Raw genomic sequence first — 112,266 nt, forward strand, 5'->3', positions numbered from 1 at the left:
GTTCGGCGGCAAGTACTTCTGCCACGACGTGCGCGTCGTCCGGCTCCCCCGGCACGGCGCGTCGTGCCCGGTGGCGATCGCCGTCTCGTGCTCCGCCGACCGGCAGGCGCTGGGCAAGATAACGGCCGAAGGTGTCTTCCTCGAGCAGCTCGAGACCGACCCGGTGCACTACCTCCCCGACACCGAGGAGCAGCACCTCATCCAGGGCGGCGAGGTGGTCAAGATCGACCTCACCCAGCCGATGAGCGACATCCTCGCGACACTCTCGCAGCACCCCGTGAAGACCCGACTCTCGCTGACCGGGCCGCTGGTGGTGGCGCGCGACATCGCGCACGCCAAGATCCAGGAGCGGCTCGACGCGGGCGAGGAGATGCCGCAGTACCTCAAGGACCACCCGGTCTACTACGCCGGCCCGGCCAAGACGCCCGAGGGCTTCGCGTCCGGCTCCTTCGGTCCGACCACCGCCGGCCGGATGGACTCCTACGTGAAGTCGTTCCAGGCCGCCGGCGGCTCGATGGTGATGCTCGCGAAGGGCAACCGGAGCAAGCAGGTCACCGAGGCGTGCAAGGAGTACGGCGGCTTCTACCTCGGCTCGATCGGCGGCCCCGCCGCCCGACTGGCCCAGGACTGCATCAGGTCCGTCGAGGTCTTGGAGTATCCCGAGCTCGGCATGGAAGCGGTCTGGAAGATCGAGGTCGAGGACTTCCCCGCCTTCATCGTCGTCGACGACAAGGGCAACGACTTCTTCACCGACCCGTCCGGCGCGGTCACCGTGCCGATCAGTGGCATCCGGGTGCGCTCGGCGGAGTAGCGGTCAGGCCGAGGCGGCGTACGCACCCGGCGTCACACCGAGCAGTCGGCGGAAGTGGCGGGTCAGGTGCGCCTGGTCGTAGAAGCCGACCGAGACCGCGACGTCGGCGGCCCGCTCGCCGTTCAGCAGGCGGCGCCGGGCGAGGTCGATGCGCCGACCGGTGAGGTAGCGGTGCGGCGGGATGCCGGTCTCGCGGCGGAACGCCCGGACCAGGACGGCAGGCTCCGCCGCCAGCACGGCCGCGGCCTCCTCCAGCGTGATCCCGTCGACGACGTGGGCGTCGAGCAGCTCGCGCAGGTGCCGCGCGAGCGTGGAGTCCCGGCGGTCCCCCGGCGCGACGTCCACCCCGGCGAGGTGGCGGCGGAGCCGCTCGGTGACCAGCGCCAGTCCGACCTCAGCCTCGAGCTCCTCGCCCCGGTGCGCCAGCGACCGATGCACCCGGTCGACCGCTGCGCGCAACGGCGGGTCCGACCACTCGGGGCGGTCGACCGCCCGGCCGAGCCGGTCGACGTCGACCGCGTCCGGCTCGAGGTAGAGCACCCGCTTGCGGAACCCGCCGGCGTTGGTCGAGCGCCCGTCGTGGGCGACGTACGGCGGCAGCAAGGTCACCCGCGACCGCGCGGTCGAGTGCTCCTGCCGCTCGAGGTCGTAGCGCACCGTGCCGACGTCGACGATGAGCACCGTCCAGGTGTCGTGGGTGTGCATCGGGTAGGCGTGGTCCGGGAAGTGCGCGTGCAACACCTCGGCGACGCCCGGGACATCGGGCCGCCAGGCACGGACCCGGGCGGGCGGTGCTGCCATGTCAGAAACGTACAAGACCGTCGGGGCACCCAGCGCTGACAGTGGCACCGTGACCGACATCCTGACTCCGCCGTTCGACACCAAGGTCGCCGTCGTGGTCCGCAGCGACCTCGCTGTGTGGCAGCGGCTCAACGTGACGGCCTTCCTCGCCAGCGGTATCGCCGCCGCGCACCCGCAGCTCGTGGGCCAGCCCTACGCCGACGCCGACGGCACGCCCTACCTGCCGCTGCTCGGGATGCCCGTCCTGGTCTTCGAGGGCTCGAAGGAGGACCTGGTTGCAGCGAGGGAGCGCGCCGTACGGCGCTCGGCGCCGCTCGCCGTCTACACCTCCGACATGTTCCGCACGGGGCACGACGAGGCCAACCGCGCTGTGGTGAGGGCGGTCCCCGGCGCCGACCTGGACCTCGTCGGGGTCGCCGTGCACGGCCCGCGGAACGCGGTCGACAAGATCATCAAGGGCGCCTCGCTACACCCATGAATCTAGACGTCGATCTCGTTCCAGGGCCCCCAGATCGCGAACGACATGCCGGCGCTGGCCTGGATGTTCACGAACAGCGTGTGCCCGTCGGGACTGAACGTCGACCCCGCGAACTCGTCCCCGCTGCGGTCCGCGCCACCAGAGCTGCGCAACCGGTTGAGCGCGATGTCCCAGAGCCGCCCACGCTGCGAAAGGCCGCGGATGTAGTTGTCGTTGGTGCTGTCCTCGCAGACCACCAGCGTCCCGCGGGCAGACGTAGTGATGTTGTCGGGCAGATCCAGCTCCAGCGGGCCCGAGGACTGGAACGCGAGCCACAGCTTCTGGGATCGGGTGTGGTAGGCCCACACCTGCCCATAGCCGTTCCCGTAGCCGGCGGGGTCGTGGTTCCCGGCCTCGGGCGGCCCCCCGCCCTGGGTCGAGGTGAAGTAGACGACGCCGTCGGCGTAGACCTGGCCCTCGAGGCGGGAGAAGTAGGCCGCGCCCTTGGCCCAGCCCTGGCTGCTCACGTGGGTGAGGGCGGTGTCGTTCGACGTGGGCGCCGGCTGGCCGGGGGTGTAGGGGAAGGACGGGTCCGGGTCGTCGATGTCGACCCAGCTGACGTCGTAGACCGTGCCATCCGGCTGGGCGGCTTCGAGGTGCGCGTTGCGGATGCCGCGGACCTTGAGCATCTGCAGCCGGCCACCGTCCTCGAGCCGGCCGACCTTCATCGGGTTGGACGGCGGCTTGTAGCGGTACAACCCCGACGCGAACGCGAAGTTGTCCTCGGTGAGGTAGAGGTGGCCCCGCTCGGGGTCGAACGACACCGCCTCGTGCGCGAACCGGCCGGCGCTACGGAGCGGCTCCCGGGTCGACTGCCCCGCGCTCTGCTGGTGGCTGGCCGGCACCTCGAAGACGTAGCCGTGCGGCTTGGTGAGCGACACGTTGGGCGCCCCGGTGAAGTCGGGCCCGACGTCGGGGCCGTTGACGGTCTCCTCGCAGGTGACCCAGGCGCCCCAGGGCATCTGCCCGCCGGAGCAGTTCATCATCGTGCCGTTGAGGCTGGTGAAGCTCCGCACCACCTGACCGCGCTTGGTGACCTGGATCGTCGTGGTGCCGCCGCGTGCCATGGAGTCGTACGGCGCGCCGGGGCCGAACGCGGGCCCGGGGCCGTTGACCTCGTGGTTGCGGACGAGGATCACGGTGTCGTCGGGCCCCGCGAACGCGCCCATCCCGTCGTGACGACCGGGCAGGGTGGTGCCGTCGTGCAGGACGACGGGTGACTCGGTGTCGTGGAAGGAGCGGTACCTGAAACCTCGCGGGAGGTGGAGTCGCACCTGCCCGTCACGCTTGTCCTTGACCGGCACCAGCTTGGTGGGCTGCGGGGCGACGTAGGCGGCCTGCGCGGTCTGCTGGGCCACCAGGCCGCCGAAGGGTCCGGCCGCGGAAAGTGCGGCAGCTGACTTGACCAGGGTCCTGCGATCCATCGACATCTGAATCCTCCCGACCGGGCGTTCCGAGGTGATCCATCAGCCTAAGCAGCAGGTGGACTCGAGGCAATGAGCCACCAGCCGCCTCTCGCCCGTCTCCGGGTCGAGCCGGGACGTGCCCGCGAGCCGGTGCGCATCTGCCGACCCGCCTACCCCACAATGGGCGCCGAACGAGTCCCCTCTCGCCTCGAAGGGATCGACCATTCGAACGGGCGGAGAGGGGCCGGATCTCATGCGGGCAATACTCCTGAGCGGCGGGCTGGCGGCGATCTGCTCGCTGCTGGGGACCCGGGTCGCCATCGGGTGGTTCACCCGGCGCGGCTTCGGCCAGCCGATCAGGGACGACGGTCCGACGACCCATCACGTCAAGCGCGGTACGCCGACCATGGGCGGTCTCGTCATCCTGGTGAGCGCCATCGCGGCGTACCTGGCCGCGACGATGCTGACCGGCGGATGGCCGAGTGCCAGCGCGTGGCTCCTGATGTTGCTGTTCGTCGGCTGCGGGCTGGTGGGGTTCCTCGACGACTTCATCAAGGTCTACACCCAGAACAACCAGGGCCTGAGCAGTCGGGCGAAGATCGCCGGCCAGACGTTGGTCGCGCTCACCTTCGGCGTCCTGGCCACGCTCTTCTTCGCCGACGAGCGAGGTGTCAGGCCGGCGTCGCAGTACATCTCCACCACTCATGACTGGGGGATCAAGCTGCCCCTGGTCGTGGTCCTGCTGGTGATCTGGTTCATCGTCACCGCGACCTCCAACGGCGCCAACCTCGCTGATGGCGCCGACGGGCTGCTCGCCGGCGCCTCGACGTTGATCTTCGGTGCTTACACCATCGTGAACGTCTGGCAGAACAACCAGCTGTGCGGCTCCGCGCGGGCCACCGTCGTGGAGTCACAGTGCTACCAGGTGCGGGACCCGCTCGACCTCGCCGTCTTCGCGGCCGCCATCAGCTCGGCCTGCATCGGCTTCCTGTGGTGGAACGCCAAGCCCGCACGGATCATCATGGGCGATGTCGGCTCCCTCGCCATCGGTGGCGCCCTGGCCGGGCTGGCGATCATGTCCCGCACCGAGCTCCTGATGGCCGTCATCGCGGGACTGTTCGTCCTCGAGACGGCGTCGGTGCTTCTGCAGATGACCTACTTCAAGCTGACGAGGCGACTCACGGGCACCGGGCGTCGCATCTTCCGGATCGCTCCCATCCACCATCACTTCGAGCACCTGGGATGGGACGAGGTCACCGTCGTGATCCGCTTCTGGATCCTCGGGGGGATCTGCGTAGCGACCGGGCTCGGGATCTTCTACGCCTCCTGGCTGGCCGCCTGAGTCCGGCTACCGTGACCCTCGGCGATCAGACCTCACGACGTCGATCCATGGAGCCGCCATGACCTACGAGATACGTCCCATCGGAGTCGTCGAGTCGCCCTTGGTCGATCCCGCGACCGCACCGAAGCAGGGCGTGGAGGGCGGCCCCGAGGCGTGGCTCGTCCTCGATCCCGCGGTGGCCGACGGCATCGCTGATCTGGCGGTCGGTGATGACGTCTTCGTCCTGACCTGGCTGCACCTCGCCGACCGGTCCGTCCTGGCCGTGCATCCCCGCGACGATCCGCGGACGCCGCTCACCGGTGTGTTCAGCACCCGGTCGTCGGACCGGCCCAACCCCATCGGGCTGCACCGGGTCCGGGTGCTCCAGATCGACGGGTGTCGGGTGCACGTCGCCGACCTCGAGGCCGTCGACGGCACGCCGATCGTCGATCTGAAGCCGGTCCTGGACGCGACGCGCTAGAAGTGCGCTGAACAATCCGGCCGTCGCGAGCGGCGCATCCGCGGGGTGCTCCGCAAGGCGCGGTCGCGACGGCGCTGTCGGCCCATCTCCGAGCGGCCGCAACGCCGCGGAGCGCCCGCGGGGTGTCGCGCAGCAGGGCGGATTGTTCAGCGGGCTTCTAGCGGATCAACGCACCTCGTCCGCCAGCCGCGCGACCGCCTCGGCGACCTGCGGCCCGAACATCACCGGGTCGTTGTGGTCGGCACTGGCGATGACGACGCGCTCGAAGAGCGCCGGCGCCTCGTCGGCGACGCGCTCGCTGAGCTTCGTCGGAACGACCGAGTCGCGGTCGCCGTACACGACCGTCACCGGCACCTCGCTGTCGGCGAGGTGATCGAGCACGGGGAAGCGGTCGCGGAGCAGGAGCCGGACCGGCAGCCACGGATAGTGCTCGGCGCCGACGTCCGCGAGCTCGGTGAACGGCGACCGCAGCACGAGGCCGGCCGGGGGCCGCTGCTCCTGCAGCGCCGCCACGACGCCGCCGCCCAGGGACTCACCGAAGTAGATCGTGCGCGCCGCCGGGTAGCCCAGCTCCTCCAACGCTTCTGCGGCGGCCAGCGCGTCGGCGGCCAGGCCGTCCTCGCTCGGGCTGCCGGGATTGCCGCCGTACCCCCGGTAGTCCATGAGGAGCACGGCGAGGCCGAGCCGCTGCAGCTCCTCGGCGAAGTCCGCGCGGCCGGCCCTGTTGCCACCGTTCCCGGGAGCGACGAGGACCGCCATCCCGCGGTCCGGCACCCCGGGAAGGGGTGGGACGAACCAGGCGCCCAGCTCGAGCCCGTCCTCGGTCCGCACGGTGACGTCCCGCGCTCCGTCGATCACCGTCTCGGCCGGCGGCACCGCCGACCGGTCAGGGAAGTAGATGAGCTGCCGCTGCTGCCACCACAACAATCCGACCACCAGCCCCAGCGCGAGCACGACCACGACCACCATCCGCAGCACCCGACGCCTCCAGCTCGCCACGGTGACCATCCTCCATGGGAAGAGTCTGCAGCACGGACGCCTCGGGAACCGTCGCCCCACCGACTACGTTGGACCGGGAGTAGCACCGACCAAACGAGGAGAACCGATGCGCTGCCCGAACGACGAGACCACGCTGGTGATGAGCGAGCGGAGTGGGATCGAGATCGACTACTGCCCGGAGTGCCGCGGCGTGTGGCTCGACCGGGGCGAGCTCGACAAGATCATCGACCGGGCCGCGTCGATGCCGGGGCCGGGCGCGCCCGCGCCCGCGCCGCAGGCGCCGCAGCCCCCGCCGGCGCAGCAGTACGACCGCTACGACGACGACGACCGCCGCCGCCAGCAGCAGCACTACGCGCCCCAGCAGGGCTACTACGGAAAGAAGAAGAAGAAGGAGAGCTGGCTCAGCGAGATCTTCGACTGACCAGCTCCGCATGGAGACCGTCGCGCGCGCGTCCTCGCCGCGCGGCGAGCTGGTGCTCCGGCGCCGCGACGACGGCCACCTCGAGCTGCGCGCCAACGGCGTGTTCGTGATGGACACGCTCGAGCACACCTCGGAGCGGGCGCTCGCCGACCACGCCCTCGAGCTTGCCGACTGCGACTCGTTGCGAGTGCTGGTCGGCGGCCTCGGGCTGGGGTTCACGCTCGGCGCGGTGCTCGCCGACCCGCGCGTGGTCCGCTGCACGGTGGCCGAGATCGAGCCGGACCTGGTCGGCTGGCTGCGCGACGGGACCGTTCCGCACGGGCCGGCGCTCCTGGCCGACTCCCGCGTGGACGTGCAGATCGGGGATGTCGCGGACGTGCTGCGTGCGGCCGCGACGGCGTACGACGTGGTGCTGCTCGACGTCGACAACGGGCCCGACTACCTCGTCCACGACACCAACGCCGCGCTCTACGCCGAGCCAGCACTCGTGACCGCGCAGGCGGCGTTGGCGCCCGGCGGCTCGCTCGTCATCTGGTCCGCGGCCCGCGCGTCCGAGCTCGAGCACGCACTGCGGGAGGTCTTCGGCAACGCCGAGGAGCAGTCGTACGACGTGCCCGGGCACGGCCGGGTCGGTCAGTACTTCGTGTACGCCGCACGTCGCTGACCCCGTGATGCCATGCTGTTCGGCGTGGCACTGCACGACGAGCTGGCCGAGCTCCGGGCCGAGGTCGGACCCCAGGTGTTCGACGACCCGGTCGCGTTCCGCGCCGCTTTCGACGACTTCATCCCGGAAGGCTCGGCGTCCACCGGTGAGGTGAGCCTGCTGGTCGGGGCGATCGCGACCGGAGCGCTGCAGCGGCTCAAGGAGCAGCTCGCGCTTGGCGCGGATCCGGACATGACGATCGCGGTGCAGGGAGACCTGCTGGCCCGCGACCGCGGCACCACCGAGACCAGCGGCGCCCGCTGGGCCCTGTCCGTCCTCGCCCACGCGATCGGAGCGGTCCCGGTCGACAAGGTCCTCACCCGGCCGACTCCCGGACCCGACAGCATCGGCACCGCCGCCCGACCGACCGGCGCACCCGACGCACCGGCGACACCCGCTAGCGTCGACACCGGGCCGACCCGTCCGATCGCCGGGACGCCGCCGGAGCCGTCCGGCCCGGCCCCGGACGCCACCCGCGTCGTCAGCGAGGCGCCGCCGGGCGGCCCGCCGGATGAGCCGCACCGACCTGCTGGTCGCGGGAGGAACCCGCTGCTGATCGGCGCGGCCGTCGTCCTCGCCGTCGTGGTCGTGACCGCTCTCGTGATCCTCCTCCTTCTCCGCGACGATTCCCCGAACGAAACCGCGGAAGACTCCTCGAGCAACGGGCCGTCGGACGAGGAGGTCCTCGCCGAGGTCGAGATGTCGGAAGCCGGGAAGACAGTCCAGGTCCAGCTCGTGACCGACGGGACGGACACGTCGGTCGTGCTGCTGGCCGAGCAGGACGGCGAGTTCGTCGAGGTCGATCGGGAGGCGGCCACCTGCCCGTTCCTCGCCGAGACCTCCTACGACGCCGCTGTCCAGGACCAGGGCAACCGCCAGATCTACGTCACCTGGCAGGACGAGGAGACCGCAGGGTGGGGCGAGTACGGCGAGGTTCAGATCGACGAAGACAAGCTGATCCTCTTCGGCGTGGACGACGTCCCCTGCCCGGAAGCACCTTGACCGGCGCCGTCGTCAGGAACCGAACTCAGCCTTGTAGTGCTCGGACAGCGCCGGGTAGTAGTCGTCGAAGACCACCGCAGTGACGTCGCCGCCGGTCTCGGCAACCACCATCCGGTCGAAGTAGTAGTCCCAGCCGGGACCAACGCTCTCGGCCATCGCAGGGTCGGGCACGGACTGGGCGAAGGTCAGCGTGGTGACGCCGTCGGCCTCGGCGAGGTCGAGCTCGAGGTGCCAGGTGACCTGCTCCGCCTCGTACGGCGCCTCGGTGGTGATCGCCAGGCGGTGCGGCGCCTCGCACTCGTCGATGACGAACCTCTCGGACGGGACGTCGTCGCCCTCGTAGCGCATCTGGAACGTCACCTCGCCCTCGGCCGGGTCGCCGCTCCAGGTGCCGATCCAGCGGGCGAGCCGGTCGGACTCCGTCACGGCGGCCCAGACGTCGTCGATCGGCGCCCGGAACTGGCGGGTCATCACGAGGTAGGGCATGCCGTGTCGCTGCTCGTTGCGGCCGGTCGCGGTCGTGGTACTCATGCTGTCTCCTCCTGTTGGCGGTGGCGGGATCGGCGGTCGCGGCCGGTGCGCCGTACCTCCAGGTCGAGCCCGTCGAAGTCGTGCTCAGAGAACGGCGGCGACGTGGCCAACGCCTCCAGCAGGTGGTGCACCGGACGGAGGCCCGACCGATCCAGCCGGTAGTGCCGCTCGCGGCCGCGGTCCTCGACGTCGACCAGGCCGGCCTCGGTCAGCAGCCGCAGGTGCTTGCTGATCGCCGGCCGGCTGACCTGGTGGTCGGCGGCCAGGTCAACCACCCGGGTCGGGCCCGCGGCGAGGCGCACCAGGAGGGCTCGCCGGATCGGGTCGGCCAGGGCGGCGAACGCATCCATGCACTATTGGTAACTTATTAGTTACCAATATGTCAAGCGGATCCGGGTAGTTTCGAGGGGTGAGCGATACCGGCACCGGCCCAGCAGACTTCCGCGTCGAGCACGACTCCATGGGCGAGGTCCGCGTGCCCGCGTCGGCGTTGTGGAAGGCGCAGACCCAGCGAGCGGTCGAGAACTTCCCGATCAGCGGCACTCCGATCGAGCCCGCCCTGATCCACGCGCTCGGCGAGGTCAAGGCCGCCGCCGCGCTCGCGAACGGCCGGCTCGACGTGCTGCCCTCCGAGACGGCAGACGCGATCGTCGCCGCCGCGCGCGAGGTCGCGGACGGGCGCCACGACGACCAGTTCCCGATCGACGTCTTCCAGACCGGGTCGGGCACCAGCTCGAACATGAACGCCAACGAGGTGATCGCCTCCCTGTGCACCGCGAGCGGCGTGGACGTCCACCCCAACGACCACGTCAACGCCAGCCAGTCGAGCAACGACACCTTCCCCACCGCCATCCACGTCGCGGCCGCGGTCGCGGTCGCGAGCGACCTGCAACCCGCCCTCGCCGTGCTCGCCACGTCGCTCGAGGCGAAGGCGATCGAGTTCGCCACCGCCGTGAAGTCGGGGCGCACCCACCTGATGGATGCCACCCCGGTCATGCTGGGCCAGGAGTTCGGCGGCTACGCCGCGACGATCCGGTACGGCGTCGAGCGGCTCGACGCCGTACTCCCCCGGGTGCGGGAGCTGCCCCTTGGCGGCACCGCCGTCGGCACCGGCATCAACACGCCCGCCGGTTTCGCCGCCGCGGCGATCGAGGCGCTCGCGGATGCCACCGGGCAGCCGTTCACCGAGGCCCGCAACCACTTCGAGGCCCAGGGCACCCGCGACGCCCTCGTCGAGCTCAGCGGGGTGCTGCGCACGATCGCGGTCGGCCTGACGAAGATCTGCAACGACCTGCGCTGGATGGGGTCGGGGCCCACCACAGGGCTCGCCGAGATCCACCTGCCCGACCTGCAGCCGGGGTCGTCGATCATGCCGGGCAAGGTCAACCCGGTGCTGCCCGAGGCCACGCTGATGGTGTGCATGCAGGTGATCGGCAACGACGCGGCCGTGACCGTCGCCGGCGCCAGCGGCAGCTTCGAGCTCAACGTCGCGATGCCGGTGATCGCGCGCAACGTGCTGGAGTCGATCCGGTTGCTGTCGACGTCGTCGCGCACCCTCGCGGCCCGCTGCATCGACGGCCTGACCGCCGACACCGAGCGGATGCGCCGCTACGCCGAGTCCTCGCCGTCGGTAGTGACCCCGCTCAACCGCTACGTCGGCTACGAAGCTGCCGCCAAGATTGCCAAGCAGGCCCTCGCCGACGGCGCGACCATCCGGGAGACGGTGCTGGCGCTGGGGTACGTCGACCGCGGCGAGCTCACGCTCGAACAGCTCGACGCCGCTCTCGACGTCGACGACATGACCCACCCCTGACGGCTCAGGCCAGCAGGGCGCCCTCCAGCTGCCGGTCGATCTCCGCGCCGAGCTCCTGCCGGAGCTCGTCGTGCTCCGGGCCGAGCGGTTGAGCAGCGGGATCGGTCATCAGCCTGGTCCAGTGGTGGAGCGCCTGCGGCCAGCCCACGATCTCCGGCGGCTCCCACTCGTAGCGGGGCGTGACGTGCGCGTGGAGGAAGGCGTCGGTGTTGCCCTGGATCTCGAGGTTGATCCGCCGGAACCGCGGATCGCGACGCGCGCACACCTCGGCCACCGCCCGGCCGAGGATCGCCATGTCCTCGAGGAAGACCAGCTGTCGGGCCGGCGGCAGGTCGGTCAGCTGGTCGGTCCCGGGAGTGTCGGTGATGAGCACGCAGTAGCCCGGCAGGTGCTGCACGTCGCCGATGACCGCGAACCCGGCTCGGAGCCGGCGGAGCACGGTGGGATTGGTGCCCGCCAGCGCCGAGCCGACGCGGTCGGCGCGGAAGTCGGAGACTTCGGTCACGAAAGGCGGGAGGACTTGCCACGGCCGGTGACAGCCGCCGCCAGCATCACCGCGACCGCGGCGACGACGACCTGCCACAGGTGACGCATCCAGTCGATGCCGTTGGTGGCGTTGTCCGGCTCCGCCTTGTGACCGTCGAATCGAGGGTTGTTGCTGCCGAAGAGGGCCCAGTAGAGATAGCTGCCGACGAGCATGCCGACAATGCCGCAGACGACCGTGAGCCAGAACGGGATCTTGTCGCGATCGCCGGGCGCGACCATCTTGCCGAGGATCCCGATGATCGCTCCGCCGACGAGGGTGACGATGACAAACCAGATGACGTCCATCGAAACTCCTTAGAGCGTGGATGTGCCCCGTTGCCCACCCGCGATGCACAGCATCATGCCCCACCCGTCGCGCAACCAGCGTCAGGCGGCGCACTGGCGTCAGCTGCGGTGCGGCAGCGCGGCGGAGCGAAGCGACGATGCGCCGGCACCTGGCGACCACCGCAAAGGCCAACGCGGAAACGGCGCGCGAGGACGCGGAGAGAGCGAGGAACGAGCGACCGGAGCGTCGAGCGCGGCACTTTCCGCGTGCCGACCGGAAGCCGCCCAGCATCCTCAGCCCGTGACCGCGTCAACTGCGGTGCGGCAGCGCGGCGGAGCGAAGCGACGACGCGCTCGCACCATCCAACTCAGTACCAGCCGACGGACTCGGAGTGGCCCCAGGCGGAGCAGGGGCTGCCGTAGCGGTCGCGGATGTAGCCGAGACCCCACGTGATCTGGGTGACCGGGTTGGTCGCCCAGTCGCTGCCGGCGGATGCCATCTTCTCGCCGGGCAGGGACTGCGGGATGCCGTAGGCCGACGACGTCGGGTTGTCGGCGTAGACGTTCCAGTTGGACTCACGGGTCCACAGCGAGTCGAGGCAGCCGAACTGGTCCTGGCTGAAGCCGAAGTCGCCCATCAGCGCCCGGGCGATGTCGCGCGGATCGGAGTCGGAGAGCTGCTCGGACTCGGTGACCGCGGCGGCCTCGGTCGGCGACATCGCGGCCTGCTTGGCCGGGTCGGCAGATCCGCGGCGGTCGTTGCGGGAGACGACCGGGAGCCGCGCGCCGGTGTCCGCCGCGTCGACGTCCGCCTTCAGGTCGCCCACGGCGCTGTCGATGTCCGCTGTGGCACCCGGCACCTGCGCTCCACCCTTGCCGAGCATTCCGCCGCCGATGGTGATGCCGGTGACGGCGAGCGCCACTCCGGAGAGGATCACGGTGTTGCGGGCGGCCCGCTTGGGTGCTTCCTTCAGGTGAGCGTGTCGGGGGTTGCCGCGGTGCTTGGGGGCAGGCTTCGCGTGGTTCGACAAGAGGCGCAATCCGTGGTTGACGACAAGAAGAGTTGCCCCCGAGAGAGATCAGGTCAATAGACCTGACCGATGGCAACCCCCGACACCCTGCCTGACTTCACTCGCGGTCGCAAACCGAACCGCCCGAGGCCGTCGGCGGGCGCGGACTCATTGGTCACTCCTGTCACATCAGCTTCACCAGTCGCTGCGCCGGCTGCGGACGTCATGCGCCCGGCACCTCCGGCGGCGCCAGTCGTATGACGTCCGCAGGAGCCCATCGGCGTCCACAGCCGACGGACGGGCGGGCAGTCGTCCACAGGGCATCGCGGTCGGCGAGCGGTACGGCGCGGGCGGCGCGCAGACTCTCCCGGTGCCCACGACCGGACCGTCGCGACTGTTCGCCGACCCGCGCTGGACGTCTGTCTTCGCGCGCGCCGCGGAGCAGGGCGGCGTGATGGCACGGGCGCAGCTGATCGCTGCCGGAGTTGCCAGGTGGGAGATCACCAGCCACCTTCGTGCCCGACGATGGCGCCTCCACGACAAGCGACGGCTGCTCCTGCACGCCGTCGTCAACGACCTCCTGGACGGTGCCCGGTCCCTCGGCGAGATCGACGTGGGCCGCGAGCTGGCCCGACGCGGGCTACCACCCCCGACGCGGCAGGTGCTCCGCAAGGACCGTCGTGGTCGCTACTACCTCGACCTCTACTGGCCGGACCTCGGCGTCGTCGTCGAGATCGACGGCATCCACCACGCGTGGGCCGAGAACATCGTCGGCGACGCACTCCGGCAGAACGCGCTCGTACTCGAGAGCGATGTCGTCCTCCGACTGCCGCTCCTCGGCCTACGTCTCCAACCCGACGAGTTCTTCCAGCAGATCGCAGACGCACTCGCGCGTGGACGTCGCCGGGCGGCGTGATCTGCCACGCCGACGACCGCGGGACGTCATACGCCCGGCACCTTCAGAGGCGCGAGACGTATGACGTCCGCGGCAACCACCGACTCAGACGACGACGTTCTCCAGCATCTCGGTGACCAGGGCCGCGATCGGCGAGCGCTCGGACCGGGTCAGGGTGACGTGGGCGAAGAGCGGGTGCCCCTTGAGCTTGTCGACCACCGCCACCACGCCGTCGTGCCGACCGACCCGGAGGTTGTCGCGCTGCGCGACGTCGTGGGTGAGCACGACCTTGGAGTTGGCGCCGATCCGCGAGAGCACGGTCAGGAGCACGTTGCGCTCGAGCGACTGGGCCTCGTCGACGATGACGAACGAGTCGTGCAGAGACCGGCCGCGGATGTGGGTCAGCGGGAGCACCTCGAGCATCCCGCGGTCGAGGACCTCCTCGATCACGTCGCTGGAGGTGAGGGCACCGAGCGTGTCGAACACGGCCTGTGCCCACGGCGACATCTTCTCCGACTCCGACCCGGGGAGGTAGCCGAGCTCCTGGCCGCCCACCGCGAACAGCGGGCGGAACACCACCACCTTCTTGTGCTGGCGACGCTCCATCACCGCCTCGAGGCCGGCACACAGGGCGAGCGCGGACTTGCCGGTGCCGGCCCGACCGCCGAGGGAGACGATGCCGACCTCGGGGTCGAGCAGCATCTCCAGCGCGATCCGCTGCTCCGCGGACCGGCCGTGGATGCCGAAGGCCTCCCGGTCACCCCGCACCAGGTGGATCTGCTTGTCGGGACCGACCCGGCCGAGCGCCGTACCGCGGTCGGACAGCAGCACCAGGCCCTGGTGGCAGGGCAGGTCCCGTGCCGCTTCGAGCTCAAGGGTGCCGTCGTCGTAGAGCTCGTCGAGCTCCTCGGCCGCCACCTCGAGCTCCGCCAAACCGGAGTAGCCGGTGTCGGAGTCGTTGATCGCCTCGCCGCGGTACTCCTCGGCGACGAGCCCGACCGCGGACGCCTTGATCCGCAGCGGCAGGTCCTTCGAGACGAGGGTGACGTCGTGGCCCTCGTCGGCGAGGTTGCGGGCGACCGCCAGGATCCGGGTGTCGTTGTCGCCCAGCCGGAAGCCGGACGGGAGCGACGCCACGTCGGTGTGGTTGAGCTCGACCCGGACGTTGCCACCCTCGTCGCCCACGGGGACGGGCGTGTCGAGGCGGCCATGGCTGATCCGCATCTCGTCGAGCATCCGCAGAGCGCTGCGGGCGAAGTACCCCAGCTCGGGGTGGTGCCGCTTGCCCTCGAGCTCGGAGATGACGACGACCGGCAGCACCACTTCGTGCTCGGCGAACCTGCGGAGCGCGCCGGGGTCGGCGAGCAGCACGCTGGTGTCGAGCACGTAGGTCCGCCGACCGGGCACGGCAGGCGTCGGGGTGGTTCGCGTGGCGTCAGGGCCGACGGCGGCGCTGGACTTCGATGATGGCACTTCGCACCTCACCAGACCGCGCGCGCACTCCCGCTCGGTCCTATTCCTCGCAGACGGACCGGGACGCAGCTGCAGCAGTCGCACGGGCCCGAACGCCGGAGTGCCGGCGTCCACTCACCCGGTGCGCGCGGCAGGGATCTCCCTGGCACCCGCGGCGGGTGATGCAGTCGTTGGTCACGAACGGGCCTCCCGATATGGCGGGCTTCCCCACCCGCCAGTGGTTGTGAAAGTACGCCGCCCGAGCGGCCGCACACTGCGACACGCCCTAACGGGGGCGTGAACGTCGCATGTCCTCAACCTCCGTGCGCCGGCCCGGCCGGACAAACTGGGCCCATGCACCCGAGCGAACTGTGGGACTTCGACGACCCCGGCGGCTCCGAGCAGCGCTTCCGGGACTCCGCTTCGGCAGCCGAGGGCGAGCAGCGCGGGATCTGGCCGACCCAGGTCGCGCGGGCGCTCGGTCTGCAGGAGCGGTACGACGACGCCCACGCCGTGATCGACGACCTCTCCCCCGACGGCTCGCCGGAGGTCGCCGTGCGACTGCTGCTCGAGCAGGGGCGCCTCTACCGCTCGTCGGGAGATCCTGACCACGCCCGCCCGTTCTTCGAGGAGGCGGCAGCGACGGCCGAGCGAGCGGGGCTCGAGGAGCTCCACGTCGACGCGCTGCACATGGTCGCGCTCGTCGTGCCCCCGGAGGAGCAGCTCGCCGCCAACCACGCGGCGCTCGCGCACGCGACGGCGGCCGAGGACCCGCGGGCCCAGCGGTGGGCCGCCTCGCTCCTCAACAACATCGGCATGAGGCACGCCGACATCGGCGACTGGGGCGCCGCGCTCGCCGCGTTCGAGGACGCCGTCGAGGCGCGCCAGGCGACCGGCAAGCCGTCCGAGCTCCGGATCGCGTGGTGGATGGTGGCGTGGGCGCTCCGCAACCTCGGGAGCACGGACTCGGCGTTGGAGATCCAGCGCCGGCTCAAGGCCGAGCTGGAGTCGGTCGGCGAGGAGGATCCCTACGTCGACGAGGAGATCGAGATCCTCACGTCCGGCGATACGCCAGATCCGTGATCGTCCGCCCGGCGGCGACGCCCTTGCGTTCGAACTTCGTGACCGGACGCTCGTCCCAACGCCCGACGACGCCGCCCTCGAGCCCGGATGTGGCATCGAGGACGTGGCGCATCTGCTGGGCGTAGTCGTCCCAGTCGGTGGCCAGCCGCCAGAGGCCGCCGGGGCGGAGCCGGCTGGCGGCCAGAGCGGCGAAGTCGGGCGTGACCAGGCGGCGCTTGTGGTGCCGCGTCTTGTGCCACGGGTCGGGGAAGAACGTCCACAGTTCGGCGACGGCCGCCGGCGCGAGCAGGTGCTCGAGCGACCACACCGCGTCGACCCCGCACATCCGCACGTTGTCGGCGCCCACTTCGTGCAGCCGGGCGAGGGTGGCCGCCATCCCGGGCCGCCACACCTCGAAGGCGAGCACGTCGTACGACGGTCGCGTCGCCGCCAGCGCCGCCGTCGCCTCGCCCACTCCCGAGCCGATCTCGACGATCAGGCCGTCGCGATCCGCCGGACCGCGGCCGAACCAGCTGTCGAACGAGAAGCCCGGCTCGTCGACCGCCTCGTCGGGGATCACCCAGCGCTCGTGGTGCGCCTCCCATGCGGCGGCCTGCTGCGGCGTGAACCGGTTGCCGCGCCGGCTGTAGGTGAGGACCTCCCGCATCCGGCGACCGTCGTCGGTCAGCTTGTGGTGCGGCCGGGCCGGCGTGGCTCCGGACGGATCGTCGCTCACGCGCCGGAGCTGACCGCAACGACCACGATGCCGAGGTAGGCGATGAAGCCGAGGACGTAGAGGGCGAGCAGCACGCTGCCGACGATGCCGAGGACGTAGCCGATCTGGGCCTGGCTGCGGCCCGCGAGCTTGCCGCCGGACGCGTCGATCTCCCGCCGCACCCGGGCGCCCTTGATCCAGGCGAACGGTGCGATGACCTGGCAGACCGCCATGCCGAGGATGCCCAGCAGCAGCACCGTGGCGGCGTCAGGGTGGTCGGGCGCCCACTGGGGCACGCCGGTCGGGCCGTATCCCGGGGCTCCGTAGGGCTGGTAGGGGTTCTGCGGGGGCTGCGGAGGGGGCTGCGGAGCGTTGTGCGGAGGGATCTGCGGCGGTTGGGCGGGGTTCTCCGGCGGCTGCTCGCTCATGCCCGCCATCCTTCCATCCTCGGGTCCCGTGGAAACGCCGCGGCGGCTGTGGTTGCGCGCCGGGTCGGCTGTGGGTTGCGCGCCGCTGGCAGGGGTCGCCGACACGGCGCAAACTCCGCGAGGCTCGCTTCGCTCGCGAGGGGGCAGAGTTTCCGCCGGGTCGGCTCCTACGAAGTACTCAGGATCTCCTGACCAAAGCAGAAAGCCCCCCTCGCCCTAGCGGGCTCGGGAGGCTTTCTGTTTGGTCAGCAGGTCACTTCGTAATCTTCGTGACCCGGCCGGCGCCGACGGTGCGGCCACCCTCACGGATGGCGAACCGCAGGCCCTCGTCCATCGCGATGGGCTGGATGAGCTCGACCGACATCTCGGTGTTGTCGCCCGGCATGACCATCTCGGTGCCCTCGGGGAGGGTCACGACGCCGGTCACGTCGGTCGTCCGGAAGTAGAACTGCGGGCGGTAGTTGTTGAAGAACGGCGTGTGACGGCCGCCCTCCTCCTTCGACAGGATGTAGACCGACGCGTCGAAGTTGGTGTGCGGGGTGGTCGTGCCCGGCTTGATCACGACCATGCCGCGCTCGACGTCCTCGCGCTTGGTGCCACGGAGGAGCAGACCGACGTTCTCACCGGCCTGGCCCTCGTCGAGCAGCTTGCGGAACATCTCGACACCGGTGACGGTGGACTTGATCGAGCCCTCGCGGATGCCGATGATCTCGACCTCCTCGTTGACCTTCACGATGCCCCGCTCGATGCGGCCGGTGATGACGGTGCCACGACCGGTGATCGTGAAGACGTCCTCGACGGGCATGAGGAACGGCTTCTCGGTCTCACGCTCGGGGGTCGGGATGTACTCGTCGACCGCCGACATGAGCTCGGCCACGGACTCGCCCCACTTGGCGTCGCCGTTGAGCGCCGGGAAGGCGGCAACGCGGACGACCGGTACGTCGTCACCCGGGAACTCGTACTCGGAGAGGAGCTCGCGCACCTCCATCTCGACGAGCTCGATGAGCTCCTCGTCGTCGACCATGTCGCACTTGTTGAGCGCGACCACCAGGGCCGGCACGCCGACCTGGCGCGCGAGCAGCACGTGCTCACGGGTCTGCGGCATCGGGCCGTCGGTGGCGGCGACCACGAGGATCGCGCCGTCCATCTGCGCCGCGCCGGTGATCATGTTCTTGATGTAGTCGGCGTGACCGGGGCAGTCGACGTGCGCGTAGTGACGCGACTCGGTCTGGTACTCGATGTGTGCGATCGAGATCGTGATGCCGCGCTGCCGCTCCTCGGGAGCCTTGTCGATCGAGTCGAACGGCGACGCCTCGTTGAGGTCCGGGTACTTGTCGTGCAGCACCTTCGAGATCGCTGCAGTCAGCGTCGTCTTGCCGTGGTCGATGTGACCGATCGTCCCGATGTTCACGTGCGGCTTGGTCCGCTCGAACTTCGCCTTAGCCACTGGGGGCTCCTCCTGATTGGTGTGTTACTTGACTCGTACTAAAGGGATACTGCCGAGGGCGTACGACGACTACTCGCCGCGCACCTTCTTGATGATCTCGTCGGCGATGTTCGTAGGAACCTCGGCGTACGAGTCGAACTCCATCGAGTACGAAGCCTGGCCGGAGGTCTTGGACCTCAGGTCGCCAACGTACCCGAACATCTCGGACAGCGGCACGATGGCCGCCACGACGATGTCGCCGTGACGCTCCTCCTGCGCGCGGATCTGACCGCGACGGCTGTTGATGTCACCGATCACCGTGCCGAGGAAGGTTTCCGGCGTGATGACCTCGACGGCGAACATCGGCTCCAGCAGCACGGGCTTGGCCATGCGGGCGGCCTCCTTGAAGGCCTGCAGCCCGGCGATCTTGAACGCCAGTTCCGAGGAGTCGACGTCGTGGTAGGCGCCGTCCTCGAGCGTGTACTTCACGTCGACCATCGGGTAGCCCGCGAGCACGCCGAACTCCATGGCCTCCTGGCCGCCCTGGTCGACCGAAGGGATGTACTCCTTCGGCACCCGACCACCGGACACGTTGTTGACGAACTCGTAGCCGGCGCCCTGGCCGGTCTCCGGGTCGACGTTCGGCCCGAGGGTCACGAGGATCTTCGCGAACTGGCCCGACCCACCGGTCTGCTTCTTGTGGGTGTAGCTGTGCTTCGCGACCTCCCTGCGGATGGTCTCGCGGTAGGCCACCTGCGGCTTGCCGACGGTCGCCTCGACGCGGAATTCGCGCTTCATCCGGTCGACCAGGATCTCGAGGTGGAGCTCGCCCATGCCGGCGATGATCGTCTGGCCGGTCTCCTCGTCGGTCTTGACGGTGAAGGTCGGGTCCTCGTCGGAGAGCCGCTGGATCGCCGTGCCGAGCTTCTCCTGGTCGCTCTTCGTCTTGGGCTCGATCGCGACCTCGATCACGGGGGCCGGGAACGTCATCGACTCGAGGATCACCTGGTTCTGCGGGTCGGACAGGGTATGTCCGGTCTTGGTGTCCTTGAGGCCCATCACGGCCACGATCTGGCCGGCGCCGACCGACGCGATCTCCTCACGCTTGTTGGCGTGCATCTGGTAGACCTTGCCGATCCGCTCCTTGCGGCCGTTCACCGAGTTGACCACGGTGGAGCCGGCCTCGAGCTTGCCCGAGTAGACCCGGACATAGATCAGCTTGCCGAGGTGCGGGTCGGTCGCGATCTTGTAGGCGAGGCCGGAGAAGGGCTCGTCGTCGGACGGGAGGCGCTTGATCTCCTCGTTCTCGTCCTTGACCGAGTGACCGATGATCGCGTCGATGTCGAGCGGCGACGGGAGGTACTTGACGACCGCGTCGAGCAGCGGCTGGACGCCCTTGTTCTTGAACGCCGTGCCGCACAGGACCGGGTTCAGCTTGTCGGCGAGGGTGGCGCGACGGATCGCGGCCTCGAGCTCCTCGACGGTGAACTCGCCCTCGTCGAGGTACTTCTCCATGATCTCGTCGTCGGACTCGGCAAGGGTCTCGAGCAGCTTCTCGCGGTACTCAGCTGCCTGATCGGCCAGCTCGGCCGGGATCTCCTCGACGGCGTAGTCCTCGCCCATCGTGGTCTCGCCCCGCCAGACCAGCGCACGCATGCCAACTAGGTCGACGACGCCGATGAAGTCGGACTCGGCACCGATCGGGAGCTGCAGGACCAGCGGTGTGGAGTTGAGGCGCTCGACCATCATGTCGACACAGCGGAAGAAGTCCGCTCCGGTGCGGTCGAGCTTGTTGACGAAGCACATCCGGGGAACGGAGTACTTGTTGGCCTGCCGCCACACGGTCATCGTCTGGGGCTCGACGCCCGCCACGCCGTCGAACACCGCGACGGCGCCGTCGAGGACGCGCAGCGACCGCTCCACCTCGGCCGTGAAGTCCACGTGGCCGGGGGTGTCGATGATGTTGATCTGGTGGTTCTTCCACCAGCAGGTCGTCGCGGCCGACGTGATCGTGATGCCGCGCTCCTGCTCCTGCTCCATCCAGTCCATCGTGGCTGCGCCCTCGTGGACCTCACCGATCTTGTAGGTGATGCCGGTGTAGAACAGGATGCGCTCGGTGGTGGTGGTCTTGCCGGCGTCGATGTGCGCCATGATGCCGATGTTGCGGACGACGTTCAGGTCCGTCGTGATGTCGACTGCCACGTGAGTCAGCGTTCCTTAGAAGTAGTGGGCAGGTGGGTGCCGGGCGAGCGCCGTCGTACGACGCCCGCCGGCTCCGTCACCAGCGGTAGTGGGCGAAGGCCTTGTTGGACTCGGCCATCTTGTGGGTGTCCTCGCGCTTCTTCACAGCGGCACCGAGGCCGTTGGAGGCGTCGAGGATCTCGTTCATGAGGCGCTCGCTCATGGTCTTCTCGCGGCGCTCCTGGGCGTAGCCCACGAGCCAGCGCAGCGCGAGCGTGGTGCCACGCGTGCCCTTGACCTCGATCGGGACCTGGTAGGTCGCACCGCCGACGCGGCGGGACTTGACCTCGATGGCGGGACGCACGTTGTCGAGCGCTCGCTTGAGCGTGATGACCGGATCGATGCCGGACTTCTCACGGGTGCCTTCGAGAGCGGAGTAGACGATGCGCTGCGCAACCTGCTTCTTGCCGTCCATCAGCACCTTCGACACGAGCTGGGTGACCAGCTGCGAACCGTAGACCGGGTCGACGTCGAGGGGACGCTTCGGCGCGGGGCCCTTGCGCGGCATATCAGCTCTTCTCCTTCTTGGCGCCGTAGCGGCTGCGAGCCTGCTTACGACCCTTCACGGCCTGGGTGTCCAGAGCGCCGCGGATGACCTTGTAGCGGACACCGGGAAGGTCCTTCACGCGACCACCACGGACGAGCACGATCGAGTGCTCCTGGAGGTTGTGGCCCTCACCCGGGATGTAAGCGGTGACCTCGACGCCGCTGCTCAGGCGCACGCGGGCGACCTTGCGGAGGGCGGAGTTCGGCTTCTTCGGGGTGGTGGTGTAGACGCGGGTGCACACACCGCGTCGCTGGGGCGAACCCTTCAGGGCAGGCGTCTTGTTCTTCGACACCTTGTCCTGGCGGCCCTTGCGGACCAACTGGTTGATGGTGGGCACCTGGTGGTTCCCTTTCCTGTCTGCTCTCAGCACCCAGCACCTTGCCGGGCACGTGGTCATGCGTTGTTGCGTGTGCCGTGGGATGCGCCCCCGGGTGACGGACGGACTGAGGGCGCGCGCTACGTGCCTGGGTGACCCAGACACAAGGAACGAGATTACCGGCCGCCTCAGGTCAGCGCAAAATCACGCCGCAGCGACTGCGAGCATTGCGAGCAGTCGCGTGGCGGCGGGAGGTCGAGTGCCCGTCCGGGCGAGCCTGCGAGCGCGGAACCGGGCGTATCGAGACCCACCGGCTCCGCGGGCAGCGGCAGGACTCAGGTGAGCCAGTCGGTGAGGGGGTCGATCGCGAAGTACAGCACGAACGCTGCAGCCACGATCCAGAGCAACGGGTGGACCTCCCCCACCTTGCCGCGGACCAGCTTGAGGAAGACGTAGGCGATGAAGCCGGCGCCGATCCCGACGGTGATCGAGTAGGTGAACGGCATCAGCACGATCGTCAGGAACGCGGGGATGGCGATCTCGACGTCGTCCCAGTCGATGCCGCGGACCTGCTGCATCATCAAGAAGCCCACGAGGACCAACGCGGGCACGGCGGCCTCCGAGGGGATGAGCCGCACCAGCGGAGTGAGCGGGATGACGAGCAGGAAGAGGACGCCGGTCACCACCGAGGCGAGTCCCGTGCGGGCGCCCTCGCCCACACCGGCGGCGGACTCGATGTAGGACGTGTTCGACGAGACGCCGGCGGCGCCGCCCGCGGCGGCGGCCAGCGAGTCGACGATCAGGATCCGCTCGGTGTGCGGCGGCTTCCCCTCCTCGTCGAGCAGGCCGGCCTCGGCGCCGATCGCCGTCATCGTGCCCATCGTGTCGAAGAAGTCCGCGAGCAGGAGCGTGAAGACCAGTAGCAGCGCCGTGACGACGCCGGCCTCCTCGAACGAGCCGAGCAGCGAGAACTCGCCGAGCGTCCCGAAGTCGGGCGCGACGATCCAGTCGTCGGGAGGCTCCGGCACGCCGAGCGACCAGCCGCCGGGGCCGACCACTGCCGCCGCGCCGAGGTCACCGATCCACTCGACCACCAGCGCGACGATCGTGGTCACGATGATCGAGATCAGGATCGCGCCGCGGACCTTCAGCGCCCACAGGGCGATGACGAGCAGCAGGCCGAAGGCGAACACCAGCACCGGCCAGCCGCTCAGCTGGCCGGTGGAGCCGAGCTGGACCGGGACCACGGTGTTGGCCGCGTCGGGAATCCGCTGCACGAAGCCGGCGTCGACGAACCCGATCAGGGCGATGAACAGGCCGATGCCGACCGAGATGGCGACCTTGAGCTGGGCGGGGATCGCGTGGAAGACGGCGGTCCGGAAGCCGGTGAGCACCAGCACCAGGATCACGATGCCCTCGATCACCACCAGGCCCATCGCGTCGGCCCAGGTCATCTGGCTTGCGATCGCAAAGGCCACGAAGGCGTTGAGCCCGAGCCCGGTCGCCAGCGCCAGGGGAAAGTTCGCCACGATGCCCATCAGGATGGTCAGGGCACCCGCCACGAGCGCGGTGCCGACGGCGATGGCGACTACCCCGCCGCCGGCCTCCGCGCCCCCGCCGAGGAAGTTGCCGTCGATGTCGGGTGCGTAGCCGAGGATGAGGGGGTTCAGCACGACGATGTAGGCCATCGTGAAGAACGTGACGACACCGCCGCGGATCTCGCGACCGACGGTGGACCCGCGGTCGGTGATCTTGAAGAAGCGGTCGAAAGCGGACGTGCCCGTGGTCGCCGGACTGCTCATGCGAGCAGCATGTCAGAACCGGGCGGCGCCAGCGGGGACCGTGAGTCGCGTCGGTGTCGAGGCCTGCTCGTCGTCCCCGGTCGCGAACCGGTGCACGAGCAGCGCGAGCAGCACACCCACGAGCACCATCAGCCCGCCGACGATCAGCGTCCAGCGGGCGCCGTACGTCTCGCCGATCCAGCCGATCACCGGGGCCCCGATCGGGGTCCCGCCCATCACGATGGTCATGTAGATCGCCATCACCCGGCCCCTGAGCTCGGGGTCGCTCTCGATCTGGAGCGTGGCGTTGGCCGAGTTCAGCAGCGTGATGGTGGCGAACCCGATCAGCGGGCAGAACAGCGCGAACGCGAGGTACGACGGCAGCGATCCGGCCACGATCTCGGCCACACCGAAGCCGATCGCCGCCGCGAACAGCAGCCGGACGCGGACCTTGGGACGCCGCGCGGCGAGCAGGGCGCCGGTCAGCGAGCCGACCGCGAGCGCCGACCCGAGGAGGCCGAACTCGCTGGCGCCCTTGCCGAAGACCTCGGTCGCCATCAGGGCCGACGTCATCTGGAAGTTCATCCCGAACGTCCCGGCGAAGAAGACGAGGACCAGGATCATCAGCATCTTCGGCTGGCCGCGCAGGTAGCGCAGCCCCTCGAGCAGCATGCCGGGACGACGCCCGGTCGGTGCCGGCGTGTGCAGCGCGCGGGTGTCCATCCGCTCCAGCTGCCAGATCACGGCGAGGTAGGAGACGGCATTGATCAGGATGACCCAGCCGGTCGCCTCCATCCCGCCGCCGAACAGCCCGATCAGGAGGCCGGCCAGCGCGGGGCCGACGATCCGCGCGGTGTTGAACGCGGCGGAGTTGAGACCGACCGCGTTGGTCACGTCGTCGGGTCCGACCATCTCGGAGACGAACGCCTGCCGGACGGGCCCGTCGAACGCGGCACCGACGCCGAACGCCAGCGCGATCAGGTAGACGTGCCAGGTCTGGGCGACGCCGAGCGCCGCGATCACACCGAGCAGGAGGGCGGCGAGCGCCATCGTGCCCTGGGTGAGCTGGAGCACCCGCCGCTTGGGGAAGCGGTCGGCGACCACGCCGGCGTACGGCGAGAGCAGCAGGATCGGCAGGAACTGCAACCCGGTCGTGATGCCGAGGGCGGCGCCCCCGTTGCCCGGGATGGTCAGCACCAACCAGTCCTGTGCGACGCGTTGCATCCAGGTACCGACGTTCGACACGATGCTGCCGGCGAAGTAGCGCCGGTAGTTCTGGTGGGACAGGGATCGGAACGTGGGGCTCGTGGGATCCTCCTTGCGGGTCTCGGGACGGTCTGGGGGGTCAGTCGGCCTGCGCGAGTCGCTGCAGGATCGGCGTGGCCTTCCGGAGCGCGTCGCGCTCGTCGGCGCTGAGGCGGGACAGGCGCCGGGCGAGCCACTCGTCGCGCCGGGCGCGGTCTGCGAGCAGCACCGCTCGACCCTCGTCGGTCAGCGCGACCATGACCTGGCGGCCGTCGGTCGGGTGCGCCCGGCGCTCGACGTACCCCTCCTCGGCGAGGAAGCTGACCGTCCTGGTCATGCTCGGCGGTTGCACCCGCTCGTGGGCCGCGAGCTCGCCGACCGACTGCTCCCCGACACGGTAGAGGGCGCCGAGCACGGCCATCTGACCCATGCTCAGCGGATTGCTCGGGTCGCGTTCGGCCGCGAGCCGGCGGCGCAGCCGCATCACCGAGAGCCGGAGCTCGCTGGCGAGGCCGGCGTCGGTACGTACTGCCTTCTCTGAAGTGGGCATGTCGTTAGCATAAGTCATTAGTCTTGCTAACTATTCCTCTGAGCACAGCGGCATGTGAGCTCGCGAACAGGACGCGTGGGTGCGAGGAAGGTCGAGTGGCCGCCCGGGCGAGCCTGCGAGCCCGGGGAGCGGCTGTATCGAGACCCGGCGAGACGGTCCACAAGCTGTACCGTGGTCTCGTGGAGCTGCGCGACGACCAGCCGATGCGGCACGAGATCGGCAACCGGACCTACCTGATCGCGCCCGTGGAGCCGCTCGACGTGGACGGCGTGCGGACGGTCCAGGTCGGCACGGGGCTGTTCCTGCTGGGCTTCCTCGGACTGCTGCCGTTCTGGGCGCGGCTGGAGGAGGCCGGGCGCACCTGGCTGCTGTGGATGTGCCTCACCGGGGTCGGCCTCGGCCTGCTCGGGATCGAGTACTGCAAGCGCCGGCGCCGCTACCGCACCGAGCTCGACACGACGGATGGCTGACGCTCCCCTGTCCCGCTGGGAGCGCGGCGGCGAGAAGAACCTCGGCTACGGCCGCCGGTTCGCGGAGCTGGTCTCCTCCGGTGCGGATGTCGACGGCGAGGCACGGTTGGCCGACACCCTGGTGGCACGACGAGCGCGGATCCTCGACGCCGGCTCGGGGATGGGCCGGGTCGCCGCCTACCTGCACGACCGCGGACACCGGGTGGTCGCCGCGGAGCCGGACCTGAGCCTGGTGGAACAGTCCCGGCGCACCTATCCCCAGGTCGAAGTGCTCCCTCAGGACATCCTCGGGCTCACGGACGAGGTGCTGTCGGCGGCCGGAGGTCCGGCCGAGTTCGACCTGGTCGTGTGCGTGGGCAACGTGATCGCGTTCGTCGCCGAGGGCACCGAGGTGGCAGTGCTGATCCGGCTGCGACAGCTCCTCGCTCCGGGCGGGCGGATCCTGGTCGGCTTCCACCTCCAGGGAGGTCCGGAGACCGCTCGGAGGATGACGCTCGACCAGTTCGCGAGCGAGGTCGGGGAGGCCGGCCTCGTCGTCGAGCACCGGTTCGGCGGCTACGACCTCCGTCCGGTCGACGACCAGTACGCGGTGTGGCTACTGTGCGCCGATCCCGACCCGGCGCGCTGAGACTGGTGCGAGGCGTGGGACGACCCGCGGACGCGAGCCGATCGGATCGCTCCGTACCGCCGCGACCGGGGCGTGCTCACAAGGGGTCGAGGTCGTCCGTGGACATCGTGTCGATGACGGGCGGAGCGGGCGGGAGCGGCGCATGCCGCTTGCTGAGACGGACCTCGGAGTGGGCGCCACAGCCGTGGTCGAACGAGACCACCCTGCCGTCGTCGTTGGCGTCGCCGTTGGCGCAGACGCCGAAGGTGTCGGAGAGCGGGCCGTTGAGCCGGACCAGGAAGCCGCACGACCAGCAGGTCTCGGGTGCGGACTTGGCCAGCGGGGAGTCGGGGCCGCCGGCGCCGTCGTACCAGCGCTCGGCCGCAGCGTCGCGGCCCTCCGGCGACAGCGTGCGGACCCGGCCGAGGCCGAGGTCCTTGGCGACCTGCCGGACCTGGGCCTTGTCGTCGGAGTCGAGCGGGTCGTCGCCGAAGGAGTACGTCGACACCAGGCGCGGGTCATCGTCGGCGACGGGCAGCAGGTCGCCGGGCGACAAGTCGCCCGGGGAGAGCCGGTCGCGGTAGGGCACCCAGGGCGGCGCGACGATCGCCTCGGGGCCGGGCAGGAGCACGACCTCGTCGACGGTGACCCGCTTCTGCCGCGACGCGCGGGTGAGGGTGACCGCCCACTGCCAGCCGATGTAGCCGCGGCGCGTGCAGGAGAACAGGTGGGTGACCACGCGCTGGCCCTCGACCTGGTGGCCGAGATAGTCGCCGACGTCGGCAGCGTCGACGTCGGCGAGGAGCGCGGCCCGCGCCTCGTCGACGGCGGCAGCCGTCACGGCGTCGTTGGCCTTGCGCTCGATGGTGGTCACGCGGCAAGTCTCGCGTATCGGCGACGTCGTCGTCACCTCGGGGCTTGAACCGGGCGTAGCCCGGCGCCACCGAGAGGCGCCGTAGCGAGCGGCGCCAGCCGGGTGCGATGGCAAGGCGGCGGAGCGAAGACGCGCTCGGCCGCCCATCGAGCGGCGCCAACGCCGCCAGCGTGCCCGGATGTGCCGGGCAGCAGGCGGCTCTCGGTGGATCCGGGCTGAGCAGGCAAGATAGACGCGTGACGCCCGACTCGCCCGACTACCCGCCGCCGAGCGGGCCCGGTGCGGCGTCGTACCCCCCGCCACCGCCACCTCCCCCGCCGCCCTCGCCGGCAGACGACTCGCCGCCGACGATGGTCCCGGCCGACGAGGTCGGAGCGACCCGCACCGTCGGCCAGAGCGTCGGCACCGGTGCGCTGGCGACGGCCCGCGGGTTGCGCGGATTCGCGCGCGGCACGGGACGGTTCGGGCGCGCCACCTTCCGGCAGGCGCGGCGCGCCGCCGGGGCGCAGGGCGCCGAGCGTTCCGGACTGAACCGCCTGATCGAGCTGCACGCGTGCAACGCCGCCGGCGATGCCGCGTTCGCGATCGCTCTCGCCGGCACCATCTTCTTCGCGGGGGCGACCAGCGAGCAACGCGGCCCGGTGCTGCTGTTCCTCGGCCTCACGATGCTGCCGTTCGCAGTGGTCGCCCCCCTGCTCGGCCCGTTCCTGGACCGGTTCAGCCACGGCCGCCGGTGGGCCATCGGTGCCACGTTCGCCGTCCGGGCGTTCCTGTGCTGGGTCATCGCCGGCGCCGTCACCACCGACTCATTCTGGTTCTACCCCGCCGCGCTCGGCGTGCTGATCTCGTCGAAGGGGTACGGCGTCGCGAAGGCCGCCGCGGTGCCCCGCCTACTGCCCCCGGAGATCACGCTGGTCAAGGCCAACGGCCGGGTCTCGCTGGCCGGCGTCGTCGGCGCTGCGATCTCGGCACCGCTGGCCGGCGGCGCGGCGTACTTCGGCCCCGAGTGGGCGCTGCGGTTCGCGTTCCTGGTGTTCGCGCTCGGCACGGTCGCGGCGATCCTGTTGCCGGCGAAGGTCGACGAGACCGAGGGAGAGGTGACGATCCCCGCCGGCAAGACCGGTGGCCCGCGCCGCCGGGGGCTGCCGCCGAAGGTCGCCTTCGCCCTGCGCGCCAACTGCGGACCGCGTCTGCTGTCGGGCTTCCTGACGATGTACATGGCGTTCGTCCTCCGCACCGATCCGATCGACGGGTGGGAGGACCGGACCACGTTGCTCCTCGCCCTGGTCATCGGTGCCGCCGGGCTCGGCAACACGCTCGGCATCCTGGTCGCCTCACTGGCGAAGAAGATCAACCCGTCGGTCATGGTCGTCGTCGCGTTGCTCGCCGACATCGCGATCCTCGTCCTGGCGGCGTTGTTCTACGAGCTGCTCACCTTGGTAGCGCTCGGCCTGACCGTCGGCCTCATGCAGTACCTCGCCAAGGTGTCCCTCGACTCGACCATCCAGACCGGGGTCCCGGTCCGGGCGCACGCGAGCGCGTTCGCCCGCGGCGACACGACGCTGCAGATGGCGTGGGTGATCGGCGGGTTCCTCGGCGTCGTCATGTCGTGGTTCCCGACGTTCGGGTTGCCGACCGCGGCCGTGATCATCGGCGGCTGGGCGATCTTCGCGCTGCGGAGCAACCCCAACCGGACGGGGAACGCGCAGCCCTCGGTGCCGGCGGACGAGCCGAGCGTCGCGCCGCCTCGCGGCTAGGCCTCCAGCTCGTCGGCCAGGGCGCGCAGCAGCATCGCGACCGGCTGCGCCGTACGGCGGTCCGGGTGCCGGCCGTGGCGGTAGGCCTCCCCGACACCGTCGAGCAGCCGGATCAGGTCCTCGACGATCGGGACCATCTCCTCCGGCTTCTTGCGCTTCGCCTGGGACTGGTTGCGGGCGACCGACGCCGGCGCGTCGAGCACCTTCACCTGCAGCGCCTGGTCGCCACGGCGACCCTGGGCGATGCCGAACTCCACGCGGGCCCCCGACTTCAGGGTCGTGACGCCCTCGGGCAGCGCGTCGGAGCGGACGTAGACATCCGGCCCCTCGGGCTGGGAGAGGAAGCCGAAGCCCTTCTCCGCGTCGTACCACTTCACCTTGCCAGTCGGCACGGTCTCGACCCTTCTCGTCGGTAGCGCCCCGGCCGATCCGGAGCGCGACCAGAAATCGTAGGACATGGCGCCCTCCGACCACGAACTGCTTTCCCGGATCGCCACTATTCGGGGCGTCGGAACGCCGCGCGAGACTTCTCAGGTCTGGTACGGCTGGGACACAATGGTCGGCTCGGGAGCCATGAGGGGTGGCTCGGTCGTCAGGAGGGCATGGATGCGCGCCGCGGCACGCGGGCCACATCGGCTGTTCGGGCGCGTCCTACCGGGAGCGGCCCTGGCCGCGATCCTGGGCGCCACCGGCCTCGCCGGCGTCGGTGCCGCGCACAGCGACGACGACGATGACGCCACCTCCCTGCACCTGGTCACCCTCCGCGGGCCCGGCACCACCGGCCACCGCGGGCCGGCATCGCCGGAGGTCGTCGCCCAGCGGATGCTGGCACAGCAGTCTGCGGTCCTCGACGCCGTCCACGCCACCGACCCGGTCTACCAGTGGACCACCGCGCTCAACGGGTTCGCGGTGGAGCTCAGCGAGGAGCAGCACGACGCGCTCGTCGGTGACGACCGGGTGGCGCTGGTCGAGGAGAACGCCGTCCGTCCCCTCGCCGACGTCGCCGACAGTCCGGCTGGTGCCGCTGCGCTGCCGCCGCGCGACCGAGGCGGGTCGGGCGGTGCCGGCACGGTGATCGGCTTCGTCGACACGGGGATCGACCCGGCGAGCCCGGCGTTCTCGCAGGTGGACGCCCTCGGCCGGACGCCGCACCGGTTCGCCGGCAGCTGCGCCGATGCACCCGACGACCCGGACTGGGACGAGACCGACTGCTCGGACAAGATCGTCGGCGCGCAGTTCTACGTCGACGGGTTCGGTGTCGACGAGCTGCGGACCACCGCCGCCCTCTCGCCGCGCGACACCTACGGGCACGGCACCGAAGCCGCGTCCGTCGCGGCCGGGATCGGCCACGCGCCGGCTCGCTCCGGCCGGCACCGGCTCGGCCGGTTCTCCGGCGTGGCACCACAGGCACGGATCGCGGTCTACAAGGCGTGCTGGTCGGCTCCCGACCCAGCCGACGACGGCTGCGCGACCGCCGACCTGGTCGCGGCGATCGACCAGGCGGCGAGGGACCGCGTCGACGTGCTCAACCTGTCTGTCGGCGGACCTTCCGGCACCATCGACACCGTCGAGCGTGCCCTGCTGGGCGCGACCGAGGCCGGCGTGGTCGTCACTGCGGCCGCCGGCAACGACGGCTCCACGGCCTACGCCGCGCACCCGTCGCCGTGGGTGGTCACCGTCGGCGCATCCACCTCGGCGCCGCGGGTCGGTGCCGTCGTGGCCACCCACGGACCGAGGCTCGAGGGCGCCATGGTGGCGACCGCGCCCGTCGCCCCGGCACCGCTCGTGCTGGGCGCCGACGCCGCCGCGGCCGGCGTCGGCGAGGCCGACGCCCGGGTGTGCGCACCCGGCAGCCTCGACGCCCGGGCCGTCCACGACGCGATCGTGCTGTGCGAGCGCGGCAGCGTGCCGCGGGTCGACAAGTCGCAGACGGTGCGGCTCGCGGACGGCGCCGGCATGGTGCTCGTCAACACCGAGGCGGGCTCGACCGACGCCGACCTCCACGCCGTACCGACCGTCCACCTCTCTGCCCGCGAGGGCCGCACCTTGCGCGCGTGGGCAGCTGACCGCCGGCGCCCCGAGGTGCGCCTGGTCGCGCTCGGACGAGAGCGCACGCCGACCCGCGTCGCCCGGTTCAGCAGCGGTGGCGACCCGACGTGGTCGGTCATCAAGCCCGACCTGGTCGCCCCCGGCACCAGCGTCCTCGCCGCGACGACCGGCGGCGGCTGGGACGTCGTCAGTGGTACGTCGGTCGCGACCGCCCACGTGAGCGGCGTCGCCGCGATCCTGCTCGGTCGGCCCGGCAGCACGCCGGCAGAGGTCCGCTCCGCCCTTCTCACGTCGACCGCGCCGATCGGTCGCCACTCGGGGCTGCGGGCGGGCACCGGTGAGGTACGGATCAGCCGGGTCCCCCCGATGGGCTACCTCGTCGACCCACGGCACTACCGGGGCTGGCTGGTCGGTCGACGCGCCGACCTCGACCTGCCGCAGGCGCTGATGCGCACCGGTCGGCTGGCCGTCCGGCGCACGATCACCAACACCGGGCGCCGCCCACTGTGGCTGACCACCCGCCTCCTCGGCTTCGACAGCCCGGTGCTGGTCAGCCCGTCCGCCGGACTGCTCCGTCCCGGCCGCACCCTGACCTTCCGGATCAGCCTCCCGACCGCACCCCGCACGACGGACACGGGCACGGTGCTCTGGCGCACCTACGCCGGTGACGAGACCCGGCTGGCCGTGGTGATCACTCGATGAACGAGGTGGCCGCACCGAGGCTGGCACCGCCGCCGGTCCCGATCGGCACCGAGCGGCTGACGCTGCGCCACATCGTCACCGACGACCTCGAGGCACTGCGCTACTACCAGGACCCGGAGGTGTGCCGGTACCTGCCGTTCCCGCCCGCCGACGACGCGGGACTCGCCGACCGGGTGGCGAAGATGACGACGCGGTTGGCGCCGTCGGAGCCGGACGAGGTGCTGGCGCTCGCCGTCGTGCACGACGAGGTCATGATCGGCGACGTGATGCTCCGGCTCCGCACGCGCACCGACCCCCGGACCCCGCCGTCGGTGGCCGAGATCGGCTGGGCCTTCGCGCCGTCGTACGCCGGTCGTGGCTTCGCCACCGAAGCCGCCACCGCGCTCGTCGGACTGGCCTTCGGCCACTACCCGCTCCACCGGCTCGTCGCGCACCTCGACCCCCGCAACGAGCGCTCGGCGGCGCTGTGCGAGCGGCTAGGGATGACCCGCGAGGCGCACCTGCGGCGGGACTGGCCGGAGGCCGACGGCACCTGGACCGACGACGTGATCTACGGTCTGCTCCGCGAGGAGTGGCACGGCTGAGGAGCTCGTCTAGGGGCGGGTGACCTGGATGGTGATGCCGTCGCCGAGGTTGATGATCGCGCCGGGCACCAGCTGGACGGCGATGCCGGGCTTGAGGTCCTCGGGCCCGAGGCCCGGCTGGACCAGCACGGTCCCGTTGGTCGAGCCCATGTCGGTGACGACCGCACTGCCCTGGTCGGCACCGGTGCCCGGCCGCACCTCGACGTGCGTCGAGGAGATCTCGTGCAGGCGGCTCGGCACGGTGACCAGGTGCGGCTGCTCGGTCGAGGTGAACCTACGGGCCTCGGGGGCCCGGCCGATGAGGATCACCCGGTCCACAAGTACCTGCTGACCGTCGCTGATCATCAGCTTGGCGACCGCGTCCCCGGCGGCGTCCGTCGGGGTGTCCGTCGCGGCGTCCGGCGCCGGTGGTGCGGCGTGCGCCCCCTGGTCGGACGCGGGCGGCGGGGGCGGGAAGCCCCCCCCGATCGGCTCCCACGAGCCCACCGGCAGCGGTGGGGGCGGCAGGTCGACGGGGGGCGCGTCGGCGGCGGGCGGCGGCGGGACGTGCGGCGGCGGCGCGTACTCGGTCACCTGGTCGCCGCCCGACACAGGGGTGGACGGGAAGTCGTCCGGCGCCAGTGCGGCCTCGTCGGACATCGGTGCGGCCTCGTCGGCGTCGTCTGCCAGGTCGGCCTCGTCGGCCAGGTCGGAGTCGTCGAGGATCGGCATCTGCTCGGTCGGCTGCAGCACGTCATCGCCCGTTGCCGGCTCGGCGGGCCCCGCCGGGGGCGGCGGGGTGTCCCACGGGGTCACCCAACCGCTCGGCGCCGGCTCCGACGGCATCGGGTCGGTCAGCGGGTCCGCCTCGGCCATCGGCGCGGGCTCCGGCTCGCCGGGGGGCGCGGGAGTGGGCTCGTCCAGCGGCGCGGGCTCGTCCAGCGGCGCGGGCTCGTCCAGCGGCGCGGGCTCGTCAAAGGGAGCCGGCTCGTCGAGTGCGGGGCCGGTCGACTCCTCCATCGCCTCGCCAGCCGGCGCGCCTTCCGGAGCACCCGCGTCGGCGGCGGCCAGGTCGTCGGCGGTGAGGGCGTCGTCCGCCATCGGGCCCGCCAGCAGGTCGACGTCGGGGCCGGCCGACGGTGCGTCGGACTCCCCGTCGCCCCCGAACGGGGCGGGGACGACCACGCCGGCCTCCTCCCCGGGACCCTCGTCGACGGGCTCCGCAGCCGGCTCGTCGGCGGCGGCCGGCTCCACGTACGGCGGGCGGTCGATGCGCGACACCCGCACCAGGCCGGTGACCACGGTGAAGTCGGTCTCGGCGTGCTCCGCGTCGGGGTCGGCCTCGGAGAGGGCCACCGACAGCGAGGTCACGCCGTCGACGCTGCGCTCCACCCAGGTGCCGCTCGCGCTGCCGTCGATCGTCACCTCGTCGTCATCGGTGACCAGCGTCGCGCTCACCCCGCTGCCCCGGAGGAGCACCCGGGTCGGCCCGTCGTCGGTGCTGACGAGCACGAACGCCGGCAGCCGGCTCAGCCCGGAGGCGAGCAGAGCGTCGAGCACGTCGTCGAAAGCGGCGCCACCGTCGACCAGCGACCAGACGCCCACGACCTGGTCGCGCTGCGACTCGGGCAACAGCACTGAGACCCGCGGACCGAACGCCGCGAACCACGGGCCGGTGCGGTAGGACCACGCACCTGCTGCTCCGGACGAGCTCATCGCACTCATGGGTGTGCCCCTGTCTCCTGCTCCGTACTCGGCTGCTGCACGACAGTGTCGTGCGGCGTCTCGCTGGTCAATCCCACCACATCCACGACGACCGCGGTTGCGTTGTCGCGCCCGCCGGCCGCCACCGCGGCCGCGACCACGTGGTCGGCAGCAGCGGTCGGGTCCTGGTGCTCGTCCAGGATCCGCGCGATGTCGTCGTGCGCGAGCATCTCGCTCACTCCGTCGGAGCACAACAGGATCCGGCTGGAAACCTCCGCCGGGCGGATGAAGAGATCCGGCTCGTGCCGCACCGGACCCCCGAGTGCTCGGGTCACGATGTGCCGGTCCGGATGGCCGGCCGCGTCGTCGGCGGCGATCGTGCCTGCGTCGACCAACTCCTGGACGAGGCTGTGGTCGACCGTGACCTGGGTGAGCTCGCCGTCGACGAAGAGGTAGCCGCGGGAGTCGCCGAGGTTGGCCACCAGCCAGTAGGGCTCGGCGACGTCGGCCACCAGGAGCGCGACGACCGCGGTGGTGCCGGAGCCGAAGAGCAGCTCACCCGCGGCGTGGTGGACGGCGTCGTACTCGTCGATCCGGTCGTGGACGGCCGCCAGCGCCTCGGTCACGGCATCGGCGACGGTCGCGGCGTCGACGCCGGCCTCGGCCAGCCGGACGAGCTCCTCGATGACGAAGGCACTCGCCACGTCGCCGTGGTCGTGGCCGCCCATGCCGTCGGCCACGACGAACACCGGCGGCGCGACCAGGTGCGCGTCCTCGTTGGCCTCCCGGACGAGACCGACGTCCGTCGCGGCGCCGTACCGCAGGTCGACGCGGGTCACCGCTCGCGCTCTAACGTTGGTCGGGTGGGCAGCGGAGCGGCAGGGACGACGGGGCACCGTTCATTGGCCGACCAGCTGCGGTCGTGGACCGACGAGCAGGTGAGCGAGCTGCTGACCTCGCGCCCGGACCTGACCACGCCCGCCCCTCACGACTTCTCTCAGCTGGCCTCGCGCGCCGCGATCCGCAGTTCTCTCGCTCGCGCCCTGGACTCGCTCACCCGGGGCGAGCTCTCGGTGCTTGATGCCCTGGTCGTCGCCGGGCAAACCACCGACGCCGAGATCGTCGGCATCGTCCGCGCGGAGGAGGAGTACGTCGTGGCCGCGGTCGCCCGGCTCCGCTCACTGGCGCTCGCGTGGGACTCGCCCGAGGGGCTCCGCCCCCTGACCGGGGTCGCCGACTGCCTGGTCGGTGGCCCGGAGGCCGGGGTGAGCGGCCTGCGCCCGCGGACGGCGAACGCGCCGGGTGCGGACGTGGTCGCGGCCCGGATCGGGGAGGTCTCCGAAGCGGCACGGGCGATGCTCGACCACGTCCTCGCCCACGGCGGCGAGGCGACCACCGGATCCGCCCGCCGCAACGTCCGTCCCGAGGACGCCAGCGGCCCGGCGGAGGAGCTCTTGTCGAACGGCCTGCTGGTCCCGGGCAAGGACGACCTGCTCGTGGTGCCCGGGGAGGTCGTGCTGGCGCTGCGGGGTGGCCGCACGACGACCGAGCCGGTGGACCGGGCGCCCGAGGTCGCGACCGCCGAGCGGCCGGTCCACCTCACCGAGAGCGCCGCCGCCGGTGCCGCCGGGGAGTTCTGCCGGCGGACGGAGCTGCTGCTCGAGTGGTGGAGCACCCGGCCCGCGGCGGCGCTCCGCACCGGCGGGCTGGGCGTACGAGAGCTCAAGGCGACCGCACTCCACCTGCACCAGTCCGAGCCCGACACCGCCCTGGTGATCGAGGCCGCCGCCGGGGCCGGGCTGATCGCGACCCGCGCGGACGCCGACGGCAACCCGGTCTGGGTCCCGACCGACGCGTTCGACAGCTGGCTGGACGCCGACATCGCCGAACGCTGGACGACGCTCGCCCGGGCCTGGCTCGCGAGCACCCGCCTGCCCGGCCTCGTCGGTGGGCGCGCCGGCGACGACAAGCCGTGGAACGCACTCACCCCCGAGCTCTCCTCGGTCCTGATGCCGGAGACGCGCGCGATGACGCTCGCCGCGCTCGCCGAGGTCCCGCCCGGACGGGCTCTCGCGTCGGGGACCGGGCTGCCGTCGCTCGTGGCCAGGCTGGCCTGGCAGCGCCCGCGGCGTTCCCGCTCGCGGGCCGACCAGGTGGCGTGGACGGTCACCGAGGCGGCGGTGCTGGGCGTGACCGGCCTGGACGCGCTGTCGCCGTACGGGCGCGCGCTCATCGCCGGTGACGACCCCGCTCCCCTGCTCGCCGAACGACTGCCGGCCCCGGTCGACCACGTCCTCATCCAGGCCGACCTCACCGCGGTGGCGCCGGGTCCGGTGGAGTCGGGCATCGCCCGGTCGCTGCAGCTGCTGGCGGACGTCGAGTCGCGGGGCGCCGCGACCGTCTACCGGTTCACCGCGCCGTCCGTACGACGCGCGCTCGATGCCGGCTGGACGGCCGCGGAGGTGCACGCCTTCCTGGCGTCGGTCTCGCGGACACCGGTGCCCCAGCCGCTGACCTTCCTGGTGGACGATGCCGTGCGGACGTTCGGGCAGGTCCGGGTCGGGTACGCCGAGTCGTTCGTGCGCTCCGACGACGAAGCCACCCTCGCGGCGCTCGCCCGGCACCCGAAGGCTGCTTCGCTCGGGCTCCGGCTGCTCGCGCCGACGGTGCTCGTGAGCACCACCCCGGTCGACCTGCTGCTCGTCCGGCTGCGGGAGCTCGGGGTCTCTCCCGTCGTCGAGGGCCCGGACGGGACGCTCCGGGTCGGGCGCCCGGCCGAGGTGCGGGCTCGTACCCCGCGGCAACGCGGACCCGCGCACAGCGAGGCCAGGCACGCGGCACAGGTCGCCGCCGCGGTCCGCTCGCTCCGCGCCGGCGACGCCGCCGCCCGGGTCCGTCCCGCCGCTGCGGTCTCCCCGGCCGGCGCCCTCTCCGCTCTCCGGGACGCCATCGAGCGCCATGCCTCCGTCGTCATCGCCTTCACCGACAACCAGGGCGTGGTCGGTGAGCGCGTGGTCGAGCCGCTCTCCGTCGAGGGCGGCCGGCTCACCGCCCACGACCGCACCGCCGACGACGTCCGTACCTTCGCCGTGCACCGGATCTCCCGCGTCACCCCCGTGCCGTGATTTCCGCGAATCGGGGGAGATGGCCCGGCGAACCGGCCGGACTCGCCTGGCAAAGTCCCCCGATTCGCGGGTGTCCGTAAACTCGGCAGGTGATCATTCACCCCACGGAGTTCTGCAGCTCCCCCGCTGCGCTCCTCCGCCGCACAACTCCGCGGGGACCCCGATGAACGGCCCCTTGATCGTGCAGTCGGACAAGTCGCTGCTGCTCGAGGTCGACCACGAGCAGGCGGCGGAGTGCCGGAGGGCGATCGCGCCGTTCGCGGAGCTGGAGCGGAGCCCGGAGCACATCCACACCTACCGGCTGACGCCGCTGGGGCTGTGGAACGCACGGGCCGCGGGTCACGACGCCGAGCAGGTGGTCGACACGCTGCTGACCTACAGCCGGTACGCCGTCCCCCACAACCTGCTGGTCGACGTGGCCGAGACGATGGCGCGCTACGGGCGGCTCCGGCTGGAGAAGCACCCGGTGCACGGCCTGGTGCTCGCCAGCACCGACCGGCCGGTGCTCGAGGAGGTGCTGCGCGCCAAGAAGGTCGCCGGGATGCTCGGCGAACGGATCGACGACGACACGGTGGCGGTGCACCCGTCCGAGCGCGGCAACCTCAAGCAGGTGCTGCTCAAGCTGGGCTGGCCGGCCGAGGACTTCGCCGGCTACGTCGACGGCGAGGCTCACCCGATCGCGCTGGCACAGGACGGGTGGGAGCTGCGGACCTACCAGGAGGAGGCCGCCGAGTCGTTCTGGCACGGCGGGTCCGGCGTCGTCGTGCTGCCCTGCGGGGCCGGAAAGACCCTCGTCGGCGCCGCCGCGATGGCGCAGGCCCAGGCGACCACCCTGATCCTGGTCACCAACACCGTCAGCGCCCGGCAGTGGAAGGACGAGCTGGTACGACGGACGACGCTCACCGCGGACGAGATCGGTGAGTACTCCGGGGCGGTCAAGGAGATCCGGCCGGTCACGATCGCGACGTACCAGGTGATGACGACCCGCCGGAAGGGCGTGTACTCCCACCTCGAGCTGTTCGACGCCCGCGACTGGGGCCTCATCGTCTACGACGAGGTGCACCTGCTGCCGGCCCCGATCTTCCGGATGACCGCCGACCTGCAGGCCCGGCGACGGATCGGCCTGACCGCGACCCTGGTGCGCGAGGACGGCCGCGAAGGCGACGTCTTCTCCCTCATCGGCCCCAAGCGCTACGACGCCCCCTGGAAGGACATCGAGGCCCAGGGCTGGATCGCCCCGGCCGACTGCGTCGAGGTGCGGGTGACGCTGCCCGACTCCGCGCGGCTGGCCTACGCGACCGCCGAGCCGGAGGAGCGCTACCGGCTGGCGGCCTGCACCAGGGAGAAGCTCGACGTGGTCCGGGCCCTGGTCGAGCGCCACCGCGGCCAGCCGACCCTGGTCATCGGGCAGTACCTCGACCAGCTCGACGAGCTGGCCGAGGCGCTCGACGCCCCGGTCATCACAGGAGCGACCACCGTGCGCGAGCGGCAACGCCTGTACGACGCGTTCCGCCACGGCGAGCTCGACCTGCTGGTCGTCTCGAAGGTCGCGAACTTCTCGATCGACCTGCCGTCGGCCGAGGTCGCGATCCAGGTGTCGGGGTCGTTCGGCTCCCGCCAGGAGGAGGCGCAGCGGCTCGGCCGACTACTGCGGCCCGGCGAGCCCGGCGCCGACGGTGAGCGCAAGGTCGCCCGCTTCTACACGCTGGTCTCGCGCGACACCGTCGACGCCGAGTTCGCCCAGAACCGGCAGCGGTTCCTCGCCGAGCAGGGCTACGCCTACCGGATCGCCGACGCGGGCGAGGAGCTCGCCGGCGCCTGAGCTCGGGTCAGTCCTGGAACAGCGCGTCGAGGTCGGCGTCGACCTCCAGGATGTCCACCTCGAGCCAGGCCGCGCCCTCCTCACCGCCGACCGGCCGGCAGCGGACGACCACGCCCGTCTGGACGTCGAGCGCGACGTCGTAGTGATCGGGGTACGTCCGCCCGCGCCACGCCTTCGGCACCTCCTCCGGGCTGTTGAAATCCGCCATCAGCGCTGCCTCGCTGTAGAGCAGCTCGCAGCAGTTGCCGCCGCAGCGCGGGTCGTAGCCGGGCAGTGCGCGCAGGTCCGCGCGCCAAGCAGTGCGGCCGGCGACCTGGTCCTCGCGGAGATTCGCCACCTCGACGTGGTGGCTGAGCTCCAGCGGGTCGAGCATTGCGACCCAGCTGTAGTTCTGCCACATCGGGTCGTCGTACTCGAACCGCAGCAGGTCGGGCCGAGGACCAACCATCGCGTCCGGTTGAGGTGCCGGCGCGACCGGACGAGCACCGTCCTCGGTGACGCGGTGCTCGCGCCCGTCATCGGTCCGCACCAGGAGCCGGCCCGGCCGCCGCAGCCATGCCTCGACCTCGCCGCCGTCGTCGCGGTGGCGGAAGTGCAGCGTGCGCCAACGCCAAGGTGAGCTCCGGGCGAGCGCTTGGAACGCGTCGACGGTGACATCGGACATGCGAGCACCGTCGCACGCGACACCCCGAGGATCCGAGCCGGTTTCGCTCAGACCTCGAACGTCCCGTCGGTCCCGGTCACTCCCCCATGTTTACTCGTCGAGGAACTGCCGGTGGTTCTGGATCACCTCGGCGATGATCACGTTGAGGAACTTCTCCGCGAAGTGCGGGTCCAGGCCGGAGGTCTCCGAGAGCGCCCGCAGCCGCGCGATCTGCACCGCCTCGCGCGCCGGGTCGGCGGGTGGCATCCCGGCGTTGGCCTTGAGCCGACCCACCTGCTCGGTGCACTTGAACCGCTCGGCGAGCAGGTGCACGAGAGCGGCGTCGAGGTTGTCGATGCTGCTGCGCAGTCGCAGCAGTTCCTGGCGGGCCTCGTCCGGGGTCACGTGCCTATCCTCGCCGAACCCTCCCCATCTGCGATGGCATGGGTCAGAATCTTGGACGATGGACGGCAGACCAACCGAGGTGTCCACCTTGCCGTGGCCGCTTCCCGACGCGCTCGACCTGCGCGACTCGCTGCTCGCGGCGTACGCCGATCCGGACCGCGGCTACCACGACGTGCGGCACCTGGCCGAGGTGCTCGAACGCCTCGACGAGCTAGCCCGCGCCGGCACGTCGTACGACCGGGTCCCCGTCCTGCTGGCGGCGTGGTTCCACGACGCGGTCTACGACGGTGAGCGCGACGCCGAGGAACGCTCGGCGGCCTGGGCCGAGGAGGCACTGCCGGCGGTCGTCGACGCCGCAACGGTGGCCGAGGTCGCCCGACTGGTGCGACTGACGGAGTCGCACCGCCCCGACGACACCGACGCGAACGGCTGTGCGCTCTCCGACGCCGACCTCGGCATCCTCGCGGCGCCCCGCTCGCGCTACGACGAGTACGTCGCCGCGGTGCGCGCGGAGTACCGCCACCTCAGCGACGACGTGTTCACCGCCGGGCGGGCCGAGGTGCTGCGGGAGCTGACCGCCAAGCCGCGGCTGTTCCACACCGCGCACGGCATCGCCGAGTGGGAGGACGCCGCGCGGCGCAACGTCGAGTGGGAGCTGTCAGGTGCCAGCTGAACCCTGCTCGCGGGGGACGCGCGGTCGGCGGCGCCGCAGACCCGCGGCGCGCAGCCGACGGACGAGCTCGCGCGACGTGACGGGATGCGCGCCGAGGGCGACCACGTCGTCGTACCGCTCCGCCGGGACGTCGTAGTGGTCGCGGTCGAAGCCGCGAGCGGGGATCCCGGCCCGCCGCGCGAAGTCGTGGAGCTCGTCGAAGGACGCGTCGCTGGCCAGGTGCGACCACAGCCGGCCGTGCCCCGGGGCGTTCGGCGGGTCGATCAGGATCACCCCCGGAGGCTATCCAGGACCGCGATACCCGCTCACCAGGAGCCCCCGCCGCCACCACCACCGCTCCCGCCAGGCAGCTCGCGGCGCACGAGGTCGAGGAGGTCGAGCAGGATGGAGAGCCGTTCGCGTTGCTCCTCGACCCAGGCGGTGACCTCCCCCTTCATCTCGAGCAGCCGGTCGATGATCCAGAGGATCCGCTCGATGTCCTCGATGATGTCGGTCACCGCGTCGAAGCCCTTGACGGCGAGCTCCGCGGCAAAGGTCGCCCAGCCGGCCGGTCCCGCCACCCGCGACAACAGCTTGCGCACCACCCGCTCGCCGCGCTCGAGGAGCTCCATCACCAGCTCCTCGACCTCGACCGCCAGCCGCTCGCTCTGGTCGGCGACCACCTCGAAGAGCGGCGCCGCCTCGGCGACGAGCAGCCCGAGGCCGCGCGCAGCGACCGCGTGGCCGTTGACGCGGAGCAGGAACGAGGCCGCGGCCTGCCCGCCCCACCGGGGCGAGGCGGCGACCGACAGCAGGGTGGCGTTCTCGGAGTAGGTGCGCAGCGCGTCGCGGAACTGGCCGGTGGCGAGCGCGTTCTGCCGGATCCGGCGGTAGTCGCCGGTCAGCGGCATCACCAGCAGCTCCTCGAGGCTGCCCTCGGGCAGCTTGCGCAGGCCCAGCCCGGCCTGGTTGAGCGCGTCGATGCCGACGTTGATGATGTCGCGGATCCGGCAGAGCGCGCCGTCGAGCGCCTCGAACGCGGCATCGTGCTGGCGGGTGTGGCCGCCGAGATCCGGCGACGTGAGGTCGAGCGGGGTCGCGTCGAGCAGCCCGGACCGTCCGGTGACCTCCACCAGGAACGGGTCGGCGCCCACCTCAGGCCACCACCGGCAGCCAGTCGGCGACCATCTGGTCGACCGCCTTGAGGTCGGCCGTGGTCGCGACGACGGCCTCGCGGATCGACTGCCAGTCCGCGACGGCGATCCGCTCCACCTCGGCGAAACCCTGCGCGAAGACGTCCATCAGCTCGGCCAGCGGGGAGAGCAGGCAGATCGGGCTCGGCTCGAACCCTTCGCGTTGGCACACCCAGGTGCGCGCGTGCTGGAAGATCTGGTGCGCCTGCGCGGCCAGCACGTCGATGTCGCGCGGCAGCCCGTCGAGGTCGGTCCAGGACGTGATGTCGATGTCGCCGTCGCCGGCAAGGTCGTCGACGACGGCGGCGACAGCGTCCGCGGTGCGCGAGTGATCGGTCATGGCAGCTCTCCCTTCGTACGACGCCGCTCCCGCAGCGGGTCGACCGAACGGGTGCCCGGGCCCGGGCATTTTTCAAACCGCAGCACAATGAGCCTGTGGACGACCGCGTGATCTACGAGGCCCGAGCGTCGGTGCTGGCCGACCTGCAGGCTCGCGGCGTCGCGACCGCCGGCACCGTCTCGGTGCTGGACGAGGCGTGCTCACAACGCCGGTGGTGGGTGCAGCAGTGGCCGGAGGGCGCCGCCTACATCGCCGGGTTGATCGCACAGGACGTCCAGGACGCGCTGGTCGACGTGCACGGGCGCGCCGATCGCACCGGCCTCTGGCCGCTCTGCGAAGGATGCGGCGATGCGCCCCTGCACGCACTCCACATCGCGCCCGACCTCGGGGGCCCCGACCCGTCGTGGGTGTGCGACGAGTCCGGGACCGTCGTCGCCGAGCTCGGGAGACTGGGTGAGTGAGTCAGGGAGGCGGAGGGGTCAGCCGCCGAGCTGGAACGACACGGTGTGCTGGTCGGCGCGGTAGACACTGCGGGAGATCTCGATCGGCCGGTCCTCCCAGAGCGCACGCCGGGTCAGCCGGATGACGACCGCCCCTTCAGGGCACTCCAGCAAGGCCGCCTCGTCAGGAGTGGCGACCCCCGCGGACAGTGAGTCCTCGGCCCAGGTGGGGCGACGGCCGCGGGCGGTGAGCTCGTCGTACAGGCTGTCGGGGAGGTCCGGGCCGTCGAGCAGCCCCGGTACGAGCGACGAGCTGATGTAGGCGTCGGAGAGGCAGACCGGGCTGCCGTCGGCAAGGCGAAGTCGTCGCCAGCGCAGCACCGGCTCACGGGGCACGAGGCCGAGGGCACGGGCGACACCGGCGGGCGACTTGACCTTCTCGGCGAGGAGGGTCCGGCTCTCGGCGACGGCGCCGCGGCCGGCCATGTCCTCGGTGAAGCTCGCGACCCGGCTCGGCCGGCGCCGCGGCGGTGCGACGAACGTCCCACGGCCCGGGAAGCGCTGCAGCACACCCTCGGTCACCAAGGCGTCCAGGGCTTGCCGAACGGTCATCCTGGCCACGCTGAAGCGCTCGACCAGGTCGCGCTCTGATGGGGCGGCAGTGCCCGGTGCGCACCCGGCGACCAGGTCCCGCACGTACTCTCGGATCGCCACGTGCTTGAGGGCGCGTCGGTCAGCCGTTCCCCTGTCGACTGTCTCCACAATCGAAGGTTAGGGCTGTGTAGGTCGCCCGTCCCGAGAACGCCGAAAACATGTCTTTCCACCCCCGACACCGAAGTTTGATGGGAACAGGTGTTCGAACGACGGGGTAATCTCGGGGCATGGACTTCCAGAGCACTCTCTTCGCCGGCGGCTCGGCGAGCGAGCTCCGCTTCGACGAGCTCGAGCGGCACGAGCTCGGCGCCGGAGCATGGGTCGACGTGGCCCGCGCGTGGCTGGTCGCGCCGGACGACGTCTTCGCCACCATGGTGAGGGACGTCCCGTGGCGGGCGGAGCGGCGCCGGATGTACGACCGGATCGTCGACGTACCCCGCCTCGTCTACACCTACATGATCGGCGAGGAGCTGCCCCATCCCGTCCTCACCGACGCCCGCGAGGCGCTGACGGAGCACTACCTGCCGGAGCTCGGGGAGCCGTTCCGCACCGCCGGGTGCTGCTACTACCGCGACGGCCGCGACAGCGTCGCCTGGCACGGCGACACGATCGGCCGGGGCAGCACGCACGACACCATGGTCGCCATCGTGTCCGTCGGCGACCCGCGCCGACTGGCCCTCCGTCCGCGCGACCGGTCCGACGGCGCCGAGTCGCTGTCGTTCGAGATGGGTCACGGCGACCTGCTGGTCATGGGTGGCACCTGCCAGCGCACCTGGGAGCACTCAGTGCCGAAGGTGGCGTCAGCGGGACCCCGGATCTCGATCCAGTTCAGGCCTCTCAACGTGTTCTGACTCGACAATCCGCTGCCTGGCGTCCGCTCGCCGCCAGGCAACCTCTCGTCCCGCTTACGTCAACTGCGGCGCGGCAGCGTGGCGCACTGCGGCGAAGCCGCATCGTGCGGCGCCCCCGGGCCGAGCCTTGCGATGGTCCGGGCGGTGTCGCACGATCTGCGACACGCTCGCGCAATTGATCAGAACTCCACACCGGGAGCGGCGGTGTGATCGGTCGGGGCGTCGTAGAACTCGCGCTCCTTGACCCCGGCGACGCCGGAGAAGAACATCCACGGGATCGTTCGCACCGACTGGTTGAGCTGGGCGGTCGCGTCGTTGTAGTACTGCCGGGCGAACGCGATCTGGTCCTCGGTCTTGGCCAGCTGGTCCTGGAGGTCGCGAAAGTTCGCGTCGGCCTTGAGGTCCGGGTAGGCCTCTGCCACCGCGTTGACCTTGACCAGCGCCTGCTGGAGCGCGGCGTCCGCGGCCGCCTTTGCCGGTACGTCGTCGCCGGCTGCCGCCGCTGCCACGCCGGCCCGGGCCTTGGTGACCTCTTCGAACACACCCGACTCGTGCGCGGCGTACCCCTTGACCGTCTGCACCAGGTTGGGGATCAGGTCCGCGCGACGGGTGAGCTGCACGTCGATGCCACCCAGCGCCTCCTCGGCGGCGACATCCTGCTTGCGCAGCTTGTTGAAGCCGACGACGAAGAAGACGACCAGGAGGACGAGGACGACGATGGCGATGATGACGTAGATCATGGGGAGATCCCTCTCTCGGAGTCAGGAGAACCGTAGCGGGTCAGCGAGGTCACCAGGAGCCACCGCCGCCGCCACCACCGCCGCCACCACCTCCGCCACCCCCGCCGCTCGACGACGAGCTCTGGGTGGCTTCGTAGGAGGAGATCGCGCTGCTCAGCGTGCTGTCGAAGTCGCCGACCATGGAGTCGACGTGGTAGCCCGCGCCGTAAGCGGCGCCGTAGAAGTACGCCGGAGCGGGCGGTTCGGCGCCGGTCTCGACCCGGTACTTCTCGGCCCACTGCTTCGCGCAGTCGAACGCGACGGCGTAGGGGAGGTAGGCCGTGTAGAGCTCCTGGCGGCCCGAGAAGTCGAACCGGTCCTTGCTCGAGGGAGTCGAGAGCACCCGCTTGAAGCCCCCGACTCGCGACCACAGCTCACGGCCGGCGGGGGTGCGCTTGGTGGCCGACCCCGGCTGCAGCAGCGAGACCGCCCCGGCGGTGAACGCGGCCATCGGCAGCGCGACCATCGACATGTTGAACGGACGCCAGAAGACCGACGTCACGACGAGACCGAAGCCGACCAGGACCAGCAGTCCGCCGAGGCCGCCGATCCCGGCGCGGGTCAGCAACCCGTTCAAGGTCGCCCAGTTCTTCACGCCGCTGGTGAAGGACTCGACCTGGCTCTGCAGGTGCTGACCGCCCTGGACGTCCTTGCGACGCGCGACGAACTGCGAACCCGGACCCGACAGCAGGCCGGCGACGCTGGTGGTGACCGGGTCGAGTCCGGCCCAACCCTGGGGGCCGGCCTTGTCCTTGATCGTCCAGCTCTGGTCGTTGCCGCGCTGGAGGTCGATGGCGCCGTGCTCGGCCGCATGCATCAGGCTGGCCACGAACGCGCGCCGGTCAACCCCTTCCTCGAGCATGAACTGCGCCTGGGCGGGGCCGACGCCGTCCGGTGGGCCGTACATCAGCGGGAAGCGGGGCTCCCGCTCGAACGCCCTCCAGCTGAGGAACAGGCCGAGGGCGCCGAAGAGGACGGCCAACCCGATGAAGAACCCGAGGACCGGGATCGAGGTGCCGAAGACGTTGTCGAACCGGGGCGGCCACGGCAGCGTCGACTGGTCCGGCGTCGGGATGTCCTGGCCGGCGAGGAGGGTGACCGGTGTGTGCGGGCTCAATCCCTCGGTCCGGATCGTCAGGTCCGTCCCGGAGCCCTCGACCTGGCACGCGCTGGTTCCGCTGTCGCCCACCTCGCCGACGCCGACCCAGCACTGGACCTGCTCGGCCGGCGCCGGCAGGTGCACCGTCAGCACGGCCTGCTCGATGTCCTGCTGCCAGCCTTGTGGGATGAGGTTCCAGTAGAACTGGGACTCGGTGTCGACATCCTCGCCGCCGGGCGTCAGCACCGAGTCGACGTGGTACTCGAGCACGTAGACGTGCTCGCCGATCGACAGCGTGGTGTCGGCGTCGCCGATCCGGTAGTTGTCGTAGCGGCCCTGCTCGACGGTGTGCTTGACGTCGGTCTCCTCGCCATCGGCGGTCACCTCGAAGTCCTCGACGATGTGCCGGATGTCCGGGTCCGACGGGTTCTGCCGGTCGAAGAACCGGAAGATGCCATGACGGTCGGAGACCGGGAAGTCCACCGTCAGGGTCTCGACCACGTCGAGGCCGCCGTCCTCGTCCACGGTGAAGTCGGCTTCGTACGACGTGATCGTGGTCGGCTCGCTGGCCTCCATGTCCGTCGTCTCGAAGTCGACGTCGTAGAACAGGGCGGGGATGCAGAGGATCCCGACCATCAGGGCGAAGGCGAAAGCCGACGCGATGAGCCGCTTCATGGCCGCAAGGCTAGGGGTTGGCGGGGCCGAGGTCCGCTGTTTCGCTCCGCGAGGCCGGCAAACCGTCCCGTCGGGCTAGGGCGCGTCTCCTTATCCGGCGGCCCACGCGACGCCTCGCGGAGGGCGACTACTGCTGATTCGCCTCAGACATCTCCGTCTCGGAGCGGAGGATGCAGAACTCGTTGCCCTCCGGGTCGGCGAGGACCACCCACCCGGTGCCCGGTCCCCACGTGCCGCGGAGATCGGCGACCTGGGTCGCGCCGTGCCCGAGCAGCCGGTCGAGCTCCTCGTCACGGCTGCCCTTGCGCGGCCGCAGGTCGAAGTGGATGCGGTTCTTGACCGTCTTCGCGTCCGGCGTCTCGATGAAGAGGACGGTGTGACCCGTGTCTGGGTCGGTGATCATGCACTCCTCGTGACCCGGCTCGTTGGGGTCGTCAGGGATGTCGGTGTAGCCGAGGACCGGCTTCCACCACTCCGAGAGCTCGTAGGCGTTCCGGCAGTCGACCGTGGTGTGCGAGATGTACGACGTCACCGGGCCACTCTCGCGTGCGGCTCCGTCACCCTCAACCGGGTTTCCGCCGTTACTCGGTGCCGTGCTCGGCGATGAACGCGAGGATGTCGTCGGCCAGCTCCGGGCGGCAGACGATCACGTCGGGCAGGTAGACGTCGTCCTGGTTGTAGACGAGCTCGCTGCCGTCGACCCGGCTGGTGAAGAGGCCGGCGGCGCGGGCCACCGCGACCGGCGCCGCGGAGTCCCACTCGTACTGGCCGCCCGCGTGGACGTAGGCGTCCGCGACGTCCCGCACGACCGACATCATCTTGACGCCGGCCGAGCCCATCGGCACCAGCTCGGCGTCGAGCTTCTCTGCGAGCGCCGAGACGAAGGCCGGCGGACGGCTGCGGCTGACCGCGATCCGAGGCTTGTCCGACGTACGCGGGGGTACGACGGGCGGGGTGCCGGTGTTGAAGGTCTCGCCGAGCTCGGGCTGGGCGACCGCCCCGGCCGTCAGGGTGCCGCCCTCCCAGACCGCCACGTGCACGGCCCAGTCGTCGCGCGGCGGCTCGCTGAACTCGCGGGTGCCGTCGAGCGGGTCGACGATCCAGACCTTCGGCGCACTGAGCCGGGCGTCCTTGTCGGACGTGCTCTCGAGCGCCTCCTCCGACAGCACCGCGTCGCCCGGCCGGTAGGTCGCCAGCAGGCTCATCAGCAGGTCGTGGGCGGCGCGGTCGCCGGCGTCCTTGAGCTCCTTGCCCTCCAGCCCCTCGCTCCGCACCTCGAGCAGCCGGCGGCCGGCCGCCTCGGCCAACCAGGCAGCGAGCAGGTGGTCGTCTGCGACGACCTCGGGAGCAGGAGTACCGGCGTCGAAAGTCACCGGGTCAGGGTAGTGGCCGGTCAGGAATTGAATCGTTGCTGGGTCCGCTCGAGACCCTCGCTGATCAACGTCTCGACCGCGTCGGCCGCGGCGTCGACCTGGAACGGCACGTCCTTGCGCTCGGCGGAGGAGTAGTTGGTCAGCACCCAGTCGGCGACCTGCTGCCGGCCCGGCGGACGGCCGATGCCGATCCGGACGCGGTTGAAGTCACCGGTGCCGAACGACGAGCGGAGGGACTTGAGCCCGTTGTGGCCGTTGTCGCCGCCGCCGAGCTTGACCCGCATGGTGCCGAACGGGAGGTCGAGCTCGTCGTGGATCGCGATGACCCGGGCGGGCGGGACCTTGTAGAAGGTCGTCAGCGCCTTGATCGCCCCGCCGGACTCGTTCATGTAGCACCGCGCCTTGGCGAGCACCACGCGCGGCCCCGGTGTGCCCGGCGCTCCCAGGCGGCCCTCGACGACGTCGGCGCGACCGGACTTGTGGGCGCGGAAGCCGCTCCCCATCCGGCTCGCCAGCTCCTCGACGACGTGGTAGCCGATGTTGTGCCGGTGGCCCGAGTACGACGGACCCGGGTTGCCGAGCCCGACGACGAGCCACAAGCCGGACCCGTCGGCGTCGCTCATCGTTTCCTCCGCGGCGTCGGCGCCGGTCGTCGTACCACTGTCAGAGGGGCGGGAGCTCCCCGGCGCGGCGCTGCGTGCCGGGGAGATCAGTCGGCCCAGGAACCACCTGAGCCGAGTGAGGGTCACTCCTCGTCGCCACCCTCGGCGGACTCGCCACCCTCGGCCGACTCGCCCTCGTCGGCGTCGGGCTCGTCGCGCTCGATGCCGGCCTCGGCCTCGGCCTCCTCGAGATCGGCCTCGAGCTGCGCCTCGGTCTGGGCGGCGGTCACGTTGACCACCAGGGTCTCGGGGTCCGTGAGCAGGGTGGTCCCGGACGGCAGCGTGAGCGAACCGGCCAGGAACTGCGTGCCGGCCTCGGCGCCCTCGATGTCGACCTCGAAGGACTCGGGGATGTGGGTGGCCTCGGCCTCGACCTGGACGGTCGAGTTCTCGGTGACGACCAGCGTCTCGCGGACGGCCTCGCCCACGACGACGATCGGGACGTCGACGGTGACCTTCTCGCCGCGGCGGACCGCGACGAAGTCGACGTGCTCGAGCACGCGGCGGACCGGGTCGACCTGCACCTGCTTGGTCAGCGCCAGCTGGGTCTCGCCGTTGATGTCGAGCTCGAGGAGCGCGTTGGCGCCACCGTGCTTGATCGCCATCATCGTGTCGTGGCCCGGGAGGGTGAGGTGGACGGTGTCGTTGCCGTGGCCGTACATGACGGCGGGGACCTTGTCCTCACGGCGGATGCGGCGTGCCGCGCCCTTGCCGAACTCGGTGCGCAGCTCTGCGGTGATCTTGTCGCTCATTCCGGGGTTCTCCTCGTGGCTGGTGTCGGGCCTCGAAAAACCAAGAGCGCCGCGCTTCCCTCACCCGGTGACCGGATGGGTGCGCGGCGTCGTAAGAACGAGCCGGCCCAGTCGATCACGGAGTCACAGAAGCGGGTGCTCCCTCGCCGAGGCAACCTGGGAATGCTACCCAGCGCGGCGACCACAGGCGAAATCCGCAGGGCGTACCGGCGCGGTAGGGGTCGGTGACAGTCGTCGCGTCAGACCCGCTCGAGGGTCGCGTGCGCCCTGCTCTGCTGCTCGAGCCACCGGAGGAGCAGCAGGCCGAGGGTCGCGTACATGGCTCCCACCGCGATCTCCCGTCCGACGAGTCCGGCGACGTCACCCAGCGCAGCGCCGTTCGCGATGTCTCGAGCGGCCTCGATCGCGTGCGTCAGCGGCAGCCACGGCGAGACCGCCGCCATCCACGACGGCAGGTCGTCGACCGCGATGTTGCTCCCGGAGAACACCAGGAGCAGGCAGAACAGGACGTTGCCGAGCACCGCGCTCTCGCGCACGCGCAGCGCCACGGCCCCCATGGCCAGACCGAGACCGGTGCAGGCGGCCGACGAGACCGCGATCACGAGCAGGAGGGACGGCCACGCGCCGGCCGGGATGTGCACGTCGAGCACCAACAGACCGAACAGGACGCCGACCAGGGCGACCGCCCAACCGTTCACGATGACGGGGACGGCCCGGCCCAGGAACAGCGGTATCCGTGCCGCCGGGGTCGTGAGGACGACGCTGAGGGTGCGGCCCTCGCGCTCTCCCTCGATCGTCGCGCTCATCGCGAACAGGCACGGGATCACCGCGTAGTTGAGCGCGTTCCCGATCACGTAGAACTCGTCGCTGCCGACCCCCGCGCTGCGGCCGATGTAGGCGAACAGCAGGATCTGGCAGATCGGGGAGACGATCAACGACGGGACCAGGATCCAGGGGCTGAGCCAGTTGAACATGGCGCGATAGCTCATCAGCCCGCCGATGAAGAGGATCCGCAGCGTGGTCATGTCCGCCGCCTCACGTCAGCGCCAGGGTCGCGTGGCGGCGGGCGGAGTCGACCAGCTGCCGGCCGAGGTACGACGCGACCACGGCGTACACCGTGCCGATGGCCAGGCAGATCAGGATCTCGCGCCACGGGCTCACGCCCGCGGCGGACGACCGGACCGCCTCCATCGCCCAGGTGGTCGGGATCGACCAGGACAGCGGGTGCAGCCAGTCCGGGAGCGCCGACACCGGAATCACGAACCCGCAGAGCAGCCAGCCCGGGTACTCGAGCGCGGCGCCGAGCGACCATGACGAGCGGTAGCGGACCGCGGTGACCGCGAGGAAGAAGCCGAACTGCGCGAGCGTGAGCGCGGACGCGAGCACGCTGATCACGAAGAGCGGCCAGCTCTCGATCCTGAGCTCGAGGCCGAAGACCCAGCGCTCCCACAGGATCGTGGCGACCACGGTGTAGAGGCCGATCGTCGACAGCGCCAGCGTGGTCGGCACGAGGACCCGCCCCAGCGGGGTCGGCGCCGCGACGACGAGCTCGAGCGTGCCCGCCCACCGCTCGCGGGCGAGCAGCGACGACGCGATCACTCCCTGACAGGTCCACATGCCCATCACGGCCGCGCCGAGCCCCGCGAACTGCATCGCCTCCGGGTCGCCCTGCTGCTGGTAGACCAACAGCGTCGCCGTCGCGAACATCAGCGGGAAGAACACGGCGAGCGCCCCGTCGAACCAGGACGTCGAGATCACCTTGAGCTGGAGCCGGTAGCACACGAGTTGCTGACGGAGCACCTGGCTCATGTCCGGCTCACCAGCTCGACGTACGCGTCCTCGAGCGTCGGTTCGCGGGTGCCGACCCGCCCGACGCGGACGCCGTCGAGCCCCGCCAGCGCAGCCTGGGTGACCTGGGCGCCGGCGTCGCAACGGACGATCAGGACCTGCATCTGGCCGCGCTCCTCGACGGCGACCGACTTCACGCCGGCGATCGCGCCGATGTCGGTGACCGCGGCATCCGCGACGCCGTACGTCTCGATCTCGACGACGCTGCCGACGGAGACCAACCCCTTGAGGTGCGCGGGAGTCCCCTCGGCGACGATCTCACCGGCGCGGATCACCGCGATCCGGTCGCACAGCTCGTCGGCCTCGAACATGTAGTGCGTCGTGAGCAGCACGGTCTTGCCGACGTCGATCAGCGACGCGATCGTCGCGCGCAGCTCGCGGGCGCCGACCGGGTCGATGCCGATCGAAGGCTCGTCGAGGAACAGCACCTCCGGGTCGTGGAGGAGCCCCCGCGCGATGTGGAGCCGCTGCCGCATGCCGCGGGAGAAGCCCTCCACCCGCTCGCGCTCCCGGCCGGTGAGCCCGACCATCTCGAGCAGCTCGCCGATCCTCGCTCGCTGCTCGCGCGGTGGGACGCCGTAGAGCTCGGAGAAGTAGCGCAGGTTGTCGAGCGCCGACAGCCGCTCGTAGAGCCCGCGGTCCCCGCCGAAGACGTAGCCGATCCGACGGCGCACCTCGCGGACGTCGTCGACCACGTCGTGACCGAGCACCCGTGCCGTCCCCGACGTCGGCAGGAGGAGCGTGATCAGCATCTTGATCGTGGTCGTCTTGCCGGCGCCGTTGGGGCCGAGCAGGCCGAACAGCTCGCCGCGCTCGATCTCGAAGCTCACCCCGCGGACCGCCTCGACCTCCTTCGCCGTCCGACGGAGCACGCCCGTGCGGGTGAGGAAGGTACGGCGGAGGTCCCGAGCCTCGACGGCAGTCACCTTGCGAGGCTAGGTGATCAGTGCCGTCGGACGCCGCTCATTAACGCGCTACACACTGAGCGGATCAGGCGTGGCCGTCGAACATGGAGGTGACCGAGCCGTCCTCGAACACCTCGCGGATCGCACGGGCGAGCATCGGTGCGATCGACAGGATGGTGAGCTTGTCGAACTGCTTCTCCGAGCCGACCGGCAGCGTGCTGGTCACCACGATCTCGAGGGCGGTGCTGTTCTTCAGCCGGTCGACGGCGGGGTCGGACAGGATCGCGTGGGTCGCGGCGATGATCACGCCGGACGCGCCCGCGGCGGTCAGTGCTTCGGCCGCCTGCACGATCGTGCCACCGGTGTCGATCATGTCGTCGGTCAGCACGCAGATCCGGCCGGAGACGTCACCGACGACGCGGTTGGCGACCGTCTCGTTCGGCCGGTCCGCACGGCGGGTCTTGTGGATGAACGCCAGCGGTACGCCGCCGAGCCGGGCGGACCACCGCTCGGCGACCTTGATCCGGCCGGCGTCCGGCGAGACCACGGCGATCGGCTGTCCGCCGTACTTCGACTTGATGTAGTCGGTGAGGATCGGAAGTGCCATCAGGTGGTCGACCGGTCCGTTGAAGAACCCCTGGAGCTGGTCGGCGTGGAGGTCGACGGTGATGATCCGGTCGGCGCCCGCGGTCTTGAACATGTCGGCCATCAGCCGCGCCGAGATCGGCTCGCGGCCCCGGTGCTTCTTGTCCTGGCGGCTGTAGCCCCAGAATGGCATGACGACGGTGATCCGCTTGGCCGAGGCGCGCTTGAGGGCGTCGACCATGATCAGCTGCTCCATGATCCACTCGTTGATCGGAGCCGTGTGGCTCTGGATCACGAAGGCGTCGCAGCCGCGGACGCTCTCCTCGAAGCGCACGTAGATCTCGCCGTTGGCGAACTCGAAGGCCTGCGTCGGCACGAGGGAGATGCCGAGGATCTCGGCCACCTCTTCCGCCAGCTCCGGGTGAGCCCGGCCGCTGAAGACCATGAGGTTCTTCTCAGTGGTCCGCTGGATTCCGGGCACGCGAGACTCCTGTGGTCGCCGGCGGGGGGTTACTGCTGATTCTGCCCCCTCGCGAAGGCCAGTCCCAAGTTCCCACGTGTTTTGGGACAATTCGTGTCGCGAGCAGCGGGAAGCGGTCTAGTCGTCGGACTCGCTCGGTAGGGACTCGGCGGCCTCGGCCGCGGCCGCCTGAGGGGTGCCGGCCCGCTTGGTCTGCGCCCATCCTGGCAGGTTCCGCTGCTGCCCCATGCTGACGGCGAGTGCGCCGGGCGGCACGTCCCGCCGGACGACGGTGCCGGCGCCGGTCGCCGCGCCGTCACCGATCGTGACCGGGGCGACGAACGTGTTGTTCGACGACGTGCGCGCGTGCTTCCCGACCTTCGTGCGGTGCTTCTTGACCCCGTCGTAGTTTGCGAAGATGGTGCCGGCACCGATGTTGGTGCCCTCTCCGATCTCGGCGTCGCCGACGTACGAGAGATGCGGGACCTTCGCCCCGTCGCCGATCTGGGCGTTCTTGGTCTCCACGAACGCGCCGATCTTGCCGCGGGCGCCGAGGATGGTGCCGGGCCGGAGGTAGGAGAACGGCCCGACGGTGGCGCCGGCGCCGATGACCGCCATCTGGCCATGGGTCCGTACGACGCGCGCACCCACCCCGACCTCGCAGTCGTCGAGCGTGGTGTCCGGGCCGATCACCGCGTCCTCGCCGACGATGGTCTCGCCGAGCAGCTGCGTGCCGGGCAGGATGGTCACGTCCTCGGCCAGCACCACGTCGGCGTCGATCCAGGTGGTCTCGGGATCCATGACCGTCACCCCGTTCTCCATCCAACGGGTGACGATCCTGCGGTTGAGCTCACGACCGAGCGCGGCGAGCTGGGCCCGGTCGTTGGCGCCCTCGGTCTGCCACACGTCCTCGACCGGGAACGCCGTCACGGTCAGGCCGGCGGCGCGGGCGAGCTGGACGGTGTCGGTCAGGTAGTACTCGCCCTTGGCGTTGTCGTTGCCGATCCGGCCGATCGCGTCGGTCAGGAAGTCGCAGTCGAAGGCGAGGATCCCGGAGTTGATCTCCCGGATCGCGCGCTGCTCGTCGGTCGCGTCCTTCTCCTCGACGATCGCGAGCACGTCGCCCTCGTCGTCGCGGACGATGCGGCCGTACCCCTTCGGCTGGTCGACGACGCCCGAGAGGATGCTGACGGCCGCCTGCGCGGCCTCGTGCTCGGCGGCGAACCAGCGCAGTGTGCGCCCCTCGAGCAGAGGCGTGTCGCCGTACGCGATGAGGACGGTGCCGCCCACGGGTGTGACCTGCTGCTCGTCGAGAGCGTCGAGAGCCACCCGGACGGCGTGACCGGTGCCGAGCTGCTCGTCCTGGACCGCGAGCACCGCCTCCGGCATGCACTCGTGGATGTGGGGGGCCACCTGCTCCCGCTGGTGACCGACGACCGCGCAGACCCGGGTCGGCTCGACGCCGCTGACGGCGGCCAGGACGTGCCCGATCATGCTGCGGCCGCCGATGGGGTGCAGCACCTTCATCGTCTTCGACTTCATCCGGGTGCCGCCACCTGCGGCAAGGACGATGACGGTCAGCTGATCGGCCATGCCCCGAGCCTACGGCTCTACGACGGCCGGCCGGTCTGCACATCTGCACCAAACCTCCACAGATCGGCCACCGGTCCCGACCGTCCGGTGTCCTACCGTCGAGTCATGACGGTAGCGATCCACGAGAAGCCCCTCTTCAGCGGCAGCAGCGCCTACCGGCTCGGCCTCGCGGTCGGCCTCGGCACCGTGCTCTTCCTGATCTGGCTCCTGGCCGCCGTAGGCGTGATGGCCGAGTCCGGCTACCGCGGCGACCTGGCGTACGCCGGGGTCCTGATGTCCACGCTCGGTGGCGTCGTCGTCTCCCGCCTCCGTCCGGGCAGCCTGGCCGACACCACGCTCGCGACCGCGGTGGCGATCGTCGGTGTCACGGTGCTCGCCCTGATCGGCGGCGTGCACGAGCGGCCCGCGACGTCCGTCGCCGAGCTGCTCGGGCTCAACGCGATCTTCGCTACGGGGTTCGCGGTCTCCGGGCTGCTGTTCCGGCGAGCGGCAGCGCCGACGCCTGGCGGGTAGTCAGCGCCACGTCACGTCTTCCAGCTCCGAGGCGTTCTTCGTGACGATCTCCATCACGGCCCGCAGCTCCTGGGCGGGGCTGGCCTCGAACATCTCGGTCTCCTCCAGGAAGACCGGGACGTGCCCGGGCTCCAGGTAGAACGCGTCGCCGGCGGAGATGATCTCCTCACGGTCGTCGTATCTGACGACGAAGCTGCCGCTGAAGACGTATCCCCAGTGCGGGCACGGGCACGCGTCGCCCGGCAGGCCGCGCAGCAGTGGAGCGGTGTCGAGTCCGGCGGGGAAGGTCTCGAACTCGATGAGGAGGTCCCCCCACTCGAGGCCCTCGGTCGTCTCGTCACGGTGTGATCGCATCGCATGCTCCAATCCTCCGGCCCGCCCCGGCGGCGGTCCGTCCGCGAGGACGATGCACGGCCGAGGTTGGCCCGAGGTTGGCAGCAGGTGTCATCCCAGGATCAACGACTCGTAGACGGCGCGGGTCTGGGCGGAGGGCGGAACGCCCAGCTCCTCGTCGAGCACCCGACGGCACCGTTCGTAGACCTTGATCGCCTCTGCCCGGTTGCCGGTTTCGGCGAGCGCGCACATCAGGCGTTGGTACGCCGACTCGCGGACCGGCTCCAATGCGATCAGGTCCTCGGCGGCCTGGATCGCCTCGGCGAGGTCGCCGTTGGCGGCATCGCAGACGATGGCGCACTCAAGGGCGCGGAGGTACACCTCCCGCAGTGCGGCGCGGCGGCGCGAGGCCCAGGGCCCGTCCTCGCCGAGAAGGAACGGCCGGCGGCCGATGTGGTAGGCGACGTAGGCCCAGCCATAGCCGTCGAGCGGCCGGTCGGCCGCGATCGCGACCTCTGCGGCGTGCACGGCGGTCGCCGCATCCTCGATGTCGACCCAGGTGTCGTGCGGCAGCATCATCTGGTAGCAGCCGAACGCCGTCTGCAGCGTGTCCCCCGGGAGGCCGACAGACCTCAGGGCCGCCCGCAGCTTGCTGATGATGGCCATCAGCCCCTTCTCCCAGGCGTCCGGCACCTCGTCGCCCCACAGCTCCAGGCCGAGCTCGTCGCGGGAGACGGGTCTGGTGCGTTCGGCCACGAGATAGGCCAGCACCAACCGGCCCTGTCGGCCCGGCAGGGCGCTCTCGTCGAGGAGCAGGTCGCCGTTCTCGACCCGCACCCGGGACGTGAGGTAGATGCGCACCGTCACGAGGCCCAACCTTCCGCCAACCTCCCCGGATTATCGTCCCAGTCCTCCACCCAGAATGGGAGTTCCGAGATGACCAAGGTGATCAAGTGCGACTGCGGCTTCGTGGTGCGCGGAGCCGACGACGACGAGCTCGCCCAGGCGGCTCAGACCCACGCCCGGGAGGTGCACTCCATCGACATCACCGTCGAGCAGGCCCTCGCGATGGCCGAGCCCGAGTGACCTCGAGCACCCAGGGCTAGGCGGACGTACCCCGGTCCTCGTCGAGGAACCAGCGCACGCCCGCGCGGATCGCCTGCTCCGTCGGTGCCGGCACCCAGCCGAGCTCGCGGGTGGCCTTGGAGTGCTCGAGCGCCGACTGGATGTGCATCAACCGGACGCTGGTCGGGGTGACGACCGAGTCCGTCCCGCGCAACCTCGAGACGGCGCCGCCGACCGCGCCGATCACCCTCATCACCGGCATCGGGATGCCGATGCGTGGCGGCCTCACGCCTCCCTCGTCGGCGGCGATGGCGAAGAGCTCCTTGATGGGCAGGTAGGACTCCGAGACGATGTAGCGCTCGCCGATCCTGCCCGTCTCCTCGGCCAGGAGGAACGCGGTCGCCGCGTCCTCGACACCGACGACCTCCATCGAGGCCCCGCGGACGTAGGCCGGCATCTTGCCGCGCGCGGCCGCCCGGACGAGCTTGCCGTGCGGGGTCGGCACGTGGTCGCGGGGGCCGTACGTGGTGCCGACGTTGAGCACGACGGCCGGCAGCCCGCGGTCGCGCTGGCAGGCCAGGACCAGCTCCTCGGCCTGGAGCCGGGACTCGATGTAGGGCCCACCGAGGTGGCGCCAGTTGTGCGGCAGCTCCTCGTGGGCCGGCCCGTCCTCGGCGATCCCGATCGTGCCGACGGTGCTGCAGAACACGAACTTCGGCACCCCGACTTCAACCGCGACGTCGAGAACGCCGCGCAACGCTTCCACGTTGGTCGCGAAGAGCGGCGTGGGGTCGCGGAGCCACGCCCGGGTGTCGACGATGCAGTAGAAGACGGTCTCGGCTCCCCGCATCGCCTCTCGGAGCGCGACCTGGTCGCCGAGGTCGCCGTACCGCCGCTCGACCTGGAGGTCGTCGAACGCCACCGTCGAGCTGGACTCCCTGATCCACACCCGCACGTCGTCGCCGCGGTCGACCAGCTTCCGGGTCACGTGCGACCCGAGGAAGCCGCTGGCCCCCATCACGAGCTTGGTCCCGGTCACGGCACGTCCCCGGCCTCAGCGGGCCTCGACGTTGCGGACCAGCGACTCGCTGGTGCTCTTCACCGCCACGCCGATGATCGGCTTCACCGCTGACGCGATCGCCCGACCGGCCGGGCCGCCCGGCAGCGTGTAGCTGATCCAGGCATCGACGCGGGTGCGACCGTCGCCGAGGTCGGTGAAGGTCCAGCGCTGGGTGTTCTTGATGCCCTTGATCGAGGAGATCTCGATCAGCCGGTCACGCTCCCAGCCCGTGCACTGGATCCGCGACTTGAGAGAGACACCGAGCTTCATGACGCCGTCGTACGTCGCCCCGACGCCGTGGGTCTGGTCGCTCACCGGCTCGATCTCGTGAAGCCCGTACATCCAGTCCTTGGTCAAGGTGTAGTCGTCGACATAGGCGAAGACCTCTTCCACCGGCGCCGCGATCTCGACGCTGTGCTCCACGATGCTCGACAAGGGCTGCTCCTCGGCAGGATCGATGACGACAAGGCTTCCTCGGGTCAGAGCCGAACCTACGTCGGTCGACCTCAAGCTTCTGTGCGGGCCCGCTCCTCGGTCGTCGTCACTCGACGTCCGGGAAGCAGAGCCGCGCAGCCGAGCCCCACGATCAGGACGCCGGTGAACACAGCCGTGACCGTGTGGTGGGAGGTGTGCACGGCGGCATCACTGCCCTGCACGTCGAGGAGGCGCCCGAGCAGGGCGATGCCGGTCACACCCCCCAGGTAGCGCATCGTCGAGCTGACCCCGGCCGCCATCCCGCTCTGGTCCCGGGCGATCGCCGACAGCGACGCCGACTGTGCGGCCGGCCCGCACAGACCGAGCCCGATGCCGAGCAGGGTCAACGGCAGCCGCACCTCACCGGCGGCGTCGAGATCTCCGGTCAGCAGGATCACCATCCCGCCGAGGCAGACCAGCGAGCCGGCCACCGCCAGAGTGCGCGGGCCGAGGTGCTCGGTCAGCCGCCCGGCGACCAGCGACATCAGCACCATGGCGACCATCAGGAAGATCAGCAGCCGGCCGGTCTCGCCGGCGCTGACGTCGAACAGCCGCACGAGCACGAGGGGGAGCTCGAAGAGGAGCGCATACATGACGAGGTTCTGCAGGCAGATGAGCAGGGTGCCGGCCGTGAACGCGCGCGCACGGAAGATCTCGAACGCGATCACGGGGTCGGGTGCGCGCCGCTCCCGCGCGACGAACGCAAGCAGCACCAACAGTCCTCCGGCGACGAGCCACGCGGCGATCCGATCGGTGCGTTGGGCGCCGACGACCAGCAACGCCAGAGCCCCGGTGAGCAGCAGCGACCCCGGCCAGTCGAACGCGGCGGCAGGCCGGGCGTCGCGGCCGCGGTCGACGCCAGCCATCAGGAGCGCCGCGACCACCAGGACCGGCAGGTTCGCGACGAAGACCGCCTCCCAGCCGAACGCGTCGACCAGGATCCCGCCGATGATCGGTCCGAGAGCGGCCGCGGACGCCATGATCGCCCCGAACATCCCGAACGCCCGTCCCCTTCGCTCGGGTGACAGCTCGATCCGCAGCAGCGCGACCGTGGCCGGCACCGCGAGGGCGCCGCCGGTCGCCATCAGCAGCCGGGAGCCGGCAAGGACCGGCAGGTTGGGGGCGACGAAGCCCACCACGGCTCCGAGACCGATGACGAGCTGACCGAGGGTGCAGACCCGCCAATGGCCGAGCCGATCACCGAGCTTCCCTCCCGGACCCTGCAGGGCGATCGCTGCGATCAGGTACGTCGCGACCAGGGCCTGCGTCACGTCAGCCGGGTCGTGGTCGACCGTTCGAGCGATCGAAGGGACCGCGACCGCGATCATCGTCGAGTTCAGCGGCATCAGCGAGGCCGCCAGCAGTGCACCGGCCAGCCCGCGGGATGCGGTCGAGGAGGCCGACCGCGCCGGATCAGCCATGCGTGATCGGGCGTCGTTGCAGCAGGAAGAGGCGCTCCCCGGCGAACGCGAACTCGATGTCGTGGTCTTCCACGCCGAACACCCCGTCGCATGCCGACGCGAGGCGGTGCAGCGCCTCCAGCCTGGCATCGTCCAGGCACCGGGCTCCGACGAGGTGGGGGGCCACCACCTGCTCCGCGACCCGACCGTCAGGCCCGAGCCGCAACGCGATGTCCTTCTCGCCGGTGGAGCACTCCAGAAGGAGGCCGTCAGGCGACAGGCGGTACTGGTCCGGCGTCACCTGGCCGCTGACCACGACCTCGCCGAGGCCCCAGCTCGCCTCGATCAACCGCTCCCGCGCTCCCGTGACCGGGTGCCGGGTGAACAGCACTCCTGCGACGTCGGAGGCGACCATCTCCTGGAGGACGACCGCCATCCGGGGCGCCGGGTCGAGACCGTGCTGCTCCCGGTAGGCGATGGCCGCCGGGTCGTGCGCCGAGTCGTGCACGCGGCGCACGGCATCGCCGACGGCAGCCGCGCCCACCACGCCGAGCACGCTCAGGTGCGTGCCCGCGAACGAGGCGCCGGCGGAGTCCTCACCGATCGCGCTCGAGCGGACCGCCCACGGCCCGGGCGCCAGACCGACCAGCAACGGGTCGAGATCGAGCTCACCGGCCCTCACCGCCCGCGCGACGTCCCAGCCGAGCGCGAACCCGCCCGGCACCGGCAGGCCGGCACGGAGAGCGGCGGCGAGCTGTACGGCCTTGCCGCCGAAGACGCCCTCGTCCGCCGCGCCGTCCAACGGGGTCAGGGCCTGCGTGCGCGGCTCTTGGCTCACTCCAGCAGCCGCACTTCGCCGGTGGAGCCGTCGACCCGCACCCGGGCACCGTCCGGGATCGTCTTCGTCGCGTCGCGGGTCCCGACGATGCCGGGGATCCCGTACTCCCGGGCGACGATCGCGGCGTGGCAGAGCTGTCCCCCGCGGTCGGTGACGATCGCGCCGAGCATCGGGAGCACCACGTTGAAGTAGGGCGAGGTCATCCGGGTGACCAGCACGTCGCCCTGCTTGATCCGGCCGAAGTCCGCGGAGCTGTCGACCAGCCTGGCCGGGCCCTCGTAGACCCCGGCGTTGACCGAGAGACCGGTGAGCACCGTCGCGGTGTTGGGTGTGTCGGGGACGCCGAAGAGGGTCCCGAGGAACGTGTTGATCGCAACGGCCGTCCGTCGGGCGGGCGCAGGTAGCCACTCGGCCGGCGGCGGAGGCGCCGGTGTTCCTCCCAGGAATTCGGGCGCCTCGCTGGTCGTCGTCGTAGTGCGCCACTCGAACCGGTCAGCAACCTCGGCAGCGCAGGGACCGCCGCTGCCGATCAGCAGCGCTCTGGCCTCCGACGGGTCGAGCTCGACCGCGTGCTCCGCGGCCTCGAGCTTGCCGGTCGTGAGGAGCCGCCGACCTGTCTCGAGCATCGCCCGTCGCGCCAGTCCGGTCGCCCAGCCGTCGGAGAACACCCCGCGCTCGTCGCGGATCCGATAGGTACGCCTGACCTCGGCGAGCCGGTCGTCGAAGTCGTCACGGTGCTCGGACGGGACCCGCTCCCGCAGGGCGGTCAACGCCGAGTCGTCGTCCGGAGCCGAGGTCCAGCTCCCCGCCAGGGTGCTGCGCAGGGACTCGACCAGCACCTCGGGCAGCTCCCCGGCCGCTTGGTCGCCGACGTCGTACCCGACGCTGCGCCAGCGGACGGCGTCGAGGTACGCCGTCACCTCGGCGCCGACGTCCGGGTGGCCACTGAGAGCGGCGAGAATGTCGGTCGCCGCCGCAGGACCGGCCAGGACGTCCTGCGCGAACTCGGACGCGGTCAGCGCCTTGGCCGCGGCATCCAGCTCCGCGGAGGCGAAGCCGCGCGAGATCGCCGAGCGGCCCCGGAGGAGACCCATCAGCTCGCCGACGTCTGCGCCGGTCCAGGCGATCGCGCCGGCGAGGAAGTCGCCGACCGGCAGGCACGCGGTCATCGTGTACTTGTGGTGCAGGTAGGCGTGGTCGATGACGTGCTGCGCGCACAGGTCGACGTGGTCGGCCAGCTCCAGGTCCGTCAACGTTTCGACGTCCACGGCCTGGATCGCCTGATGTGCCTTGATGGCGGCCGGCTTGTCGACCCGGTCCCACTCCTCGAGGTCCTGGCGCCACAGCTTTCCCGCGATCGCCGCCGCCGCTGCCTTGTGCCGCCTGCGCATCTCAGGGTGCAGCCGGCTGACCACCTGCAGCACCGGCTTGGGCGGTGGTCCCATCGCGCCCGCAGGGGCGCCGACCGCGGCCGGTTGGTTGTAGAGGAAGGACTGCGAGAACCCTGGCCTCAGGTGGTCGAGCAGGACGCCGTACTTGGCGGTGCCTTCGGAGAAGCCCCGGGGGAAGCCCTCCAGGAACGCTACTTGGCCGATGCGCGTCACCGGTCGGGCGCTGTGGGTGGACTCGAGCTCCCATGGGCCCTTGCCCGGCGGTTCGAAGGTTCGCCCTTTGACGATGACGGATTCTTGCTCTGGCATTGGAGCTCCCGCGGTCTCGGTGTTCACAGAGTGTCCACCTGCCGTTCACCCGGGGTGGCGGGAATGGCCGAATTTTGCTCCCCGGGTAGGAGTCGAACCTACGTCGCTAGTCCTGATTCAAAGTCAGGCGGGCCCTGCCGGCAGACCAACCGGGGATCGCAGTAAAGGGTAAGGCCCGCCTGGCGGGGCAGCACCTTGGCCCGGCAGACCAACCGGGGATCGCAGTAAAGGGTAAGGCCCGCCTGGCGGGGCAGCACCTTGGCCCGGCAGACCAACCGGGGAATGTCTCATTCGAAGCCTAGAGCCCGCAGGCCCCGGATCCCGACTCAGGGACGTTCAAACCAAGCGCCCGCACCCGGCAACCATTCGCGCCACTGCTGCGTCACCCATAGAGGAGGGATGCTCGGGACCAGGAGGTGCGTCCGATGCGCCGGAGTACAGCAGCCGCGGTGGGGCTGCTGCTCGCCGCGCTCCTGGTCACGGCCTGCGACACCCCGGACGACGCCCCTGGTGACCGTGGGACGGCCGACCGCGACCGCGACCGCGACCGCGACCGCGACACCAACGGGGCCGGTGGCGAGGAGATCTTCCTGACGTTCGCCGGCGACATCCACTTCGAGGCCCATCTCGGGAGGCTCCTCCGCCGTCCGCGCGAAGGACTGGGACCCATCTCCCACACGCTGAGCGCCGCGGACATCACGATGGTCAACCTCGAGAGCTCCATCACCACGCGCGGCACCCCGGACCCGAAGCAGCTCGAGGACACCGACGACCGCTACTGGTTCCGCACGAGGTCGGCCGCGCTCGATCTGCTCGACCGCGCAGGCGTCGACGTGGTCGGTCTCGCCAACAACCACGCCGCGGACTACGGCGCGGTCGGCTTCGCCGACACGCTTCGAGCGGTGACCGAGAGCCCGGTTCCGGTCGTGGGTGTCGGGAAGGACCGAGAGGCCGCCTTCACGCCGCACCAGGTGACGGTCCGCGGCACCGACGTCGCCGTCTTCGCAGCGGACGCGTCCGCGCGGGAGGGCACGAGCTCGCGCTGGGCGGCCGGCCGTACAACTCCCGGCATCGCATCCGCTCGCGACACCCGCACGGGCGCACTGCTCGACGCGGTGCGCGCGGCGGCGGACCGGGACGAGCTGGTCGTCGTCTACGTGCACTGGGGCACCGAGTACGACCCCTGCCCGAACGCCGGACAGCGCACCCTCGCCCGCGACCTCGCAGATGCCGGCGCTGACGTGGTCGTCGGCAGCCATCCTCACGTGCTGCAGGGTGCCGGATGGCTCGGCGACACCTACGTCGCCTACGGACTCGGCAACTTCGTCTGGTACCACAACAGCCAGGCTGAGACCGGGGCGCTCAGGCTGCGCGTGGCCGACGGCCGAGTCATCGCAGACACCTGGCTCCCCGCGCGGATCCGGGAGGACGGGCTGCCGCGGCGCGTGGTCGGCGACGCCGCCGCCGATGCGCGGCAGCAGTGGGGAACGCTTCGCGCGTGCACCGGCCTGTCCGCACGACCGGCGGAGTCCGCCGGAGTCGACGCGCCGTCCGGGTCAGCGTCGGCGTACGCCTTCTCGGTCCGGAGGATCGGCCCGGTGCTGCGTGCCGAGATGGCATCCAGCCACGGACCGGGGTGCCCCGTCCCGTGGCGCGACCTGCGGCGCGTGCGCCTCACCTACGTCGGCTTCGACGGACGCGACCACCGCGGAGCGGTGGTCGTCCACGAGCGATACGTGACGGACGTGGCCACCGTCTTCCGCCGCCTGTACGACGCGCGCTGGCCGATCCGCCAGATGCGACCGGTGAGCGACTTCGGAGGTGACGACGACCGCTCGATGGCCGCCGACAACACCTCGGCGTTCAACTGCCGCACCGTCGCCGGCCAGGAGCACTGGTCGGCACATGCCTACGGCGCCGCGGTCGACATCAACCCGGTGGAGAACCCGTACGTCGTCGAGGGGTCAGTGCAGCCGCCCTCGGGTCGCCGGTTCGCCGCCCTCGACCGCTCCCCCGGCTCCCCGGCACTGCCGGGCGTGATCGTCGCCGACGACGTCGTCGTCGAGGCGTTCCGGGAGATCGGCTGGGAGTGGGGCGGCAGGTGGGCAGCGCCGGACTACCAGCACTTCTACGCCCCCTAGGCGGGCGTCAGCGCAGCAGGTCGCGCGCGATGACCATCCGCTGGATCTGGTTGGTGCCCTCGAAGATCTGGGTGACCTTGGCGTCTCGGAAGAGGCGTTCGACCGGGTACTCCCGTGTGTAGCCGTTGCCGCCGAACACCTGGATCGCGTCGGTGGTCACGCTCATCGCGGCGTCGGTGGCGGTCACCTTCGCGACCGAGGCCTGCCGGGAGAACGGGCGACCGGCGTCCTTGAGCCGCGCGGCGTGGAGGTACGACGCTCGCGACCGCTCGACCTCGGCGGCCATGTTCGCGAGCATGAACTGCAGGCCCTGGTTGTCGCTGATCGGGCTGCCGAACTGGAAGCGCTCCTTGGAGTACTCGACGGCGTGCTCGAGCGCGGCCTGCGCGATGCCGGTCGCCACCGCGGCGATCCCGAGCCGACCGGCGTCCAGCGCGGAGAGGGCGACCTGCATGCCGCGGTTCTCCTCGCCGACCAGCTGCGCGACGGGGATCCGGGCGCGGTCGAACAGCACCTGGGTGGTGACGTCGCACGCGAGCCCCATCTTCTTCTCGGGCGCGCCGAAGCTCATGCCGGGCGTGCCGTCCGTCACCAGGAACGCAGACAGGCCGCGCTTCGGGTCCGGCGCGGTGCGCGCGAAGAGGATGTAGTAGTCGGCGCAGGAGCCGTTGGAGATCCACTGCTTGGTGCCGGTCACGACGTACTCGTCGCCGTCACGCACGGCCGCCGTCCGGATCGCGCTGACGTCGGAGCCGGCCTGCGGCTCCGACAAGCAGTAGGCGCCCAGCCAGTCACCGCTCAGCATCTTGGGCAGCCACTCCTGCTTGAGCGCGTCCGACCCGTTGGCCGCGACGACGGTGGCGGTGAGGCTGTGGACGCTGGTGCCGACGCCGACGCTCGGCCAGGCCCGGCCGATCTCCTCGATGACCTGGAGGTAGACCTCGTAGGGCTGACCGCCGCCGCCGTACTCCTCGTCGAACGGGAGGCTCATCAGGCCGGACCGGCCCAGCAGCCGGTACGCCGACGCGGGGAACTCACCCGCCTCCTCCGCCGCCTGGACCTGCGGCGCCAGCTCCTTGGTGGCGATCTCGCGGGTCAGCTCCAGCAGCGCTCGGGCATCGTCCGTCGGCAGCAGCCGCTCCACACTCGTTCCCACGCGAACACCCTAGAACTCAGTACTCGAGCTCGACGTAGGGGTCGACCGTGAACCTGCCGGTGGTCAGGACACCCACCGACTGGATGCCGACCGGTTCGCCGTCGCGGTAGGTGATCAACGCGAACCCGGCCGGGCGGCGCAGCTTGGTGCCGAGTGCGATCGCGTACGCCGCCCCGCCCGCCGTGCCGACGGTGTACTCGTAGCCGAGCTCACCGTTGCTGCCCCTGATCGGCTCCGGCCCGAACTGCGTGTGCGTGTGGCCTCCGACCACCAGGTCGACACATCCGCGCTCGAGCGCCTCGTCACCGAGGTTGCGGTCGTGGACGAGCAGGGTGTCGACCCGGTCGCCGTCCTCCTCCGCGTCGCACGTGGCTTCTGCCAGCCGGCTGCGGAGCTCCTCGAAAGTGAGACCGGTCTCGTCGCGCCAGTTGCCGAGGCCGCTCGAGCGCGGGTCGTCGGCGCCCAGGATCCGGGTGTCGCCGGGGCCGTCGACCACCTCGCCGTCGTCGAAGTAGGTCCAGCCGAGGTCGCCGAGGTAGGAACGGACGAAGGTGCCGTGGTCGTGGTTGCCGGTCACGGCCCAGCGGTCGTAGTCCTCGAAGGCCTCGTCGAGGGAGTCGAGCGAGAACGCCTCCCAGCTCTCCCCCGTCGAGGTGTCGTCGCCGGCGTCGAACACCGCCGTTGCGCCACCTCGGTCGGCGATGGCCCGCGCCACCTGGTCCATGCCGACGTTGTCGTGGCGATCGGACAGGAGGAGCACGACGGTCTCCTGTTCCTCGGGTTGCCGCAGCTCCAGGTCCGCCGCGTCCTCGGCGGCCTGCCGGTAGAACTCAGTGCCCTCGTCGTAGGAGTCGATGGCACTCGTGACCAACCGCTGCACACCACCGCCCGCTGGTCCGAGGACCTCGACGTCCGCCAGCTCCTCGGGCAGCTCGACCGAGGGACCCACGAAGGTCGACAGCGGGACCCACCGCTCGGGCTGCTGGCTCGACGCGGCACCCAGGCCACGCCACGGCGCGGTCAGCCCGATCACCACCAGCGCCACGACGAGCAGGCCCACCACGCCGCGCTTCGTCGGGAGGGCGTCGACCACCTCACGGCGTCGCCGCTCTCCGAGGAGCCTCCACACGAGCAGCGGGATGATCCCTAGCGCGAGCCCGCGCGCGATCGCGTCGACCGCCATGTCCCGCACTGCCGTCTCGACCTTCTCGATCGGGGCGTCGGGGTTGCTGCCGATCGCGGCATAGCGGGCGACGAGCTGCTCGACCGACGTGGCGTCGGTCTTCCCGAGCTCGATCTCCACCCCCACGAACGACCCGGAGTCCTTGCGCACGTCCGGCAGAACCGGCCCGGTCCGCACCGTGACCTCACCGCTGAAGTCGGCGGTCACCCTCGCTTCATGGCTGGCGACGTCGACGGTCCGCTCCCCGGTGAGGAAGAACCCCGCTGCGGCGACTGCGGACAGGAGCAGCCAGACGACGACGTACGCCGCCGCGGGTAGCCAGCCGCGAAGCCGGGACATCCGCCCTTACAACCCCGCCCGCGCCTCGGCGATCGCATAGAGAGCGACCGACGCGGCTACTCCGGCGTTGAGCGACTCCAGCACCCCGGCCATCGGGATCGAGACCAGCCGGTCGCAGGTCTCTGCCACCAGCCGGTGCAGGCCGTCGCCCTCGGACCCGACGACCAGGACGAGCGGACCGCCGGCGAGGTCGGCGTCGGCGGCGAGCTCGCGCAGGGTCAGGTCGCCGTCGGCGGCCAGGCCGATCACGAAGCACCCCGCGTCCTGGTAGGCCTTGAGCTGGCGGGTCAGGTTGACCGTCTGCGCGACCGGGATCCGGGCCGCGGCGCCGGCCGAGGTCTTCCAGGCGGAGGCGGTCATCGACGCCGCCCGGCGCTCGGGGATCACCACGCCGTGCGCCCCGAAACCTGCTGCGCTGCGCACGACGGCACCGAGGTTGCGGGGATCGGTGACCGCGTCGAGGGCGACGATGAGCGGCTTCTCGCCCATCTCCTCGGCGGCGGCGATCAGGTCGTCGGCGTGGGCGTACTCGTAGGCCGGGATCTTCGCCGCCATGCCCTGGTGGACCGCACCGTTGGTCAGCCGGTCGAGCTCGCCGCGGCTGACCTCGAGCAGTCCGACGCCGTGCTCCGCCGCCAGCTTGAAGACCTCGCGCAGCCGTCCGTCGCGCTCGGCGCCCTCGGCGACGTAGACGGACGTGACCGGCACCCGCGCGCGCAGCGCCTCGACGACGGGGTTGCGGCCGGCGATCCACTCGGCGTCAGAGGTACGGCGACGGGGGCCTCCGCTGCGCTTCCCGCCCGTTTCCTTGGCCTGCTTGGCCTTGTGCGCCTTGTGGTAGGGCCGGTCCTCGGCGCGCGGCGTCGGGCCCTTGCCCTCGAGGCCGCGCTTCACCCGCCCGCCGGACCCGGCCGTGGGCTTCTTGCTCTGCTTGCGGATCGCTCCGCGTCGCGCGGAATTACCTGGCACGAAGTGTCCTTTGTCGGTGGTTGAGGAGCCCGTCGCGAGGGACGAGCGTCGGGCGTCTCGAAACCCCGGGCATCAGTTCACCGTCCATGTCGGGCCGTCCGGGGTGTCGGTGACCTCGATGCCGGCCTGCTTGATCTGGTCGCGGATCGCGTCCGCGCGCGCCCAGTCCTTCGCCTCGCGGGCCCGGGTCCGCTCCTCGAGCAGACCGGCCACGAGCGCGTCGACCGCGCTCTTGAGCTTGTCGTCCTGCGCGCCCGCACCGGTGTCGGCCCAGACGGGGTCGGCGGGGTTCAGGCCGAGGACGTCGAGCATCGCCAGCACCTGTGCGGCATGAGGCGCCGGATCGTCCGCCCGGTTGCCCTCCCGCATCACGTCGAACAGCACGGCCACCGCGGCCGGCGTACCGAGGTCGTCGTTCATCGCGTCCGCGAAGGCCTGCGGCGGTCCGCCGCCGTCGGTGGTCGCGGTCCCAGAGCCTGTCGAAGAGGTCGAGACCCCGGTTCGTTCGAGGAAGCTCTCGATCCGCCGGAACGCCACCGCCGCCTCGTCCAGCGCCTCGAACGAGAACTCGACGTGGGACCGGTAGTGCGCGGCGACCAGGTAGTAGCGCAGCTCGATGCCGCGATAGTTCTCCAGCACTGCCGGGACCAGCAGCGAGTTGCCGAGCGACTTGCTCATCTTCTCGCCCGACGTGGTGATCCAGGCGTTGTGCATCCAGTACGTCGCGAACGGCCTCCCGGCCGCGCGGGACTGCGCCTGCTCGTTCTCGTGGTGCGGGAACCTGAGGTCGACGCCGCCGCCGTGGATGTCGAAGGCGGGACCGAGGTACTTGCCGGCCATCGCCGAGCACTCGATGTGCCAGCCCGGTCGGCCAGGCCCCCACGGGCTCGGCCAGGCAGCCGTCTCCGGCTCGGTCTCCTTCTTCCAGCCCTTCCACAGCGCGAAGTCGCGCGGGTCGCGCTTGCCGCGCGGGTCGGCATCGGCCGCGGGCTCCATGTCGTCGACGCCCTGATGGGTCAGCTCGCCGTACGACGGCCAGGAGCGGACGTCGAAGTAGACGTCTCCCGAGCCGTCCTCCGCCGGGTAGGCGTGGCCGCGCCCGATCAGCTCGCCGATCAGTTCGATCATCTCGGGCACGTGCCCGGTCGCCGCCGGCTCGTAGGTCGGCGGCGCGACGTTGAGCGCGTCGTACGCCTGGTCGAGCTCGCGGTGCATTGCGTAGGCGAGGTTGTACCAGGGTCGTCCCTGCTCGGCCGACTTGATCAGGATCTTGTCGTCGATGTCGGTGATGTTGCGGATGAAGGTGACCTCGTAGCCGAGGTGGCGCAGCCAGCGCTGCAGCACGTCGAAGTTCACCGCGGAGCGCACGTGACCGACGTGCGGCTCGCTCTGCACGGTCAGGCCACACACGTAGAGACCCGCCTTGCCCTCCTCGAGGGGCACGAAGTCACGGACTTCGCGGGTCGCCGTGTCATAGAGCCTGAACGTCACCGGGCCAGTCTAGGGACGAGCACCCCGCCTGCCCGCATCGGCAATCGGCCCGCTGTGTGACAGAAGTGACTGATGTGACTTACCGTCAGGGCATGCGTCTGATCGCCGCCGCGCTCGCTGGGCTCCTCGCTCTCACCGGTGTGGGCGCGTGCAGCTCGACCGACCGGCCGGACGGCTCCGCGGTCGCGGTGGCCGCGGCGGGTGGCGATCGCGAGCGCAAGATCACCCTCACCCGGTGGGACAGCTCCCGGCAGTGGCGCCGCGGCGACCTCGCCGGGACGACGGCGGGCGACGGGCGGCTGGCCTTCCACCAGCCGGTCGGGTCGGCAACGGCCGGCGGCCGGTCCTACGACGTCGCGCGCTGGACGTCTCCCTGGGTCGAGCCCGGCTACGCCTTCACCGAGCTGATCGCGTCGTGGTCGGCCAGGACGCCGAAGGACAGCTGGATCGAGGTCAAGGTCCGCGGCCGCGGCGGCAGCGGTGGGCGCACGTCGTGGGACCTGCTCGGACGCTGGACGTCCGGCGACCACCACCTCCGGCGCGGCACCGTCTCCGGCCAGTCGGACGACGGCACCAGCGTCGCGGTCGACACCTGGCGCACCTCCGGGCTGTCCGGCTACCAGCTCCGGGTCGTGCTCGCCCGGCGGTCCGGCGCGGCGTACCGACCGAGCCTGGACCTGGCGACCGCGATGACGTCCCGCCTCCCCGCCTCCGCCGGCCCCACGTCCGCGCCGGGCGCCGCCCGCGGGACCGTGCTGCAGGTGCCCCGCTTCTCGCAGATGGTGCACCGCGGTCACTACCCGCGGTGGGGCAGCGGCGGCGAGGCATGGTGCTCACCCACGTCGACCTCGATGGTGCTCGGGTACTACGACCGGCTGCCCGTCCCCCGCCGCTACCGCTGGGTGCCCGGCGGCCACGTCGACCCGTGGGTCGACCACGCGGCCCGGATGACCTACGACCATGCCTACGACGGCACCGGCAACTGGCCCTTCAACACCGCGTACGCCGCACCGCTCGCCGGCAAGGCGTTCGTGACCCGGCTCAGGTCGGTGCGCGAGGCAGAGCGGCTGCTGGCAGCCGGGATCCCGGTGGTCGTGTCGATCGCGTTCGGGCCGGGCCAGCTGGACGGCGCACCGATCGGATCGTCCGACGGCCACCTCCTGGTGCTGGTCGGCGTGCGCGCCAACGGCAACGTCGTGGTCAACGACCCGGCCGCCGACTCACGCCGCCGGGTCCGCCGTACCTATGACCGCGGGCAGCTCGAGCGCCTCTGGCTCGAAGCATCCGGCGGCCTGGCCTACGTGATCACCGACTCCGCCCACCCGCTCCCGAACCCGCGCGCTGCCACCAACTGGTAGTTCCGCGAATCCGGGAAGTTTGCCGGGCGAACCCGCCCGGTTCGACAGGCAAAGTCCCCCGATTCGACGGGCAAGGTCCCCCGATTCGCGGTCAGGCGCCGTAACCCCCGTCGACGTCGAGCTTCTGGCCGGAGATGAAGCCCGCGCGGGGGGAGGCGAGGAAACAGACGGCTTCGGCGACGTCGCGCGCGGAGCCGAACCGGCGCAGGGGGATGTTGCCGCGGGTGATCTCGAGGGCCTCGTCGTCGAGCTCCCCGGACGAGATGAGCCGCTCGGCCATGCCGTCGGTGAGCATCCCGGGGCCGACGGCGTTGACGCGGACGCCGTACCGGCCTTCCTCGACCGCCAGCGCCCGCACCATCGCCTCGACCGCGGCCTTGGGCGCCGAGGAGAGACCGTCGCGGATCGGGAAGCGCGTGGTGGCGGCCGTCGTCACCGCGACCAGCGACCCGGCCGAGGCGCGCAGGGCGGGCAGGGCGGCGTGGGCGACGGCGAAGAAGCCGGCCGCGTCCGCGGAGAGCTGGCCGGCCATGGCGTCGGGGTCGACCCGCGACAGGTGCACCATCGGCACGTGCGGGCCGGCGGCGTGGACGACGGTGTGCAGGCCGCGGAGGTCGGCGACGGCCTGGTCGACGACCCGGCCGACCTCGCGGCGGTACTCCAGGTCGACGGCGTACGACGCCTCACCCACCTGCGAAGGTCGGGTCCGGTGCGTCACCGCGACCCGGGCGCCCCGCTCGATCAACATCTCGGCGACGCAACGACCGATGCCGCCCGAGCCGCCGACGACGAGCGCGCCGCCGGCGAGCCCGGCGAAGTCCGCCGGGGCTGAGGTCGCGCCCGTCACGACGCGCTGAAGTCGATGGTGTGCCACCCCGTGGCACCGTCGGGCAGGACGTCGCGCTCCACACCTGTCTGCACGTCGCCATTCTTGTCGATCGCGCGCACCCGCAGGTCGTGGTCCCCCTCGTCGACCTCGATCTCGGCCCGCCACTGCACCCACGTGTCCTCGCTGGGGACCCGGCCCAGGGTCGCCGCCGTCCACGCGCCGCCGTCGAGCGAGACCTCGACTCCCTCGATCCCCGTGTGCTGCATCCACGCCGTGCCGGCGCACACGAGCGTGCCGACGGACACGTCGGCGCCGTCGTCGGGCACGTCGATCCGGGACGCGAGCTTCACCGGGCCCTGCTCGGACCAGCCCTTGCCCGTCCAGTACGCCTCGATCGCGTCGAAGGTGGTGACCTCCATGTCGACGACCCACTTGCACGCCGACACGTAGCCGTAGAGCCCCGGCACGATCGTCCGCACCGGGAACCCGTGCTCGACGGTGAGCGGCTCGCCGTTCATGAAGACCGCGAGCATCGCGTGGCGGTCGTCGGTCATCACGGACAGCGGGGTGCCGCAGGTCCAACCATCCTCGGACGTCTGGAGCACCGCGTCGGCGGCCTCGTCGGGCACGGCCTCGGCGAGGATCCCGGCCAGCCGGACGCCGCTCCACCAGGCGTTGCCGATCAGGTCGCCGCCGACCTCGTTGGACACGCAGTTGAGGGTGATCCAGTCCTCGGAGATGCCGCGGGCGACAAGATCGTCGTACGAGAGGACGAGCTCACGCCCGACCATGCCGTGGATCCGGAGCTCCCAGTCCTTCAGCCGGATGTTGGGCTTCAGGATCGCGGTGTCGATCAGGTAGAAGTCGTCGGCCGAGGTCTGCCACGGCCGCACGCCCTCGACGTCGACCTTCACCCCGCGCGGCACGACCGGCTTCGTGGCCTCGTCGATGCGCAGCAGGCGCCGGTCCTTCTCGACCTGATCGCGGGTGTTGCCGGCGAGCTTGCCGAGGAACGCCGACAGCAGTGCCACGCCGCCGACGGCGCCGGCGGCGACGAAGAACCCGCGTCGGCTGTGGGTCGGGTCGGTGGCCGCGTCGTCGGAGGCCTCGACCAGCTCCCAGCGGCGCAGCAGCTCGGCCATCACGGCCAGCCCGATCAGCCAGGTCACGAACCCGACGATCACCGGCACGATGTTGACAACCGTGAAGCCGGGCTTGGCGACCACCGCGATCCCGGCGAGGACGGCGAGCACGACGTAGCCGACGACGGTGACCCACCAACGGGTGCGTGCCGCCCGGCCGAGCAACGCGAAGACGATCGCGAGGATGACGAACATCCCGGCCAGCAGCACCGCCTTGTCGCGGGTCCCGAAGGTCTCGATCGCCCACCGCGCGACCGATCCGGGCGTCAGGTCGATCACTCCCTCGGCCACCGCCACCGCCGGGGACTCCCGCACCCGGAGCAGTCCGGCCGCCAGATAGCTGATGCCGAGGCCGAGCGCGCCGACGACGACGCCGGACAGCCACCACCAGCTTCGGGACGTCCTCACACCCTGATTGTGACTCAGGCATGATCAGCCCGTGACCCAACCGCCCACACCGGGATCGATCCGGACCGGTATCGGCACCGATGTCCACCGCCTGGTGCCCCGGGCGGACGACGACCCGCCGCTGCAGCTGGCCGGCCTCAGCTGGCCCGACGAGACGCACCGCCTCGACGGCCACTCCGACGCCGACGTCGCAGCCCACGCCGCGTGCGACGCGCTGCTCTCCGCGGCCGGCTTGGGCGATCTCGGCAGCAACTTCGGTACGGCGGACCCGGCCTGGGCGGGCGCCGCCGGCGCCGCGCTGCTGGGCGAGACCGTCCGTCGCGTCCGCGCCGCGGGCTTCGCGGTCGGCAACGTCTCGGTCCAGGTGATCGGCAACCGCCCGCGGCTCGGCGCCCGCCGCGCCGAGGCGGAGTCGGCTCTGTCCGACGCGGCCGGAGCGCCGGTCACGGTGTCGGCCACGACGACCGACGGCCTCGGGCTGACCGGCCGCGGGGAAGGTGTCGCCGCGATCGCCACGGCGCTGGTGCACGCCGTCCCCCTCGACGAAGAGACCCGTTGACCGCTCGGCGGGTGACGACCGACGACGGTCTCACCCTGCAGGTGACGGTCCACGGACCCGAGGACGCACCGCTGACCGTGCTGCTGTCGCACTGCTGGACCGCGGACGAGTCCCTCTGGCACTACCAGGTGCGGGACCTGCTCTCCCGCTACGGCCACCGGATCCGCGTGGTCACCTGGGACCATCGCGGCCACGGGCAGTCCGACCAGCCGGTCGAGGCCGACTGCACCATCCCGCACCTGGCGCGGGACATCGGCACCGTGGTCGACGCGACCGCCCCGGACGGGCCGATCGTCATCGCGGGTCACTCGGTCGGCGGCATGGCGGTGACTGCGATCCCCGAGGAGCGACCCGACCTGTTGCCCCGGATCGTCGGCGTGCTGTTCGTCTCGACGTCGGGCGGCGACCTGCACACGGTCACGCTCGGTCTGCCCGAGGTGGGCCCGTTCGTGCGGGACCGGCTGCCCTTCGTCCTCGCCACCCGGGCGCGGCTGCTGAGCAGGAGCAAGCGCCAGCGGTTCCCGGTGATCGAGCGGCAGGTCGCCCGCCGAGTCCTCCTCGGCAAGCCGCAGCGGCCCCGCGACGTCGGCCACGTCGTCGACCAGCTCATCAACTGCTCGCCGGAGACCATGTCCGGCTTCTTCAAGGACATGATGCTGCACGACCGGATCGGCGGTCTCCACGCGTTCGACGGCGTCCCGACCACGGTGCTGGTCGGTACCCGCGACCGGCTCACGCCACCCCACCACGCCGCCAAGCTGGCGGCCGGCATCCGCGGTGCGCGGCTGCTCGTCGCGCCCGACGCCGGCCACTACCTGCCGTTCGAGCGGTCCGACCTCGTCAGCGACGAGCTCGCAGTCCTGATCGACCGAGCCCTGGCGTAGGCGCCAGACCTCAGGCGGCGTCGACCCGCCGGTGCCCGATCATGACGACCCCGTCGACGACCTTGACGGCGTACGACGGCACCGACACGTGGTTGTCCTCCAGGCACCGGCCCGACCGGAGGTCGAAGGCGTGCTTGTGGGCCGGCGAGGCCACGAAGGGGATCTCGCCCCGTCGGCCGACGATGCCCTTGGCGAGCCCGCCTCCTGCGGACCGGGCGAACGGGTCGTGGTTGCCGAGCGCGTAGACCGCCTCGTCGGCGGTCCGGAAGATGGCGATGGCCTGCCCGTGGACGAGCGCGGTGACGCCGCGGTCGACCTCGAGCTCCGCGACCCGGCACACCGGCTGCCACTCGTCGTCGGGCGCGGACATCACTGCCATGGCCCTGACCGTAGGCACGGCCTGTTGACGCCGAGGTTTCGCCGTGTAACGCCCAGGAAAACTCGAACGCGCGAGTCTCTCTGCCCGTCGGCGCGGCTACGCTCCGCCCATGTCTGCTGCCGTGGTGATCCTCGCCGCCGGCAGCGGCACCCGCGTCGGCGCCGACGTCAACAAGGTGCTGCTGCCGCTCGACGGGATCCCCGTGCTCGCGCACTCGGTGCGGACCGTGCTCGGCCTCGCCGGCGTCGACCCCGTCGTCCTGGTCTGCCGACCGGGAGAGGAGGACGAGGTCGCGGCAGCGGTCGGCGAGCACCTCGGCGGACGCGACGTGCTGCTCGTGCCCGGAGGCACGACCCGGCACGACTCCGAGCAGGCGGCGCTCGCCGTGCTCGCGTCCCGGATCGAGGCGGGCGAGATCGATGTCGTCGTCATCCACGACGGCGCGCGTGCGCTCGCGCCCGCCAGCCTGTTCGAGCGGGTGGTGGCCGTCGCCAGGGAAGCCGGCGGCGCCGTACCGACGGTCCAGCTGACCGGCCTGCTGGCCCGCGATCCCGCCGACCGGCTACCGGCGGGTGAGCTGGTCGGGGTCCAGACGCCGCAAGCGTTCCGGGCCGAGCCGCTGCTCGCCGCCTACCGGTCCGCGCGCCGCGACGGCTTCGAGGGCACCGACACAGCCGCGTGCATGGAGCGCTACCGGCCGGACGTCGCGATCGTGCCGGTGCCGGCCGGGCCGGGGAACCTCAAGATCACCTACGCCGAGGACCTCGACGCCGCGTCGCGGCTGCGTGGCTGACGTCAGAGCTTCGCGCTCGCGCAGCGGATCAGCGCGGGTCGGTGAGCGCCTCGAGGACCCGGACGTCCTCGTCGGAGGCCACCCGACCGGCGCCGGGCGGCGCGTCGAGCATCACGACCTCGTACGACGACCGCAGGCCCGCCACCAGCTCGACGAAGTCGCTGGGCGGCCGGGACGGGAGCGCGGCCACCACCCGGGCGGGCAGCACGACCGGTGAGCAGACCGCGACCATCCCGTCGCGGTCGACGGTCCGGCCGAGGCGCCCGTCCTCGACCTCCTTGACGGTGTCGGTGACCGGCCGGACGCCGACCACGACCGCGTCGCGGGCGACGGCGACCCGGGCACACTCGGTGATGAAGTCCGGCGGGGTCATCGGGCACAGCGGGTCGTGCAGCACCAGTGCCCGGCCGAGATCGGCGACGACGTGCCACGGCACCGTCACGTCGACCAGGTCGACGCCGGCCTCACCCATTGCCCACGCGGCAGCGGCGACCAGCGCCTCGCCGTGGATCAGCCGGTAGGGCAGCGATCCCCGTTCCTCGTCGACGACGAAGCCCATCGGCCGCTGGGGCTCGCCGGCCTCGTCGTCGTACGCCTCGGGTTCCACGGCGACCACGGTAGGGCCCTCAGCGTGCAAAAGGGACGATGCCCCCGGGTGGGCGGGAGCATCGTGAAGTGGGTCAGAGAGCCCTAGCTCGCGAGGACCTCGTCGAGGATCGTCTCTGCCTTGTCCTCGTTGGTGTGCTCGGCCAGCGCCAGCTCGGAGACCAGGATCTGCCGCGCCTTGGCGAGCATCCGCTTCTCGCCGGCGGACAGGCCGCGGTCACGCTCGCGGCGCCACAGGTCGCGGACGACCTCGGCCACCTTCATGACGTCGCCGCTGTGCAGCTTCTCGAGGTTGGCCTTGTAACGGCGCGACCAGTTGGTCGGCTCCTCGACGTGCTCGGCACGAAGGACGCCGAACACGCGGTCCAGCCCCTCCTTGTCGACGACGTCGCGAACTCCGACCAGATCCAGGTTGCAGGCCGGGACCCGAACCACCAGATCCTGCTGGGCTACGATCCGAAGTACGAGGTACTGCCGCTCCTCTCCCTTGATTGTCCGCATCTCGATGTCTTCGATAACTGCGGCCCCGTGATTGGGATAAACGACCGTTTCGCCGACGGTGAAAGTCATATGTGATGAACCCCTTCCTAGGCGGCTATCTTATCACGCCTCAGCCTCTCCTCAGAAAGCGTTTGCGCAGGTCAGGGCCGTTATCGCGGGCTTGACAGACGCCCTTTCGTGTGGTGCGCAACTTCACAGTCACGGGGCCGGCACCCGAATCGCCGACCGACACTCACCGGACCCGCCTGCACCGCGAGAGCCGTTGGTCAATACTGCTCGCCATGGGAGTGGACCGCGACGAGGGCGCGATCGAGGACGTCGACGAGGAGCTCGACGACGAGCTCGACGACGACGTCGACCCGGACGTCCCCGACGACGACGGCACCGACGACGACACCGACGACGACGGCACCGACGACGACACCGGCGACGACGTGGAGGTCGTGCAGCAGCAGACGGCCTCCCCGGGGTTCTTCGGCAGGCTGCAGTGGACCCCGCTGCTCCTGGTGCAGGCTGCGCACGCCAAGCAGGCGATCGTCACCGCGCTCGTCATGGGCGGCGTCGCCGTGCTGGCGGACCGACCCGCACAGGAGGCAGGCGTCGTCCTCCTGACCGTGCTCGTCGGCCAGACGATCCTCGGCTGGCACAACGACATCGTCGACAAGGCGCGCGACGAGGCGCACCGCACGCCGCGCAAGCCGATCGCCGACGGCCGCCTCGACCCCGGCGCCGCGTGGTACGCGATCGTCGTCGCGGCCCTGATCCTGGTCCCGTTGTCGATCACCACCGGCATCACGGCCGGCGCGATCTACCTGGTCTCGGTGTGCGTCGGCATGCTCGGCAACGTCGTCCTGCGCACGGGGTTCTTCTCGTGGGTCACCTGGGCGGTCTCCTTCGCCATGCTGCCGGCCTACCTGTCGTACGGCGGCTGGGGCGGCCAGGCGGTCGGCGAGCCGCCGGAGACGGCGATCACGATCCTCGCCGCGCTGCTCGGCATCGGCGTCCACTTCATGCGGGCGGTGTGGGGCCTGGTCGCCGACCACGAGGACGGCTGGACCTACCTGCCGCTCAAGCTGGGCCTCAAGCTGGGCGCGACCCGCCTGCTGGCGCTCTCGACCCTCTACACCGTCGGGATCGCCGTCGCCCTGGGGGTCGTCGGATACCAGCAGGGTCTGTCGCAGTGACCGGCCGAACGGACAGTCGGGTCCGGCGCGCGCCGTACCGGCGACGCCCACTAGAGTGAGCGCGCTCCTCGTGAGCACCTGACCGAGTCCTCAGACCACCCGCGGAGGCCCGCCGAATGCTCCACCGACGCTCGACCGCGACCGCTCTCGTCGCGGTGCTGCTGCCCCTGGCCGCCGCGCTGACGTCCTGCGGGTTCGACAACCCGACCGACCGGATCAACACGATCGGCGCCGGCACCAACAACCGCGAGGCCCAGGTCGACGTGCTCGGCGCTCGGGTGGTGGCCTACGCCGACGGCCAGGGCCGGCTGATCGGCACGCTGGCCTTCAACGACGACGAGGCCGACGAGCCCGCAGTGCTCGAGGAGGTGACCGGCGCCGACGTGACGGTCGGCGGTGGCCGGCCGCTGGAGATCGAGGTCGTCCCCAACGAGCACGTCAACCTCGCCGCCGACGATGCGACGGCGATCCCGGTCGAGGGCGAGTTCTCGGCCGGCGAATTCCTCGAGCTCACCTACTCGTTCTCCACCGACGAGATCGTCACCCTCGAGGTGCCCGTCGTGAAGCCGTGCGGTCAGTACGCCGACATCGCCGCACCCGGCTCCGACGCCGGCGAGGCTGCCGAAGAAGCGGGCGAGGTCGAGGAGACCGAGAGCCACGACGAAGAGGCGGACGCCACCTACCTCTGCGAGCACCCGACCGAGAGCGCCGAAGGCGAGGAGGGCGGGCACTGAGCCCGCAGCCGATCGATGACCTACACGCTGATCCTGCTCCGCCACGGCGAGAGCGAGTGGAACGCGAAGAACCTCTTCACCGGCTGGGTCGACGTACCCCTGACCGAGAAGGGGCGCGCCGAGGCGGTCCGCGGCGGTGAGCAGCTGGTCGCGGCAGGCCTGGCGCCGACCGTGGTCCACACCAGCCTCCAGCGCCGCGCCATCAACACCGCTGCGCTCGCGCTCGACGCGGCCGAGCGGCACTGGATCCCCGTCCGCCGTTCGTGGCGGCTCAACGAGCGGCACTACGGCGCGCTGCAGGGCAAGGACAAGAAGCAGACGCTCGAGCAGTACGGCGAGGAGCAGTTCATGCTCTGGCGCCGCTCCTTCGACGTGCCGCCGCCGCCGCTCGACGACGACGACGAGTACTCACAGGTGGGCGACCCGCGCTACGCGGACCTCGGCGACGAGATGCCGCGCACCGAGTGCCTCAAGGACGTGATCGCACGGATGCTCCCCTACTGGGACGGGGGCATCGTCCCCGACCTGCGCGCCGGCCACACGGTGCTGGTCGCGGCGCACGGCAACAGCCTGCGCGGGATCGTCAAGCACCTCGACCAGATCAGCGACACCGACATCGCCGGGCTCAACATCCCGACCGGCATGCCCCTGGTCTACGAGCTCGCCGAGGACACCCTCCAACCCCTCAAGCCGGGCGGCGACTACCTGGACCCGGAGGCCGCCGCCGCCGCAGCAGCTGCTGTCGCCAACCAAGGCAAGTAGGCCGCAACCACCGGCATCAGCCCCGGGCAGAGCGTCCGAGGGAGCGAGCGCAGCGAGCGACTGAGGCGCGAGCCGACCCGGCGGATCTTGGCGCGGCGAGCGCAGCGAGCTCGCGCAAAGATGCGCCGTGTCGGCGAGCGAGCCAAGCAGCCGTAACCAGACGGCTCGGCTCCTACTGCTCGGCCAGCGCGGTCGGGTTGTGGCCGGTGACGACGAAGACGACGCGGTTGGCGATCGACACCGCGTGGTCGGCGATCCGCTCGTAGTAGCGGCCGAGCAGCGCGACGTCGACCGCCGCCTCGACGCCGTGGGTCCAGTCGTCGGAGAGCAGCTCGGCGAAGCTCCGGCGGCGCAGGCCGTCCATCTCCTCGTCGTCTCTCCCGAGCGCGATCGCGGCCTCGACGTCGCGGCCGATGATGACCTCGCGAACTCGCTTGACCATGTCCTCGGCAACGGTGGCCATCCGCTGGACCGTCGGCCGGATGTCCTCAGGAACCGCGATCTCCGGCACCCGGAGGCGGGCCACCTTCGCGACGTGCACCGAGAGGTCGCCCATCCGCTCCAGCTCGCTCACCATCCGCAGCGCCGCCACGATCGTGCGCAGGTCGGTGGCGACGGGCTGCTGCAACGAGAGCAGGCTGAACGCCGAGCCCTCGACGCGCTCTCGAGCGAGGTCGATCTCGACGTCCTCGCTGATCACCCGCTCGGCGATCGCGGCGTCGCCGCTCATCAGGGCTTGGGTGGCGAGCCCGACAGCGGTCTCGACGCGCCGGCAGATCCCGGCGAGGTCGTCGAAGATCGAGTCGAGCTGGTCGTGGTAGGCCTCGCGCATGTTCTGAGCGTAGATCCACGAGTTGTCCAACCGAAGGTTCGGGGTGAACGTGCGATGAACAGTCAGAAGCCCGGTGTCCGCGATTCGGGGGGCGGACCTGGCGTCGCCGTACCATCAAAGCGTGGATCCGACGACTCAGGCGTTCCTCGCCGGGCTGCTCGGCTCCGTCATTGCGGGCGCCGCTGTGCTCGCCTGGCACATCTCGGACCGCCAGCAGCACCGACAGCCCCCGGTGGACGAGCCGTTGGTGCCCCCCGGCGTGGCGACCGTGCTCTCCGTGCTGCGGAGCAGCGCGGTGGTCGTCGACGACCACGACGTCGTGGTCAAGGCCTCCGCCCCGGCGTTCGCGATGGGCTTCGTCCGCGGCTCAAGCCTGGTGTCGGAAGAGCTCAACACGCTGGTCCAGGAGGTACGCCGTGACGGCCAGATCCGGGAGGCGGAGCTCATCGTCACCCGCCAGTCCGGCCCGCCGCGCAACGTCAGCGCCCGAGTGGCGCCGCTCGGATCCCGCCTCGTCCTCGCCCTGGTCGAGGACCGCACCCGCGAGCGCCGGATCGAGGCGGTACGACGAGACTTCGTCGCGAACGTGAGCCACGAGCTGAAGACCCCCGTCGGTGCGATCAAGCTGCTGGCCGAGGCCGTGCAGGACGCGGCCGACGATCCCGAGGCCGTGCACCGGTTCGCGAGCCGGATGCTGACCGAGAGCGACCGGCTCGCGCTCCTGGTCCAGCAGGTCATCGAGCTCTCCCGACTCCAGGGTGACGAACCGCTCGAGTCGCCCGAGCCCGTCTCCCTCGACGAGGTGATCTCGGTCGCGGTCGACACGAGCGCGATGGACGCCGGCGCCAAGGACATCAAGGTGCTGGTGGAGGGCGAGCCCGGCATCGCCGTGCTCGGCAACGAGGAGCAGGTCGCCGCCGCCGTCGCCAACCTGGTCGCCAACGCCGTCCACTACTCCGACCCCGGCTCGAAGGTCCTGGTCTCGACCAGGTCCGACGACGGGTTCGTCGAGATCTCGGTGGTCGACCAGGGCATCGGCATCCCCAAGGACGAGATCGACCGGATCTTCGAGCGGTTCTACCGCGTCGATCCGGCCCGCCACCGCTCGACGGGCGGCACCGGGCTGGGCCTGTCGATCGTGAAGCACGTTGCTGCCACCCACGGTGGCGACGTCCGCGTGTGGTCGGTGGAGGGCCAGGGGTCGACGTTCACCCTCACCCTCCCGCTCCACGTGGCGTACGACGAGGAGCAGCCCATGCTCCCCGTCACCCCGACGACCCCCGCACTGGCGCAGGTCGCCGGCGCGGCGGATCGCCCACAAGATCAGGAGGAACGCCCGTGACACGGGTACTCGTCGTCGAAGACGAAGAGAGCTACAGCGACGCCCTCGCCTACATGCTCCGCAAGGAAGGCTTCGAGGTGGCGATCGCCGCCGACGGCAACGCTGCGCTCACCGAGTTCGACCGCAACGGCGCCGACATCGTGCTGCTGGACCTGATGCTCCCCGGCATCCCCGGCACGGAGGTGTGCCGCACCATCCGGCAGACGTCGAACGTGCCGGTGATCATGGTGAGCGCCAAGGACGACGAGGTCGACAAGGTGGTCGGGCTCGAGCTCGGCGCCGACGACTACGTCACCAAGCCCTACTCACCGCGTGAGCTGGTCGCCCGAATCCGCGCCGTGCTCCGTCGTGGCACCGAGACCGACCTGTTGCCCGACACCCTGGAGGCCGGACCGGTCCGGATGGACGTCGAGCGCCACGTCGTGACCGTCGACGGCGTGGAGCAGCGGCTGCCGCTCAAGGAGTTCGAGCTCCTCGAGATGTTCCTCCGCAACCCCGGCCGGGTGCTCACCCGCGGCCAGCTCATCGACCGGGTCTGGGGCTCCGACTACGTCGGCGACACCAAGACCCTCGACGTGCACGTCAAGCGGCTGCGCGCCAAGCTCGAGCCCGAGCCGGGCGAGCCGAAGTACCTCGTCACCGTGCGCGGGCTCGGCTACAAGCTGGATGTCTGAGCCTGCGAAGACATCCAGCGCGCTCTGAGGCCAGCTGGCCGCGAGGAACGAGCGGCTGGCGTCGGCCGAAGAGGTTGAGGGCCGCCGTCTCGAGACGGTCGCTGCGCGACCTCCTCGAGCAACGGCGGCGGCATCTCGTCGTGCCCTGTCCGAAATCCGCGCGACGTACGTCGGTGGCGACCCGTAGCGTCGTCGCGTGCAGTCCCGCCCGGTCCTCCCCGTCCTCGCTGTCGCAACCACCCTCGTCTTCTGGGCGTCGGCCTTCGTCGCGATCCGGCACCTCGCCGACGACTTCTCGGCGGGGCCGCTGACCCTGGCCCGGATCGGCATCGCGGCGATCGCCCTCACCTTCCTCGCGCTCCGTCACGGCCGGCCGCGACCGACCCGACGGCAATGGGTGTCGATCACGGTGATCGGGGTGCTGTGGTTCTCGATCTACCACCTCGCCCTCAACCAGGGCGAGGTCTGGGTCGACGCCGGCACCGCAGCCATGCTGCTGCAGGTCTCCCCGGTGCTCGTGGCCGTGCTCGCAGTGATGTTCCTCGGCGAGCGGTTCACGGCACCGCTGGTCATCGGCCTGGTCGTCGCGTTCGCGGGCGTGGCCCTGATCGGGCTGTCCGGCAACGGCGACAGCGGCGTCGACTCGGGCAAGATGCTGCTCGGCGCGCTGCTCTGCGTGGTGTCCGCGGTGACCTACTCGGTCAGCCTGATCATGCAGAAGCCGTTGCTCACCGACCTGTCCGCCGTCCACATCACCTGGCTGGCCTGCGTCATCGGCTCCATCACCTGCCTGCCGTTCGCGCCGTCCTTGTGGGCCGAGGCGAGCGACGCGCCGGCCTCGTCACTGCTCTGGCTGGTCTACCTCGGCGTCTTCCCCACCGCGATCGCGTTCACGACGTACGCATATGCACTGCGGCACATGACCGCGTCGTCCCTCGGCGTGACGACCTACCTGGTGCCGCCGATCACCATCGTGATGGCGCTGGTGTTCCTCGGCGAGACCCCGCCGACGGTGGCGTACGTCGGCGGCGCGCTCGCGCTCGTCGGTGTCGCGATCACGCGCCGGTCTCCTGCCAGCAAGCCGACGGCCGACGCGGCGAAAGAGCCGGCCCCCGCCTGACGAGCTCAGGCCTCGGTGCCGGGCGCGCCCGCCTCCAGCCAGCCGCGGAACGCCTCCAGGTTGCGGGTCGACTCGCCCCGGGAGATGCGCCACTCCCACTCCTTGCGGATCGACGACTCGAACCCGAGCTCGAGGATCGCGTTGAACGACTCGTCGGCGTAGGTCAGCACCGATCCGAGCAGCCGGTCGAGCTCGGCGGGGTTGATCATCGACAGCGGTAGCCGGGCGTCGAGGTAGATGTCGCCGTGGTGGTCGAGGCCGAACGCGACGGCGTACATCCGCATGTTGCGCTCGAGCAGCCAGCGGTAGACGCGCTCGAACTCCTCGTCCGGGCGGCGGCACACGAAGGCGTGGACGCCGAGCGCGTGCGGGCCGATGTCGAGCCGCACCGGCGTCTGCTGCTTGCGCTCGCCGGGAAGGGAGAACGTGAACACCCCGGGCGCGGGCTCGTCGTGCTCGATCTCCGACTCGGCGAGATGCTGGCGTACGACGTCGGCGGGCTGTTGATCCACGCCGCTCAGCCTGCCACGGCCTCCATGAGCGAGCCGGCCCGCTGGTAGACGTCCAGCGTCTGCTCGGCCGTGGCGTCCCAGGAGAAGTGCCGGGCCTGGGCGATCGCACCGGCGGCGAGCCGGTCGCGGTAGGCCGGGTCGACGACGACAGGCTCGATGGCCCGCGCCCAGTCGGTCGGGTCGTGGCTGTCGACCAGAAGGCCGCTGCGCCCGTGGCGCACGACCGTCGTCAGGCCACCGACCGCGGCGGCGACGACAGGAGCGCCGGCGGCCTGCGCCTCGACGGCGACCAGGCCGAAGGACTCGTTGTAGGAGGGGACGGCGACGAGGGTGGCCGCGGAGTACCAGCCGGCGAGCTCGTCCTGGGGCACCGGGGGCACGAACCGCACCACGTCGGTGATGTCCAGCTCGTCGGCGAGGTTGGCGAGCGCGGTCGGCCGCTCGAGGCCGCTGCCGGAGGGACCGCCCACGATCGGGACCACCAGCCGCCGACGCAGCTCGGGCCGCAGCCGCAGCAGCTCGGCGGTCGCTTGCAGCAGGACGTCGGGCGCCTTGAGCGGCTGGATCCGACCGGCGAACAGGAGCACGAGGGCATCGGCGGGGATGCCGCGGGCGGCACGAGCCGCGGCCTGGTCCTGGGGTCGGAAGAGAGCGGTGTCGACCCCCGGGTGGACGACCTCGACGCGGCCGGGGTCGGCGTCGTAGAGGTTGATCAGCTGCTTGGCCTCGATGTCGGTGTTGGCGATGAGCACGTCGGCGGCCTCGACCACCTGTTCCTCGCCGATCACGCGGGCGCCCGGCTCGGGGTTGTCGCCCGCGGCCAGTGCCTCGTTCTTGACCTTCGCCATGGTGTGCATCGAGTGCACGAGAGGCACGCCCCAGCGGTCGCGGGCCAGCGCGCCGACCTGGCCGGAGAGCCAGTAGTGCGAGTGGACGATGTCGTAGTGACCGAGCGGCTGGGCCGCCTCCGCGCGCAGCACTTCGCGGGCGAACACGCACAGCTGACCGGGCAGCTCGTCCTTGGTGAGCCCCTCGAAGGGTCCGGCATGGACGTTGGTCACCTGGACGCCGTCGGTCAGCGGGACCACGGGGTCGAGCAGGCTGCTGGTCGCCCGGGTGAAGATGTCCACCTCGATGCCGCGAGCAGCCAGCCGGCGCGCGACCTCGACGACGTAGACGTTCATGCCGCCCGCGTCGCCCGTGCCGGGCTGGTCGAGGGGTGAGGTGTGCAGACTGATCATCGCCATCCGGCGGATCTCCGTCATGGACGCCTCCTCGACACTCGCACCGGTCCGTAGCCGTCAACCAGCGCGCGTGGCCGTGCATTCCCGACTGCCGACTCGAGGCATGAGCCAAAGCGTCGACGAGCTGGTCATCCGTCGCTCACCCACGCGGCGCAGCACGCAGCGCACACAGGGTGCACGGGGCGGATCCAGGCTAGGACGCCTGCCAGGTCTCCAGGCCGGAGCGGCGGAGGGCGATGGTGCCGACGTCGACCCTGGCGCCACCGGCGACCTCGACCCAGCACGCGGCCTTCGCGTCCTCCACTCCGCAGAGGTACTGCGGCTCGACCTGCACCCGCGAGTCCTTGGCGTGGGTGGCGCACGGGTGGACGTAGATCGTGTAGCGACCGTCGACGAGTCCCTCCGCCGTCAACCGGCCGGCGACCGGGAGCCCCGCGATCGGCTCGAGGCTGCCGACCAGCTCGTCGGCGACCCTGCCGTCGCCGTCGAAGACCACGACGCAGATGTCGGACCGCTCAGCTGCTCCGAGCGGCCAGGCGACGGTCGCCTCGAGCGAGCCGCCGGACGCCGTTCCCGGCCCGGTGTCGGCAGCTGCCGCGGTGCCCCGCAGGGCGGGCGGCGGCGTCGGGGAGTCACCGCGCGGCACCAACGTCGCGACGCCGATGCCGACCGCGCAGATCGCCAGACCGATGATCTGGCGATGCCGTTGGCCGTCCACCGCATTCTCCCCCTTGGCTTTCGGCCGTCCCCCGACGCTGCCGCTTCCCCCACGAGGAAGTGGACCACGGTGCTACTGCGTGGCGGACGAGAATTCCGGGGCGGCTACCGCATCTGAGAACAGTCGGCAGGCGGGTCAGGCGAGGGCGCGGTCCAGCGCGGCTTCGACATGAAGTGTCGTGCAGGGGAAGACCGGAAGGTCGGAGTCGGCCTGCTTCACCAGCAGCTCGAGCTCCGAGCAGCCGAGGATCACTCCGCCGGCGCCGGCGTCCCACAGCTCGTCGATGAGCGAGACGACGTACTTCCGGGAGTCGTCGACGATCTTCCCGTGCACCAGCTCGTCGTAGATGATCCGGTTGATCTCGTCGTGGTGTCGGGCATCCGGCGTGACGACCTCGAGCCCGTGCCGTGCGATCCGGTCGGTGAAGAACGTCTGGGTCATGGCGAAGCGGGTGCCGATGAGTGCCAGCACCTCCACGTCCTGCGCCTTGGCGGCCTCCGCCACCACGTCCGCGAGGTGCAGCAACGGGATGTCGACCGCCGCTTCGACCTGCTCCGCCACCCGGTGGAAGGTCGTCGTGCAGAGCATCAGGAACTCCGCTCCCGCTCGCTCGACCGACGTCGCCGCCGCCGCCAGGATCTCGGCGACGCCGTCCCAGTCCCCAGCCTCCTGGAGCGCGGTGACCTCGGCGAACTCGACGGATGCCATCACCGTCTTCGCCGAGTGGAGACCGCCCATCCGGGCCTCGACGCCCCGGTTCAGGAGGTCGTAGTAGGCCGCGCTGCTCTCCCAGCTCATGCCTCCGACGAGTCCGATCGTCTGCATTGCAGAAGAGTACCCACGCGGCAGACTGGTCAGCGTGCTGATCACGGTGCGGAGGGACAGCGTCCATGCCGCCGACGAGCCGGTCGACCGCGAGCTCGACCTGTCTCCGGCGACGACCGTCGACAACGTGCTTCGTACGCTCCGGCCCGACGTCAACGTCGCGGGCCCCGCCAGCTGGCTGGTACGCCTCGGCGGCTCCGACGGCCCGGCCGTTGCGGTGTACGCCGTCGGCTTCGGGATGCACGTCAGCCCCGTCGCCGAGCAGCCCGTCTCGTCGCTGTCACCTCCGGTCATCCACTTCGACTACTGGCAGAGCTCTCCGCCGCAGCTGCTCCTCGACGCCCTGAGGCGGGGCGAGGAGCCCCAGCGCGCGACCGCGATCGAGGAAGGCTGGCGGCACCAGTTCCGCGACCGGCTCGCCGCGGCGCGGGCCAGCGAAGCCGAGGCGCCGGGAGGCATGCTCAGCCCGACGATGATCGCGGCCGCGTCTCGCCTGGATGCCCGGATCGAGGTGCACGCCGCCGACTACGCCCGCGTGGTCGGAGCCGACGCCTCGGCGTTCGTGTTCCGCACCGACCACCGCTACTGGATCTGGATCGACCGGGTGACCGACGACGACCTCGAGCTGAGCATCGCCTGGTTCTGGCTTCCCGCGAGGGCGGCCGAGCCGGTGCTCGCAGCCATCCTCGGGACCTCGTGGCGGGTGTCCCGCGCCCTTCCGGAGCCGGAGCCGCCGCCCACGACGATCGAGGTGCTCCCCGGCTGGCGCTGGGTGTGGCGGTGGACCGACGAGTCCGGGCGCCACGAGGTCAGGAACTGGGACTCCCCCGAGCTGGCCCAGCGCTACGCGCCCTTCGCCCGGCTGTCCGTCGACGAGGTGGTGGCGCACTTCACGGCCGTCTCGTCGATGTGAGGGTGACCGCGCCGCGCCGATAGTCTGGACGGCGGCCTGAATCCGGCGCCGAAGACCCCGAACGAGAGCAGACGACGTACTCCCATGGCTTCCCAGTCATCTACCCGACGACGCACCGACCTGCGCAACGTCGCCATCGTGGCGCACGTCGACCACGGCAAGACCACGCTGGTCGACGCGATGCTCCACCAGGCGGGCGCGTTCACCGCGCACCAGGCCGAGGGCGTCGCCGAGCGGGTCATGGACTCGGGCGACCTCGAGCGCGAGAAGGGCATCACGATCCTCGCGAAGAACACCGCGGTCCACTACAAGGGCCCGTCCGCTCAGGAGCTCGCCGGCGGTGACATGACGATCAACATCATCGACACCCCCGGCCACGCCGATTTCGGCGGCGAGGTCGAGCGCGGCCTGTCGATGGTCGACGGCATCGTGCTGCTGGTCGACGCCTCGGAGGGCCCGCTCCCCCAGACCCGCTTCGTGCTGCGCAAGGCGCTCAATGCCGACATGCCGGTGATCCTCGTCGTCAACAAGACCGACCGCTCCGACGCCCGGATCGACGAGGTCGTGGACGAGACGTACGAGCTGTTCATGGACCTCCTCGACGAGAACCACAGCCAGGACGCGCTCGACTTCCCGGTCGTGTTCGCGTCCGGCAAGGCCGGCATCGCGTCGCTGAAGAAGCCCGAGAACGGCACCATCCCCGAGGGCAGTGACCTCGAGCCGCTGTTCCGCACCATCCTGGAGAACATCCCGGCGCCCGAGTACGACGAGGGCGCTCCCCTCCAGGCGCACGTGACCAACCTCGACGCCTCCCCCTTCCTGGGTCGGCTGGCACTCCTGCGGATCAAGCACGGCAACCTGAGGAAGGGCCAGCAGGTCGCGTGGATGAAGCGCGACGGCGAGGTCAAGAACGTCAAGATCACCGAGCTGCTCGTCACCGAGGGCCTCGAGCGCAAGCCGGGTGAGAGCGCCGGGCCGGGCGACATCGTCGCCGTGGCCGGCATCCCGGAGATCACGATCGGCGAGACGCTGGCCGACGCGGACAACCCGGTCGCCCTGCCCCTGATCCACGTCGACGAGCCCGCGATCTCGATGACGATCGGCACCAACACCAGCCCGCTGGTCGGCAAGGGCGGCAAGGGGCACAAGGTCACCGCGCGCCTGGTCAAGGACCGGCTCGACGCCGAGCTGGTCGGCAACGTGTCGCTGCGCGTGCTCCCGACCGAGCGCCCGGACGCGTGGGAGGTGCAGGGGCGCGGCGAGCTGGCGCTGGCGATCCTGGTCGAGCAGATGCGGCGCGAGGGCTACGAGCTGACGGTCGGAAAGCCGCAGGTCGTCACCAAGGAGATCGACGGCAAGCTCCACGAGCCGTTCGAGCGGCTCACCATCGACGCGCCGGAGGAGTTCCTCGGCACGATCACCGAGCTGCTCGCCAACCGGAAGGGCCGGATGGAGGGCATGACCAACCACGGCACCGGTTGGGTGCGGATGGAGTTCGTCGTACCCGCTCGCGGCCTGATCGGCTTCCGCACCGACTTCCTCACAGAGACCCGCGGGACCGGCATCGCCCACCACATCTCGGAGGGGTACTTCCCGTGGGCCGGCGAGATCCGCTCACGGGCCTCGGGCTCCCTGGTCGCCGACCGCACCGGCGTCGCGACGGCGTACGCCATGACCTCGCTGCAGGAGCGCGGCATCCTGTTCGTCGAGCCCGCGACCGAGGTCTACGAGGGCATGATCGTCGGCGAGAATTCTCGCGCCGACGACATGGACGTCAACATCACCAAGGAGAAGCAGCAGACCAACATCCGGTCCGCGACCTCCGACAACTTCGAGAAGCTCATCCCGCCGCGACGGCTCTCGCTCGAGCAGTGCCTGGAGTTCTGCCGCGAGGACGAGTGCGTCGAGATCACGCCCGAGAACGTGCGGATCCGCAAGGTCGTTCTCGACCAGAACGAGCGCGGCAAGCTGGCGTCACGGGCTCGGAAGGGCACCCGGTAGGGGTCGGCTGCCCCGGCGGCCTCACCCCGCAAGCGCCAGCCGCGCTCCGGTGTCGGAGTCGAACACGTGGATCGCCCGCGGATCGGCGACCAGGCTCAGCTGCTGGCCGGCGCGCAGCTGCTGGCGGCCCTCGAGACGGGCGACGACCAGCGGAAGCACGTCGCCCGCGCGCTCGCTCGCCGCGTCCACGCCGGCCGGTGTGGCATAGACGTAGGCGTCGGCACCGAGCTCCTCGACCACCGCGACGGTGACCGGGTAGCCGTCGTCGCCGGAGCCGGCGACCCGCCACGACTCGGGCCGGATGCCGAGCGTGACCGAGCCGGACGACGCCGCCGCTGCGGTGCGGTCGATCGGGATGTCCACGCCGTCGACAACGGCGATCCCGTCGCCGGCGGTCCTGCCGGCGAGCAGGTTCATCCCGGGGGATCCGATGAAGCCGGCGACGAACAGGTTGGCGGGCCGGTCGTAGAGGGCGAGTGGCGCGTCGACCTGCTGGAGCACGCCGTCCTTCATCACCGCGACCCGGTCGCCCATCGTCATCGCCTCGACCTGGTCGTGCGTGACGTAGACCGTCGTCACGCCGAGCCGACGCTGGAGCGCGGCGATCTGGGTGCGGGTCGACACCCGCAGCTTGGCGTCGAGGTTGGAGAGCGGCTCGTCCATGCAGAACACCTGGGGCTGCCGCACGATCGCCCGACCCATGGCGACCCGCTGCCGCTGACCCCCGGACAGCGCCTTGGGCTTCCGGTGGAGCACGTCCTCGAGGTCGAGCAGCCGGGCGGCGTCGGCGACCCGCGCGGTGCGCTCGGACTTGCCGACCCCCGCGATCCTGAGCGCGAACGCCATGTTGTCGGCGACCGTCAGATGCGGGTAGAGCGCGTAGTTCTGGAAGACCATCGCGATGTCGCGGGCCTTGGGAGGAAACCGGGTGACGTCCTCGTCGCCGATGAAGACCGAGCCGGCCGACACCTCCTCGAGCCCGGCGAGCATCCGCAGCGAGGTGGACTTCCCACATCCCGACGGTCCGACCAGCACCATGAACTCGCCGTCGTCGATCGTGAGGTCGAGGTCGGAGACGGCCGGCGCCTTCGCCCCCAGATACGTGTGCTCGGCATGCTCGAACCGCACTTGCGCCATCGGGCCGGTCTCCTGTCTGGTCGCCCCCGGCGACCGCGGTCGTGCTCAGTCGGCGCTTACAGTACGGCGGCATTTCGCGGCCGTCTAGTGGAAGCGCTCTCATTCCTTCCCGCAGCCGAGAAACAGCAAATGCTGCCGTGTCCAGCCAGATCCTTGACAGTGGATGTGACGCATGTCATGGTGACCCACCAAGAGAAGTGGAAGCGCTCTCACACCGCGTCCACCCGCCAGATCGTCCGTTACCGACGTTCGAAGAAGCATCAACGGCAGGAGTAACCGTGCGCATCACCACCACCCGGCCGGGCCGCCGGCCAACCAGCCATCGAGGGCGTCTCGCCGTCGGTGCCATTGCCGCTCTCGTGCTCGGGCTCACGGCCGCCTGCGGCGACGACAGCGACCCGACCGAGTCCGCCGACCAGGAGGCGCTCGAAGAGGGCGAATCGCTCACCATCACCACGTTCGGCGAGTTCGGATACGACGAGCTGATCGCCGAGTGGAACGAGGAGAACCCCGACGTCCAGGTCGAGCAGACCAAGGTCTCGCTCTGGGACGACTGGAAGAACGAGCTCAACACGCTCCTCCAGGCCAACGAGGGCCTGCCGGACATCGTGGCGATCGAGGGCGACTTCATGCCCGCGATCGTGGCGGCGCCGGACCGGTGGGTCGACCTGTCCAGCGACGAGGTGGAGGGCCGCTGGCTCGAGTTCAAGTCCGATGCCGCCACCTCTCCCGACGGCCAGCTCCTCGGCTACGCGACCGACGCAGGTCCCGAGGCCATCTGCTACCGCGCCGACCTCTTCGAGGAGGCCGGCCTGCCGACCGACCGGGAGGAGGTCGCCCAGCTGATGACCACCTGGGATGACTACTACGCCCTCGGCGAGGAGTTCGTCGCGAAGAGCGACGCCCAGTGGTACGACGCGTCCGGCTCGGTCGCCCAGGCGATGCTCAACCAGGTCGAGTTCCCGTTCGAGGAGGCCGACAACACGGTCAACGTCGAGAACGACGAGCTCCGCGCGGTCTACGACACCGTCACCGGCAACTCCAGCTCGCTCTCGACCGGGGCTGCCCAGTGGAGCGACGACTGGACGGCCGGATTCCAGAAGGACGGCTTCGCGACCATCCCGTGCCCGGGCTGGATGCGCAGCAACATCCGCGACAACACCGGGGACCCGGCGCCGAAGGGCGTCGTCTGGGACGTCGCCGACGTCTTCCCGGGTGGCGGCGGCAACTGGGGAGGGTCCTACCTGGCGGTCCCCAAGACGTCGACGCACCAGGAGGAGGCACAGGAGTTCGCTGCCTGGATCACCGCACCCGAGCAGCAGATCCGCATCTTCGAGCAGTACGGCAACTTCCCGTCGCAGGTCGCCGCCCTGGAGGACCCCGCGCTGCTCTCCTCGACCGACCCGTACTTCAACGACGCACCGGTCGGTGAGATCTTCTCCAACCGTGCGAACGCGATCACGGTCCAGCCGTACCACGGTCCGCTCTACTCCGACATCCTGGCCAAGTTCCAGGAAGCGATCACCCGGGTCGACCAGGGTGCGGATCCGGAGGAGTCGTGGGAGACATTCGTAGACGAGGTCGCAGCGCTCCAGTGAGCACCCGCCTCGACGAGCCACCGGCCGGGGTCGCGCCCAGCGCGCCCCCGGCCGGGGACCGCGCCCGGCTGGTACGACGGCACCGGTTGTCGCGGTGGGACGTCAAGCTCTCGCCGTACCTCTACATCTCGCCGTTCTTCATCGTCTTCGGTCTCGTCGGCCTGTTCCCGCTGGTCTACACCGGCTACCTCTCCGTCCACGACTGGGAGCGTCTGTACTACCAGCGCGGCGAGTTCATCGGCCTGGAGAACTACCGGTTCGTCCTGACCGACCCGGTGTTCCAGAAGTCGCTGGTCAACACGTTCAGCATCTTCCTGATGTCGTCGGTGCCCCAGGTGATCGTCGCGGTCGCCGTGGCAGCCCTGCTCGACAGCCAGCTCCGGGGCCGGACGTTCTGGCGGATGAGCGTGCTGCTGCCGTTCGTCGTCGCTCCGACCGCAGCCGTGCTGATCTTCGGCAGCCTCTTCGCCGACAAGTACGGCGTCATCAACGCGATGCTCGAAGGCGTCGGCCTGGAGCCGATCCGCTGGCACGTCGACCGCTGGTGGAGCCACTTCGCGATCGCCGGCATGGTCAACTGGAGGTGGACGGGCTACAACGCGCTCATCTTCCTCGCCGCCATGCAAGCGGTCCCCCGCGACCTCTACGAGTCCGCGTCCCTCGACGGCGCGGGCAGGGTGCGCCAGTTCTTCTCCGTCACCCTCCCGATGATCCGGCCGACGACGATCTTCGTGATCGTCACCAGCACGATCGGCGGCCTCCAGATCTTCACCGAGCCGCGGCTCTTCGACGACACCCCGCAGCGCGAAGGCGGGCCCGACCACCAGTACATGACGTCGACCCTCTACATCTACGTCAAGGGCATCGAGGACCAGTTCTACGGACGCGCGTCAGCGGCCGCGGTCGTGCTGTTCCTCATCATCGTCGGCATCGCGCTGCTCAACTTCGTGATCACCCGCCGCATCACCAGGAGACAAGCATGAACCGCCGCCCCGGGTTCATCGTCTACGGCCTGCTGGCCGCGTTCGTGATCGGCTCTGCGCTCCCGCTCTACTGGTCCTTCGTCATCGGCTCGCACACGAAGGAAGAGGCCAACCAGATCCCACCGCCGGTGATCCCCGGCGGCCACTTCATCGACAACGCCCGACGCGTGCTCGACACCACGGAGTTCTGGTCGGCGATGCTCAACAGCGTCCTCGTCTCCACTGCGTGCGCCCTGTCGGTCGCGTTCGTCTCGACGCTGGCCGGCTATGCCTTCGCGAAGCTGCGGTTCCGCGGCAGCAACGTGCTGATGGGGTTCGTCGTGATGACGATGGCGGTGCCCACCCAGCTGGCGATCGTGCCGTTGTTCATCCTGATGCGCGACTACGGGCTGCTCGACACGCTGGTCGCGGTCGCGCTGCCCACGATGGTCACCGCGTTCGGTGTCTTCTTCATGCGGCAGTACCTCGTGGACGCGGTGCCGGACGAGCTGATCGAGGCCGCCCGGATGGACGGCTGCACCATGATCCGGATCTTCTGGACGGTCGCCGTCCCGGCCGCCCGGCCGGCGATGTCGATCCTGTTCCTCTTCACGTTCATGATGGTCTGGACGGACTACATGTGGCCCCTGGTCGCCCTCCAGGAGACCCAGACCCTCCAGATCGCGCTCGACCGGCTGGCCCTCACCGGCCAGGGCCAGACCACCGACTACGCGCTGGTCCTCGCCGGCGCGGGGATGGCCACCGTGCCCCTCCTGATCCTGTTCGCCCTGTCCGGCCGTCAACTGGTCGCCGGCATCATGCAAGGAGCCGTCAAAGGATGACGACGACCGAGTCCGCCACGTCGACTGCCGCCGCCCCGGGGGCAGAGGTGAGGTTCCCACCCGGCTTCCTCTGGGGGGCCGCCACGGCGTCGTACCAGATCGAGGGTGCCGCGGCCGAGGGCGGCCGCACCCCGTCGATCTGGGACACCTTCGCCCGGGTGCCGGGAGCCGTGGTCGGTGGCGACAACGGCGACGTCGCCTGCGACCACTACTACCGGATGCCGGACGACGTCGCGCTGATGGCGTCGCTCAACCTCGGCGCCTACCGGTTCTCGACGGCGTGGCCGAGGGTCCGGCCCGACGGCGGTGCACCCAACCAGGCGGGGATCGACTTCTACAGCCGCCTGGTCGACCAGCTGCTCGGTGCCGGCATCACACCCTGGGTGACGCTCTACCACTGGGACCTGCCGCAGGCCCTCGAGGACGAGGGCGGCTGGACCAACCGCGACACGGCCTACCGCTTCGCCGAGTACGCCCTCACCCTGTACGACGCGCTCGGCGACCGGGTGCCCTACTGGACGACGATGAACGAGCCGTGGTGCTCGGCGTTCCTCGGCTACACCGGTGGCCAGCACGCCCCCGGACGGCAGGAGGGGGTCGCGGGTCTCGTCGCGGCCCACCACCTGATGCTGGGCCACGGACTGGTCGTCGACGAGCTCAGGCGCCGCGGCAGCACCGCCGACCTCGGGATCACCCTCAACCTCACGGTCGCCGACCCGTTCGACCCCACGGAACCGGCCGACGTCGACGCCGCGCACCGGGTCGACCACCTGTGGAACAGAGTCTTCCTCGACCCCATCCTCCGCGGCTCCTACGCGGAGGAGCTCCCGACCATCACGGCCGGGCTGACGTGGCAGGGCCGGGCGTGGGAGGACTTCGTCCAGGACGGTGATCTGGCGCTGATCAGCACCCCGCTCGACGTGCTGGGCGTGAACTACTACCACGGCGACGGCGCCTCCGGCCGTCCGCATCCCGCGGACGATCTGCTGGGCTCCCGGGTCGAGGCTCCGAGCCGGTCGGTCCGATCGCCGTTCCCCGGAGGCGGTGACCTCAGCTTCCCCCGCCGCGGCTACCCCGTGACCGGCCTGGACTGGGAGGTGCAGCCGGAAGGGCTGACCCGCCTGCTCGTCCGTCTCCACGAGGACTACGACGTGCCGCCGATCTACATCACCGAGAACGGCGCGGCCTACGACGACGCCGTCAGCCCCGACGGCTCTGTCCACGACCCGGAGCGGTGGGGCTACATCGGCTCCCACCTACGGGCGGTGCACGCCGCGATGGCCGCAGGCGTCGACGTGCGCGGCTACTTCGCGTGGTCGCTCCTCGACAACTTCGAGTGGGCCTTCGGCTACGGCCAGAGGTTCGGGATCGTCCACGTCGACTACGAGACCCTGCGCCGGACTCCGAAGACCAGCGCGCTGCGCTACGCCGACGTCGCGGCGACGTCGACGCTGGTGGACGACCGATAGCGTGCCGAGGATGAGCCAGTCGCCCACCAATCCCGGGAACGGAGCCGGGAACGCGCCCACGCTCGACGAGGTCGCTCGTCTCGCCGGCGTGTCGCGGGCGACGGCCTCGCGGGCGATCAACGGCGGCAACCGGGTGTCGCCGGCGGCCAAGGCCGCGGTGGACGCCGCGGTCCGGTCGCTCGGCTACACCCCCAACCCGGCGGCCCGGAGTCTGGTCACCCGGCGCACCGACTCGGTCGCGCTCGTGGTGCCCGAGCCGGACGAGCGGGTTTTCACCGACCCCTTCTTCGTGCACACGCTGCGCTCGGTCAACCGGGTGCTCGCTCCCCGGGACCTCCAACTGGTCCTGCTGCTCGCCCGTCCGGGCGACGAGGAACGACGGATGCTCCGGTATCTGGGCCGCCGCCACATCGATGGCGCGGTCGTCGTGTCGCACCACTCCGAGGACCGGCTCGCCGAGCACTTCGCGTCGCTCGGACTGCCGTGCGCGTTCGTCGGCCGCCCGTGGTCCGGCGCGGACAAGGTGCCCTACGTCGACACCGACAACACGGCCGGCGCCCGCCTCGCTGCCGAGCGCCTCGTCCAGCGCGGTTGCCGACGGATCGGCACCATCGCCGGGCCCGTCGACATGGCGGCGGGCATCGACCGGTTGGACGGCTGGCGATCGGCGGTGCAGGACGCCGGACTGGCGGACGACGCCATCGCGCACGGTGACTTCACCGAGGTCGGCGGCGCCCGGGCCGCGGCGGAGCTGCTCGCGACGTTTCCTGACCTCGACGGCATCTTCGTCGCCTCCGACCTGATGGCGGCCGGCGCGCTCGCCGCCCTCGCTGCGGCGGGGCGTCGGGTGCCCGACGATGTCGCGGTGATCGGGTACGACGACCTCGGCGTGGCCGAGCGCTGCACCCCACCACTCACCACCGTCCGCCAGCCGCTCAGCGAGATGGCCGAGCAGGCCACCCGGCTGCTCCTGGAGCAGATCGACGGCGACCGCGACCCGCAACCCATCCGGGTGATCTTCCCGCCCGCGCTCGTGGTCCGGAAGAGCGGCTGACGGCGAGGCTCTAGGCTCTCGCGGGTGACCGAGCAGGAACTCATCGTCGACCGCGATCGCCTCGGGCCGGGCGTCGTCGAGGTGACCTTCAACCGGCCGCACCGGCGCAACGCCTTCACCCGGGCGATGTACGGCGACCTCCGGGCGATGTGCGAGGAGCTGCGTGACGACCGGTCCGTCGGCGTCCTCGTCCTGCGGGGCGCGGGCGGCCAGGCGTTCGCGGCTGGCAACGAGATCTCGGACTTTCTGGACTCCGACGCCGTGGCCTACGAGACCTGGATCCGGGAGCTGCTCGAGATGCTCTTCGCGCTCCCCCAGGTGACGATCGCCGCGATCGACGGCGTGTGCGTCGGTGGTGGGCTCGCGGTGGCGACGCACTGCGACCTGCGGATCGCCACCGCGGACAGCCGGTTCGGCTACCCGATCGCCCGCACCCTCGGCAACGCGCTGTCGGCGTCCATCGTCTATCGCTGCGTCGCGACCTTCGGTGAGCCGCTGACCCGGGAGATGCTGCTGGCATCCCGTCTGGTCGGCGCCGACCGGGCCCACGGCGTGGGCGCGCTCGTCTCGTGCGTCGCCGACGCTGCGGCGCTCGACACCGAGCTGGCTGCGCTCGTCGACGGCATCAGCCACGCCTCGCGGGTGACCCTCCGGGTGACCAAGCATCAGCTGCACCAGCGGGCGCTTCTCACCGAGGCTTCCCCCGACGACGAGGCAGCCGTGCTCACCGAGGTCTACAACGGCGCCGACTTCAAGGAAGGCGTGCGGGCCTTCCTCGCCAAGGAGAAGCCGGCCTTCGGTCGGGACTAGGACGCTAGGCGTCGCCGGGGAGAACGCTCCGGAGCACCTCGCCACGGCGGTGGCTGACGACCACCGCGGCGATCGCGCCGCCGATCGCCCCGAACAGATGACCCTGCCAGGAGACGCCCGGCTGGCCCGGGAGCACACCCCACAGCACCCCGCCGTAGATGAAGAGCACGACGGCGCCGAGGACGATCTCCCACAGCTTCCGGTTCACGATGCCGCGGACGACGACGTAGACGAGAAAGCCGAACACCAGGCCCGACGCGCCGATGTGGTTGGTGTTGCTGCCGGCCAGCAGCCACACGCCCACCCCACCGATCACCCAGATCACCGCGGTGGCGGCGAGCCCGCGCAGCAGGCCCGCTGCCAGGGCCAGGAAGCCGAGGACCAGCAGCGGTCCGCTGTTGGCCGACAGGTGGTCCCAGCCGCCGTGCAGGAGCGGGGCGAACAGGATGCCCAACAGTCCCTCGTCGGACCGAGGCTGGACGCCGTACTGATCGAGCTCGTGGCCCATGGCGGCGTCGATGCCCTCGACCAACCAGAGCACCGCCGTGAAGACGCCGATCACAGCGGCAGCCTGCACCCAGACCGGTATCTCACGTCCCCTGATCTCCACGAAGGCAAGTGTGGCGGGTCGGACCGCCTCACGCCCAGCGAATCACCCAGTACTGCACGCCGAAGGGTGCGGCGTCGTACAACACCTCTGCGGTGTGCGCCGGCGTGAGCAGCTCGCCGAGGCGCCGGATGCCCGCCACGTCCGCCCACATCTCCTCGGCCAGCTGCTGGTCGAGCGCGGCCAGCGCGACGGGGAGCGGCGCGAGCAGCGCGCGGCGCAGGTCGTCGTCGAAGACCTCTGCGCGGTCGTCGAGGTGGCCGGGGGCCTTGAGGGACCGCTTCGCCGAGCCGTTGCCGACCACCAGGACTCCGGTTGCATCGTCCGTGACCTCCTCCGAGCCGGTTTCCGCCATCAGCGACCGGGCGACCCGCAGCCCGGATCCGGACGCCAGCAGCGCGACCCGCGGCCCGAGCCCGGCGACCGCGGCGCCACAGGCCGCGCGGAGGTCCGCGATCGGGTCGTCGAGCGATGCGTACGACGGCAGCAGTGCCGGCACGCCCGGCACCAGCGCAGCGTTCGTCCGGGGCGAGCTCATGTGAGGCCCCGGGTCGCGCGCCGCGGGGGACGACGGCCGGCGATCGACCACACCATGTCGACCACCTGGCGGGTCTCGACGACCTCGTGCACCCGGTAGATCCGCGCTCCGGCGAGAGCGCAGACGGCGGTCGCCGCGAGCGTTCCGACCAGCCGCTCCCCGACGGGCAGGTCGAGGGTCTCGCCGACGAAGTCCTTGTTGGACAGGGACACCAGGACCGGCCACCCGGTCTCGACCATCTCACCGAGTCGGCGGGTGAGCTCGAGGGAGTGGAAGGTGTTCTTGCCGAAGTCGTGGGCCGGGTCGATGACGACCGACTCTCGGGCCACACCGGCGGCGACCGCACGCTCGGCGTAGCGGACGGTGTCGTCGATCGCGGCAGCGACCACGTCGTCGTACTCGATCCGGAACGGGCGGGTCCGCGGCGTGGCACCCCCGGTGTGGGTGCAGACGAGCGCGGCGCCGTGCTGCGCCGCCACGTCCACAAGCTCCGGGTCGGCCCCGCCCCAGGCGTCGTTGAGCAGGTCCGCGCCGGCATCGCACACGGCCGCGCCGACCTCGGCACGCCAGGTGTCGACCGAGATCACCAGCGAGGGGTACGACGCCCGGACCCGCGCCACGAGGTCGACGACCCGTCCCTTCTCCTCCTCGGCCGAGATCTCCTCGCCCGGCGCTGCCTTGATCCCGCCGATGTCGACGATCTCGGCGCCCTGCTCGACGACGGCCGCGACCCGCTCGAACGCGGCGTCCTCGGCCCAGGTCGCGCCGCGGTCGTAGAACGAGTCGGGCGTGCGGTTGACGATCGCCATCATCAAGGTGGCGTCGTCGGAGAAGGTCTGGCGGCCGAGCTTCAGCATCAGAGGTAGTCCTCCGCTCCGGGGCGCTCGAACACCTCGACCACCCGGTCGACGGGGATCGGTCCGGGCACGAACTGGCGGAGGCGGACGCCTGCCTCGTCTCCCCCGACCGGGACGAGTCGATCGCGATCCATGATCGCCGCCGCGACCTGCACCGACATCGCGCCGAGGTCGAAGAGGGACTGGTGGTCGTGTGCGCGGGTGCCGAGGTCGACCTGGGCGATGCCCTGCTCGTCGTGGAGCCGCCAGGTGTCGATCAGGGCGCCGATCTCCACGCCGTAGCCGGTCGGCACGGACAGGGTGGCGAACCACGACCGCCGCACGGCCCACTCTCCGGCCAGCGGTTGCACGACGTCCGCGAGCCGCGGGAAGAGGAGCGAGAGGAGCGGGCGCGCCACCAGCTCGGTCACCCTGCCGCCGTCGAGCCGGCCGCGCTCCCCGGGCCGCTCGTAGAAGCCCTTGACCAGCTGCACCTCCGGCCAGGTCAACAGCGGGCCGAGCAGACCCGGCACGAAGTGGGTGTCCCAGTCGGTCAGGTCCGCGTCCATGAACACCAACACGTCGCCGGTCGTGACGAAGAGCGACTTCCACATCGCCTCGCCCTTGCCGGGGTGGCTGCCGAGATCGGGACGGATCTCCGAGGAGCGGTGGACGACCGCGCCGGCCGACGCCGCGGCGTCGTACGTCCCGTCCGTCGAGTCGCTGTCGATGACCACGACCTCGTCGACCAGCGAGACGGTGTCGACCAGTCGGTCGCGGACCCGTCCGACGACGTCACCGACGGTGCCGGCCTCGTTGCGTGCCGGTACGACGAGGCTCACCCGGGTGTCGCCCTTCGCGTCGACCAGGGCATCGAGCGGCCAGTCCTCCCAGTGCGCGGTGCGGATGCCGCTCACGCGCACCCCGGCGATTCGACGGGCATGGCCGCGACCCTACCGACCGGCCCGCACCGAGCCGGACTGCGGCTTTGTACCAGAACCGAGGACGGGCGCGGTGGTCCCGGGGCAGACTGGCTCCCCTCGGGACAAGGATCGGCTTCTCTCTGGGGGGAGAAAGTCCCAGGGTCCGGATGCGAGCTCTCCGCAGATGGATGAGAAAGGCCCGGTGTCGGGCGAAGTACGGTCGGGCGTGCCCGCACGGCGGTCACTACGGCGGGAAACGTCGCAGCTCGGTCACTGCTGCCCAGACCCACGCGCGGAAGCCGTTCAAGGAGCCGAAGGACCACCACCCGTCTCACCGCGCCAGGAAGCGCGCGATCGACCGGGCGAGGGCGGACGCGTAGTGACGCCGTCCTGCCGCGCTGGTCATGAGCATCGCGTCTCCGGGGTCCCGCATGTTGCCGAGCTCGACCATCACGGTCGGGACGTCGGCCAGGTTGAGGGTGCCGAGGTCGCCGCGGACATCGATCCCGTCGCTGCCGGCGTACGTCGACGGCGCGAACCCCTCCTCGACCAGCACGTCCCTCATCGCCTCGGCCAGCTCGAGCGAGGGCACGGCGATGTCGGTCGTCCACGGAGCGATCTCCGCGGGTGCGATCACGTGGAAGCCGTGGGCACCAGGGGCGAGGGACCCGTCCGCGTGGATGCTGACCTTGAGGTCGGCGGTCGGTCCCGGTTCACCGGGGTTGCCGGCGCGGCCGCGCTCGTCGATGCACGGACCCCACGCCGTCGCCGAGTTGGAGGTCCTCGTCAGGCTGACCCGAGCACCGAGCCGACGCAGCAGCCGCCGGGTGGCACCCGCCACCGCCCAGGTGAACGACGCTTCGGGGTACCCGCCGTTCGTCGCCGTACCCGTGGTGTTGCAGGGCTTGGTGAACCCGCCCGCGTCGACCGGGGCGGCCACCTCCGCGGGGAATGCAGCGTTGCCGAGCTGGTGCCCCGGGTCCAGGACGACGACCAGGCCCGCGAGCGGCGGCTCAGGGTCGAGGGTCGGCGCAGCGATCGTCGCCCGTGGCGGGAGCCCTCCGTCGGACCGCTCCGGCGGCGACGTGACGCGCGGCGACGGGTCGGAGGCCGGGTCGCGGGTCGCCTCGTCGCACCCCACCAGCAGCACCGCCGCGACCGCGACAACGGTCACCGCGCTGCGGATGCGCAGAGAGCGTTGCGGGGCGGGAATCATAGGTCCCTGAGCCTAGGCTGTCCGGCTTTTCACCAAGTTCCAACGGCCAATTCGCAGAGGTGTCCAGACCGGTCTAGACCCGGCGCTGAAACGTGTAACCCCGCCCGGTTCAGGTCGTTGGTCCTGCTGGGTCGGAGCCAGCGAACTCGGACCTGGGCGACGGCGCCCGCGACGCACACGACGGCTGAGGTGATCTCGTGACGGTGGTGATCGGGCACTCGGCTGCCACCCGCACACGAGTGCTGACGGCACCGTCGAGCCGCTCGCTGAAGTTCGTCCCGTTCATGCTGGTCCTCCTCGACGTCGCCGTCGTGGCCGCGGTCTCCGGTCTCGCCTCGTTCTTCGACAACGGCATGCCGATGTTCGACGCGCAGGCCGCTGACGACCTCGGCAGCCGGACGACCGGCCCCCTGGTCACCCTCGGCTGGGTCGTCGTCATCGCGCTCGGCGGCGGGTACCGCAAGCAGGTGCTCGGCGGCGGCAGCGACGAGTACAAGCGGGTACTCAATGCGACGCTCGCCTACACCGGCCTGCTCGCGCTCATCCTGTTCGTCACCCAGGCCGACGTCTCCCGCGCCTTCTTCCTCCTTCTCTTCGCGTTCGGGCTGCCCGGCCTGCTCCTCGCACGCTGGGGCGCTCGCAACCTGCTCCACCGCGCGCGCATTGCCGGCCACCTCGGCCTGCCTGTGCTCATCGCCGGCTCACCCGAGCACGTCGACGACATCCACGGCGTGCTGGACCGCACCCGGTGGCTGGGCTATCGCGTGGTCGGCGCCGTGACCCCACCTGGAGAGGCCGGCCACACCGTGGGCGGCGTCCCCGTCATCGGCACGACCGACGACGTCACGACCGCCGCCCTTCAGTCGAACGCGCAGCTGATCCTGTTCGCCGGCGGCTCGTCCCACTCGGCCCAAGACCTCCAGGAGAAGGTCTGGCAGCTCGAGGAGCGGGGCATCGGCGTCGTCGTGGCGCAGAGCGCCACCGGGATCATCATGAGCGACCGCGCGTCGTTCCGCCCGGTCGGCGGCCTTCCGCTCATGCACCTCGGGGCACCGGCCTGGGCCCAGGCGACGCGCGTCGGCAAGCGCACCTTCGACTTCCTCGGCGCGCTGGCCCTGCTCGCCGCCTTCAGCCCGCTGTTCCTCTTCATCGCGCTACGGATCAAGCTGCACGACGGCGGACCGGTCTTCTTCCAGCAGTCGCGGGTCGGCCGCCAGGGCGTGCCGTTCCGCTGCGCGAAGTTCCGCACCATGGTCCCCAACGCCGAGGACCTGCTGGCAGCCCTCCACGCCCAGACCAACTACGACGGCGGCCTGTTCAAGATGGCCGACGACCCGCGGATCACCAAGCCTGGCCGGTGGCTGCGTCGCTTCTCCCTCGACGAGCTCCCCCAGCTCTGGAACGTCGTCCGCGGCGACATGAGCCTGGTCGGCCCGCGCCCGCCGCTCCCCCACGAGGTGGCGCGCTACGACGTCGCCGCCCGGCGTCGCCTCCACGTCCGCCCCGGCATGACCGGCCTCTGGCAGGTCTCCGGCCGCTCGGACCTCTCCTGGGAGCATGCCATCCGGCTCGACCTCTACTACGTCGACCACTGGTCGATGCTGCAGGACCTGCACATCCTCTGGCGCACCCTCGGCGTCGTCATCCTCGGCCGCGGCGCGTACTGAGTTGAATTGCGCGAGCGTGTCGCTCGTTCCTCGCGCCACGCTGCCGCGCCGCAGTTGACGCGGTCACGGGTTGCGGCGGTCGGGCGTCTCACCGGGCGGCGCGCGGAGAGCGCTCCCGTCCTCGCTCCGGTCGCTCGTACCTCGCTCCCTGCGCTGCGGGCCTCGCGTTCTCCGCGACATGCCGCCTGGCTGCTCGTGGCCGGGCGGCATCCCGCTCCCCTACTCGTAGCCGAGGACGGACTTCCGCTTCTCTCCCCAGGCGAGGGCCGAGGCGATGGCGTCGTCGAGTGAGGCCTCGGTGCGCCAGCCCAGCAATTCCGCGGCCTTGTCCGCGTTGGCGAACGCGCCCACGGCGTCGCCGGGGCGCGGCGGCGCCTCGGTGACCGGCACCGGCTTGCCGACGACCCGCTCGACGGCCGCGATCAGCTCCTTGACGGTCACGCCGTCGCCGCCGCCGATGTTGACGTAGGAGTACGGCGCGCCCTCGGCCTCGATCACCTCGTCGAACCTCTCGACGGCCCGCACGTGGGCCTTGGCCAGGTCCCAGGCGTGGATGTAGTCGCGGATGCCGGTGCCGTCGCGGGTGGGAAGGTCGGTGCCGGTGATCGTGAACGACTCGCGGTAGCCAAGAGCGGTCTGCGCGAGCAGCGGTACGACGTGCGTCGCGTCCTTGAGGTGGTAGCCCGTCTCGAGGTCGGGGTCGGTGCCGATCGGGTTGAAGTAGCGCAGGACGATCGCCCGCAGGCTGGTCGCCTTGGAGATGTCCTCCAGGCACATCTCCATCATTCGCTTGGTGCGGGCGTACGGCGACGTGGGGTCGACGGGATCGGTCTCCCGGACCTCGAACGCCGGCTGCAGCGCATAGAGCGACGCCGTCGACGAGAAGAGAATCCGCGGCTTGCCGAGCTGCTCCAGCTGGTCGAAGAGCTCCAGCGACTTCGCCACGTTGTCGCGGTAGTACTCGTAGGGCAGCTCGACGGACTCCGGTACGACGATCCGCGCCGCCATGTGGATCGTCGCCTCGATCTCGGGGTGCTCCTCCACGATCCGGCTCAGGAGTGCCCGGTCGGCGATGTCGCCCTCGTAGAAGATCCGGCCCTCCGTGAACTGGCGGGGCCCGACCAGCAGCGAGTCGAGGAGCACCGGGGTGTGACCGGACTGCTCGAGTGCCTTCGAGGTGATCGAGCCGAGGTAGCCGGCGCCGCCGGTGACGAGAACCTTCATGGAGCGAGAGCCTAGGTGGTGTACCCCAGCGGACCGCGGAGCAGCCCCAGGAGGTAGTCGCGGTAGGTCAGGTCGATCCCGAGCTGCGACCCGTCGCCGAGGAGGCGCCGGAACTGGTCGGCCTTGCTGACCGCCCTGGTGATCGGCGACCGCCGGTTGCCCGTGTCGCCTCCAGGATGATCCCGCGCATCCGACTAGCATGCCGCACGTGCATCAACGCATCCTGGTGACCGGCGGCGCCGGCTTCATCGGCTGCAACCTGGTGCGCCACCTGCTCGACCGCACCGATGCCTCTGTGACGGTGCTGGACAAGCTGACGTACGCGGCGACCCCCGCCGCCCTCGACGACCTGCCTGAGGCGCGGTTCTCCCTGGTCGTGGGCGACGTCGCCGACCCGACCGTCGTCGACCCGCTCGTCGCCGACCACGACGCGGTGGTGCACCTCGCGGCGGAGTCGCACAACGACAACGCGCTCCGCGACCCCGCCCCGTTCGTGCAGACCAACCTGGTCGGCACGTTCACGGTGCTCGAGGCGGTGCGGAAGGCCGACGTACGCCTGCACCACGTCTCCACCGACGAGGTGTACGGCGACCTCGCGCTCGACGACCCCAAGCGGTTCACCGAGGACACTCCCTACCGGCCGAGCAGCCCCTATGCGGCTTCGAAGGCGGGCTCCGACCACCTGGTGCGCGCGTGGGTCCGCAGCTTCGGCGTGCGGGCGACGATCTCGGGCTGCTCGAACAACTACGGGCCGTGGCAGCACGTCGAGAAGTTCATCCCCCGCCAGATCACCAACATCCTCGCCGGCCGCCGGCCGCGGCTCTACGGCGCCGGCGAGCACGTCCGTGACTGGATCCACGTCGATGACCACAGCGCGGCCGTGCTCACGATCCTCGAACGCGGCCGGCTCGGCGAGACCTACCTGATCGGCGCCGACGGCGAGCACTCGAACCTCGAGGTGGTGCGGATGATCCTCCGGCTGATGGGACGCGGGGAGGACGAGTTCGACCACGTCGCCGACCGGCCCGGGCACGACCTGCGCTACGCCGTCGACGCGGGACGGCTGCGCAACGAGCTCGGCTGGCTCCCGGCGTACGGCGACCTCGAGGCCGGGCTGGCGCGGACCGTCGCGTGGTACACCGAGCACCAGCACTGGTGGAGCCCCGAGAAAGCGGCTACCGAAGCGGCGTACGCCGCCAAGGGTCAGTAGGACCAGCCGACGCCGACCGGCAAGACGCCGATCAGGCGCAACCGACGACTGCGTCAACTGCGGCCCGGCAGCGTGGCGCGACGAAGGAGCGACACGCTCGGGCAATCCAGCTCAGACCTCGATGCGGCCGTAGTCGTCCTCGAGCCGGCAGATGTCGTCCTCGCCGGTGTAGGTGCCGTGCTGCACCTCGATGATGATGAGCGGCTCGTCGTGCTCGTTGGTGATCCGGTGCGGCTCACCGATCGCGACGTTGACGGAGTCCGCGACGTAGAGCACGCGGACGTCGCCGTCGATCACGCAGGTGGCGACGCCCGAGACAACGGTCCAGTGCTCCGCCCTGTGCTCGTGGGTCTGGTAGGACAGCCGCGCACCGGGCTCGACGACGATCCGCTTCACCTTGAAGCCGTCGCCCTCGTCGAGCACCTGCCACGAGCCCCACGGCCGCACCGCACTGTCACCGATCACGTCATCTCCAATGTTGTCCCTGATCCGTCGGCGCCCCCGGGCGGCGTCTCTGACGTAACGAGAGCCGAGACTCCGAGGGTACGGACCAAACGACGGAAAATTGCCGGAATCGGTCACCGACGCCGCAGGCCCGCGAGGGCCGGACGGACGTCGACCAGGTAGACGATCGACGCGATCGTCATCGCCAGGTTGACGATCATCAAGGGCAGCGGCAGCAGCTGGAGCACCACCGCGATGCCGAGCAGGATGCACCAGGTCGGCTTGTTGAGCTTGTCCGCCGCGAGGTAGGCCTCCGCCGAGTAGAGCAGCGCGTTGGCGAACGCGAAGATCTTGATCACGAGCAGCACGAAGAACACGACCAGCTGCACGAAGCCCTCGTACTGGAACACATCCATGATGAGCCGATCCTAACGGGGCCTTGACATCCGAAATGAACGAGACCCCGAGGGTCAACCCTCGGGGCCTCGTCGTACCTGGAGCCTCGGCTCAGTTGGCGGCAGCCTTCTTGGCCGGAGCCTTCTTGGCGGCGGCCTTCTTGGCCGGAGCCTTCTTCGCCGGGGTCTTCTTGGCCGGAGCCTTCTTCGCGACCGAGCCGGGCACGGAGGCCGGAGCCTTCACCGCGTCGCCCTTGCGGAGCTTGGTCACGACGCTCTCGCCACGCTTGGCGAGGTCGGCGTAGGTGCCGGTCAGGGTGGCGACGTTCTCGTCGTACTGCTTCTTCACGGTCGTCTGGACCCGGGTCGGCAGCGTCTTGGCGTCGGCCTGGAGGTCGGCGAGCTTGGACTCGAACTTCGCGCGGGTGTCGTTGAGCTGCGCGGTCGCCTTGTCCTGCAGAGTCTTCGGCTGGGGAACCTCGAACTCCTTGACGGACTTCTGGACGTCGGCGACGCGGGCGTTGACCTTGGTCTGGACGTCGGTGACGTAGCCCTTGACCTTCTCGACGGCCAGGTCGGTGACGCCGACGCCGGCGTACAGCGGCTTGGCGGCGACCTCAGGGACGTCCGGGAGGTCGATGGTCTTCAGGTCGACCTTGGGGACGGGGACCTCGAACTTGGGGAGCTCGAACTTCGGCATGGTGAAAAACACCCTTCGTGTGTGTTGGGGTGGTGCGTTGATTTTCAGGCAGGGGCGGTCGCCGCGTCGGCCTCGCTGGACTCTTCGGGGTCGACGGGTGCGAGCACCGGGGCGGCCTCGTTGAGCGCCAGGAACGACGAGTAGACATCGAGGAGCGACTGCTTCTGTCGCTCGGTGAGGCCGGTATCGCCGAGAACGGCGAGCTCGACCGACCCACCTACGCCGTCATCCGGGCTGAGGATTCCCGCCCGGATGTAGAGCTGCTCCGCGGAGATCCGCAGTGCCTTGGCGATCTGCTGCAGGACCTCGGCGGAGGGCTTGCGCAGGCCACGCTCTATCTGGCTCAGGTAAGGGTTGGAGACGCCGGCCTGCTCGGCGAGCTGCCGCAGGGAGAGACGCGACTGCGTGCGCTGCTCCTTGAGGTAGTCACCCAGAGCGCCGACCGTCTCGGTCACCTTTGCCTTCACCATGCTGCCCAGTGTGCTAGCAATAGTTAGCATTTTGCAAGCTGGGTTGGCGTGACCTGGTTCACAGGTGCCCAGGGACCGCCGAACGCGGCATTTCCTAGTGTCTCGCGTGGGTTTGGCAGGATACGCCGTGTGTCCCGTCCGCCCCTCCCCCAGCACTGCCCGTCGGCGCGCGAGCTGGACGACCTCGAGCTGCTGTCGGTCGGGGCGATGGCGCCGACGCTCGGGTTCAACGAGCCGGGCAGTCCGGTCACCCTGGCGCTGCCCGACGAGCGCGCGGACGAGGTAGCCGCCGGCGGTGCGGTCGAGCTGGTCGACCCGGAGGGACTCCCCCTCGCGACGGTCACCGGCGGCGGGTCCGTCTGGTCGGTCACCCCGTTGACGCACGCGCAGTACGGGCCGTTCCGTCGTCTCTACCTGCGACCGGAGGACGTCCGGGCGCGCTACGCCGGCCGCACCTTCGTCACCGTGACCGACGCCATGACCGAGGAGCAGGTGGCGCAGCTGCGGGGTCTCGGCGACGTCGCACTGCTGGCCCTCGTCGGCCGCGGCACCCCCTCCCTGTCCCCGGTCGGGCTGCTCCGGGCGACGTTGCGCGTGGCCGACCTGGTCGCGGCGGCCGGACCGGCGGTCGACGTGGTCGCCGTACCGCTCGCCACGCACGGCGACCCGGCAGCCGACGCCACGCTGCGGGCGCAGGTCGTCGCCAACTACGCCGGACCGGACCCGGTCGTGGACCTCGCGCCCGGCGGGACGCCCAGCGTCGAGGTGGCCGACATCGTCCGCGCGGACCGGCCGGCACCCGACGAGCAGGGTCTCGTCATCTTCTTCACCGGCCTCTCCGGCAGCGGCAAGTCGACCCTCGCCCAGGCCCTGATGGACCGCTTGCTCGAGCGCGGCGGTCGCTCCCTCACCAGCCTCGACGGCGACGTCGTACGCCGGAACCTGTCGGCCGGTCTCACCTTCTCCAAGGAGGACCGGGAGACCAACATCCGTCGGATCGGCTGGGTCGCCGCCGAGATCTCGCGGCACGGCGGCGTCGCGGTCTGCAGCCCGATCGCGCCGTTCGACGCGACCCGGCAGCAGGTGCGGCAGTACGTCGCCGAGGCGGGTGGGGCGTTCTTCCTCGTCCACGTCGCGACGCCGCTCGAGGAGTGCGAGCGGCGCGACCGCAAGGGCCTCTACGCGAAGGCGCGGCGCGGCGAGATCCCCGAGTTCACCGGCATCTCCTCGCCCTACGAGGAGCCGCAGGACGCCGACGTCCGCGTGGACACGACCGGCCGGACGATCGACGAGGCGCTGGACGACGTGATCGTCGCGCTCCGCGACGCCGGCTACCTCGACCTGGTCGATGACGCCGCACCGAACGCGGGGCGCGCCGGGCCGACGCCGGCGGGGGTCGAGATGCGTGCGGCACCGACGCCGGGCGCCGAGTCGGCCGGCGCCGTCTCGAACGGCTCCCGCGCCGGCTCGGCCCACCTCAGCGTGCTCTTCGTGTGCACGGCGAACATCTGCCGCTCGCCGTACATGGAGCTGCGCGCCGGCGCCCTGCTCCTCCCCGGCGGTCCGGCCACGATCGAGCTGGCCAGCGCCGGCACCCACGGCTTTCGCAACCGAGGCGTCGACGAGACCATGGCCGCCGTCCTCCGCGACCGCGGGCTCGGCGACGACCGGATCGGCGCGTTCAGCAGCCGACCGCTGACCCGTGAGCTGGTCGAGGCCGCCGACCTGGTGCTGACCGCCGAGTCCAGCCACCGCGCATTCGTGCTGGAGGAGGTCCCCGGCGCCTTCCGGAAGGTCTTCACGCTGGGGCAGTTCGCGGACACCGTCGCCCGCGTCGACGCGGCGGTCGTCGGCCCAGACCTGGTCGCGTACGCCGGGCACCGCCGAGCCACCGCGGACCCGAAGCACGAGGTCAGCGACCCGTTCGGACGCGGTCGGGCCGCAGCCAACCGGGCCGCCGACCAGATCGACGGGCTGTTGCGCGTCGTCATGCCCCGTCTGACGGGCTCAGGAAGGATCATTCGATGAGCGAGCTGCTCACCCTCACGGCGCTGTCCATCGTCGCCGCCGGCTTCTTCGTCGGCATCGTCGTCGGCCTCACCGGCATGGGCGGTGGCGCGTTGATGACGCCCGCGCTCATCTTCCTCGGCGTCGGCCACACGGCGTCCATCGTCACGGCCGACCTCACCGCGGCCGCGATCTACAAGACGGGCGGCGCGATCACGCACGCCAAGGAGGGGTCGCCCAACCTGCGACTCGCGGCCTGGCTGATCGCCGGTTCGGTGCCGATGGCCTTCGTCGGCCCCTACCTGGTCAGCTGGTTGACCGACGACGCCGAGCAGCTGGAGCAGACGCTCAAGCTCTGCATCGGCATCGCGCTGCTGTTCGCGGCGTCGACCTACGCCCTGCGGCTCTACATCAACCTGCGGCGGGTCCGGAGCGGTGCGCCCACCCCGGAGGAGAACCCCCGGATCCGGCCGGTGCCCACCCTGCTGGTCGGCATGCTCGGCGGCCTGCTGGTCGGCATCACCAGCGTCGGGTCGGGCTCGGTCATCATGATCGCGCTGCTGATGCTCTACCCCGGCCTGTCCGCGGTGAAGCTGGTCGGCACCGACCTCGTCCAGGCGGTCCCGCTGGTGCTCAGCGCGGCGATCGCCAACATCGCGATCCACGGTCTCGACTGGGACCTGCTGATCCCGCTGGTCATCGGTTCCGTCCCCGGCACCATCATCGGCAGCCGGATCGCACCGCGGGTGCCGCAGTCCTACATCCGCCGCGGCATCGTCGTGGTCCTGACCATGTCCGGCGTCGCGCTGCTCTTCAAGGCCGGGCTGCACCCGTTCGGCGAGGGGCACGAGACGCTCGAGGCGATCGTGGTCGGCGGTGTCGGCGTCGTGATGCTCGCGCTGGTCCCGGTCGTGTGGGGGATGCTGCGCAAGCAGCACGGCCTGCCGATGTTCGGAGCGCCCACCGTCGCCGAGCTGGAGAAGCTGCCGGGCGACCGACGGGCGGCCCGGAAGGCCGCGGCCGCACACGAGCGAGACGCCAAACAGCCGTAACCCTCTGACCGCGTCAACTGCGAGCGCGGCAGCGTGGCGCGCGCGGGCGAAGCCCGCATCGTGGGGCGCCCCTGGGCCGAGCGAAGCGATGGTCCGGGCGGTGACCCACGATTCGCGACACGATCGCGCTAGTCAACTCCGTAGATGTCGCGGGTGTAGACCTTCTCCTCGACGTCGGCGAGCACGTCGGTGCGCCGGTTGGCGACGATCACGTCCGCCCGCGACTTGAACTCCTCGAGGTCGCGGATCACCTCGGAGTTGAAGAACGACGGCTCGTCGAGCTCGGGCTCGTAGATGACCACCTCGACGCCCTTGGCCTTGATCCGCTTCATCACCCCCTGCACGGAGGACATCCGGAAGTTGTCGGAGCCGGACTTCATGATCAGCCGGTAGACGCCGACGACCGTGGGCCTGCGGCGCAGGATGTCGGCCGCGACGAAGTCCTTGCGGGTCGTGTTGGCGTCGACGATCGCGCTGATCAGGTTCTGCGGGACCTCGCGGTAGTTGGCCTGGAGCTGCCGGGTGTCCTTCGGCAGGCAGTAGCCGCCGTACCCGAAGGACGGGTTGTTGTAGTGCGACCCGATCCTCGGGTCGAGACCGACACCCTCGATGATCTGCCGGGTGTCGAGGCCGTGGGTCGCGGCGTAGGTGTCGAGCTCGTTGAAGTACGCGACGCGGAGCGCGAGGTAGGTGTTGGCGAAGAGCTTGATCGCCTCGGCCTCCGACGGCTCGGTGACGAGGACGGGTACGTCGTCGTCCAGTGCTCCCTCGGCCAGCAGATCGGCGAACCGCCTGCCGAGCGCCACGGCCGCACCGGATCGGCTCGAGGCACCGATGACGATCCGCGACGGGTGCAGGTTGTCGTGGAGCGCCCGGCCCTCGCGGAGGAACTCGGGCGAGAAGATGATGGTGGCGCCGGGATACTCGCGACGCATCCGTTCGGTGAACCCCACCGGCACCGTCGACTTGATCACGACGGGGGTGTCCCGGTCGGCCTCGAGGACCTGGCTGATGACCTTCTCGACGGTCGAGGTGTCGAAGAAGTGGGTCCGGACGTCGTAGTCGGTCGGGGTCGCGATGACGACGAAGTCGGCTGCTGCGTACGCGAGGTGGTGGTCGACGGTGGCCTTGAGGTCGAGCGGGCGATTGCGGAGGTAGTCCTCGAGCTCGGCGTCCTCGATCGGGGACACCCGCTCGTTGACCTGGTCGACGCGGTTCGGGTCGATGTCGAGCGCGACCACCTCGTGGTGCTGCGCC

The 112,266-nt window shown here is 70.9% G+C and carries 117 protein-coding genes and 1 tRNA gene (2 of these 118 cut by a window edge); 45 read left to right on the top strand and 73 right to left on the bottom strand.

What is annotated here, in order from left to right:
- Nucleotides 1-811, top strand: partial view of a fumarate hydratase gene (locus SHK19_RS17780; RefSeq protein ID WP_322456235.1) — the 3' end only. The gene continues 875 nt to the left of window position 1, outside the view; 811 of the gene's 1,686 nt are visible here — the last part of the coding sequence; the start codon falls outside the window, past its left edge; the stop codon is at nt 809-811.
- Nucleotides 812-814: 3 nt separating this feature from the next.
- On the opposite strand, the gene SHK19_RS17785 is transcribed toward SHK19_RS17780, so the two are convergent.
- On the bottom strand, nt 815-1,612 hold the full coding sequence (locus tag SHK19_RS17785; protein WP_322456234.1) for an AraC family transcriptional regulator: 798 nt from the start codon (nt 1,610-1,612) through the stop codon (nt 815-817).
- A 49-nt stretch (nt 1,613-1,661) separates the two neighbouring features.
- Between SHK19_RS17785 and SHK19_RS17790 the strand changes: the two genes are divergently transcribed.
- A complete protein-coding gene (locus SHK19_RS17790) occupies nt 1,662-2,090 on the top strand; it encodes a DUF2000 family protein (RefSeq protein ID WP_369075859.1) in 429 nt (142 codons plus the stop codon).
- Between the two features lie 2 nt (nt 2,091-2,092).
- On the opposite strand, the gene SHK19_RS17795 is transcribed toward SHK19_RS17790, so the two are convergent.
- The gene (locus tag SHK19_RS17795) at nt 2,093-3,553 is read right to left on the bottom strand and encodes a PhoX family protein (RefSeq protein ID WP_322456233.1); all 1,461 of its coding nucleotides are present in this window, start codon (nt 3,551-3,553) and stop codon (nt 2,093-2,095) included.
- A gap of 235 nt (nt 3,554-3,788) precedes the next feature.
- On the opposite strand from SHK19_RS17795, the gene mraY reads away from it, so the two are divergent.
- Together mraY and tsaA are read left to right on the top strand one after the other, a co-directional pair.
- Nucleotides 3,789-4,877, top strand: a complete 1,089-nt coding sequence (gene mraY, locus SHK19_RS17800; protein WP_322456232.1) for a phospho-N-acetylmuramoyl-pentapeptide-transferase — start codon at nt 3,789-3,791, stop codon at nt 4,875-4,877.
- Between the two features lie 58 nt (nt 4,878-4,935).
- Nucleotides 4,936-5,337: a tRNA (N6-threonylcarbamoyladenosine(37)-N6)-methyltransferase TrmO gene (gene tsaA, locus SHK19_RS17805; protein ID WP_322456231.1), complete on the top strand. Its 402-nt coding sequence runs from the start codon at nt 4,936-4,938 to the stop codon at nt 5,335-5,337.
- A gap of 165 nt (nt 5,338-5,502) precedes the next feature.
- Here the strand turns inward: tsaA and SHK19_RS17810 are convergent, their stop codons facing one another.
- Nucleotides 5,503-6,336 carry an alpha/beta hydrolase gene (locus tag SHK19_RS17810; protein ID WP_322937036.1) on the bottom strand — a complete coding sequence of 278 codons (834 nt, stop codon included), beginning with the start codon at nt 6,334-6,336 and terminating at the stop codon, nt 5,503-5,505.
- 106 nt (nt 6,337-6,442) lie between these two features.
- Here SHK19_RS17810 and SHK19_RS17815 point away from each other — a divergent pair, with 106 nt between their 5' ends.
- The 3 genes from SHK19_RS17815 to SHK19_RS17825 are packed head-to-tail and all read left to right on the top strand — an operon-like array spanning nt 6,443 to nt 8,462.
- Entirely contained in the window at nt 6,443-6,757 is a 315-nt protein-coding gene (locus SHK19_RS17815; RefSeq protein WP_322456229.1) for a TFIIB-type zinc ribbon-containing protein, read from the top strand.
- Between the two features lie 10 nt (nt 6,758-6,767).
- Nucleotides 6,768-7,421: a polyamine aminopropyltransferase gene (locus SHK19_RS17820; protein ID WP_322937037.1), complete on the top strand. Its 654-nt coding sequence runs from the start codon at nt 6,768-6,770 to the stop codon at nt 7,419-7,421.
- A gap of 24 nt (nt 7,422-7,445) precedes the next feature.
- Entirely contained in the window at nt 7,446-8,462 is a 1,017-nt protein-coding gene (locus tag SHK19_RS17825) for a hypothetical protein (RefSeq protein WP_322456227.1), read from the top strand.
- A gap of 12 nt (nt 8,463-8,474) precedes the next feature.
- On the opposite strand, the gene SHK19_RS17830 is transcribed toward SHK19_RS17825, so the two are convergent.
- Both SHK19_RS17830 and SHK19_RS17835 read right to left on the bottom strand, forming a co-directional pair.
- Nucleotides 8,475-8,993 (bottom strand): SRPBCC family protein, encoded by a 519-nt coding sequence (locus SHK19_RS17830; RefSeq protein ID WP_322937038.1) that lies wholly within the window; start codon nt 8,991-8,993, stop codon nt 8,475-8,477.
- A complete protein-coding gene (locus SHK19_RS17835; RefSeq protein WP_322937039.1) occupies nt 8,990-9,343 on the bottom strand; it encodes an ArsR/SmtB family transcription factor in 354 nt (117 codons plus the stop codon). Before SHK19_RS17835 ends, SHK19_RS17830 begins: the two co-directional genes overlap by 4 nt.
- Nucleotides 9,344-9,402: 59 nt before the next feature.
- Here SHK19_RS17835 and SHK19_RS17840 point away from each other — a divergent pair, with 59 nt between their 5' ends.
- Nucleotides 9,403-10,806 (top strand): class II fumarate hydratase, encoded by a 1,404-nt coding sequence (locus SHK19_RS17840; protein ID WP_322456224.1) that lies wholly within the window; start codon nt 9,403-9,405, stop codon nt 10,804-10,806.
- Nucleotides 10,807-10,810: 4 nt separating this feature from the next.
- Here the strand turns inward: SHK19_RS17840 and SHK19_RS17845 are convergent, their stop codons facing one another.
- The 3 genes from SHK19_RS17845 to SHK19_RS17855 form a co-directional block, all read right to left on the bottom strand.
- Entirely contained in the window at nt 10,811-11,311 is a 501-nt protein-coding gene (locus SHK19_RS17845; RefSeq protein WP_322456223.1) for a diadenosine tetraphosphate hydrolase, read from the bottom strand.
- Nucleotides 11,308-11,637 (bottom strand): GlsB/YeaQ/YmgE family stress response membrane protein, encoded by a 330-nt coding sequence (locus SHK19_RS17850; protein WP_322456222.1) that lies wholly within the window; start codon nt 11,635-11,637, stop codon nt 11,308-11,310. The genes SHK19_RS17845 and SHK19_RS17850 overlap by 4 nt, the downstream gene beginning before the upstream one ends.
- Before the next feature lie 347 nt (nt 11,638-11,984).
- On the bottom strand, nt 11,985-12,647 hold the full coding sequence (locus tag SHK19_RS17855) for an aggregation-promoting factor C-terminal-like domain-containing protein (RefSeq protein WP_322937040.1): 663 nt from the start codon (nt 12,645-12,647) through the stop codon (nt 11,985-11,987).
- Nucleotides 12,648-12,996: 349 nt separating this feature from the next.
- Between SHK19_RS17855 and SHK19_RS17860 the strand changes: the two genes are divergently transcribed.
- A complete protein-coding gene (locus SHK19_RS17860) occupies nt 12,997-13,542 on the top strand; it encodes a hypothetical protein (RefSeq protein ID WP_322937041.1) in 546 nt (181 codons plus the stop codon).
- Between the two features lie 84 nt (nt 13,543-13,626).
- Here SHK19_RS17860 and SHK19_RS17865 read toward each other — a convergent pair whose 3' ends face one another.
- Nucleotides 13,627-14,928 carry a PhoH family protein gene (locus tag SHK19_RS17865; RefSeq protein ID WP_322456548.1) on the bottom strand — a complete coding sequence of 434 codons (1,302 nt, stop codon included), beginning with the start codon at nt 14,926-14,928 and terminating at the stop codon, nt 13,627-13,629.
- 399 nt (nt 14,929-15,327) lie between these two features.
- Here SHK19_RS17865 and SHK19_RS17870 point away from each other — a divergent pair, with 399 nt between their 5' ends.
- Entirely contained in the window at nt 15,328-16,056 is a 729-nt protein-coding gene (locus SHK19_RS17870; protein WP_322937042.1) for a tetratricopeptide repeat protein, read from the top strand.
- Here SHK19_RS17870 and trmB read toward each other — a convergent pair.
- From trmB to SHK19_RS17915, 9 genes are all read right to left on the bottom strand, one after another.
- A complete protein-coding gene (gene trmB, locus SHK19_RS17875) occupies nt 16,028-16,771 on the bottom strand; it encodes a tRNA (guanine(46)-N(7))-methyltransferase TrmB (RefSeq protein WP_322937043.1) in 744 nt (247 codons plus the stop codon). The genes SHK19_RS17870 and trmB overlap by 29 nt on opposite strands.
- Nucleotides 16,768-17,178 carry a DUF4190 domain-containing protein gene (locus tag SHK19_RS17880; protein ID WP_322937044.1) on the bottom strand — a complete coding sequence of 137 codons (411 nt, stop codon included), beginning with the start codon at nt 17,176-17,178 and terminating at the stop codon, nt 16,768-16,770. The genes trmB and SHK19_RS17880 overlap by 4 nt, the downstream gene beginning before the upstream one ends.
- 253 nt (nt 17,179-17,431) lie before the next feature.
- On the bottom strand, nt 17,432-18,625 hold the full coding sequence (gene tuf, locus SHK19_RS17885; RefSeq protein WP_322456217.1) for an elongation factor Tu: 1,194 nt from the start codon (nt 18,623-18,625) through the stop codon (nt 17,432-17,434).
- Between the two features lie 69 nt (nt 18,626-18,694).
- Nucleotides 18,695-20,755, bottom strand: a complete 2,061-nt coding sequence (fusA, locus tag SHK19_RS17890; protein WP_405030511.1) for an elongation factor G — start codon at nt 20,753-20,755, stop codon at nt 18,695-18,697.
- A gap of 127 nt (nt 20,756-20,882) precedes the next feature.
- A complete protein-coding gene (rpsG, locus tag SHK19_RS17895) occupies nt 20,883-21,353 on the bottom strand; it encodes a 30S ribosomal protein S7 (RefSeq protein ID WP_322456215.1) in 471 nt (156 codons plus the stop codon).
- 1 nt (nt 21,354) lies between these two features.
- On the bottom strand, nt 21,355-21,729 hold the full coding sequence (gene rpsL / locus SHK19_RS17900; RefSeq protein WP_322456214.1) for a 30S ribosomal protein S12: 375 nt from the start codon (nt 21,727-21,729) through the stop codon (nt 21,355-21,357).
- Nucleotides 21,730-22,043: 314 nt separating this feature from the next.
- Nucleotides 22,044-23,510: an NCS2 family permease gene (locus tag SHK19_RS17905; RefSeq protein ID WP_322456213.1), complete on the bottom strand. Its 1,467-nt coding sequence runs from the start codon at nt 23,508-23,510 to the stop codon at nt 22,044-22,046.
- 12 nt (nt 23,511-23,522) lie between these two features.
- On the bottom strand, nt 23,523-24,776 hold the full coding sequence (locus SHK19_RS17910; RefSeq protein WP_322938710.1) for an MFS transporter: 1,254 nt from the start codon (nt 24,774-24,776) through the stop codon (nt 23,523-23,525).
- Nucleotides 24,777-24,834: 58 nt separating this feature from the next.
- Complete coding sequence (locus SHK19_RS17915; protein ID WP_322456212.1) at nt 24,835-25,284, bottom strand: MarR family winged helix-turn-helix transcriptional regulator; 450 nt, start codon at nt 25,282-25,284, stop codon at nt 24,835-24,837.
- 179 nt (nt 25,285-25,463) lie between these two features.
- Here SHK19_RS17915 and SHK19_RS17920 point away from each other — a divergent pair, with 179 nt between their 5' ends.
- Together SHK19_RS17920 and SHK19_RS17925 are read left to right on the top strand one after the other, a co-directional pair.
- Nucleotides 25,464-25,754, top strand: coding sequence for a DUF2530 domain-containing protein (locus SHK19_RS17920; RefSeq protein ID WP_322456211.1), 291 nt, complete (start codon nt 25,464-25,466; stop codon nt 25,752-25,754).
- Nucleotides 25,747-26,382 carry a class I SAM-dependent methyltransferase gene (locus SHK19_RS17925; RefSeq protein ID WP_322456210.1) on the top strand — a complete coding sequence of 212 codons (636 nt, stop codon included), beginning with the start codon at nt 25,747-25,749 and terminating at the stop codon, nt 26,380-26,382. Before SHK19_RS17920 ends, SHK19_RS17925 begins: the two co-directional genes overlap by 8 nt.
- 76 nt (nt 26,383-26,458) lie before the next feature.
- Here the strand turns inward: SHK19_RS17925 and SHK19_RS17930 are convergent, their stop codons facing one another.
- Nucleotides 26,459-27,235 (bottom strand): DUF3027 domain-containing protein, encoded by a 777-nt coding sequence (locus SHK19_RS17930; RefSeq protein ID WP_322456209.1) that lies wholly within the window; start codon nt 27,233-27,235, stop codon nt 26,459-26,461.
- A 236-nt stretch (nt 27,236-27,471) separates the two neighbouring features.
- On the opposite strand from SHK19_RS17930, the gene SHK19_RS17935 reads away from it, so the two are divergent.
- The gene (locus SHK19_RS17935) at nt 27,472-28,992 is read left to right on the top strand and encodes an MFS transporter (RefSeq protein ID WP_322456208.1); all 1,521 of its coding nucleotides are present in this window, start codon (nt 27,472-27,474) and stop codon (nt 28,990-28,992) included.
- Here SHK19_RS17935 and SHK19_RS17940 read toward each other — a convergent pair.
- Entirely contained in the window at nt 28,989-29,384 is a 396-nt protein-coding gene (locus SHK19_RS17940) for a cold-shock protein (protein ID WP_322937046.1), read from the bottom strand. The genes SHK19_RS17935 and SHK19_RS17940 overlap by 4 nt on opposite strands.
- Nucleotides 29,385-29,598: 214 nt before the next feature.
- Here SHK19_RS17940 and SHK19_RS17945 point away from each other — a divergent pair, with 214 nt between their 5' ends.
- Both SHK19_RS17945 and SHK19_RS17950 read left to right on the top strand, forming a co-directional pair.
- Nucleotides 29,599-31,743, top strand: coding sequence for a S8 family serine peptidase (locus SHK19_RS17945; protein ID WP_322937047.1), 2,145 nt, complete (start codon nt 29,599-29,601; stop codon nt 31,741-31,743).
- Nucleotides 31,740-32,327, top strand: a complete 588-nt coding sequence (locus tag SHK19_RS17950; RefSeq protein WP_322937048.1) for a GNAT family N-acetyltransferase — start codon at nt 31,740-31,742, stop codon at nt 32,325-32,327. The genes SHK19_RS17945 and SHK19_RS17950 overlap by 4 nt, the downstream gene beginning before the upstream one ends.
- Nucleotides 32,328-32,336: 9 nt before the next feature.
- On the opposite strand, the gene SHK19_RS17955 is transcribed toward SHK19_RS17950, so the two are convergent.
- The gene (locus tag SHK19_RS17955) at nt 32,337-34,031 is read right to left on the bottom strand and encodes an FHA domain-containing protein (protein WP_322937049.1); all 1,695 of its coding nucleotides are present in this window, start codon (nt 34,029-34,031) and stop codon (nt 32,337-32,339) included.
- Nucleotides 34,028-34,849 (bottom strand): PP2C family protein-serine/threonine phosphatase, encoded by an 822-nt coding sequence (locus SHK19_RS17960; RefSeq protein WP_322456203.1) that lies wholly within the window; start codon nt 34,847-34,849, stop codon nt 34,028-34,030. Before SHK19_RS17960 ends, SHK19_RS17955 begins: the two co-directional genes overlap by 4 nt.
- Before the next feature lie 24 nt (nt 34,850-34,873).
- Here SHK19_RS17960 and SHK19_RS17965 point away from each other — a divergent pair, with 24 nt between their 5' ends.
- Both SHK19_RS17965 and SHK19_RS17970 read left to right on the top strand, forming a co-directional pair.
- Nucleotides 34,874-37,135 (top strand): helicase-associated domain-containing protein, encoded by a 2,262-nt coding sequence (locus SHK19_RS17965; protein ID WP_322937050.1) that lies wholly within the window; start codon nt 34,874-34,876, stop codon nt 37,133-37,135.
- 163 nt (nt 37,136-37,298) lie between these two features.
- Nucleotides 37,299-38,957: a DNA repair helicase XPB gene (locus SHK19_RS17970; protein ID WP_322456201.1), complete on the top strand. Its 1,659-nt coding sequence runs from the start codon at nt 37,299-37,301 to the stop codon at nt 38,955-38,957.
- A gap of 7 nt (nt 38,958-38,964) precedes the next feature.
- Here SHK19_RS17970 and SHK19_RS17975 read toward each other — a convergent pair whose 3' ends face one another.
- Both SHK19_RS17975 and SHK19_RS17980 read right to left on the bottom strand, forming a co-directional pair.
- Entirely contained in the window at nt 38,965-39,621 is a 657-nt protein-coding gene (locus tag SHK19_RS17975) for a hypothetical protein (RefSeq protein ID WP_322937051.1), read from the bottom strand.
- A 90-nt stretch (nt 39,622-39,711) separates the two neighbouring features.
- On the bottom strand, nt 39,712-40,005 hold the full coding sequence (locus SHK19_RS17980; RefSeq protein ID WP_322456199.1) for a chorismate mutase: 294 nt from the start codon (nt 40,003-40,005) through the stop codon (nt 39,712-39,714).
- A 58-nt stretch (nt 40,006-40,063) separates the two neighbouring features.
- On the opposite strand from SHK19_RS17980, the gene SHK19_RS17985 reads away from it, so the two are divergent.
- Nucleotides 40,064-40,678 (top strand): HD domain-containing protein, encoded by a 615-nt coding sequence (locus SHK19_RS17985; protein ID WP_322937052.1) that lies wholly within the window; start codon nt 40,064-40,066, stop codon nt 40,676-40,678.
- Here the strand turns inward: SHK19_RS17985 and SHK19_RS17990 are convergent.
- Genes SHK19_RS17990 through SHK19_RS18000 form a run of 3 tightly spaced genes read right to left on the bottom strand, consistent with a single transcriptional unit; the run spans nt 40,664 to nt 42,190 of the window.
- Nucleotides 40,664-40,951 (bottom strand): DUF4031 domain-containing protein, encoded by a 288-nt coding sequence (locus SHK19_RS17990; RefSeq protein WP_322937053.1) that lies wholly within the window; start codon nt 40,949-40,951, stop codon nt 40,664-40,666. The two genes, SHK19_RS17985 and SHK19_RS17990, sit on opposite strands and share 15 nt — an antisense overlap.
- 32 nt (nt 40,952-40,983) lie before the next feature.
- Nucleotides 40,984-41,811 carry a hypothetical protein gene (locus SHK19_RS17995; RefSeq protein WP_322937054.1) on the bottom strand — a complete coding sequence of 276 codons (828 nt, stop codon included), beginning with the start codon at nt 41,809-41,811 and terminating at the stop codon, nt 40,984-40,986.
- Nucleotide 41,812: 1 nt separating this feature from the next.
- Entirely contained in the window at nt 41,813-42,190 is a 378-nt protein-coding gene (locus SHK19_RS18000; RefSeq protein ID WP_322937055.1) for a hypothetical protein, read from the bottom strand.
- A gap of 95 nt (nt 42,191-42,285) precedes the next feature.
- Here SHK19_RS18000 and SHK19_RS18005 point away from each other — a divergent pair, with 95 nt between their 5' ends.
- Nucleotides 42,286-42,651 carry a hypothetical protein gene (locus tag SHK19_RS18005; protein WP_322456194.1) on the top strand — a complete coding sequence of 122 codons (366 nt, stop codon included), beginning with the start codon at nt 42,286-42,288 and terminating at the stop codon, nt 42,649-42,651.
- Between the two features lie 18 nt (nt 42,652-42,669).
- Here SHK19_RS18005 and SHK19_RS18010 read toward each other — a convergent pair whose 3' ends face one another.
- Complete coding sequence (locus SHK19_RS18010; RefSeq protein WP_322937056.1) at nt 42,670-43,392, bottom strand: GntR family transcriptional regulator; 723 nt, start codon at nt 43,390-43,392, stop codon at nt 42,670-42,672.
- Nucleotides 43,393-43,511: 119 nt separating this feature from the next.
- Here SHK19_RS18010 and SHK19_RS18015 point away from each other — a divergent pair, with 119 nt between their 5' ends.
- Nucleotides 43,512-44,135, top strand: a complete 624-nt coding sequence (locus SHK19_RS18015; protein WP_322937057.1) for an alpha-ketoglutarate-dependent dioxygenase AlkB — start codon at nt 43,512-43,514, stop codon at nt 44,133-44,135.
- A gap of 179 nt (nt 44,136-44,314) precedes the next feature.
- On the opposite strand, the gene SHK19_RS18020 is transcribed toward SHK19_RS18015, so the two are convergent.
- The 11 genes from SHK19_RS18020 to glmU all read right to left on the bottom strand — a co-directional run bounded on the left by SHK19_RS18020 (nt 44,315) and on the right by glmU (nt 54,866).
- Complete coding sequence (locus SHK19_RS18020) at nt 44,315-44,875, bottom strand: LemA family protein (protein ID WP_322937058.1); 561 nt, start codon at nt 44,873-44,875, stop codon at nt 44,315-44,317.
- 49 nt (nt 44,876-44,924) lie between these two features.
- Nucleotides 44,925-46,688, bottom strand: coding sequence for a DUF2207 domain-containing protein (locus SHK19_RS18025; RefSeq protein WP_322937059.1), 1,764 nt, complete (start codon nt 46,686-46,688; stop codon nt 44,925-44,927).
- A 127-nt stretch (nt 46,689-46,815) separates the two neighbouring features.
- Nucleotides 46,816-47,220 (bottom strand): VOC family protein, encoded by a 405-nt coding sequence (locus SHK19_RS18030; protein WP_322937060.1) that lies wholly within the window; start codon nt 47,218-47,220, stop codon nt 46,816-46,818.
- A gap of 49 nt (nt 47,221-47,269) precedes the next feature.
- Entirely contained in the window at nt 47,270-48,061 is a 792-nt protein-coding gene (locus tag SHK19_RS18035) for a 3'(2'),5'-bisphosphate nucleotidase CysQ (protein ID WP_322456187.1), read from the bottom strand.
- A 20-nt stretch (nt 48,062-48,081) separates the two neighbouring features.
- The gene (pth, locus tag SHK19_RS18040) at nt 48,082-48,684 is read right to left on the bottom strand and encodes an aminoacyl-tRNA hydrolase (protein WP_322456186.1); all 603 of its coding nucleotides are present in this window, start codon (nt 48,682-48,684) and stop codon (nt 48,082-48,084) included.
- 122 nt (nt 48,685-48,806) lie between these two features.
- Complete coding sequence (locus SHK19_RS18045) at nt 48,807-49,475, bottom strand: 50S ribosomal protein L25/general stress protein Ctc (RefSeq protein WP_322456185.1); 669 nt, start codon at nt 49,473-49,475, stop codon at nt 48,807-48,809.
- Between the two features lie 239 nt (nt 49,476-49,714).
- Complete coding sequence (locus SHK19_RS18050) at nt 49,715-50,500, bottom strand: ABC transporter permease (protein WP_322456184.1); 786 nt, start codon at nt 50,498-50,500, stop codon at nt 49,715-49,717.
- Between the two features lie 10 nt (nt 50,501-50,510).
- Nucleotides 50,511-51,284 carry an ABC transporter permease gene (locus SHK19_RS18055; RefSeq protein WP_322456183.1) on the bottom strand — a complete coding sequence of 258 codons (774 nt, stop codon included), beginning with the start codon at nt 51,282-51,284 and terminating at the stop codon, nt 50,511-50,513.
- Nucleotides 51,281-52,249, bottom strand: a complete 969-nt coding sequence (locus SHK19_RS18060) for an ABC transporter ATP-binding protein (protein ID WP_322456182.1) — start codon at nt 52,247-52,249, stop codon at nt 51,281-51,283. The genes SHK19_RS18055 and SHK19_RS18060 overlap by 4 nt, the downstream gene beginning before the upstream one ends.
- 64 nt (nt 52,250-52,313) lie before the next feature.
- Nucleotides 52,314-53,294: a ribose-phosphate diphosphokinase gene (locus tag SHK19_RS18065; RefSeq protein ID WP_322456181.1), complete on the bottom strand. Its 981-nt coding sequence runs from the start codon at nt 53,292-53,294 to the stop codon at nt 52,314-52,316.
- Nucleotides 53,295-53,411: 117 nt separating this feature from the next.
- Nucleotides 53,412-54,866 (bottom strand): bifunctional UDP-N-acetylglucosamine diphosphorylase/glucosamine-1-phosphate N-acetyltransferase GlmU, encoded by a 1,455-nt coding sequence (gene glmU, locus SHK19_RS18070; RefSeq protein WP_322456180.1) that lies wholly within the window; start codon nt 54,864-54,866, stop codon nt 53,412-53,414.
- Between the two features lie 105 nt (nt 54,867-54,971).
- Between glmU and SHK19_RS18075 the strand changes: the two genes are divergently transcribed.
- Nucleotides 54,972-55,379, top strand: coding sequence for a hypothetical protein (locus tag SHK19_RS18075; protein WP_322937061.1), 408 nt, complete (start codon nt 54,972-54,974; stop codon nt 55,377-55,379).
- On the opposite strand, the gene SHK19_RS18080 is transcribed toward SHK19_RS18075, so the two are convergent.
- Both SHK19_RS18080 and SHK19_RS18085 read right to left on the bottom strand, forming a co-directional pair.
- Nucleotides 55,380-55,733: a cupin domain-containing protein gene (locus SHK19_RS18080; protein WP_322937062.1), complete on the bottom strand. Its 354-nt coding sequence runs from the start codon at nt 55,731-55,733 to the stop codon at nt 55,380-55,382.
- A gap of 90 nt (nt 55,734-55,823) precedes the next feature.
- Nucleotides 55,824-56,579: an AfsR/SARP family transcriptional regulator gene (locus SHK19_RS18085; protein ID WP_322937063.1), complete on the bottom strand. Its 756-nt coding sequence runs from the start codon at nt 56,577-56,579 to the stop codon at nt 55,824-55,826.
- A gap of 69 nt (nt 56,580-56,648) precedes the next feature.
- Between SHK19_RS18085 and SHK19_RS18090 the strand changes: the two genes are divergently transcribed.
- Complete coding sequence (locus SHK19_RS18090) at nt 56,649-56,798, top strand: DUF1059 domain-containing protein (protein ID WP_322456176.1); 150 nt, start codon at nt 56,649-56,651, stop codon at nt 56,796-56,798.
- Nucleotides 56,799-56,814: 16 nt separating this feature from the next.
- Here the strand turns inward: SHK19_RS18090 and SHK19_RS18095 are convergent, their stop codons facing one another.
- From SHK19_RS18095 to SHK19_RS18120, 6 genes are all read right to left on the bottom strand, one after another.
- Nucleotides 56,815-57,816, bottom strand: coding sequence for an NAD-dependent epimerase/dehydratase family protein (locus SHK19_RS18095; RefSeq protein ID WP_322937064.1), 1,002 nt, complete (start codon nt 57,814-57,816; stop codon nt 56,815-56,817).
- A gap of 15 nt (nt 57,817-57,831) precedes the next feature.
- On the bottom strand, nt 57,832-58,272 hold the full coding sequence (locus tag SHK19_RS18100) for an SRPBCC family protein (protein WP_322937065.1): 441 nt from the start codon (nt 58,270-58,272) through the stop codon (nt 57,832-57,834).
- Between the two features lie 71 nt (nt 58,273-58,343).
- The gene (locus SHK19_RS18105; protein WP_322937066.1) at nt 58,344-59,732 is read right to left on the bottom strand and encodes an MFS transporter; all 1,389 of its coding nucleotides are present in this window, start codon (nt 59,730-59,732) and stop codon (nt 58,344-58,346) included.
- Nucleotides 59,725-60,549, bottom strand: coding sequence for a PEP/pyruvate-binding domain-containing protein (locus SHK19_RS18110; protein ID WP_322937067.1), 825 nt, complete (start codon nt 60,547-60,549; stop codon nt 59,725-59,727). The genes SHK19_RS18105 and SHK19_RS18110 overlap by 8 nt, the downstream gene beginning before the upstream one ends.
- Complete coding sequence (locus tag SHK19_RS18115; RefSeq protein ID WP_322937068.1) at nt 60,546-62,153, bottom strand: PEP-utilizing enzyme; 1,608 nt, start codon at nt 62,151-62,153, stop codon at nt 60,546-60,548. Before SHK19_RS18115 ends, SHK19_RS18110 begins: the two co-directional genes overlap by 4 nt.
- Before the next feature lie 173 nt (nt 62,154-62,326).
- A tRNA-Gln gene (locus tag SHK19_RS18120) sits at nt 62,327-62,405 on the bottom strand.
- A gap of 269 nt (nt 62,406-62,674) precedes the next feature.
- Between SHK19_RS18120 and SHK19_RS18125 the strand changes: the two genes are divergently transcribed.
- Nucleotides 62,675-64,390, top strand: a complete 1,716-nt coding sequence (locus SHK19_RS18125) for a CapA family protein (protein WP_322937069.1) — start codon at nt 62,675-62,677, stop codon at nt 64,388-64,390.
- Nucleotides 64,391-64,397: 7 nt separating this feature from the next.
- Here SHK19_RS18125 and SHK19_RS18130 read toward each other — a convergent pair whose 3' ends face one another.
- The 4 genes from SHK19_RS18130 to cysS form a co-directional block, all read right to left on the bottom strand.
- A complete protein-coding gene (locus SHK19_RS18130; RefSeq protein WP_322937070.1) occupies nt 64,398-65,546 on the bottom strand; it encodes an acyl-CoA dehydrogenase family protein in 1,149 nt (382 codons plus the stop codon).
- A gap of 16 nt (nt 65,547-65,562) precedes the next feature.
- Nucleotides 65,563-67,068 (bottom strand): metallophosphoesterase family protein, encoded by a 1,506-nt coding sequence (locus SHK19_RS18135; protein ID WP_322937071.1) that lies wholly within the window; start codon nt 67,066-67,068, stop codon nt 65,563-65,565.
- Between the two features lie 6 nt (nt 67,069-67,074).
- Complete coding sequence (gene rlmB, locus SHK19_RS18140) at nt 67,075-68,037, bottom strand: 23S rRNA (guanosine(2251)-2'-O)-methyltransferase RlmB (RefSeq protein ID WP_322456167.1); 963 nt, start codon at nt 68,035-68,037, stop codon at nt 67,075-67,077.
- A gap of 72 nt (nt 68,038-68,109) precedes the next feature.
- On the bottom strand, nt 68,110-69,528 hold the full coding sequence (cysS, locus tag SHK19_RS18145; protein WP_322456166.1) for a cysteine--tRNA ligase: 1,419 nt from the start codon (nt 69,526-69,528) through the stop codon (nt 68,110-68,112).
- Between the two features lie 92 nt (nt 69,529-69,620).
- Here cysS and SHK19_RS18150 point away from each other — a divergent pair, with 92 nt between their 5' ends.
- Nucleotides 69,621-70,886, top strand: a complete 1,266-nt coding sequence (locus tag SHK19_RS18150) for a C39 family peptidase (RefSeq protein WP_322937072.1) — start codon at nt 69,621-69,623, stop codon at nt 70,884-70,886.
- Nucleotides 70,887-70,977: 91 nt separating this feature from the next.
- Here SHK19_RS18150 and SHK19_RS18155 read toward each other — a convergent pair whose 3' ends face one another.
- Both SHK19_RS18155 and SHK19_RS18160 read right to left on the bottom strand, forming a co-directional pair.
- Nucleotides 70,978-71,733, bottom strand: a complete 756-nt coding sequence (locus SHK19_RS18155) for an SDR family NAD(P)-dependent oxidoreductase (RefSeq protein WP_322937073.1) — start codon at nt 71,731-71,733, stop codon at nt 70,978-70,980.
- Complete coding sequence (locus SHK19_RS18160; RefSeq protein ID WP_322456163.1) at nt 71,730-73,265, bottom strand: molybdopterin-dependent oxidoreductase; 1,536 nt, start codon at nt 73,263-73,265, stop codon at nt 71,730-71,732. The genes SHK19_RS18155 and SHK19_RS18160 overlap by 4 nt, the downstream gene beginning before the upstream one ends.
- A 31-nt stretch (nt 73,266-73,296) precedes the next feature.
- On the opposite strand from SHK19_RS18160, the gene ispF reads away from it, so the two are divergent.
- Both ispF and SHK19_RS18170 read left to right on the top strand, forming a co-directional pair.
- A complete protein-coding gene (ispF, locus tag SHK19_RS18165) occupies nt 73,297-73,824 on the top strand; it encodes a 2-C-methyl-D-erythritol 2,4-cyclodiphosphate synthase (protein WP_322456162.1) in 528 nt (175 codons plus the stop codon).
- Nucleotides 73,825-73,835: 11 nt separating this feature from the next.
- Nucleotides 73,836-74,708 carry an alpha/beta fold hydrolase gene (locus SHK19_RS18170; RefSeq protein ID WP_322456161.1) on the top strand — a complete coding sequence of 291 codons (873 nt, stop codon included), beginning with the start codon at nt 73,836-73,838 and terminating at the stop codon, nt 74,706-74,708.
- A 10-nt stretch (nt 74,709-74,718) separates the two neighbouring features.
- Here the strand turns inward: SHK19_RS18170 and nirD are convergent, their stop codons facing one another.
- A complete protein-coding gene (nirD, locus tag SHK19_RS18175) occupies nt 74,719-75,087 on the bottom strand; it encodes a nitrite reductase small subunit NirD (protein ID WP_322456160.1) in 369 nt (122 codons plus the stop codon).
- A gap of 109 nt (nt 75,088-75,196) precedes the next feature.
- On the opposite strand from nirD, the gene SHK19_RS18180 reads away from it, so the two are divergent.
- Entirely contained in the window at nt 75,197-75,880 is a 684-nt protein-coding gene (locus tag SHK19_RS18180) for an IspD/TarI family cytidylyltransferase (RefSeq protein WP_322456159.1), read from the top strand.
- Between the two features lie 28 nt (nt 75,881-75,908).
- Here the strand turns inward: SHK19_RS18180 and SHK19_RS18185 are convergent, their stop codons facing one another.
- Nucleotides 75,909-76,487 (bottom strand): hypothetical protein, encoded by a 579-nt coding sequence (locus SHK19_RS18185; RefSeq protein WP_322456158.1) that lies wholly within the window; start codon nt 76,485-76,487, stop codon nt 75,909-75,911.
- An 83-nt stretch (nt 76,488-76,570) separates the two neighbouring features.
- Nucleotides 76,571-77,056: a CarD family transcriptional regulator gene (locus tag SHK19_RS18190; RefSeq protein WP_109692364.1), complete on the bottom strand. Its 486-nt coding sequence runs from the start codon at nt 77,054-77,056 to the stop codon at nt 76,571-76,573.
- A gap of 212 nt (nt 77,057-77,268) precedes the next feature.
- On the opposite strand from SHK19_RS18190, the gene SHK19_RS18195 reads away from it, so the two are divergent.
- From SHK19_RS18195 to SHK19_RS18205, 3 genes are all read left to right on the top strand, one after another.
- On the top strand, nt 77,269-78,171 hold the full coding sequence (locus tag SHK19_RS18195) for a UbiA family prenyltransferase (RefSeq protein WP_322937074.1): 903 nt from the start codon (nt 77,269-77,271) through the stop codon (nt 78,169-78,171).
- A gap of 116 nt (nt 78,172-78,287) precedes the next feature.
- Nucleotides 78,288-78,905 carry a hypothetical protein gene (locus tag SHK19_RS18200; RefSeq protein WP_322937075.1) on the top strand — a complete coding sequence of 206 codons (618 nt, stop codon included), beginning with the start codon at nt 78,288-78,290 and terminating at the stop codon, nt 78,903-78,905.
- A 15-nt stretch (nt 78,906-78,920) separates the two neighbouring features.
- On the top strand, nt 78,921-79,667 hold the full coding sequence (locus SHK19_RS18205) for a phosphoglyceromutase (RefSeq protein ID WP_322456155.1): 747 nt from the start codon (nt 78,921-78,923) through the stop codon (nt 79,665-79,667).
- Between the two features lie 172 nt (nt 79,668-79,839).
- On the opposite strand, the gene phoU is transcribed toward SHK19_RS18205, so the two are convergent.
- Nucleotides 79,840-80,499 (bottom strand): phosphate signaling complex protein PhoU, encoded by a 660-nt coding sequence (gene phoU / locus SHK19_RS18210; RefSeq protein WP_322456154.1) that lies wholly within the window; start codon nt 80,497-80,499, stop codon nt 79,840-79,842.
- Between the two features lie 121 nt (nt 80,500-80,620).
- Between phoU and SHK19_RS18215 the strand changes: the two genes are divergently transcribed.
- From SHK19_RS18215 to SHK19_RS18225, 3 genes are all read left to right on the top strand, one after another.
- Nucleotides 80,621-81,841, top strand: a complete 1,221-nt coding sequence (locus tag SHK19_RS18215; protein WP_322937076.1) for a sensor histidine kinase — start codon at nt 80,621-80,623, stop codon at nt 81,839-81,841.
- Nucleotides 81,838-82,515, top strand: coding sequence for a response regulator transcription factor (locus SHK19_RS18220; protein WP_322456152.1), 678 nt, complete (start codon nt 81,838-81,840; stop codon nt 82,513-82,515). The genes SHK19_RS18215 and SHK19_RS18220 overlap by 4 nt, the downstream gene beginning before the upstream one ends.
- 196 nt (nt 82,516-82,711) lie before the next feature.
- Nucleotides 82,712-83,635, top strand: coding sequence for a DMT family transporter (locus SHK19_RS18225; RefSeq protein WP_322937077.1), 924 nt, complete (start codon nt 82,712-82,714; stop codon nt 83,633-83,635).
- 5 nt (nt 83,636-83,640) lie between these two features.
- On the opposite strand, the gene SHK19_RS18230 is transcribed toward SHK19_RS18225, so the two are convergent.
- The 4 genes from SHK19_RS18230 to SHK19_RS18245 form a co-directional block, all read right to left on the bottom strand.
- Complete coding sequence (locus SHK19_RS18230; protein ID WP_322937078.1) at nt 83,641-84,147, bottom strand: type III secretion system chaperone family protein; 507 nt, start codon at nt 84,145-84,147, stop codon at nt 83,641-83,643.
- Between the two features lie 5 nt (nt 84,148-84,152).
- A complete protein-coding gene (gene mshA, locus SHK19_RS18235) occupies nt 84,153-85,412 on the bottom strand; it encodes a D-inositol-3-phosphate glycosyltransferase (RefSeq protein WP_322456149.1) in 1,260 nt (419 codons plus the stop codon).
- A 172-nt stretch (nt 85,413-85,584) separates the two neighbouring features.
- On the bottom strand, nt 85,585-86,109 hold the full coding sequence (locus tag SHK19_RS18240) for a hypothetical protein (protein ID WP_322456148.1): 525 nt from the start codon (nt 86,107-86,109) through the stop codon (nt 85,585-85,587).
- Nucleotides 86,110-86,244: 135 nt separating this feature from the next.
- A complete protein-coding gene (locus SHK19_RS18245; RefSeq protein ID WP_322456147.1) occupies nt 86,245-86,934 on the bottom strand; it encodes an aspartate/glutamate racemase family protein in 690 nt (229 codons plus the stop codon).
- A 34-nt stretch (nt 86,935-86,968) separates the two neighbouring features.
- Here SHK19_RS18245 and SHK19_RS18250 point away from each other — a divergent pair, with 34 nt between their 5' ends.
- Together SHK19_RS18250 and typA are read left to right on the top strand one after the other, a co-directional pair.
- Nucleotides 86,969-87,847 (top strand): hypothetical protein, encoded by an 879-nt coding sequence (locus tag SHK19_RS18250; RefSeq protein ID WP_322937079.1) that lies wholly within the window; start codon nt 86,969-86,971, stop codon nt 87,845-87,847.
- Between the two features lie 84 nt (nt 87,848-87,931).
- Nucleotides 87,932-89,848, top strand: coding sequence for a translational GTPase TypA (gene typA / locus SHK19_RS18255; protein ID WP_322456145.1), 1,917 nt, complete (start codon nt 87,932-87,934; stop codon nt 89,846-89,848).
- 21 nt (nt 89,849-89,869) lie between these two features.
- Here typA and SHK19_RS18260 read toward each other — a convergent pair whose 3' ends face one another.
- Nucleotides 89,870-90,985, bottom strand: a complete 1,116-nt coding sequence (locus tag SHK19_RS18260) for an ABC transporter ATP-binding protein (RefSeq protein ID WP_322937080.1) — start codon at nt 90,983-90,985, stop codon at nt 89,870-89,872.
- A 278-nt stretch (nt 90,986-91,263) separates the two neighbouring features.
- On the opposite strand from SHK19_RS18260, the gene SHK19_RS18265 reads away from it, so the two are divergent.
- Genes SHK19_RS18265 through SHK19_RS18290 form a run of 6 tightly spaced genes read left to right on the top strand, consistent with a single transcriptional unit; the run spans nt 91,264 to nt 97,720 of the window.
- A complete protein-coding gene (locus SHK19_RS18265; protein ID WP_322937081.1) occupies nt 91,264-92,583 on the top strand; it encodes an ABC transporter substrate-binding protein in 1,320 nt (439 codons plus the stop codon).
- Complete coding sequence (locus tag SHK19_RS18270; RefSeq protein ID WP_322937082.1) at nt 92,580-93,566, top strand: carbohydrate ABC transporter permease; 987 nt, start codon at nt 92,580-92,582, stop codon at nt 93,564-93,566. The genes SHK19_RS18265 and SHK19_RS18270 overlap by 4 nt, the downstream gene beginning before the upstream one ends.
- On the top strand, nt 93,563-94,387 hold the full coding sequence (locus tag SHK19_RS18275) for a carbohydrate ABC transporter permease (RefSeq protein ID WP_322456141.1): 825 nt from the start codon (nt 93,563-93,565) through the stop codon (nt 94,385-94,387). Before SHK19_RS18270 ends, SHK19_RS18275 begins: the two co-directional genes overlap by 4 nt.
- Nucleotides 94,384-95,856 carry a GH1 family beta-glucosidase gene (locus tag SHK19_RS18280; protein WP_322937083.1) on the top strand — a complete coding sequence of 491 codons (1,473 nt, stop codon included), beginning with the start codon at nt 94,384-94,386 and terminating at the stop codon, nt 95,854-95,856. The genes SHK19_RS18275 and SHK19_RS18280 overlap by 4 nt, the downstream gene beginning before the upstream one ends.
- 10 nt (nt 95,857-95,866) lie before the next feature.
- The gene (locus tag SHK19_RS18285; RefSeq protein WP_322456139.1) at nt 95,867-96,910 is read left to right on the top strand and encodes a LacI family DNA-binding transcriptional regulator; all 1,044 of its coding nucleotides are present in this window, start codon (nt 95,867-95,869) and stop codon (nt 96,908-96,910) included.
- A gap of 24 nt (nt 96,911-96,934) precedes the next feature.
- Complete coding sequence (locus SHK19_RS18290) at nt 96,935-97,720, top strand: enoyl-CoA hydratase-related protein (protein ID WP_322456138.1); 786 nt, start codon at nt 96,935-96,937, stop codon at nt 97,718-97,720.
- A gap of 4 nt (nt 97,721-97,724) precedes the next feature.
- Here SHK19_RS18290 and SHK19_RS18295 read toward each other — a convergent pair whose 3' ends face one another.
- From SHK19_RS18295 to SHK19_RS18315, 5 genes are all read right to left on the bottom strand, one after another.
- Complete coding sequence (locus tag SHK19_RS18295) at nt 97,725-98,330, bottom strand: rhomboid family intramembrane serine protease (protein WP_322937084.1); 606 nt, start codon at nt 98,328-98,330, stop codon at nt 97,725-97,727.
- Nucleotides 98,331-98,358: 28 nt separating this feature from the next.
- Nucleotides 98,359-98,865 carry a class III extradiol ring-cleavage dioxygenase family protein gene (locus SHK19_RS18300; protein ID WP_322937085.1) on the bottom strand — a complete coding sequence of 169 codons (507 nt, stop codon included), beginning with the start codon at nt 98,863-98,865 and terminating at the stop codon, nt 98,359-98,361.
- Nucleotides 98,862-99,722 (bottom strand): dihydropteroate synthase, encoded by an 861-nt coding sequence (gene folP / locus SHK19_RS18305; RefSeq protein ID WP_322456135.1) that lies wholly within the window; start codon nt 99,720-99,722, stop codon nt 98,862-98,864. The genes SHK19_RS18300 and folP overlap by 4 nt, the downstream gene beginning before the upstream one ends.
- Nucleotides 99,722-100,618, bottom strand: a complete 897-nt coding sequence (locus tag SHK19_RS18310; protein ID WP_322456134.1) for a glucosyl-3-phosphoglycerate synthase — start codon at nt 100,616-100,618, stop codon at nt 99,722-99,724. Before SHK19_RS18310 ends, folP begins: the two co-directional genes overlap by 1 nt.
- A gap of 337 nt (nt 100,619-100,955) precedes the next feature.
- Complete coding sequence (locus SHK19_RS18315) at nt 100,956-101,840, bottom strand: N-acetylmuramoyl-L-alanine amidase family protein (protein WP_322937087.1); 885 nt, start codon at nt 101,838-101,840, stop codon at nt 100,956-100,958.
- A 197-nt stretch (nt 101,841-102,037) separates the two neighbouring features.
- Between SHK19_RS18315 and SHK19_RS18320 the strand changes: the two genes are divergently transcribed.
- Entirely contained in the window at nt 102,038-103,507 is a 1,470-nt protein-coding gene (locus SHK19_RS18320; RefSeq protein ID WP_322937088.1) for a sugar transferase, read from the top strand.
- A gap of 219 nt (nt 103,508-103,726) precedes the next feature.
- Here the strand turns inward: SHK19_RS18320 and galE are convergent, their stop codons facing one another.
- Nucleotides 103,727-104,731: a UDP-glucose 4-epimerase GalE gene (gene galE / locus SHK19_RS18325; protein ID WP_322937089.1), complete on the bottom strand. Its 1,005-nt coding sequence runs from the start codon at nt 104,729-104,731 to the stop codon at nt 103,727-103,729.
- Between the two features lie 208 nt (nt 104,732-104,939).
- Between galE and rfbB the strand changes: the two genes are divergently transcribed.
- Nucleotides 104,940-105,941, top strand: coding sequence for a dTDP-glucose 4,6-dehydratase (gene rfbB, locus SHK19_RS18330; protein ID WP_405030437.1), 1,002 nt, complete (start codon nt 104,940-104,942; stop codon nt 105,939-105,941).
- 111 nt (nt 105,942-106,052) lie between these two features.
- Here the strand turns inward: rfbB and SHK19_RS18335 are convergent, their stop codons facing one another.
- The 4 genes from SHK19_RS18335 to SHK19_RS18350 form a co-directional block, all read right to left on the bottom strand.
- Nucleotides 106,053-106,406, bottom strand: a complete 354-nt coding sequence (locus tag SHK19_RS18335; RefSeq protein ID WP_322456129.1) for a phosphomannose isomerase type II C-terminal cupin domain — start codon at nt 106,404-106,406, stop codon at nt 106,053-106,055.
- Nucleotides 106,407-106,519: 113 nt separating this feature from the next.
- Nucleotides 106,520-106,801 (bottom strand): DUF2516 family protein, encoded by a 282-nt coding sequence (locus SHK19_RS18340; protein ID WP_322456128.1) that lies wholly within the window; start codon nt 106,799-106,801, stop codon nt 106,520-106,522.
- A gap of 91 nt (nt 106,802-106,892) precedes the next feature.
- On the bottom strand, nt 106,893-107,480 hold the full coding sequence (locus SHK19_RS18345; protein ID WP_322937091.1) for a hypothetical protein: 588 nt from the start codon (nt 107,478-107,480) through the stop codon (nt 106,893-106,895).
- Between the two features lie 44 nt (nt 107,481-107,524).
- On the bottom strand, nt 107,525-107,950 hold the full coding sequence (locus tag SHK19_RS18350; protein ID WP_322937092.1) for a helix-turn-helix domain-containing protein: 426 nt from the start codon (nt 107,948-107,950) through the stop codon (nt 107,525-107,527).
- A gap of 129 nt (nt 107,951-108,079) precedes the next feature.
- On the opposite strand from SHK19_RS18350, the gene cysC reads away from it, so the two are divergent.
- Together cysC and SHK19_RS18360 are read left to right on the top strand one after the other, a co-directional pair.
- Complete coding sequence (gene cysC, locus SHK19_RS18355; RefSeq protein ID WP_322937093.1) at nt 108,080-109,978, top strand: adenylyl-sulfate kinase; 1,899 nt, start codon at nt 108,080-108,082, stop codon at nt 109,976-109,978.
- The gene (locus SHK19_RS18360) at nt 109,975-111,009 is read left to right on the top strand and encodes a sulfite exporter TauE/SafE family protein (protein ID WP_322456124.1); all 1,035 of its coding nucleotides are present in this window, start codon (nt 109,975-109,977) and stop codon (nt 111,007-111,009) included. Before cysC ends, SHK19_RS18360 begins: the two co-directional genes overlap by 4 nt.
- Before the next feature lie 128 nt (nt 111,010-111,137).
- Here the strand turns inward: SHK19_RS18360 and SHK19_RS18365 are convergent, their stop codons facing one another.
- Nucleotides 111,138-112,266, bottom strand: the 3' portion of a protein-coding gene (locus SHK19_RS18365) for a nucleotide sugar dehydrogenase (protein ID WP_322937094.1). It continues 56 nt past the right edge of the window; the window shows 1,129 of its 1,185 coding nt (coding positions 57-1,185); its start codon lies off the right edge, out of view; it ends in the stop codon at nt 111,138-111,140.

Origin of the sequence: Nocardioides bizhenqiangii, assembly GCF_034661235.1 — a bacterium.
Taxonomy (GTDB): Bacteria; Actinomycetota; Actinomycetes; order Propionibacteriales; family Nocardioidaceae; genus Nocardioides; species Nocardioides bizhenqiangii.

Coding starts and splice junctions, on each gene's coding strand:
- SHK19_RS17785 (WP_322456234.1), bottom strand. CDS start 1,612: ATGGCAGCACCGCCCGCCCGGGTCCGTGCCTGGCGGCCCGATGTCCCG.
- SHK19_RS17795 (WP_322456233.1), bottom strand. CDS start 3,553: ATGGATCGCAGGACCCTGGTCAAGTCAGCTGCCGCACTTTCCGCGGCC.
- mraY (WP_322456232.1), top strand. CDS start 3,789: ATGCGGGCAATACTCCTGAGCGGCGGGCTGGCGGCGATCTGCTCGCTG.
- tsaA (WP_322456231.1), top strand. CDS start 4,936: ATGACCTACGAGATACGTCCCATCGGAGTCGTCGAGTCGCCCTTGGTC.
- SHK19_RS17815 (WP_322456229.1), top strand. CDS start 6,443: ATGCGCTGCCCGAACGACGAGACCACGCTGGTGATGAGCGAGCGGAGT.
- SHK19_RS17820 (WP_322937037.1), top strand. CDS start 6,768: ATGGAGACCGTCGCGCGCGCGTCCTCGCCGCGCGGCGAGCTGGTGCTC.
- SHK19_RS17830 (WP_322937038.1), bottom strand. CDS start 8,993: ATGAGTACCACGACCGCGACCGGCCGCAACGAGCAGCGACACGGCATG.
- SHK19_RS17835 (WP_322937039.1), bottom strand. CDS start 9,343: ATGGATGCGTTCGCCGCCCTGGCCGACCCGATCCGGCGAGCCCTCCTG.
- SHK19_RS17850 (WP_322456222.1), bottom strand. CDS start 11,637: ATGGACGTCATCTGGTTTGTCATCGTCACCCTCGTCGGCGGAGCGATC.
- SHK19_RS17870 (WP_322937042.1), top strand. CDS start 15,328: ATGCACCCGAGCGAACTGTGGGACTTCGACGACCCCGGCGGCTCCGAG.
- SHK19_RS17880 (WP_322937044.1), bottom strand. CDS start 17,178: ATGAGCGAGCAGCCGCCGGAGAACCCCGCCCAACCGCCGCAGATCCCT.
- fusA (WP_405030511.1), bottom strand. CDS start 20,755: ATGGCGCACATCGACGCCGGCAAGACCACCACCACCGAGCGCATCCTG.
- rpsG (WP_322456215.1), bottom strand. CDS start 21,353: ATGCCGCGCAAGGGCCCCGCGCCGAAGCGTCCCCTCGACGTCGACCCG.
- SHK19_RS17905 (WP_322456213.1), bottom strand. CDS start 23,510: ATGAGCAGTCCGGCGACCACGGGCACGTCCGCTTTCGACCGCTTCTTC.
- SHK19_RS17915 (WP_322456212.1), bottom strand. CDS start 25,284: ATGCCCACTTCAGAGAAGGCAGTACGTACCGACGCCGGCCTCGCCAGC.
- SHK19_RS17925 (WP_322456210.1), top strand. CDS start 25,747: ATGGCTGACGCTCCCCTGTCCCGCTGGGAGCGCGGCGGCGAGAAGAAC.
- SHK19_RS17945 (WP_322937047.1), top strand. CDS start 29,599: ATGCGCGCCGCGGCACGCGGGCCACATCGGCTGTTCGGGCGCGTCCTA.
- SHK19_RS17950 (WP_322937048.1), top strand. CDS start 31,740: ATGAACGAGGTGGCCGCACCGAGGCTGGCACCGCCGCCGGTCCCGATC.
- SHK19_RS17955 (WP_322937049.1), bottom strand. CDS start 34,031: ATGAGTGCGATGAGCTCGTCCGGAGCAGCAGGTGCGTGGTCCTACCGC.
- SHK19_RS17970 (WP_322456201.1), top strand. CDS start 37,299: ATGAACGGCCCCTTGATCGTGCAGTCGGACAAGTCGCTGCTGCTCGAG.
- SHK19_RS17975 (WP_322937051.1), bottom strand. CDS start 39,621: ATGTCCGATGTCACCGTCGACGCGTTCCAAGCGCTCGCCCGGAGCTCA.
- SHK19_RS17985 (WP_322937052.1), top strand. CDS start 40,064: ATGGACGGCAGACCAACCGAGGTGTCCACCTTGCCGTGGCCGCTTCCC.
- SHK19_RS18000 (WP_322937055.1), bottom strand. CDS start 42,190: ATGACCGATCACTCGCGCACCGCGGACGCTGTCGCCGCCGTCGTCGAC.
- SHK19_RS18015 (WP_322937057.1), top strand. CDS start 43,512: ATGGACTTCCAGAGCACTCTCTTCGCCGGCGGCTCGGCGAGCGAGCTC.
- SHK19_RS18020 (WP_322937058.1), bottom strand. CDS start 44,875: ATGATCTACGTCATCATCGCCATCGTCGTCCTCGTCCTCCTGGTCGTC.
- SHK19_RS18025 (WP_322937059.1), bottom strand. CDS start 46,688: ATGAAGCGGCTCATCGCGTCGGCTTTCGCCTTCGCCCTGATGGTCGGG.
- pth (WP_322456186.1), bottom strand. CDS start 48,684: ATGAGCGACGCCGACGGGTCCGGCTTGTGGCTCGTCGTCGGGCTCGGC.
- SHK19_RS18045 (WP_322456185.1), bottom strand. CDS start 49,475: ATGAGCGACAAGATCACCGCAGAGCTGCGCACCGAGTTCGGCAAGGGC.
- SHK19_RS18050 (WP_322456184.1), bottom strand. CDS start 50,500: ATGACCACGCTGCGGATCCTCTTCATCGGCGGGCTGATGAGCTATCGC.
- SHK19_RS18055 (WP_322456183.1), bottom strand. CDS start 51,284: ATGAGCCAGGTGCTCCGTCAGCAACTCGTGTGCTACCGGCTCCAGCTC.
- glmU (WP_322456180.1), bottom strand. CDS start 54,866: ATGGCCGATCAGCTGACCGTCATCGTCCTTGCCGCAGGTGGCGGCACC.
- SHK19_RS18075 (WP_322937061.1), top strand. CDS start 54,972: ATGACGGTAGCGATCCACGAGAAGCCCCTCTTCAGCGGCAGCAGCGCC.
- SHK19_RS18080 (WP_322937062.1), bottom strand. CDS start 55,733: ATGCGATCACACCGTGACGAGACGACCGAGGGCCTCGAGTGGGGGGAC.
- SHK19_RS18090 (WP_322456176.1), top strand. CDS start 56,649: ATGACCAAGGTGATCAAGTGCGACTGCGGCTTCGTGGTGCGCGGAGCC.
- SHK19_RS18105 (WP_322937066.1), bottom strand. CDS start 59,732: ATGGCTGATCCGGCGCGGTCGGCCTCCTCGACCGCATCCCGCGGGCTG.
- SHK19_RS18125 (WP_322937069.1), top strand. CDS start 62,675: ATGCGCCGGAGTACAGCAGCCGCGGTGGGGCTGCTGCTCGCCGCGCTC.
- SHK19_RS18135 (WP_322937071.1), bottom strand. CDS start 67,068: ATGTCCCGGCTTCGCGGCTGGCTACCCGCGGCGGCGTACGTCGTCGTC.
- SHK19_RS18150 (WP_322937072.1), top strand. CDS start 69,621: ATGCGTCTGATCGCCGCCGCGCTCGCTGGGCTCCTCGCTCTCACCGGT.
- nirD (WP_322456160.1), bottom strand. CDS start 75,087: ATGGCAGTGATGTCCGCGCCCGACGACGAGTGGCAGCCGGTGTGCCGG.
- SHK19_RS18180 (WP_322456159.1), top strand. CDS start 75,197: ATGTCTGCTGCCGTGGTGATCCTCGCCGCCGGCAGCGGCACCCGCGTC.
- SHK19_RS18190 (WP_109692364.1), bottom strand. CDS start 77,056: ATGACTTTCACCGTCGGCGAAACGGTCGTTTATCCCAATCACGGGGCC.
- SHK19_RS18195 (WP_322937074.1), top strand. CDS start 77,269: ATGGGAGTGGACCGCGACGAGGGCGCGATCGAGGACGTCGACGAGGAG.
- SHK19_RS18200 (WP_322937075.1), top strand. CDS start 78,288: ATGCTCCACCGACGCTCGACCGCGACCGCTCTCGTCGCGGTGCTGCTG.
- SHK19_RS18205 (WP_322456155.1), top strand. CDS start 78,921: ATGACCTACACGCTGATCCTGCTCCGCCACGGCGAGAGCGAGTGGAAC.
- phoU (WP_322456154.1), bottom strand. CDS start 80,499: ATGCGCGAGGCCTACCACGACCAGCTCGACTCGATCTTCGACGACCTC.
- mshA (WP_322456149.1), bottom strand. CDS start 85,412: ATGACGGAGATCCGCCGGATGGCGATGATCAGTCTGCACACCTCACCC.
- SHK19_RS18245 (WP_322456147.1), bottom strand. CDS start 86,934: ATGCAGACGATCGGACTCGTCGGAGGCATGAGCTGGGAGAGCAGCGCG.
- typA (WP_322456145.1), top strand. CDS start 87,932: ATGGCTTCCCAGTCATCTACCCGACGACGCACCGACCTGCGCAACGTC.
- SHK19_RS18260 (WP_322937080.1), bottom strand. CDS start 90,985: ATGGCGCAAGTGCGGTTCGAGCATGCCGAGCACACGTATCTGGGGGCG.
- SHK19_RS18275 (WP_322456141.1), top strand. CDS start 93,563: ATGAACCGCCGCCCCGGGTTCATCGTCTACGGCCTGCTGGCCGCGTTC.
- SHK19_RS18280 (WP_322937083.1), top strand. CDS start 94,384: ATGACGACGACCGAGTCCGCCACGTCGACTGCCGCCGCCCCGGGGGCA.
- SHK19_RS18285 (WP_322456139.1), top strand. CDS start 95,867: ATGAGCCAGTCGCCCACCAATCCCGGGAACGGAGCCGGGAACGCGCCC.
- SHK19_RS18300 (WP_322937085.1), bottom strand. CDS start 98,865: ATGAGCTCGCCCCGGACGAACGCTGCGCTGGTGCCGGGCGTGCCGGCA.
- folP (WP_322456135.1), bottom strand. CDS start 99,722: ATGCTGAAGCTCGGCCGCCAGACCTTCTCCGACGACGCCACCTTGATG.
- SHK19_RS18315 (WP_322937087.1), bottom strand. CDS start 101,840: ATGATTCCCGCCCCGCAACGCTCTCTGCGCATCCGCAGCGCGGTGACC.
- galE (WP_322937089.1), bottom strand. CDS start 104,731: ATGAAGGTTCTCGTCACCGGCGGCGCCGGCTACCTCGGCTCGATCACC.
- SHK19_RS18340 (WP_322456128.1), bottom strand. CDS start 106,801: ATGGATGTGTTCCAGTACGAGGGCTTCGTGCAGCTGGTCGTGTTCTTC.
- SHK19_RS18345 (WP_322937091.1), bottom strand. CDS start 107,480: ATGCCGAAGTTCGAGCTCCCCAAGTTCGAGGTCCCCGTCCCCAAGGTC.
- SHK19_RS18350 (WP_322937092.1), bottom strand. CDS start 107,950: ATGGTGAAGGCAAAGGTGACCGAGACGGTCGGCGCTCTGGGTGACTAC.
- SHK19_RS18360 (WP_322456124.1), top strand. CDS start 109,975: ATGAGCGAGCTGCTCACCCTCACGGCGCTGTCCATCGTCGCCGCCGGC.